Consider the following 94146-nt stretch of genomic DNA (forward strand, 5'->3'; position numbering starts at 1 on the left):
CTCGGTCCGCCCGACCAGCAGCCAGCCGCCGGGGGAGGCGGCGGGGCCGCGGCCCGGCGCGGGCGACGAGCCCGTGCCGCGACCGGCCGGCCCCGGTGCGGACGGGGCGGAGGCCGGTGGCCTGCGCGGCGCCCGCTCCGAACTGCGTCGGCAGATGCGCGAACGGCGCCGGCTACGGATGGGCCTCCTCGCGCTTGTCAGTCTCGTGCTGCTGGGCGCGGTCCCGCTCTACTTCGGGATGCGGACGCTCAGCCGGGACCCGGTCTTCGACACGCTCGACGCGCTCGACGTGCCCTCCTGGGCGGCGACGAAGACGGTCGACAACGTCAGCGGCAGCCGCTGGTGCCTTCAGGACTGCCGGCTGCGGGAACGCGCGGTCGAGTCCGACCAGGGGTGGAAGCAGACCGTCGCCGTCTACGAGCAGGCCCTGGCCCAGGACGGTTGGCGGCGTTGGAAGGTCGACCGCTGCCCGGAGGAGCAGGTCGAGGGCAGCTACACCTGCTGGCGGCGGGACGAGCTCACGCTCGACCTGTGGGTCCGCGACCCCGCCTGCACGCCGCCGCCGGTGGACGGGGAGCCGGCGCCGTCCGCGCCGCCCGCGCCCGCAGCGGCGACGTGCACCGGCTCGTTGGTGTCGGTGAAGGTGCGCAACGCGATCGACGACGAGCGCACCGGCCCGACGCCGACCACCGATCCGTCACTCACCGGTGAGGATCCGTTCCCCACCCTCACCGACGACCCGCTCGGCGAGCCGACCCCCTCACCGTCGTGAGCCGACTTCCCTCACGGACGGTAGGGTCTGGGGCTGGCGCGCCCGCCCGCGTCCGGTGACCACCGGGCCGGCGGGGCGCGACGTGGGCAGGTACGGTCGCGCGTTCCGGGGCGTCGGGTCCCGGGACAATGCTTGAGGAGGACATGCGCGTGAGTGGTGGAGAGATCGCTGCGCTGATCGCGGCCGGTGCGTTCCTGATGCTGGTGCTCGTGCTGGCGGTGCCGATCCTGCGGCTGCGACACACCGTCGACGCGACGACCCGCATGATCGGCGACCTGAACGAGCGCACCGGGCCGCTGCTGGGGGACGTGAACACCACGGTGAAGAACGTCAACGTGGCGCTGGAGCAGGTGCAGACGTCGCTGGACGGGGTGAACCTCCAGCTCGCCAAGGTGGACACCATGACCAGCCACGCGCAGAACGTCACCGCGAACGTGGCGAACCTGGCCACCGTGGTCTCCGCGGCGGCTGCCAACCCGCTGGTGAAGGTGGCCGCGTTCGGTTACGGCGTGCGCAAGGCCGCCTCCGCCCGCCGGCACGCCGAGACCGAGCGCGAGGTGCGCGACACCATCAAGCAGCAGCGTCGGGCCGCCAAGCGCGGCAACCGCTGACCCCCACGGCGTACGCGGGAAGGATGAGAGCATGAGGCGGTTGTTCTGGCTGGGCATCGGGCTGGCCGTGGGCGTCCTGGTGGTGCGTAAGGCCACCCGGACCGCGCAGGCGTACACCCCGGCGGGCATCGCCAACGGGCTGTCCGAGTCCGCCGGTGGTCTGGTCGAGTCGGTGCGCGCCTTCGTGGACGACGTCCGGGTCTCGATGGCCGAGCGCGAGCAGGAGATCCACGAGGCCTTCGCCCGCGGCGAGGCGTACGACGACGAGTTCGCCGAGCTGCGGGAGGACCCGCGGATCGGTGACCGGCAGATTTTCCCGGAGGAGCACCAGCGATGAAGACGGCGGAGATCAAGCGGCGGTTCCTCGCCCACTTCGAGGCGAACGGGCACGCCGTGGTGCCGTCCGCTCCGCTGCCCGCCATCAGCGACCCGAACCTGCTGTTCATCAACGCGGGCATGGTGCAGTTCGTGCCCTACTTCCTCGGGCAGCAGTCCCCGCCGTTCGACCGGGCGGCGAGTGTGCAGAAGTGCATCCGGACGCCGGACATCGACGAGGTCGGCAAGACCAGCCGGCACGGCACGTTTTTCCAGATGAACGGCAACTTCTCGTTCGGTGACTACTTCAAGGACGGGGCGATCCCGCTCGCCTGGGACCTGGCCACCAAGTCGGTCGAGGCGGGCGGCTTCGGGCTGGACCCGGAGCGGATCTGGGCGACGGTCTATCTCGACGACGACGAGGCGTACGACATCTGGCGCGCCACCGGCGTGCCGGCCGAGCGGATCGTGCGCCGCGGCAAGGCCGACAACTTCTGGTCGATGGGCATCCCCGGGCCGTGCGGCCCGTGTTCGGAGCTCTACTACGACCGCGGTCCGGAGTACGGCCGCGAGGGTGGCCCGGAGGTCGACGAGGACCGCTACCTGGAGTTCTGGAACCTCGTCTTCATGCAGTTCGAGCGCGGCCCGGGTGTCGGCAAGGAGGACTTCCCGATCCTCGGCGACCTGCCGGCGAAGAACATCGACACCGGCATGGGCCTGGAGCGGATGGCCTCGCTGCTGCAGGGCGTGGACAACCTCTACGAGATCGACGAGGTCAAGCCGATCCTGGACCGGGCGGCCGAGCTGACCGGCAAGCGGTACGGCGCGCACTCCGGGCACGCGGCCCACCAGTCGCACCCGGACGACGTGCGACTGCGGGTGATCGCCGACCACGTGCGCACCGCGCTGATGCTGATCGGCGACGGCGTCACCCCGTCGAACGAGGGCCGCGGCTACGTGCTGCGCCGGATCATGCGCCGGGCGATCCGCTCGGTGCGGCTGCTGGGCTACCAGGACCGGGCGCTGCCGGAGCTGCTGCCGGTGGCCCGGGACTGCATGGCCCCGTCGTACCCGGAGCTGGCCGAGGAGTTCGGCCGGATCTCCCAGTACGCGTACGCCGAGGAGGACGCGTTCCTCGCCACGCTGCGCGCCGGCACCACCATCCTGGACACCGCGATCGCGGAGACGAAGTCGGCGGGCAAGCCGGCGCTTTCCGGTGACAAGGCGTTCCAGCTGCACGACACGTACGGCTTCCCGATCGACCTGACCCTGGAGATCGCCGCGGAACAGGGCCTCCAGGTGGACGCGGACGGCTTCCGCCGGCTGATGGCCGACCAGCGCAGCCGCGCCAAGGCGGACGCGCAGGCGCGCAAGACCGGGCACACCGACGTGTCGGCGTACCGGTCGGTGCTCGACGGCGGCGGGCCGGTGGAGTTCACCGGCTACACCGAGCTGAACCGGGAGTCCCGGGTGCGCGCGCTGCTGGCCGGCGGCGCCTCGGTGGCCGCCGCGGCCGAGGGGGACACGATCGAGCTGGTGCTCGACACCACCCCGTTCTACGCCGAGGGCGGTGGGCAGCAGCCCGACCAGGGTCTGATCACGGTCGGTGGCGGGCAGGTCGAGGTCTTCGACGTGCAGCAGCCGGTGCCCGGCCTGATCGTGCACCGGGCCCGGGTGGTGCGCGGCGAGGTCCGCGCCGGGGAGACCGGGTACGCGGAGATCGACGCGTCCCGCCGGCGGGCCATCTCCCGGTCTCACACCGCGACGCACCTGGTGCACCAGACCATGCGGAACTTCCTCGGCGAGTCGGCCACCCAGGCGGGTTCGCTGAACGCGCCGGGCCGGCTGCGGTTCGACTTCAACACCCCGACCGGGGTGGCGCCGAGCGTGCTGCACGACGTGGAGCAGCAGGTCAACGAGGTGCTCCTGGCCGACCTGGAGGTGCACGCGTTCGTCACCAGCCAGGAGGAGGCCCGTCGGATCGGCGCGATGGCGTTGTTCGGCGAGAAGTACGGCGAGCGGGTCCGGGTGGTCGAGGTCGGTGACTACGCCCGGGAGCTGTGCGGTGGTACGCACGTGGCCCGCTCGGCCCAGCTCGGCCTGGTCAAGATCCTCTCCGAGGCGTCGGTCGGCTCCGGTGTGCGCCGGATCGAGGCGCTCGTCGGCATGGACGCGTTCGGCTTCCTGGCCCGCGAGCACCTGCTGGTGTCCCGGCTGGCCGAGCTGTTCCGGGTGCCGGGCGAGCAGGTCGCCGACCGGGTGGAGCAGACAGTCACCCAGTTGCGGGACGCGGAGAAGGAGCTGGAGAAGCTCCGCGCCCAGCTCGTGCTCGGTGGGGCGGGCGCGCTCGCGGCGCAGGCGAAGGACGTGCGCGGCGTCGCGTACGTGGGCACCGAGGCGCCCGAGGGCGCGGCGGCCAACGACGTGCGGACCCTCGCGCAGGAGATCCGGGGGCGGATCGACGCGGCCCGCCCGGCGGTGGTCGCGGTGGCGGCCCGGGCGAACGGCAAGGCGTCCCTGGTGGTGGCCGTCAACGCCGCCGCCCGGAGTCGGGGCCTGAGCGCGAAGGACCTGGTCAAGGCCGCGTTCTCCGGTCGGGGCGGCGGCAGCGACGACCTGGCCCAGGGCGGCGGTCTGCCCGCCACGGAGGCGCCGAGCCTGCTGGCCACCGTGGAGAAGGCGATCGCCGACGCGGCATGAGCGAACGCACCGAGCGGAGCGAGGGCCGTGAGCGCATGCCCGGCTGGCACGGCATGAGCGAACGCACCGAGCGGAGCGAGGGCCGTGAGCGCATGCCCGGCCGCGCCGCATGAGCGAACGCACCGATCGATGCCAGGGCGGACCGGATGGTCCGCCCTGGCCCGTACCGGCTGAAGGAGGTGCCCGGTAGATGGTTGAGTTGTCCCGAGGTGTCCGACTGGGGGTGGACGTCGGCCAGGTCCGGGTCGGGGTGTCCCGGTCCGACCCGCACGGCATCCTCGCCACGCCGCTTGTCACCCTGGCCCGGGACCTGACCGCCGAACCGGACACGGTGCCCGCCGACATGGCCGAGCTGGTCCGGCTGGCGGCCGAGCACGAGGCGGTCGGGATCGTCGTCGGCCTCCCGGTCAACCTCGCCGGAAAGCACGGGCCGGCGGCGGTGAACGTATCGGCCTATGCCACCCGTTTGGCGGATGTAATGGGGCCGATTCCGGTGACGCTGACGGACGAGCGGATGTCGACCGTCGTCGCGAGTCGTAGGCTGGCCGAGCGGGGCGTCCGGGGAAAGCGTCAACGAGCGGTGGTCGACCAGGCCGCCGCGGTGGAGATCCTGCAGAGCTGGTTGGACGCACAGCGGAGGCGGACGGATGATCGACGATCTTGATCTGGGCTTCGACGAGCAGGAGAGGGGGGAGAAGGGCCGGCACCGGCGCGGCGCGGTGCGTCGGCGCCAGGGCAGGTCCGGCGGCAGCCGGGGCAAGACCCTCCTCGCGCTCGCGCTCGCGCTGATCCTGCTTGGCGGCATCGGTGGCGGCGCCTACTACGGCTTCGACCGCATCCAGAACTACTTCGTCACCCCCGACTACGACGGCTCCGGCACCGGTGAGGCGATCGTCGAGATCAAGCAGGGCGCGCTGATCGCCGACATGGCCGACGCGCTGGTGGCCGCCGATGTGGTGAAGAGCACCAAGGCGTTCATCGAGGCCGCCGAGGAGAACGCGCGCAGCAAGAACATCCAGCCCGGCACGTACAAGCTGCGCAAGCAGATGAGCGGCGACGCGGCGGTGACGGCCATGCTGGACCTGAAGAACAAGATCGTCAACGGGCTCACCATCCCCGAGGGGCGCACCGCGAAGAACGTCTACAAGCTGCTCTCCGAGAAGACCGACATCCCGGTCAAGGAGTTCGAGACCGCGGCGAAGGACCCGGAGGCGCTGGGCGTACCGGACTGGTGGTTCAAGCGCTCCGACGGCAAGAAGATCAAGCCCTCGATCGAGGGTTTCCTCTTCCCCGACACTTACGAGATCCCGCCGAAGGCCACCGCCACGACCGTGCTCAAGCTGATGGTGGAGAACTTCCTCACGGTCACCGGCGAGATGAAGTTCGCCGACCGGGTGCAGGCGGAACGCGGCGGGGTCAGCCCGTACGAGGCGCTTGTCGTCGCGTCGCTGGCGCAGGCCGAGGCGGGCAACCCGGACGACCTGGGCAAGGTCGCCCGGGTCGCCTACAACCGGGTCTACGGCGAGTTCCCCTGCAACTGCCTGGAGATGGACGTCACGGTCAACTACTACCTGGAGCTGACCGGGCAGAAGACCAAGGCGTCCAAGGACATGACGCCGGCCGAGCTGGACAACCCGAAGAACCCGTACAACCGTAAGCTGCGCGGTCTCGTGCCCACGCCGATCAACAACCCGGGAAAACAGGCCCTGGAAGGGGCGATGGCTCCCCCGCCGGGCAAGTGGCTCTTCTTCGTGGCGATCGACAAGGAGGGCCACTCGGCCTTCGCCGAGACCTACGAGGAGCAGCGGCGCAACGAGCAGAAGGCCAAGGAGGCCGGGATCATCTGATGGCCGCCCCACACCGTGCGGCGGTGGTCGGCAAGCCGATCGCCCACTCGCTGTCCCCGGCGATCCACTCGGCCGGTTACGCTGCGGCCGGCCTGACCGGCTGGTCGTACACGACGATCGAGGCCGACGCGGACGAGCTGCCCGGCCTGGTCGCGGGCCTCGGCCCGGAGTGGGCCGGGCTGTCGGTGACCATGCCCGGCAAGGAGGCGGCGCTCGCGCTGGCCGCCGAGGTCTCGCCGGTCGCCGCCGCGGTCGGTGCCGCCAACACGCTGGTACGCCGACCCGACGGCACCTGGTACGCGGACAACACCGACGTGACCGGCATGGTCGAGGTGATCGGCGGCGCGGGTTGCGTGGCCGGGGCGGTGGTCACGGTGCTCGGCGCCGGCGGCACCGCCCGCGCGGCGATCGCGGCGGCGGCCCGGATCGGTGCGGCCGAGGTGACCGTGGTGGCCCGCCGCCCGGAGGCGGTCGACGAACTGCGCCCGGTGGCGGCGGCGGCCGGGGTGCCGCTGGCCGGCGCGGAGTGGGACGGCGCGCCCGCGCACGCCCGCGCCGACCTGGTGATCTCCACCGTGCCGAAGGGCGTAGCCGACCCGCTCGCCGAGAACTTCGACTGGCGGCCGGAGACGGTGCTCTTCGACGCGCTCTACGATCCGTGGCCGACCCCGCTCGCGGCTGCGGCGCTGGCCGCCGGCTGCCGGGTGATCTCCGGGCTGGACCTGCTGCTGGCCCAGGCGATCGGGCAGTTCGAGCACTTCACCGGCGTCGCCGCGCCGCGCGCCGCGATGCGCGCCGCGCTGGAGGGTTAAGGCGGGGGCCCCGCTTAACGCTTTCGGTAGAGGCGGGGCCCCCGCTTAACACCGCGCGGTTAAGCGGGGCCCCCGCCTAACGAGCGGGTGAGCGAGCGGGCGGGGCGGAACGATCCTGTCCGCAGGGCGGGACGCGGTGGCCGGCATACAGCGGTGAGCGCCTGGCGTGACAGACTGTCCGCTGTGTTGCGCTGGCTGACTGCAGGTGAATCGCACGGACCCGCCCTCGTCGCGCTGATGGAGGGGGTGCCCGCCGGCATCGAGGTGACCATCGGGGAGATCTCCGGTGAGCTGGCCCGCCGCCGGCTCGGCTACGGCCGGGGTGCCCGGATGGCGTTCGAGCAGGATGAGATCGAGGTCATCGGTGGGCTACGGCACGGCGTGACGCTGGGCAGCCCGGTGGCGATCCGGGTGGGCAACTCGGAGTGGCCGAAGTGGCAGACCGTGATGGCCGCCGACCCGGTCGACGCCGACGAACTGGCCCGCCAGGCGCGCAACGCCCCGCTGACCCGTCCCCGTCCGGGCCACGCCGACCTGGCCGGCATGCAGAAGTACGGGCACACCGACGCCCGGCCGATCCTGGAGCGCGCCAGCGCCCGGGAGACCGCCGCCCGGGTCGCCGTGGGCACGGTCGCCAAGGCCCTCGTCCGGCAGGCGCTCGGCGTCGAGATCGTGTCGCACGTGGTGGAGTTGGGGCCGGTGGCGGCTAAGCCGGGCCTGCGGCCCACCCCGTCCGACGCCGCGCGGATCGACGCGGATCCGCTGCGCTGCCTCGACGCCGAGGCGAGCGCCCGGATGGTCGCCGAGGTCGACGCCGCGAAGAAGGACGCCGACACGCTCGGCGGCGTGGTCGAGGTGCTCGCGTACGGCGTGCCGCCGGGTCTGGGCAGTCACGTGCAGTGGGACCGCAAGCTCGACGCCCGGCTGGCCACCGCGCTGATGTCGATCCAGGCGATCAAGGGCGTCGAGATCGGCGACGGGTGGCAGCAGGCGCGTTCCCGTGGCTCGGAGGCGCACGACGAGATCATCCCCACCGCGACGGGTGTGCGTCGGGTCACCGACCGGGCGGGTGGTCTGGAGGGCGGCATCACCACCGGCGAGCCGCTGCGGGTGAAGGCGGCGATGAAGCCGATCTCGTCGCTGAACCGCGCGCTCGCGACGATCGACGTGACCACCGGCGAGCCGGCCACCGCGATCAACCAGCGTTCCGACGTGTGCGCGGTGCCGGCGGCGGCGGTGGTCGCCGAGGCCATGGTGGCGCTCGTGCTGGCCGAGGCCGCGGTGGAGAAGTTCGGCGGCGACTCGGTCGCCGAGATGCGCCGCAACCTGGCGAGCTACCTCGACAGCCTGGTCGTTCGATGAGCGCGAGGAACGCAGCGAAGCGGAGTCCCGCAGTCGCGAACGGAAGGCTGGCGCAGTGAGCACCCGGCCGGTCTGCGTGCTGGTCGGGGCGCCCGGTTCCGGCAAGACCACGGTGGGCACGGCGCTGGCCGCCGCGCTCGGCGTCGACTTCCGGGACACCGACACGGACATCGAGCGCCTGGCCGGCAAGCCGATCCCGGAGATCTTCGTCGACGACGGCGAGGACCATTTCCGTACGCTGGAGCGGGCCGCCGTGGCGGCGGCGCTGGCCTCGCACGCCGGTGTGCTCGCGCTCGGCGGCGGCGCGGTCCTGGCGGAGGAGAACCGGGCCGCGCTGATCGGCCACACGGTGGTGCACCTGTCGGTGGAGCTGCCGGACGCGATCCGGCGGGTCGGGCTGGGCGCCGGCCGGCCGCTGCTGGCGTTGAACCCCCGGGCCACGCTCAAGCACCTGCTGGACCAGCGCCGCCCGCTGTACGCCGAGGTGGCGACCGCGACCGTGGTGACCGACGGCCGCGCGCCGGAGGACCTGGCCGCCGAGATCGCCGCCCTGGTCAAGCCCTGACCGCCGTGGCGGCGGGCCGGGTTGCCGGGCGGCCGGCCGGGCGCTCCGGCCGCCAGGTGGCCAGCAAGGCGAGCGCGAGGGCGATCTCGGCCAGGTCACCGAGGTAGTACATGAGCGTGGCGCCGGCCCGCAGCTCGGCGCCGGTGGCCGGCACGTCGACGAGCACGCCGGCGTAGAGCAGTTGAGCGATCGTGGCGTGCGCGGCGACGCCGGCGCCGAGCACCACGAGGCGTACCGGCACCCGGGGGCGGTGCGGGCCGGGGTCCGGGCCGGCGACCGACCAGGCGAACAGGGCGCCGCTGAGCAGGAAGTGCGCCTGCACCAGCGGGTGCAGCAGCGGGTACTCCAGCGTCGCCCGGTACAGCGGGGTGAGGTAGAGCAGCCACAGGCCGCCGGCGGTGAGCAGCAGGCCGGTCACCGGGTGACCGAGCACCCGCGCGGCCGGGTGCCGCAGCAGGTGGACCAGCCGGCGGGCGACGCGCCGGTCCAGGGTGCGCAGCAGCAGGGTGACCGGCGCACCGAGCACCAGCGCCAGCGGCGCCAGCATGCCGATCAGCAGGTGCTGCCACATGTGCCCGACGAAGTCGTCGCCGGGCGCGAGCAGCCCCGCCGCCACGAGCAGCGTGCCCAGCCCGAAGCTGACGGTCCGCCGGTGCGCCCAGCCGGGGCCGCCCGGGTCGCGCAGCCGCAGCGCCGCGGCCAGGTAGGCCCAGAACAGGACGGCCGGGAGCAGCGCGGTCGCCGGGAAGCCGCCGGCGTGCCCGGCGTGGCTCACCGCGTCCGCGCCGCGCACAGGTCGATCGCGTCGGCCCGCCGCTGGATCGCCCAGCCGACCGCGACCAGGAGGACGCCGAGCGCCAGGAAACCGAGATCCCACCAGGTCTGGTACGGGCCGCCACGAACGTGGTGGATGCCGAGCAGGTGGTGGTCGACGACGCCCTCCACCAGGTTGAACAGGCCCCAGCCGACGAGCACCCAGCCCCAGAGCATTCCGGAGCGCCAGAGCCGGCCCCGGGACCGGGTCACCCGGGCGTAGAGCAGGGCCAGCCCGGTCAGCACCGCCACCCAGGTGACGACGTGGAACAGGCCGTCCCACAGCGTGTTCATCTGCAGGCCGGGCACGGTGTCGACCGGGTAGTCCCGGATCCCGACCCGGTCGGTGGCGGTGCTGCTGAGCATGTGGTGCCACTGGAGGACCTGGTGCAACGCGATGCCGTCGACGAAGCCACCGAGGCCGACACCGAGGATCGTGGCGGGAAGACGGATGCTCATTCCGCCGCCCTACCCGGGGCGGGGCCGGACAAACGCCCCACGGAGTGGACAGTCGCCGCGCCGGGGGCGGGCGCTGGACTAGGCTGCCGGCGATGGACGAGGTGACCCGGATCCCGGTCGGCGGCGAACGGCCGTACGACGTGCTGGTGGGACGCGACCTGCTCGACCCGCCGCCCGAGCTGCTGCCCGGCGCGGAGCGGGTGGCCTACCTGTACGCTCCGCCGCTCAAGGCGCTGGCCGAGCGGCTCGCCGAGCGGGCCCGCGCCGACGGCGTCACGCCGCTGTTGGTGGAGGTGCCGGACGCCGAGGCGGGCAAGCACGTCGACGTGGCCGCCGCCTGCTGGGACCGGCTCGGCGTGGCCGGTTTCACCCGGACCGACGCGGTGGTCGGGGTGGGCGGCGGCGCGGTGACCGACCTGGCCGGCTTCGTCGCGGCCAGTTGGCTGCGCGGGGTGCGCTGGGTGCCGGTGGCGACCTCGCTGCTCGGCATGGTCGACGCGGCGGTCGGCGGCAAGACCGGGATCAACACGGCCGCCGGCAAGAACCTGGTCGGCGCGTTCCATCCGCCGGCCGGCGTGCTCTGCGACCTGGCGACGCTGGACGCGCTGCCCCCGGCCGACCTGGCCGCCGGGATGGCCGAGGTGGTCAAGTGCGGCTTCATCGCCGACCCGGTGATCCTCGACCTGGTCGAGCGGGACCCGACGGCCGCGCTGGACCCGACCGGCCCGGTGGTCCGGGAGCTGGTCGAGCGGGCGGTACGGGTCAAGGCCGACGTGGTCGGCGGTGACCTGCGCGAGTCCGGGGTGCGCGAGGTGCTCAACTACGGGCACACGCTCGCTCACGCGATCGAGAAGGTGGAGGGGTACCGCTGGCGGCACGGTCACGCGGTAGCCGTCGGGCTGGTCTACGCCGCCACCCTCGCGCGGCTCGCCGGCCGGCTCGACGATTCCACCGCGCGCCGGCACCGGGACGTGCTGACCGCGCTCGACCTGCCCACCGGCTACCGGGCGGACGCCTGGCCGGAGCTGCTCGCCGCGATGCGGGTGGACAAGAAGGCCCGGGGGAGCCGGCTGCGGTTCGTGGTGCTGGACGGCCTGGCCCGCCCGGCCATCCTGGAGGCCCCGCCGGACGAGCTGCTGGCCGCGGCCTACCGGGAGATCAGCTCGTGAGGGCGTACGTGCTCAACGGGCCGAACCTGGGCCGCCTCGGCACCCGCCAGGTCGACGTGTACGGCGTGACCAGTTACGCCGACCTGGTCGCCCTGTGCGAGCGGACCGGGCGGGAGCTGGGCCTGGACGTGGTGGTCCGGCAGACCGACGCCGAGCATGAGCTGCTGGGCTGGCTGCACCAGGCGGCGGACGAGGAGGCCGCGGTGGTGTTGAACCCGGCCGCCTGGTCGCACTACTCGATAGCGGTCCGGGACGCCTGCGCCATGCTGCGTGGCCCGCTGGTCGAGGTGCACATCTCCAACATCCACGCCCGGGAGGAGTTCCGGCACCGTTCGGTGGTCTCGGCGGTGGCCACCGGCGTGATCTGCGGCCTGGGCGTGGATGGCTACCGCCTGGCCCTGCACCACCTCGCGCAGCGCGCGAGTCCGATTCGACACAGCTAGTAGACTTGCTGGGTCCGTCCGCCAATTGATGATCAAGGCAGGAAATGGCCTCCACCAACGACCTGAAGAACGGCCTGGTACTCAACCTGGACGGCGAGCTGTGGGCCGTCGTCGAGTTCCAGCACGTCAAGCCCGGTAAGGGTGGTGCGTTCGTGCGTACCACGCTGAAGAACGTGCTGTCCGGCAAGGTGGTCGACAAGACCTTCAACGCGGGCACCAAGGTCGAGACCGCCACCGTCGACAAGCGCACCATGCAGTACCTGTACGCCGACGGCGAGGACTACGTCTTCATGGATCTGGAGACGTTCGACCAGATCACCGTGATGGGCGGCACCGTCGGCGAGGCCGCCAACTACCTCCTCCCGGAGGCCGAGGCGACCGTCGCCACCCACGAGGGCGTCCCGCTCTACATCGAGCTGCCGACCTCGGTCGTGCTCGAGGTCACCTACACCGAGCCGGGCCTGCAGGGCGACCGGTCGACCGGCGGCAACAAGCCGGCCACGGTCGAGACCGGCGCCACCGTCCAGGTGCCGCTGTTCATCACCACCGGTGAGAAGATCAAGGTCGACACCCGCGACGGCCGTTACCTCGGCCGAGCCTGATGGCCGAGGGTCCGAAGCAGCAGATGCCGGCGCGCCGCAAGGCGCGCAAGCGGGCGCTGGACGTGCTCTTCGAGGCCGACCTGCGGGACCGGCCGCCGGTCGAGGTGCTCGCCGGCTACCTGGAGCGGATCGAGCAGCCCCGCCCCGACCACCTCGGCTACGCGGTCGGGCTGGTCGAGGGCGTCGCGGCGCACCTCGACCGGATCGACGAGATCATCGCCAGCTACGCCGAGGGGTGGACGCTGGACCGGATGCCGGTGGTCGACCGCAACCTCGCCCGGATCGCCGTGTACGAGTTGCTCTACGTCGACGAGATCGACGACGCGGTGGCGATCAGCGAGGCCGTCGAGCTGGCCCGGCAGATGTCGACCGACGACTCGCCCCGCTTCCTCAACGGCATTCTCGGCCGGATCGCCGAGTACGCCAGCCGCTGAGGCTCCGCACCTGGTGACGACGAGGGGCCCGTGCCGTCCGGCACGGGCCCCTCGTGGTGCGTGGCTCAGGAGGCGAAGAACGCCCGCGGGTCGGCGACCAGCACACCGTGCTCGGTGAGCCGCTCGATCAGGCCCGACGGTGAGGCGTCGTAGACGATCGCGAGGGCCCGCAGGTCGTCGGCGCGGATGGAGAGCACCCGGCCGTTGTAGTCGCCGCGCTGCTGCTGGATGGCGCGGGCGTACCGGGCGACGTAGGCCAGATCCTCGGAGGCCTCGTCGTAGAGCCGCTCCAGGTCCAGCACGATCTTGCTGGTGGGCTCGTGACGCACCCCGCTGCCGTCGGGCAGCAGCTCCGAGACGGGAACGCGGTAGAAGTCGGCCAGCTCCGCCAGGCGGGACACGGTGACGGCGCGGTCGCCGCGCTCGTACGAGCCGACCACCACGGCCTTCCACCGCCCGTTCGACTTCTCCTCCACCCCCTGCAGGGACAGGCCCTGCTGCTGGCGGATGGAGCGCAGGCGGGCGCCCAGCGACTTGGCGTATTCAGAGGGCATTCGGACACTCCCAGTGCTGCTCGGGGTTCTCCCAGCTATCGCTACGGAGCGTGACGGTACGGGGATTGCGACAACTGGTCAAGTGGTGGTGTCGGGGAGGTTCGACGGGCCGGTGTGGCTTGTCCGCATTTCGCCGGGCTGACCGGCAGGTCAGGACCGGCGGCAGCGGGGCCGGTGACCGCTGGTAACGTGGCGTGGAGCCCCGGTCCGGGCCCCGCGTGGGTCCGCCGGAGTCGATAGACGTCCTTTAACGACCCGTCCCGTGAGGCGGGGAAGGAGGTCCGCCGTGGCCTACCCACCGGCTGCCCATTCGTCGCCGCCGCGACAACCCTCGGTGAAGGTGATCCTCGCCGCCGCCGACGTCTCGCGGGTGGTCGACCGCATCGCCCACCAGATCCTGGAGAAGACCCAGGGCGCCGCCGACACCGTGCTGCTCGGCATCCCCACCCGGGGTGTGCCCCTGGCCCGCCGCCTCGCGGCCCGGATCAGCACGTTCGAGGACGTGACCGTTCCGGTGGGCGTGCTCGACATCACGCTCTACCGCGACGACCTGCGTCGGCACGCCACCCGCGCGGTCGGCCCGACCGACCTGCCGTCGGGCGGGATCGACGGCCGGCGGGTCGTGCTCGTCGACGACGTGCTCTTCTCCGGCCGTACCGTGCGGGCCGCGCTGGACGCGCTCAGCGACGTCGGCCGCCCGGCCTCCGTGCAACTCGCCGTCCTGGTCGACCGCGGCCACCGCCAACTGCCGATCCGCGCCGACTACGTGGGCAAGAACATCCCCACCGCGTTGGCCGAGAACGTCAAGGTCACCCTCGCCGAGACCGACGGCGCCGACGAGGTCAAGTTGTACGGGGGGTCTCCCGCATGATCCGGCACCTGCTCTCCGGCGCCGACCTGGACGCCGACACCGCCACCCTGGTCCTGGACACCGCCGCCGAGATGGCGACAGTGGCCGGCCGGGAGGTCAAGAAGTTGCCCGCGCTGCGCGGGCGCACCGTGGTCAACCTGTTCTACGAGGACTCCACCCGGACCCGGATCTCGTTCGAGGCCGCCGCCAAGCGGCTCAGCGCCGACGTGATCAACTTTTCCGCCAAGGGGTCCAGCGTGGCCAAGGGCGAGAGCCTGAAGGACACCGCGCTCACCCTCCAGGCGATGGGCGCCGACGCGGTGGTGGTCCGGCACCCCGCCTCCGGCGCGCCGCACCGGCTGGCCGACTGGGTGGACGGGTCGGTGGTCAACGCCGGCGACGGCACCCACGAGCACCCCACCCAGGCGCTGCTGGACGCGTACACGATGCGGTCGCGGCTGGGCCGGCTCGCCGGCCTGCACGTGGCGATCGTCGGCGACGTGCTGCACTCCCGGGTGGCCCGCTCCAACGTGCTGCTGCTCACCACGCTCGGCGCCAAGGTCACGCTGGTCGGCCCGCCGACGCTCATCCCGGTCGACATCGCGACCGCGCTCGCTCCCGGCATCGACGTCTCCTACGACCTCGACACCGTTGCACCCGGTGTGGACGTGGTGATGATGCTGCGGGTGCAGCGGGAGCGGATGAGCGACTCCTACTTCCCGTCGGCCCGCGAGTACGCCCGCCGCTACGGGCTGGACGGGCCGCGCATGCGCCGGCTGCCCGAGCACGCGATCGTCATGCACCCCGGCCCGATGAACCGGGGCATGGAGATCACGCCCGAGGTCGCCGACTCGCCCCGCTCCACCATCGTCGAACAGGTCGCCAACGGGGTCTCCGTGCGGATGGCCGTCCTTTACCTGCTGCTCGGAGGGAACAACCGGTGACCGCGTACCTCATCACAGGCGTCAGCGTCGTCGGCGGCGAGCCGACCGACCTGCTCATCCGCGACGGCGTGGTGGCCGGGACGGGCCACGGGCTCGCCGCGGACGACGCCACAGTCATCGACGCGACCGGCCTGGTCGCGCTGCCTGGCCTGGTCGACCTGCACACCCACCTGCGCGAACCCGGCCGGGAGGACGCCGAGACGGTCGAGTCCGGCTCCCGGGCGGCGGCGCTCGGCGGCTACACGGCGGTCTGCGCGATGGCGAACACCTCGCCGGTCGCGGACACCGCCGGCGTGGTCGAGCAGGTCTGGCGGCTGGGCCGGGAGGCCGGCCTGGTCGACGTGCAGCCGATCGGCGCGGTCACCGTCGGGCTGGCCGGCGAGCGCCTGGCCGAGCTGGGCGCGATGGCCGACTCCGCGGCCCGGGTGCGGATCTTCTCCGACGACGGGCACTGCGTCGCCGACCCGCGGCTGATGCGCCGCGCGCTGGAGTACGTCAAGGCGTTCGACGGGGTGATCGCCCAGCACGCCGAGGAGCCCCGGCTCACCGAGGGCGCGCAGATGCACGAGGGCGAGGTCTCCACCCGCCTCGGCCTGACCGGGTGGCCGGCCGTGGCCGAGGAGGCGATCATCGCCCGGGACGTGCTGCTCGCCGAGCACGTGGGCAGCCGGCTGCACGTCTGCCACGTCTCCACCGCCGGCAGCGTCGAGGTGCTGCGGCAGGCCAAGGCGCGCGGCGTGCGGGTGACCGCCGAGGTGACGCCGCACCACCTGCTGCTGACCGACGAGCGCGCGGAGAGTTACGACCCGGTCTTCAAGGTCAACCCGCCGCTGCGCACCGCCGCCGACGTCGCCGCGCTGCGCGCCGCGCTGGCCGAGGGCGTGATCGACATCATCGCCACCGACCACGCGCCGCACGCCGTGGAGGACAAGGAGTGCGAGTGGGCGTACGCCCGGCCGGGCATGCTCGGCCTGGAGACCGCGCTCTCCATCGCGCTCGACGTGCTCGGCCCGCGGTGGGACCTGATCGCCGAGCGCATGTCGCGGGTCCCGGCCCGGATCGCCGGGCTGGCCGGACACGGCCTCGACCCGGCCCCCGGCGTGCCGGCCAACCTGACAGTGGTCGACCCGGCGGCCCGGCGCGTGATCGAGCCGGCCGAGCTGGCCAGTCGCAGTCGCAACACCCCGTACGCCCGCATGACGCTGCCGGGTCGCATCGTGGCGACCTTCCTGCGTGGCGAGCCGACGGTCCTGGACGGAAAGGCTGTCAAGTAGATGGTGAAGCGTAGATCGGCGATCCTCGTCCTGGAGGACGGGCGCACGTTCCACGGCGAGGCGTACGGCAGCGTCGGGGAGACGTTCGGCGAGGCGGTCTTCAACACCGGCATGACCGGCTACCAGGAGACGCTCACCGACCCCTCCTACCACCGTCAGGTGGTGGTGCAGACCGCGCCGCACATCGGCAACACCGGCGTCAACGCCGACGACGACGAGTCCGGCCGGATCTGGGTGGCCGGGTACGTGGTGCGCGACCCGGCCCGGATCAGCTCGAACTGGCGGGCCGGCGGCGGGCTGGAGGACCGGCTCGCCGCCGAGGGCGTGGTCGGCATCAGCGGGATCGACACCCGGGCGCTCACCCGGCACCTGCGCGAACGCGGCGCGATGCGGGTCGGTGTCTCCAGTGTCGACGACGACCCGGCCGCCCTGCTCGACCGGGTCCGCCACGCGCCGTCGATGGTCGGCGCGGACCTGTCCGCCGAGGTGACCACCGCCAAGCCGTACGTGGTGGAGGCCGTCGGCGAGCACCGGTTCACGGTGGCCGCGCTGGATCTGGGCATCAAGCGCAACGTGCCGCGCCGGCTCGCCGCCCGCGGTGTCACCACCCACGTGCTGCCGGCCGGCTCGACGATCTCCGACCTGCTCGCCACCGGCGCGGACGCGGTGTTCCTCTCACCCGGCCCTGGTGACCCGGCGACCGCCGACGGGCCGGTGGCGCTGGCCCGCGAGGTGCTCACCCGCCGGATCCCGCTGTTCGGCATCTGCTTCGGCAGCCAGATCCTCGGCCGGGCACTCGGCTTCGGCACCTACAAGCTGGGGTACGGCCACCGCGGCATCAACCAGCCGGTGCTCGACCGGGCCACCGGCAAGGTCGAGGTGACCAGCCACAACCACGGCTTCGCGGTCCAGGTGCCCGGGGTCTCCTCCGGCGCGGTCGTCCCCGACCAGGTGGTCGACACCGCGTTCGGTGGCGTCCGGGTCTCCCATGTCTGCCTCAATGACAACGTGGTCGAGGGGCTGCGGGCCGAGGACGTGCCCGCCTTCACCGTCCAGTACCACCCGGAGGCGGCGGCCGGCCCGCACGACGCGGACTACCTGTTCGACCGCTTCGCGGAGCTCATCGAAGGCGGAAAGAATGCCTAAGCGGACCGACCTGAAGCACGTCCTGGTGATCGGCTCCGGGCCGATCGTGATCGGACAGGCCTGCGAGTTCGACTACTCCGGCACCCAGGCCTGCCGGGTGCTGCGCAGCGAGGGGATCCGGGTCAGCCTGGTCAACTCCAACCCGGCCACGATCATGACGGACCCGGAGTTCGCCGACGCCACGTACGTCGAGCCGATCACCCCGGAGTTCGTCGAGCTGGTCATCGCCAAGGAGCGCCCGGACGCGCTGCTGCCCACGCTGGGCGGGCAGACCGCGCTGAACACCGCGGTCGCGCTGCACGAGGCGGGCGTGCTGGAGAAGTACGGCGTCGAGCTGATCGGCGCCAACATCGACGCCATCAACCGGGGCGAGGACCGCCAGCTCTTCAAGGACATCGTGGCCAAGGCCGGCGTACGCCTGGGTCTGGACGACCCGTCCACGCTGACCCCGCGCTCGCGGGTCTGCCACTCCATGGACGAGGTCCGGGACACCGTCGCCGACCTGGGCCTGCCGGTGGTCATCCGGCCCTCGTTCACCATGGGCGGTCTCGGCTCCGGGATGGCGCACACCGACGAGGACCTGGCGCGCATCGCCGGGGCGGGCCTGGCGGCCAGCCCGGTGCACGAGGTGCTCATCGAGGAGAGCGTGCTCGGCTGGAAGGAGTACGAGCTCGAACTGATGCGCGACCGCCACGACAACGTGGTGGTGGTCTGCTCGATCGAGAACGTCGACCCGATGGGCGTGCACACCGGCGACAGCGTCACCGTCGCCCCGTCGATGACGCTCACCGACCGGGAGTACCAGCGGCTGCGCGACCTCGGCATCGCGGTGCTGCGCGAGGTCGGGGTGGACACCGGCGGCTGCAACATCCAGTTCGCGGTGAACCCGGCCGACGGCCGGATCGTCGTGATCGAGATGAACCCGCGGGTGTCCCGCTCATCGGCGCTGGCGTCCAAGGCGACCGGCTTCCCGATCGCGAAGATCGCCGCGAAGCTCGCCATCGGCTACACGCTCGACGAGATCCCCAACGACATCACGCTCAAGACGCCGGCCGCGTTCGAGCCGACGCTCGACTACGTGGTGGTGAAGATCCCCCGGTTCGCGTTCGAGAAGTTCCCCGGCGCCGACCCGGAGCTGACCACCACCATGAAGTCCGTGGGCGAGGCGATGAGCCTGGGCCGCAACTTCACCGAGGCGCTGAACAAGGCGATGCGCTCGATGGAAACCAGGGCGGCCGGCTTCTGGACCGTCCCCGACCCGGCGGGCGCCACGAAGGAGAACACCCTCGCGGCGCTGCGGATGCCGCACGACGGCCGGCTCTACACCGTCGAGCGGGCGCTGCGCCTCGGCGCGTCGATCGCCGAGGTGGCCGAGGCGTCCGGCGGCATGGACCCGTGGTTCCTGGACCAGATCGCCGCGCTGGTCGAGCTGCGCGCCGAGATCGTCGACGCCCCGGTGCTCGACGCCGCGCTGCTGCGTCGCGCCAAGCGCGCCGGCCTGTCCGACCGGCAGCTCGCCGCGCTCCGCCCCGAGCTGGCCGCCGAGGACGGCGTCCGGTCGCTGCGCCACCGGCTCGGGATCCGGCCGGTCTACAAGACGGTGGACACCTGCGCGGCCGAGTTCGAGGCGACCACGCCCTACCACTACTCGACGTACGACTCGGAGACCGAGGTGGCACCCTCGGCCCGGCCCAAGGTGCTGATCCTCGGCTCCGGGCCGAACCGGATCGGGCAGGGCATCGAGTTCGACTACTCGTGCGTGCACGCGGTCCAGGCGCTCCGGGGGGTGGACTACGAGACGGTCATGGTCAACTGCAACCCGGAGACCGTGTCCACCGACTACGACACCGCCGACCGGCTCTACTTCGAGCCGCTGACGTTCGAGGACGTGCTGGAGGCGTGGCACGCCGAGGACTCGTCCGGCAAGGCGGCCGGCGGCCCCGGCGTGGTCGGGGTGATCGTGCAGCTCGGCGGCCAGACCCCGCTCGGCCTCGCCCAGCGGCTCAAGGACGCCGGGGTGCCGATCGTGGGCACCTCGCCGGAGTCGATCCACCTGGCCGAGGAGCGGGGCGCGTTCGGCGCGGTGCTGGACCGGGCCGGGCTGCGCGCGCCCGCGCACGGCATGGCCACCTCGTACGACGAGGCGAAGGCGATCGCGGATGAGATCGGGTACCCGGTGCTGGTCCGCCCGTCGTACGTGCTCGGCGGCCGGGGCATGGAGATCGTCTACGACGACGCCACGCTGCGCGACTACATCGGCCGGGCCACCGACATCTCACCGGACCACCCGGTGCTGGTGGACCGTTTCCTTGACGACGCCATCGAGATCGACGTGGACGCGCTCGTCGACGCGGACGGCGACGTCTACCTGGGCGGCGTGATGGAGCACATCGAGGAGGCCGGCATCCACTCCGGCGACTCGTCCTGCGCGCTGCCGCCGATCACGCTGGCCGGCTCGCACCTGACCCAGGTCCGCCGCTACACCGAGGAGATCGCCCGCGGCGTGGGGGTGCGCGGCCTGCTCAACGTCCAGTACGCGCTGCAGGGCGACACGCTCTACGTGCTGGAGGCCAACCCGCGCGCCTCCCGGACCGTGCCGTTCGTGTCGAAGGCGACGGCGGTGCCGCTGGCCAAGGCGGCGGCCCGGATCGCGCTGGGCGCCACGATCGCGCAGTTGCGGGCCGAGGGGATGCTGCCGCCGACCGGGGACGGCGGCACCATGCCGCCGGACGCGCCGATCGCGGTCAAGGAGGCGGTGCTGCCGTTCAAGCGGTTCCGCACGCCGTCCGGCAAGGGCATCGACGTGCTGCTCGGCCCGGAGATGCGCTCCACCGGCGAGGTGATGGGCATCGACACCGGCTTCGGTCAGGCGTTCGCCAAGTCGCAGGCCGCCGCGTACGGGTCGCTGCCCACCGCCGGGAAGATCTTCGTCTCGGTGGCCAACCGGGACAAGCGCGGCATGATCTTCCCGATCAAGCGCCTGGCCGACCTGGGCTTCGAGATCGTCGCCACCACGGGCACGGCCGAGGTGCTGCGCCGGCACGGCATCGCCTGCGAGCAGATCCGCAAGCACTACGAGTCGGGCGAGGGCGCGGACGCGGTCTCACTGATCCTCGGCGGCGACGTCGCGCTGGTGGTGAACACGCCGCAGGGCTCGGGCGCGAGCGCCCGCTCGGACGGCTACGAGATCCGCAGCGCCGCCGTGACGGCGGACATCCCGTGCGTCACCACGGTTCCGGGCGCGGCGGCGGCGGTGATGGGCATCGAGGCGCGCATCAACGGCGACCTCAAGGTCCGCCCGCTCCAGGATCTGCACGCCGCGCTCCGGGCCAACGAGTGACCACCCCGTGGGCCACGAGGGTGGCGGATGTCGCCGCCACCCTCATGATCATCGAGTCGGGGGGCGCGCGGTGATCTTCGAGCGGGTGGTGCGGCCCCGGCTGTTCGCGCTCGGGGGCGGGGACGCGGAGGCGGCGCACGAGTGGACGCTGGCGCGGCTCGCCGGGCTGTCGCGGCGGCCGGCGGCGCTGGCGGCGCTGCGTCGGGCGTACTTCCGGGCCGCGCCGCGCACCGTGTTCGGGGTGCGGTTCCCGAACCCGGTCGGGCTGGCGGCCGGCATGGACAAGAACGGCGTCGCGTTGCCGGCCTGGCCGGCGCTGGGCTTCGGCTTCGTCGAGGTCGGCACCGTGACCGCGCACGCCCAACCGGGCAATCCCCGGCCGCGACTGTTCCGGCTGCGCGACAGCGAGGCCGTGGTCAACCGGATGGGCTTCAACAACGCCGGCGCCGAGGCCCTCGCCGCCCGGCTGGCGGCGTTGCCGCGCCCGCTCGGCGTCCCGCTGGGCATCTCGCTCGGCAAGTCCAAGGTGACCCCGCTGGACGAGGCGGTCGAGGACTACCTCGCCTCCTACCGGGCGCTCAAGGGCCACGGCGACTACTTCGCGGTCAACGTGTCCTCGCCGAACACCCCGGGCCTACGGTCATTGCAGGACCGGTCCCACCTGGACGCGCTGCTCGCCGCGCTGGTCGGCGAGAAACCGGTGCTGGTGAAGATCGCCCCGGACCTGACCGAGCCGGCCGTGGCGGAGCTGCTGGAGGTGTGCCTCGACCGGGGCGCGGCCGGCGTCATCGCCACCAACACCACGCTCGGCCGGGACGGGCTCGCTCCGGCCGACCGGGCGCGCGGCGCCGAGACCGGCGGCCTGTCCGGCCGCCCGCTGACCGCCCGCGCCCGCGAGGTGGTCGCCTTCGTGCACCGGGAGACCGGCGGACGGCTACCGGTGATCGGTGTCGGCGGCATCCTCGACCCGGACGACGCGACCCGCATGTTCGACGCCGGCGCCGCCCTGGTGCAGCTCTACACCGGCTTCATCTACCGCGGCCCCGCCCTCACCCGAGCCATCACCACCCGCCCCACCCCCTGACCCGCACCCACCCCACCCCACCCATCGCCCCCACCCCGCGCCCTGACCCCCGATCTCCCGCGCGATCTTGCAGTTTCCGCCCCAGCAAACCGCACATTCCGGGCGCAATGCGGGCCGAAAGCGCAAGATCGTGCGAGAGAGCGAAGGAGGAGCTGTGACGCCCGAGGAGATCCTCGCCCTGGACCGGCGGCACGTGTGGCACCCGTACGCGGCGTTGCCGCCGACCGGCCCGCCGCTCGTGGTGGAGAGCGCGTCGGGGGTTCGGCTGCGGCTCGCCGACGGCCGGGAGTTGGTCGACGGGATGTCGTCGTGGTGGGCGGCCATCCACGGCTACCGCCACCCGGTGCTGGACGCGGCCGTGACCGACCAGCTCGGCCGGATGAGCCACGTGATGTTCGGCGGGCTCACCCACGAGCCCGCGGCACGCCTGGCGCGCACCCTGGTCGAGCTGGCCCCGGACGGTCTGGAGCACGTCTTCCTGGCCGACTCCGGCTCGGTGAGCGTCGAGGTCGCGGTGAAGATGGCCCTCCAGTACCAGCGTGCGGTGGGGCACCCGGAGCGCCGCCGGCTGGGCACCTGGCGGGGCGGCTACCACGGTGACACGTTCCATCCGATGAGCGTCTGCGACCCGGAGGGCGGCATGCACCACCTCTGGGGCGACGTGCTGCCCCGGCAGGTGTTCGCGCCGCTGCCGCCGGCCGGCTTCGACGCCCCGCCCGACCCGGCGTACGAGGCGGCGCTGGTGGACGCCGTCGAGCGGCACGCCGCCGAGCTGGCGGCGGTGATCGTGGAGCCGGTGGTCCAGGGCGCCGGCGGGATGCGGTTCCACCATCCGCACTACCTGCGGGTGCTGCGCGAGGTGACCCGGCAACACGGCATTCTGCTGATCTTCGACGAGATCGCCACCGGCTTCGGCCGGACCGGGCGGATGTTCGCCGCCGAGCACGCCGGCGTCACGCCGGACGTGCTCTGCGTCGGCAAGGCGCTCACCGGCGGCTACCTGACGCTGGCGGCGGCGCTCTGCACCCCGGCGGTGGCCGGCGCGATCTCGGCCGGCGGCGTGCTGGCGCACGGGCCGACGTTCATGGGCAACCCGCTCGCCTGCGCGGTCGCGAACGCCTCGCTGGGCCTGCTGCGCGCCGGCGACTGGGTCGGGCGGGTGGCGGGGATCGCCGCCGGGCTGCGGGACGGCCTGGCGCCGTTGCGCGGCGCGCCCGGGGTGGCCGACGTGCGGGTGCTCGGCGCGATCGGGGTGGTGCAACTGGACCACGAGGTGGACCTGCCCCGGGCCACCGCCGCGGCGGTCGCCGAGGGGGTGTGGCTGCGCCCGTTCCGCGACCTCGTCTACACCATGCCGCCCTACGTCTGCGACGCCGCGGACGTGGCGCGGATCGCGGCCGGCGTGGCGGCGGCGGTCAAGGCCGGTTGAGCCCCGACCGGGGCTGACCGGGCCGGAGCGGTCAGGGCCGGAGCGGTCAGGCGGGAGCGGTCAGGGCCGGTTGAGCCGTGACTGGGGGAGTCGGCCGGTCGAGAGGCCGGCCGGAGCGAGTTGCCGCGGCGGGAGGGCCGTCGCGGGACACCGAGGCGGCCCGGAGCCGTCGGGAGAGGGAGAGACGGATGGAGACGTTCGGCGCGCGCCTGCACCGGGCCGTGGCGGAGCGGGGACCGCTCTGCGTGGGAATCGATCCGCACCCGGGTCTGCTGGCCGACTGGGGGCTGCCCGACGACGTCGACGGGCTGGAGCGGTTCAGCCGGACCGTGGTGGAGGCGATCGGCGACCGGGTCGCGGTGGTCAAGCCGCAGTCGGCGTTCTTCGAGCGCTTCGGCTCGCGCGGCGTGGCGGTGCTTGAGTCAACTATCCGACAGTTGCGCAATGTGGGTGCGCTCGTTCTCCTTGACGTCAAGCGCGGAGACATCGGCTCGACGGTCCGCGCGTACGCCTCGGCGTACCTCGATCCATCCAGCCCGCTGTATGTCGACGCGATCACCGCGAGCCCCTACCTGGGAGTAGGTTCGCTCGCGCCGATGATCGAGACGGCCGCCGCGCACGGGGGCGGGGTCTTCGTCCTGGCGCTCACCTCCAATCCGGAGGGGGCCGCCGTGCAGCGCGCGGTGGGGCCCGACGGACGCACCGTCGCGCAGACCGTCATCGACGAGATTTCCCAGCTCAACCGGGGTGCGGAGCCGCTCGGCAGCTTCGGTCTGGTGGTCGGCGCGACGATCGGCGAGACCGGTCACGACCTCGGCGGGGTGAACGGTCCGCTGCTCGCGCCGGGGCTGGGCGCGCAGGGCGGCACGCCTGCCGGGCTGCGTGCCGTCTTCGGCGCCGCGCTGCCGTCGGTGCTGCCGTCGTACTCCCGGGAGGTGCTGGGCGCGGGGCCGGACCCGGCCGCCCTGCGGGCCGCCGCGGAGCGGGTGCTGGCCGAGTGCCGCGCCGTCCTGACCACCGCCGGACTGACTGACGGCTCGGTCACTTTACGTTGATCATCGCGCGTCCACGTTGCCGAAAGCTCCGTTGACCGCTAGTTTTCCCCGCGCTGGGAACCACGGACCCCTTTGGTTGCCAGCGACACCACGTTTCACAGCTGCGGTGGGGCTCCGCCCGCCGTACTAGGGACCTGAGGAGAACTGGTGCCGCTCCCGTCACTGACCCCCGAGCAGCGCGCTGCCGCGCTGGAGAAGGCTGCGGAGATCCGCAAGGCCCGCGCTGAGCTGAAGGAGCAGCTCAAGCAGGGCAAGACCACCCTCGCCACCGTCCTCGAGCGGGCCGAGTCCGACGACGTCGTGGGCAAGCTGAAGGTTTCGGCAGTGCTCCAGGCGATGCCGGGTATCGGCAAGATCCGGGCCACCCAGATCATGGAGAAGCTCAAGATCGCCGACAGCCGTCGCCTTCGCGGCCTCGGCGAGCAGCAGCGCAAGGCGCTGCTGGGAGAGTTCGCCGCCAACTGAACGGACCACCGTGTAGAAACAAGCGGTGAGCACGGATGACGAGGCGCGCTCGGCGGCTCGGCTCACTGTCCTGTCCGGTCCCTCCGGGGCCGGTCGGGGCAGTGTCGTCGAGCAGGTCCGGGCGCGCCTTTCGTCAGTGCGGGTGCCGGTGGTCGCCACCACCCGGCCGCCGCGCCCGGGCGAGCGGGACGGCGTGGACCGGCTCTTCCTCGACCCGGTCGGCTTCGACCGGCTGGTCGCCGCCGACGAGCTGCTGGAGTGGTGCCGGATCGGGCCGTACCGCCGGGGGGTGCCCCGGGCGCACGTGCGGTCCCCCCTGGCGCAGGGTCGGCCGGTGCTGCTGCCGCTGGACCTGGCCGGCGCGCTCGCCGTCCGCGCCGTCGTGCCGGAGGCCCGGCTGGTGCTGCTCGCGCCGCCGGCGTACCGGGCCGACCCGCTCGTGGCGGCCGCGTTCGCACATGCCGTGGCGCACGACCGGACCGAGCGTGCCGCGGCCGAGCTGGTAGGATTGCTCGGTTCGTCATTCCTGGCACCGGCCCGACCGCCACCGCGCGGTTGAGCGACGGCCGCCGCCGAGCGAGACGCAGAGGTCAAATTCGTGGGATCCATCGCCACCAACCCCGAGGGCATCACCAACCCGCCGATCGACGAGCTGCTCGAGAAGACCACCTCGAAGTACGCGCTGGTCATCTTCGCCGCCAAGCGCGCGCGTCAGGTCAACGCCTACTACAGCCAGCTCGGTGAGGGCCTCCTGGAGTACGTCGGCCCGCTGGTGGAGACCACTCCGCAGGAGAAGCCGCTCTCCATCGCCATGCGTGAGATCAACTCGGGCCTGCTCACCGCCGAGCCGACCGACCAGCCGTAACTCCGCCCGCGCCGATGCCCGCCGAGATCGTCCTCGGGGTCGGCGGCGGCATCGCCGCCTACAAGGCGTGTGAGCTGCTCCGGCTCTTCACCGAGTCGGGTCACCGGGTCCGGGTCGTACCGACCGCGTCGGCGCTCCGCTTCGTCGGGGCGCCGACCTGGGCGGCGCTCTCCGGTCAGCCGGTCGCCGACGACGTCTGGTCCGACGTGCACGAGGTGCCGCACGTGCGCCTCGGGCAGCGCGCCGACCTGGTCGTGGTCGCGCCCGCCACCGCCGACCTGCTCGCCAAGGCCGCCCACGGCCTCGCCGACGACCTGCTCACCAACACGCTGCTGACCGCGCGCTGCCCGGTGCTGCTGGCGCCGGCCATGCACACCGAGATGTGGGAGCACCCGGCCACCGTGGCCAACGTGGCCACACTGCGGTCCCGGGGTGTGCGGGTGATCGAGCCGGCGGTCGGCCGGCTCACCGGCCGGGACACCGGCAAGGGCCGGCTGCCCGACCCGGCGGAGATCTTCGCGGTCGCCCGCCGGGCGCTGGCCCGTGGCGTCGCCGCCCCGGCCGATCTGGCCGGCCGGCACGTGGTGGTCACCGCCGGCGGCACCCGCGAGCCGCTCGACCCGGTCCGGTTCCTGGGCAACCGGTCCTCCGGCAAGCAGGGGTACGCGTTCGCCCGCGCCGCGGTCGCCCGGGGCGCCCGGGTGACGCTCGTCTCGGCCAACGTGGCGCTCGCCGACCCGGCCGGGGTGGACCTGGTCCGGGTCGGCACCACCGAGGAGCTGCGCGCCGCGACGCTGGCCGCCGCCGCCGACGCGGACGCCGTGGTGATGGCGGCCGCGCCGGCCGACTTCCGCCCGGCCAGCTACGCCACCGGCAAGATCAAGAAGTCCGAGGGTGGCCCCGCGCCGACCATCGAGCTGGTCACCAATCCGGACATCGCCGCCGAGCTGGGCCGGAACCGTCGCCCCGGCCAGGTGCTCGTGGTGTTCGCCGCGGAGACCCACGACGCGGAGGCCAACGGCCGGGCCAAGCTGGCCCGCAAGCGCGCCGACCTGATCGTGGTCAATGAGGTCGGCGTCGACAAGGTGTTCGGCGCGGAGACCAACGCCGCCGTCGTGATCGGTTCCGACGGGGCCGTGCACCGGTTCCCCGAGCAGCTCAAGGAGGCCCTGGCCGACGCCGTCTGGGACCTCGTGGCCGGCCGCCTGGACGGCCCGTCCTGACGGTTGGTCTCCGCACGTTTGCGAATGACGCCGGACACCCGGCGACTAAACTGTCGCGAGCGACCTTCAAACGTTTTTACATGCTTAGGAGTGCCGTGACACGTCTCTTCACGTCCGAATCGGTCACGGAAGGCCACCCGGACAAGATCGCCGACCAGATCAGCGACGGCATCCTCGACGCGTTGCTCGCACAGGACCCGCACAGCCGGGTCGCGGTGGAGACGCTGATCACCACGGGCCAGGTGCACGTCGCCGGCGAAGTGACCACCAAGGCGTACGCCGACATCCCGACCATCGTGCGGGAAACCATCCTCGGCATCGGCTACGACTCGTCGAAGAAGGGCTTCGACGGCGCGTCCTGCGGCGTGAGCGTCTCCATCGGCGCCCAGTCGCCGGACATCGCCCAGGGCGTGGACAACGCGTTCGAGCTCCGTACCGGCGGGTCGGAGAGCGCGCTGGACGCGCAGGGCGCGGGCGACCAGGGCATGATGTTCGGCTTCGCCTGCTCCGAGACGCCCGAGCTGATGCCGCTGCCGATCGCGCTGGCGCATCGGCTGGCCCGCCGGCTGGCGCAGGTCCGCAAGGACGGCACGATCCCCTACCTGCGGCCGGACGGCAAGACCCAGGTGACCATCGAGTACGACGGGCTGCGGCCGGTCCGCCTGAACACGGTGGTGGTGTCCAGCCAGCACGCGGCGGACATCTCGCTGGAGTCGTTGCTCACCCCGGACGTGCGCGAGCACGTGATCACCCCGGAGCTGGAGGGCCTCGAGCTGGACACCGAGGGGTACCGCCTCCTGGTGAACCCGACCGGCCGGTTCGAGATCGGTGGCCCGATGGGCGACGCCGGGCTGACCGGCCGGAAGATCATCGTGGACACCTACGGCGGGTACGCCCGCCACGGTGGCGGCGCGTTCTCCGGCAAGGACCCGTCGAAGGTCGACCGGTCGGCCGCGTACGCGATGCGGTGGGTGGCCAAGAACGTGGTCGCCGCCGGGCTGGCCGAGCGGTGTGAGGCGCAGGTCGCGTACGCGATCGGCAAGGCGCACCCGGTGAGCCTGTTCGTCGAGACCTTCGGCACCGAGACCGTGCCGGTGGCCCGGATCGAGAAGGCCGTCGCCGAGGTGTTCGACCTACGTCCGGCCGCCATCATCCGGGACCTGCACCTGCTGCGCCCGATCTACCGGCAGACCGCCGCGTACGGCCACTTCGGCCGGGATCTGGCGGACCTGACCTGGGAGGGCACCGACCGGGCCGCCGACCTCAAGTCGGCCGCGGGAGCCTGACCGCCGACACGCGCCGCGACCGGCGACCCGCTGCGGGGTCGCCGGTCGCTCGCGTCTGCGTGGACGTGCCGCTGCCGCACCTCGACCGCCCGTTCGACTACCTGGTCCCGGAGGCGCTGGACGCCGACGCCCGGCCCGGGGTGCGGGTGAAGGTCCGCTTCGCCGGCCAGCTCGTCGACGGCTGGCTGCTGGAGCGCGTCGCCGAGTCGGCGCATCCCCGGCTGGCGTACCTGGAGAAGGTCGTCTCCCCGGTGCCGGTGCTCTCCCCGGAGGTGGCCCGGTTGGCGCGGGCGGTCGCCGACCGGTACGCCGGCAGCCTGGCCGACGTGCTCCGGCTCGCCGTGCCGCCCCGGCACGCCCGCGCCGAGAAGGCCGCGACCGCCGCCGAGGCCGCCGAGGCGCCCGCGACCGGCTCCGCGCCTGAGCCCGCCACCGGGTCCGGGAGCGGGCCCCCGGTCGCCGCCGTCGATGAGGGCGTCGGCGAGAGCGCCGACGCGGCCGTCGCCGGCGGCGCCGGCGTGTCGGTCGACCCGCGCGGCTGGCGGGACTACCCGGCCGGACCGGCGCTGCTGCGCGCGCTCGCCGAGGGCCGGCCGGCCCGCGCGGTCTGGTCGGCGCTGCCGGGGGAGGACTGGGCCGACCGGTACGCGGACGCGGTGGCCGCCACCGTGGCCGGCGGCCGGGGCGCCGTGGTGGTGGTCGCGGACGGCCGGGACCTGGACCGGCTCGACGCCGCCCTGACCGCCGTGCTGGGCCCGGGCCGGCACGTCCGCCTCACCGCCGCCGACGGGCCGGCGCGTCGCTACCGCGCGTTCCTGGCCGCCCGCCGGGGTGAGGCGCCGGTGGTGATCGGCACCCGCGCGGCCATGTTCGCCCCGGTGGCACGGCTCGGCCTGGTGGCGGTCTGGGACGACGGCGACGACCTGCACGCCGAGCCCCGGGCGCCCTACCCGCACGCCCGCGAGGTGCTGCTCACCCGGGCGCAGCTCAGCGACGCGGGCGCGCTGGTCGGCGGGTACGCGCGGACCGCCGAGGCGCAGTTGCTGGTGGAGACCGGCTGGGCACGGGAGGTGGTCGCCGACCGGGCCACGGTACGGGCGCGGATGCCGGCGATGGCGCCCACCGGCGACGACCCGCAGTTGGCCCGGGACCCGGGCGCGGCCTCCGCCCGGCTGCCCAGCCTGGCCTGGACCACCGCCCGGGACGCGCTCCGCGCCGACCTGCCGGTGCTGGTGCAGGTGCCCCGACGCGGTTACCTGCCCTCGGTCGCCTGCGCCGAGTGCCGGGCTCCGGCCCGCTGCCCGCACTGCGCCGGCCCGCTCGCCCTGCCGTCGGCGCAGGGCACGCCCGCCTGTCGCTGGTGCGGCCGGGTCGCGGCCGCGTACGCCTGCCCGGAGTGCGGTGGGCGGCGGCTGCGCGCCTCGGTCACCGGCGCCCGGCGGACCGCCGAGGAGCTGGGCCGGGCGTTCCCGGGCGTGCCGGTACGGACCTCGGGGCGGGAGGAGGTGCTGGCCACGGTGCCCGGCGGCGCCGGCCTGGTGATCGCCACGCCGGGTGCCGAGCCGGTCGCCGAGGGCGGCTACGGCGCGGTGCTGCTGCTCGACTCGTGGGCGCTGCTCACCCGGGCCGACCTGCGGGCCGGGGAGGAGGCGCTGCGGCGCTGGCTGGCCGGCGCCGCGCTGGCCCGGGCCGGCGCGGTGGGCGGTCGGGTGGTGGTGGTCGCGGACGGCGCGCTGGCGCCGGTGCAGGCGTTGCTGCGGTGGGACGCGGCCTGGTTCGCCGCCCGCGAGCTGGCCGAGCGCCGGGAGTTGGGCTTCCCGCCGGCGGTGCGGATGGCCAGCGTCACCGGCGTGGCCGAGGCGGTGGCCGACCTGCTGGCCGGCGCCCGGCTGCCGGACGGCGCCGAGGTGCTCGGCCCGGTGCCGGCCGAGGAGGGCCGGGAGCGGATGCTGGTCCGGGTCCCGCGGTCCCGGGCGGGCGCGCTCGCCGGCGCGTTGCACGCCGCGGCCGGGCAACGCAGCGCCCGCAAGGCCGCCGAACCGGTCCGGCTCCAGGTCGACCCGCTGAGCCTGTTCTGAGCGGGCGCCGGGCGTGACGGAACGCACCCGGCCCCTCGCGTACGGTCGTGACCTGGGGTTTGTCGTACACCTGGTCCGGCAATTGGATAGCGGGCGGTGATAGCATCGCCCGTCATGCCCAGGCGCGCGGGATTTCCGCGCGGTACGCGGCGCGGCGGCTGCTCCGAGCACGTCGGGCCACACGGATTCGATGTCGTCAGTCAGCCGGTGAGCAGGGGTGGACCAGTCGTGACCGTTCGTCAGTCGATCGTCTTCAACGGTGATCTCGGCAGCGGCAAGAGCACCGTTTCCGTCGAGATCGCCAAGCGGCTGGGGCTGCGCCGGGTCAGCGTCGGCGACCTCTACCGGCAGATGGCGCAGGAGCGGCAGATGACCGCGCTCCAGCTCAACCTGCACGCCGAGCTGGACCAGGCGGTCGACGGCTACGTCGACCAGCTCCAGCGGGACATCGCCGCCTCCGGCGAGTCGCTGGTCATGGACTCCCGCCTGGCCTGGCACTTCTTCACCGACGCGCTCAAGGTGCACATGATCACCGAGCCGACCGAGGCGGCCCGGCGGGTGCTGGCCCGCCCGTCCGGCCCGGCGGAGAGCTACACCTCGCTGGAGGAGGCGCGGGCCAAGCTGCGGGAACGCAGCGAGAGCGAGCGCAACCGCTTCATCGTCCGGTACGGCGTCGACAAGGCCCGGCTGCGCAACTACGACCTGGTCTGCGACACCACCCGGGCCACGCCGGAGCAGGTGATCGCGCACGTCGTCGACGTGTACGAGGGCCGGCTCGGCGCCGACGTGCTGCGCGCCGGCCAGCCGCTGCTGCTGCTCGACCCGACCCGGGTCTACCCGACCGAGGACGTCGCCACGCTGCGCGGTCTCTGGGACGCGGAGCCGGCCGGCGAGGCGGGCCGGGCCGGCGACGAGCCGGTGGAGCCGCTGAGCATCGGCTACACCGGTGAGTACTTCTTCGTGGTCGACGGGCACCGGCGGCTCAGCGCCGCGGTGCGCGGCGGCCTCCCGATGGTCCCGGCCCGGCTGGTCGCCGAGGTCGACGAGCCGGTGGTCGGCGGGCTGAGCGCCGTCGACTTCTTCGCCGCCCAGGCCCGGCCGGCCCTGATCCACGACTGGGAGGACGCGCACGGCATCGCGCTGCCGCTGCCCGAGCACGCGCTGCTGGGCGGCGGCCCGGTGCTGGCCGGGGAGCCGGGCGCCGGCGCCTGACCGGCGGGGTCGCCCGAACCGGGCGAACCGGGGGATGATGGGGTCCTTCGATGCCTGGGAGGCCGCCCGTGGATCCTGCCGACGCCCTCGCACTGCTGATGTCCCCCGCGGGCCGGGTCGATCCCTACCCGACGTACGAACGGCTGCGGGCGCACGGCCCGGTGGTCCAGGCCGGCCCGGTCTTCTACGTGGTGACCGGGTACGCGGAGGCCGACGCGATCCTGCGGGACGCCCGGTTCGGGGTGATGGACGACGCCCTGCGGGACCAGTTCATGCCCGGCTGGCGGGAGAGCCCGGCGGTGCTGTCGATCTCCCGGTCGATGCTGCGCACCAACCCGCCCGACCACAGCCGGATGCGGCGGCTGGCCGCCGGCGCGTTCACCCCGCGCCGGATCGCCGCCATGCGCGGTGTGGTCGAGGCGCAGGCGGACGCGCTGATCGACGCCATGCTGGCCGCCGGCCGGGGCGGGGCGCCCGTCGACTTCATGGCCGCGTTCGCGTACCCGCTGCCGGTGGGGGTGATCTGCGCGTTGCTCGGCGTGCCGGCGGCGGACCGGCCGCTGTTCCGGCGCTGGGCCACCGACCTGACCGGCGTGCTGGAGCCGGAAATCACCCCGGACGAGCTGGCCGTCGCCGACCGCGGCGCGGCGGAGCTGCGCGCCTACTTCTCCGAGCTGGTCGCGGCCCGCCGCCGGGTCCCCGCCGACGACCTGACCACCGCGCTGGTGCAGGCGCACGACGCCGACGGCGAGCGGCTGTCGGGCGACGAGCTGCTGGCCAACCTGATCGTGCTGCTGGTGGCCGGCTTCGAGACCACCACCAACCTGCTCGGCAACGGCCTGGTGGCGCTGCTGGGCCACCCGGCCGCGGCGGCGGCGCTGCGCGAGCACCCGGAGCTCGCCCCCGGTCACGTCGACGAGCTGCTGCGCTACGACTCGCCGGTGCAGCTCACCTCCCGGATGAGCACCGCGCCCTCCCGGCACGGCGGCGTCGACCTGCCGCCGGAGAGCTGGATCATCGTGATGCTCGGCGCGGCGAACCGGGACCCCGCCCGGTTCCCCGAGCCGGCCCGCTTCGACCCCTGGCGCCCGCAGGTCCATCCGCTGTCCTTCGGCGCCGGCCCGCACTACTGCCTCGGCGCGGCGCTGGCCCGGCTGGAGGCACAGGTGGCGTTCCCGCTGCTGCTGCGCCGGCTGCCCGAGCTGGCCCTGGCCGGCCGGCCCGAACGGCGGGTCCGGCTCACCCTGCGCGGCTTCGCCACGCTGCCGGTCGCGCCGGGGCGGGAGGCGGCCCCGGTCACCGTTGCCGGTCCGCCGCCGGGGGCGGCCGGGCCGACTCCGTAGACTGGGGGCGCACCACCCGTCCCAGACAAGGAGCCCCGCCGCGTGACCGTTCAGCCCATCCGTCTGTTCGGCGATCCGGTGCTGCGCACGCCGGCCGACCCGGTGGTCGACTTCGACGCCGAGCTGCGCAAGCTGGTCGCCGACCTGACCGACACGATGCGTGAGCAGAACGGCGCCGGCCTGGCCGCGCCGCAGCTCGGAGTGAGCCTGCGGGTGTTCACCTTCGACGTCGACGACATGCTCGGCCACCTGGTCAATCCGGTGCTGGAGTTCCCTGACGAGGAGGAGCAGGACGGCCCGGAGGGCTGCCTCTCCATCCCCGGGCTCTACTTCGACACGAAGCGCCGGCAGAACGTGATCGCCAAGGGCTTCAGCGCCCACGGCGACCCGATGCAGATCGTCGGCACCGGCCTGATGGCCCGCTGCGTGCAGCACGAGACCGACCACCTCGACGGGGTGCTCTTCGTCGACCGGCTCGACGCGGCCGGCCGCAAGGAGGCCATGAAGGCGATCCGGCAGGCCGACTGGTACGACCAGGGCGCCCCGCCCACGGTCAAACTCAGCCCGCATCCCGTCAGCAACCCGTTCGGCCTGGGACGGTGACCGGGATGCGCCTGGTCTTCGCCGGCACGCCGGCGGTCGCCGTACCGGCCCTGGACGCGATCGCCGCCTCCGGCCACGAGCTGCTCGCCGTGGTCACCCGCCCCGACGCCCCCGCCGGCCGGGGTCGGGGGCTGCACCGCTCGCCGGTCGGCGCGTGGGCCGACGCGCACGGCGTGGAGGTGCTCACCCCGGCCCGGCCGCGCGAGCCGGAGTTCCTCGACCGGCTGCGCGCGCTCGCGCCGGACTGCGTGCCAGTGGTCGCCTACGGCGCGCTGGTGCCGCCGGTGGCGTTGGAGATCCCCCGGCACGGCTGGATCAACCTGCACTTCTCGCTGCTGCCCGCCTGGCGGGGCGCGGCTCCGGTGCAGCACGCCGTGCTGCACGGCGACGAGCTGACCGGGGCCAGCGTGTTCCAACTGGAGGCGGGGCTGGACACCGGGCCGGTCTTCGGCACGGTCACCGACGAGATCCGGCCCGCCGACACGTCCGGCGACCTGCTGGAGCGGCTGGCCCGGTCCGGCGCGGGGCTGCTGGTAGCGGTCCTGGACGCGATCGGCGCCGGCACCGCCCGGGCCGAGCCGCAGCCGGCCGACGGGGTCTCGCTGGCGCCGAAGCTGACCGTGGACGACGCCCGGGTCCGCTGGACCGATCCGGCGTTCGCGGTGGACCGGCGGGTGCGGGCCTGCACGCCGGCGCCCGGCCCGTGGACCACGTTCCGCGACGACCGGGTCAAGCTCGGCCCGGTCACCCCGCTGGCGAACGGCCCCGAGCTGAAGCCGGGTGAGCTGCTGGTGGAGAAGTCCCAGGTGCTGGTGGGCACCGCGACCGGGCCGGTGCGGCTCGGCGAGGTGCGCGCGGCCGGCAAGAAGGCCATGTCGGCCGGCGACTGGGCGCGCGGCGTCCGGGTCGCCACCGGCGAGGTGTTCTCATGAGTGCCGCGGAGCGGCCCGTCGAGGGTGAGCGCCCGCGGGGGTACGACCGCGGCACCGGCGACCGGCCGCGTGGCCCGGGTCGCGGCGGTGACCGGCCGTACCGGGGCGGCGCCGACCGGCGGGGCGGGCAGCGTCCGGTCCGGCCGACCGTGGACCTGCCCCGGCACGTCGCGTACGAGGCGTTGGCGGCGGTGCACCGCGACGACGCGTACGCCAACCTGGTGCTCCCGGCGATGCTGCGCGAGGCGGGGCTGAGCGGGCGGGACGCCGCGTTCGCCACCGAGCTGACCTACGGCACGCTGCGGCACACCGGCACGTTGGACGCGATCGTCACCGACGCGGCCGGCCGGGACGTGCAGCGGATCGACCCGCCGGTGCGGGACGCGCTGCGGCTCGGGGCGTACCAGTTGCTGCACACCCGGGTGCCGGCGCACGCGGCGGTGTCGTCCACGGTGGACCTGGTCCGCATGGTGGGGCCGGGCGCGACCGGGTTCGCCAACGCGGTGCTGCGGGAGATCGCCGGCCGGGACGCCGACGCCTGGGTGGCGAAGCTCGCCCCGGCCGAGGGCGTCGATCCGATCGGTCACCTCGCGCTGGCGTACAGCCATCCGCAGTGGATCGTGCGGTCGTTCGCCGAGGCGCTCGGCGGTGATCTGGGGGAGACCACCCGGCTGCTGATCGAGGACAATGAGCGCCCGCCGGTCCACCTGTGCGCCCGGCCGGGGCGGGCCGACGCGGTGGCGCTGGCCGACGAGGTCGGCGGCGCGCCCGGCGCGTTCTCGCCGTACGCGGTCTATCTTGCCGGCGGCGCGCCGGGCGACCTGGCGGCGGTCGTCGACGGGCGGGCCCACGTGCAGGACGAGGGCTCCCAACTGGTGGCGGACGCCCTGGCGAACGCGCCGGTGGACGGCCCGGACGGCCGTTGGCTGGACCTGTGCGCCGGTCCGGGCGGCAAGTCCGGTCTGCTCGGCGCGCTGGCCGCGCAGCGCGGGGCGCGGCTGACCGCGGTCGAGGTGGCGGAGCACCGGGCCCGGCTGGTCGAGCAGGCGACCCGGGGCCTGCCGGTCACGGTGCTGCACCTCGACGGGCGGGACGTCGGCGGTGACCCGAAGCTGCCGGAGGGGCACTTCGACCGGGTGCTGGTGGACGCGCCGTGCACCGGCCTGGGGGCGTTGCGTCGTCGGCCGGAGTCGCGCTGGCGCCGGCAGCCGGCGGACCTGCCGCCGTTGACCCGGTTGCAGCGCGAGCTGCTCACCGCGGCGCTGCGGGCGGTCCGTCCGGGCGGTGTGGTGGCGTACGTGACGTGTTCGCCACACGTGGTGGAGACGCACGTGACGGTGACCGAGGCGTCCCGGCGGTGTGGTTTCCCGGTCGACTTCGTGGACGCCCGCCCGCTGCTGCCGGCCGGCATGCCCGGCCTGGGTGACGGCCCGACGGTGCAGCTCTGGCCGCACCGGCACGGCACCGACGCGATGTTCCTGGCGGTGCTCCGCCGCGGCTGACCCGCGCCCACCCCTTGCCCCTCACCCCACCCCGTTTCCCGGTGCTGATTCACGGAAAGTGGTGGCATTTCGCGCGCCATGCCCACTCTTTCCGTGAACCAGCGGGGGGAGACGGGGTGGGGTGACGGCGGGGGAGACCCGCGTCGGGTGCATCTCGGGTGGGGGAGGGGGGTGGTGGGATGTGACGGGCCGTTGACTAAGTGATCGATGCATGTAACTGTTCCGATCACCGGTCCTCGGCCGTCACCCCCGCCCGCACGACCCCCACGAGGAGTCTCCATGAGACGCAGTACGCCGACCACGAGCCTCGCGCTCGCCCTCGTCGCCACCCTGACGACGGCGAGCCTGGCCGGCACCGCCTCCGCCTCCGCCGCGCCCGCTCCGGCCGCCCCCGCCCCGGCCGTCGCCGCGCTCGCCGCACCGGACGTCTCGCTGACCAACGTCCAGGCCCACCTCACCCAGCTCAACTCCATCGCCAGCAGCAACGGCGGCAACCGCCGGGCCGGCTCGGCCGGCTACGCCGCCTCGGTCAGCTACGTCAAGGGCAAGCTCCAGGCCGCCGGCTACACGGTCACCGAGCAGAACTGCACCACCTGCACGTACCCGGGCAGCAACCTGATCGCCGAGTGGCCGCAGGGCCCGGCCGACCAGGTCGTCATGTTCGGCGCGCACCTGGACAGCGTCTCCGCCGGCCCCGGCATCAACGACAACGGCTCCGGCTCGGCCACGCTGCTGGAGAACGCGCTGGTGCTGGCCGCGCAGAACCCGACCATGACCAAGCGGGTCCGGTTCGCCTGGTGGAACGGCGAGGAGCAGGGCCTCCAGGGCTCCAAGCACTACGTCAACCAGCTCAGCACCACCCAGCGGGGCTACATCAAGGGCTACTACAACTTCGACATGGTGGGCTCGCCCAACGGCGGCTACTTCATCAACCGGATCACCTCGGCCACCGCGGCGCCGCTGAAGGCGTACTGGGACTCGTTCGGCATCCAGCCGGAGGAGAACACCGAGGGGCAGGGCCGCTCGGACGACTACTCGTTCGCCAACGTCGGCATCCAGACCTCCGGCTACGCGGCCGGCGCCAGCTACACCAAGACCGCCGCCCAGGCCGCCAAGTGGGGCGGCACCTCCGGCGCGGCGTACGACGGCTGCTACCACCGCTCCTGCGACACCACCAGCAACATCAACACGACGGTGCTCAACCGCAGTGCCGACGGCGTGGCGTACGCGATCTGGGCGCTCGCGGTCGGCGGCGGCACGCCGGCCAACGACTTCTCCGTCGCGGTCAGCCCCACCTCCGGCAGCGTCGCCCGGGGCGGCTCCACCATCGCCACCGTCAGCACCGCCACCACCAGCGGCAGCGCCCAGACGGTGGCGTTGTCGGCCAGCGGCGCCCCGAGCGGCGTCACGGTCGGCTTCAGCCCGTCGTCGGTCACCTCCGGCGGCTCCGCCACCATGACGGTCAGCGCCTCGTCCACGGCGACCACCGGCACGTTCACGCTCACCGTCACCGGCACCGGCTCGGCCACCCGCACCGCCAGCTACACGATCACGGTGACCGGCGGCAGCGGCGGCTGCACCGCCGGACAGCTCATCGGCAACAGCAGCTTCGAGTCCGGCACCACGCCGTGGACGACCAGCTCCGGCGTGATCACCAACGACTCCGGCCAGGCGGCCCGGACCGGGTCCTACAAGGCGTGGCTGAACGGTTACGGCTCCTCGCACACCGACACGCTCTCCCAGTCGGTGACGCTGCCGACCGGCTGCACCAGCTACACGCTGGCGTTCTGGCTGCACATCGACTCGGCCGAGACCACCACCTCGACCGCGTACGACAAGCTGACCGTGCAGGTCGGCTCCACCACGCTGGCGACCTACTCGAACCTGAACAAGGCCACCGGCTACACCCAGCGCAGCTTCAACCTCGCCGGGTACGCCGGCCAGACGGTGACGCTCAAGTGGACCGGCGTCGAGGACGCCTCGCTCCAGACCAGCTTCGTCGTCGACGACGTGACGCTCCAGGTCGGCTGAGCGCGTGGGGGCGGGGTGGGCCGACGCCCGCCCCGCCCGCGGCTCAGGTGACCGGCAGCGCCGAGCCGCCGGCGCCCCGCACCGAGCGGGTCAGCGTCCGGTCGGAGACCCAGAGGAAGCACTGCACACCCCGGTCGCCGTCGCGCCACTGCTGCTCGTACGGGTGGTAGACGATGGTGCCGGCCCGGTACTGCATCTTCCCGTCGTTCGGCACCTTGGCGTACTTCGCGATCAGCCCCCGGCACGCCTTGTGCGCCCGCAGCGAGGTGCGCTGGAACTCGGCGTAGCTGATGTCGGGCGCCTGGTAGATCCCGACGAACTCGGCGTGGTGCTTCGCGGTGCAGGTCACCGGCCGCATGGCCTGCACCTCGTCCTTGCTCAGCTTCGGGTTGAAGCAGCCCAACGCCAGCGGAGAGCCGGGCTTGAGCGCGCCGCGCAGGCTGCCGGTACGGGCGGCCACGTTGCCCTCGTCCAGGTCGGTCACCTCGGCGACGTCGCAGCGGTACCAGCGGGCGCCGCCGGACCAGGCCAACGCGGACGGGAAGACCACGGAGAGCTGCAACCGCCCGGACCGCCAGTCCGCGCCGACGGCCCGGGTGACCTGCCGGGCGCACTCGGCGTGCGCGGAGCGCACGCCGGCCGAACCGGCGCGCGGCGGCGCGGAGCGACCGGCGTCCGGGCCGCCCAGCGTGCCCACGTGCAGCGTCTCGGCGCGGTGCGAGGCGGCGCAGTCGACCGGCTGGTAGCCGCTGAGGTAGCCGACGTCGGCGACGGTCGGGTGGCAGACGTCGGCCGCGGGCACGAAGCCCACCGGGGCGGCGAAGGCCGGCCACTCGTCGATGAGGTCGCGGTCCACCCCGGCCGGCGCGCTGCACCCGCCGACCGCCAGCACCGCCACCGCGCCCGCGGCGACCGCCGCCCACCATCGCCGCATCGCTACCGACCTCCCGCCGTCCGGAGCCGCCCGGCCGACCGGTACGCCTCGGCGACGCAGCATACGGCAACCGGGCTGGCGGCCGGTCGCACGAGGCGGCCGGCTCCCGACGGAACGGCGGTCAGATGATCGGCAGTCCCTCCGGGCCGGCGCCCCGCATCGAGCGGGTCAGTTTGCGGTCGTCGCTCCACAGGAAACAGCGCACCCCCCGGTCGCCCTCCTCCCACTCCCGCTGCGACGGCGGGTAGAAGATGGACCCGGCCCGGTACGGCAGTTCGGCATTGTCCGGCACGTTGGCGAACGCGGCGATCAACGTCATGCAGCGCCGGTGTGCGGCCGGCGCGCGCCGGGCGAACTCGGCCCAGCCCATGTCGCGTTCGGAGTAGACGCCGACGAACTCGGCCCGGTGCGGCTCGGTGCACAGCACCGGGGCCATGTAGTTGAGGTTCGCACCGATCAGCTTCGGGTCGAAGCAGCGGTGCACCAGCGGGTTGTCGCCGACCAGCGCGCCGCGCAGGCTGCCCACCCGGTTGACCGGCCGGGTGTTGTCGATGCTGTCGGTCTCGGCCAGGTCGCAGCGGAACCAGCGCGCGCCGGCCATCCAGGCGGTCGCCGGTGGCAGCGCGATGTTCAGGGTGAGCCGGGCGGCGTGCCAGTCCCCGCCGATCATCTCCCGGGCCCGCTGGTCGCACTCGGCCCGGGCGCCGCGCAGTTCGGGAGAGCCCGGCTCGGGGCGGGTGCCCTCGGCGGCCGAGCCGGTGAACGTGCCGACGTGCACCGCCTCGGCCAGGTGGCTGCCGGCGCAGTCCACCGTCTCGTACGTGGCCGCCTGCACCACGGCGGTGAGCCGCGGCAGGCACGCGTCGGTGGCCGGGACGAACAGCTGGGGCGCCGGCAGCGCCGCCCAGTCGTCGACGAGGTCCCCGTCGGCCCGGTGCGTCGGGGCGCAGCCGGCGAGCACCGCCGTCACGGCGCCGGCCAGCGTGAGGGCGTGGAGCCACCGTCGCATCGTCCGCTCCTTCGCCGGAGAGATGGCAACCGGTCGCCGCGGCCCGTGCGGCGTCCCCCGCGCCCGGGCGTGCAGCATATGTGACCGTCCCTGTAGGAGTTTCGTCATCTTTCAATCGATCGGCCAGTCACCGGCGACTATTCGTGTCGATTTCTGCCCCGGACGGCGGAATTCTGCACCGAAGGTGACGAGAGGGTCACAGTAGGTCCTTCGTGGTGCCGCGCCGCAGCCGGGGGAGGACCGCGTTCGTACACTGGCCCCGTGACCGTACCGCCGCCCGTCGTCGCGCCCAGCATCCTGGCCGCCGATTTCGCCCGCCTCGCCGACGAGGTTCGCGCCGTGGAGTCCGCCGCCGACTGGCTGCACGTGGACGTCATGGACAACCACTTCGTGCCCAACCTGACCATCGGCCTGCCGGTGGTGCAGAGCCTGCGCGCCGTCACCGAGATCCCGTTCGACGTGCACCTCATGATCGAGGATCCGCGCCGCTGGGCCCCCGGGTACGCCGACGCCGGCGCGTACAACGTCACGTTCCACGCCGAGGCGTGCGACGACCCGGTGGCGTTGGCCAAGGACCTGCGCTCGGCCGGGGCCAAGGCGGGGCTGGCGATCGACCGGGACACCCCGATCGAGCCGTACCTGGACCTGCTGCCCAGCTTCGACACGCTGCTGATCATGACGATCAAGGCCGGCTTCGGCGGCCAGCGGTTCCTGCCGGCGCTGCTGGACAAGGTGCGCGCCGCCCGCCGCCACGTCGACAGCGGCCACCTGGAGCTGCGCATCGAGGTCGACGGCGGCATCGCCGCGGACACCATCGAGCAGGCCGCCGCCGCCGGCGCCGACGCGTTCGTCGCCGGCACCGCGGTCTACGGCGCGGACGACCCGGCCGAGGCGGTACGCCGCCTGCGGGGCCTGGCGGAACGTGCGATGACCGGGGCCTGAGATGGACGCGGCCGGCGACCGACCCGACGTCATCCTGGTCGTCGACGACGACGAGGACATCGCCCGCTTCGTCGAGTTCAACCTGCGCCTGCACGGCTTCGAGGTGCTGCACGCCGCCGACGGCCAGGAGGCGTTGGAGGTGATCGAGCGGCAACGGCCGGACCTGGCCGTGGTCGACCTCATGATGCCCCGCGTGGACGGGCTGGAACTGACCCGCCGGCTGCGCGCCGACCCGATGACCTCGGCGCTGCCGGTGATCATGCTGACCGCCAAGGGGATGACCTCCGACAAGGTCAACGGCCTCAGCGCCGGCGCGGACGACTACCTGGTCAAGCCGTTCGACACCGCCGAGCTGGTCGCCCGGGTCAGCTCCACGTTGCGTCGCAACAAGGAGTTCCGGGAGGTCTCCCCGCTGACCGGCCTGCCCGGCAACAGCCGCATCCGGCGGGAGATCAGCGACCGGGTGCGCAGCGGCGTGGACTACGCCGTCGGCTACGTCGACATCGACCGGTTCAAGAGCGTCAACGACCGGTACGGCTTCGTCCGCGGCGACGAGTTCATCTCCGCGCTGGCCCGCAGCCTGCACCGCGCGGTGGTGTCGATCGGGTTGCCGCCGGCCTTCCTCGGCCACGTCGGCGGTGACGACTTCGTCATCGTCTGCGCCCCGCCCCAGGTCCGGCCGCTGACCAGCCGGGCGGTGGTCGACTTCGAGAACGCCGCCGACACGCTCTACGACCCCACCGACGCCGAACGCGGCTTCGTCGAGCTGAAGGACCGGCGGGGCAACATCCGCCGGGCCGCGCTGGTCACGCTCTCCATCGGCGTGTCGCTGTCCGACAGCGGCAAGCGGTTCACCGACCCGCTGGAGGCCATCGCCGTGGCCTCGGAGATGAAGACGGTGGCCAAGAGCCAACCCGGGTCGTACGTCGCGGTCGACCGCCGCCGCGGAGTTACGTGATCGTGCGGTCCTGCTGTGAGGTAGCTCGCGCGGGTGGCGCGCGCCGCCGCGGAACGTGTAAGACTTCCGGAGTACCCACCACGCGCTGGCGGGGCTCGGTGAAATTCCGAACCGGCGGTGATCCACGGTCCGACCGTGGTAAGCCCGCGACCCGGACGGCTTCGGCCGGACGGTGGACCTGGTGAGAATCCGGGGCCGACGGTTGGGGTGCGGCTCGTCCGCTCCCCAGAAAGTCCGGATGGGAGACAGCGCGCGGAACGGGGGAGGCCCTGCCGGCCGCTGAGCACCCTCAGCCGCGCCCGTGGGCTCCCCGGGGTCGGCCGACGCCGTCCCCGGGTTCTCCGCCGCCGCGTGTCCGCGGCCCTCGTGCCGTCGCTCCCCACCCCGCCCGCGCGTGACCGGCGAGCGGAAGGGCAGGGCGGGCCATGGCGAGCGTCTCCGTCGACGAGGCGATGCGTCGCGCCGTCACGCTGGCCGCCCGCGGCCTCGGCGCCACCAGCCCCAACCCGGTCGTCGGCTGCGTGCTGCTCGATCCCGACGGCGAGGTCGTCGGCGAGGGCTTCCACGCGTACGCCGGCGGACCGCACGCCGAGATCGTCGCGCTGGCGCAGGCCGGCACCCGGGCCCGTGGCGGGACCGCGGTGGTCACGCTGGAACCCTGCGACCACACCGGCCGCACCGGCCCCTGCAGCCACGCGCTCATCGCCGCCGGCGTCACCCGCGTGGTGATCGCCGTGCCCGACCCGAACCCGGTGGCCTCCGGCGGCGCGGCCACGCTGCGCGCCGCCGGCGTCCAGGTCGCGTTCGGGGTACGCGCCGAGGAGGCCGAGGCCGGCAACGTCGCCTGGCTCACCTCGATGCGCCGTGGCTGGCCGTACCTGATCTGGAAGTACGCGGCCACGCTCGACGGGCGCTCCGCCGCCGCCGACGGCACCAGCATGTGGATCACCTCGGAGGCGGCCCGCACCGACGTGCACGCGCTGCGCGGCACCGTCGACGCGGTGCTCGCCGGGGTGGGCACCGTGCTCACCGACGACCCCCGGCTCACCGCCCGTAACCTGCGCGACGGCACGCTCGCCATCCGGCAGCCGCTGCGGGTGGTGGTGGACAGCTCGGGGCGTACCCCGGTCGACGCCCGGGTCCGCGACGGCGCGGCCCGGACCTGGGTGGCCACCGCCGCGGAGGTCGGGGCCGGCCCGGACGGCCGGGTCGACCTGGCGGCGCTCCTGGCCGAGCTGCACCACCGCGGCGTGCGGGCCGCGCTGCTGGAGGGCGGTCCCACGCTGGCCGGCGCGTTCCTCGCCGCCGGCCTGATCGACAAGATCGTCGGCTACGTCGCGCCGAAGCTGCTCGGCGCTGGCCCGACCGCGCTGGGCCATGCCGGCGTGACGTCCATCGCCGACGCCGTCGACCTGGAGATCACCGACGTTACGCAGGTCGGTCCCGACCTGCGGATCACCGCGCTGCCCCGGAAGAGGGAGGCCTGACATGTTCACCGGCATCGTCGAGGAGCTGGGCGAGATCGTCCGGAGCACCGAGACCGGCGACGACTCGGCGCTGGTCGCCATCCGCGGCCCGCTCGTCACCTCGGACGCCCGGCACGGCGACTCCATCGCGGTCAACGGGGTCTGCCTGACCGTGGTCGACGTCGACGGCGGCGTCTTCACCGCCGACGTGATGGGTGAGACGCTGCGCCGCACCGCGCTCGGGGCGCTGCGCCCCGGCGACGCGGTCAACCTGGAACGGGCCGCCGCGCTGAACAGCCGGCTCGGCGGGCACCTGGTACAGGGGCACGTCGACGGCGTCGGCGAGGTCGTCGACCGGGAGCCGGCCGCGCAGTGGGAGACGGTCCGGTTCCGGCTGCCCGCCGAGCTGGCCCGCTACGTGGTGGAGAAGGGCTCGATCACCGTCGACGGCGTGTCGCTGACCGTCGCGGAGGTGGGCGACGACTGGTTCTCGGTCGGCCTGATCCCCACCACGCTCAAGCTCACCGTGCTCGGCGGCAGACAGGTCGGCGACCCGGTCAACCTGGAGGTGGACGTGCTGGCCAAGTACGTCGAGCGGCTGCTGGGCGGTGCCCGGTGACCGGCCCGCTCGGCTGGCTGCTCGACGCCCAGGTGCACGTCGTTGGCTCGCCGGTGCTGGTCCGGGAGATCGTCGGCAACGTCTTCGGGCTCGTCTCGGCGCTGCTCGGGCTGCGCCGGGTGGTCTGGGCCTGGCCGGTCGGCATGATCGGCAACGGGCTGCTGTTCACCGTGTTCCTCGGCGGCGTCTTCGCCACCCCGCAGGCGCACGACCTCTACGGCCAGGCCGGCCGGCAGGTCTTCTTCTTCGCGGTGAGCGTCTACGGCTGGTGGCGCTGGTCGCGCAACCGCCGAGTCGGCGACGGCGCGGAGCCGGCCGTGGTGCCGCGCTGGGCGACCGGCCGGGAACGGCTGGCCCTGCTCGCCGCCGCCGCCGTGGGCACCGCCGCCGCCTATCCGGTGCTGGCCGCGCTCGGCTCGTGGGGGCCGTTGCCGGACGCCTGGATCCTGGTCGGCAGCCTGCTCGCCACGTACGGCATGGCCCGCGGCTGGGTGGAGTTCTGGCTGGTCTGGATCGCCGTCGACGCGGTCGGCGTGCCCCTGCTGCTCCGCGGCGGCTTCTACCCGTCGGCCGCCATGTACCTGGTCTACGGCGCGTTCTGCGCGGCCGGCTTCTACGCCTGGTGGCGCACGTCGCGGACCGTCACGCGGACCCGGATCCCGGCGACGTACTCGGAGGTCGTGGCATGAGCAGTTTCGGTTCGATCGAGCAGGCGGTGGCGGACGTGGCCGCCGGCCGGCCGGTGGTCGTGGTCGACGACGAGGGCCGGGAGAACGAGGGTGACCTGATCTTCGCGGCCGAGCTGGCCACCCCGGAGCTGGTCGCGTTCATGGTCCGCCACACCTCGGGCTACATCTGCGTGCCGTTGACCGAGGCCGAGTGCGACCGGCTGGACCTGCCGCCGATGCACCACACCAACCAGGACCGGCGCGGCACCGCGTACACGGTGACGGTGGACGCCCGTGAGGGCGTCAGCACGGGCATCTCGGCCGCCGACCGGTCGCACACCATCCGGCTGCTCGCCGACGCCGGCACCGACCCGACCGACCTGGCCCGCCCCGGCCACGTGGTGCCGCTGCGCGCCCGCGCCGGCGGGGTGCTGCGCCGGCCCGGGCACACCGAGGCGGCGGTGGACCTGACCCGGCTGGCCGGGTTGCGTCCGGCCGGGGTGCTCTGCGAGCTGGTCAACGACGACGGCACCATGATGCGCGTGCCGGATCTGGAGAAGTTCTGCGCCGAGCACGGGCTGACGCTGATCACCATCGCCGACCTGATCGCGTACCGGCGGCGGACCGAGAAGCAGGTGGAGCTGGCCGCCGAGGCGCGGATGCCCACGCCGTACGGCGTCTTCACGGCGCTCGGCTACCGGGCCGAGCACGACCCGGCCGAGCACGTCGCGCTGGTCTTCGGTGACCTCGGCGACGGCCGGGACGTGCTGGTCCGGGTGCACTCCGAGTGCCTCACCGGAGACGTGTTCGGCTCGCTGCGCTGCGACTGCGGCCCGCAGTTGCAGGGCGCGCTGGCCCGGGTCGCCCGGGAGGGCCGTGGGGTGGTGCTCTACGTGCGCGGGCACGAGGGGCGCGGCATCGGCCTGCTGCACAAGCTCCAGGCGTACCAGTTGCAGGACCAGGGGCGCGACACCGTGGACGCGAACCTCGACCTGGGGCTGCCGGCCGACGCGCGGGACTACGGCACCGGCGCGCAGATCCTCTACGACCTCGGCGTGCGCTCGATGCGGCTGCTGACGAACAACCCGGCCAAGCGGGCCGGCCTGGAGGGGTACGGCCTGACCGTGACCGGCCGGGAGGGGCTGCCCGTGTCGTCGAACCCGGAGAACGTGCGCTACCTGCGCACCAAGCGGGACCGGATGGGCCACCTGCTGGACGGGCTGGACGAGGTGACCGAGGCGCCGATGGGCCGCCCGGTCGCCGGTGACGAGATCGGAGCGTAGGGACGATGGCGGGTTTCGGGGAGCCGGGCGTCACCGCGGTGGACGCCGCCGGGCTGACCGTCGGCGTGGTGGCCGCGCGCTGGCACGGCGAGCTGACCGATCACATGGTGGAGCGCGCGGTGGCCGCCGCGCAGGCGTGCGGCGCGCGGGCCGTGGTGGCCCGGGTGGCCGGCTCGGTGGAGCTGCCGGTGGTGGCGCAGGCGATGGCCCGCCGCCACGACGTGGTGGTCGCGCTCGGCGTGGTGGTACGCGGCGCGACCGCCCACTTCGACTACGTCTGCCGGTCGGTCACCGACGGGCTGACCCGGGTGGCGCTGGACGAGGGCCGGCCGGTGGCGCACGGGGTGCTCACCGTGGACACCATCGAGCAGGCCCGGGACCGGGCCGGGCTGCCCGGCTCGGCCGAGGACAAGGGCTGGGCCGCCACGGTGGCCGCGCTGGACGCCGCACTGGCCATCCGCGCCCTGGACGCCACCGCCGCCCCCCGCCTCGGCTTCGCCTGACCGGGCCGACAGCAGGGTGTGGCCGGCCTGCCCGGTGGACGCGGGCGGACCCGGTGCGCGGGCTCACCGGGGGCGGCTGGAAGAATCGCGTGTCGTGAAGACGTTCGAGGAGTTGTTCGCCGAGCTGCAGGCCAAGGCCGCCGCCGGCACCCCGGGCTCGGGCACGGTCGACGCGCTCGCCAAGGGCGTGCACTTCATCGGCAAGAAGGTCGTCGAGGAGGCGGCCGAGTCGTGGATGGCGGCCGAGCACGAGGGCCCGGAACGGGCCGCCGAGGAGATCTCCCAGCTGCTCTACCAGGCGCAGGTGCTGATGCTGGCCACCGGCCTGGAGCTGAAGGACGTCTACCGACATCTGTGAGTGCCCGTCCGCTGATCATCCGATCGAACGAAGGAGCACTCCCATGCTGCGTGTCGCCGTACCCAACAAGGGCGCCCTGGCCGAGTCGGCCGCCGGGATGCTGCGCGAGGCGGGCTACCGCCAGCGCACCGACCCGAAGGACCTGGTCTGCCGGGACGAGCCCAACGACATCGAGTTCTTCTACCTGCGCCCCAAGGACATCGCCACCTACGTCGGCTCCGGCGACCTGGACGTCGGCATCACCGGGCGGGACCTGCTGATCGACTCCGGCGCGCCGGCCGAGGAGGTGGTGGACCTCAACTTCGGGCGGGCCACCTTCCGGTTCGCCGCCCGCCCCGACGACGTCGCCTCCGTGCAGCAGCTCGGCGGGCACCGGATCGCCACCGCGTACCCGGGTCTGGTCGAGCGGCACCTGGCCGAGCTGGACGTCAAGGCGGAGGTGATCCGGCTCGACGGGGCGGTGGAGAACGCCATCCGCCTCGGCGTGGCCGACGTGGTCGCCGACGTGGTGGAGACCGGCGCCACGCTGCGCCAGGCCGGCCTGGTGGTCTTCGGCGAGCCGCTGCTGCGTTCCTCGGCGGTGCTGGTGCGGCGGGCCGGCACGCCCGGCAGCGCCCAGCAGGAGCAGCTCGAGCGCCGCCTGCACGGCGTGCTGGTCGCCCGCCGCTACGTGATGCTCGCCTACGACGTGCCGGCCGGGCTGCTCGACCGGGCCAGCTCGCTCACCCCGGGCATCGAGTCGCCGACCGTCTCGCCGCTGCACCGGGAGGGCTGGGTCGCGGTGCAGGCGATGGTGCTCCGCGACGACGTCCACCGGATCATGGACGAGCTGTACGAGCTGGGCGCCCGGGCGATCCTGGTCACCAACATCCACGCCTGCCGGCTGTGAGGCCGCTGCCGCTCCCGGCCGCGCTGGCCGTTGTCGTCCTGGGCGGCGTGGCCTCGGCCGCCCAGGGCGTGGTCAACGCCGAGCTGGGGGAGCGGACCGGCGACCCGGTGCTCGGCGCGGTGGTCAACAACCTGGGTGGCTGCCTGGTCGTGCTGGTCGGGCTGGCGGTGGTGCCGTCGATGCGGGCCGGGCTGGCCGCGCTGCGCCGGGCCGGGCTGCCGTGGTGGTCGTTCCTGGGCGGGGTGGGCGGGGCGGTGATCGTGCTGACCGCCCCGGTGGTGGTGCCGGTGCTCGGGGTGGCGGTGTTCACCATCGCCCAGGTGGCCGGCGGCAGCCTCGGCGGCCTGGCCGTGGACCGGGCCGGGCTGGCCGCCACCGGACGGCTGCCGCTCGCCGCGCCCCGGGTGGCCGGCGCGCTGCTCGGCATCGGCGCGGTGGCCCTGGCGCAGCTCGGCCGGCCGGTGGGTGACCTGGCCGTCGGCCTGGTGCTGCTCTCCGTGGTGGGCGGGCTGGCGGTGGCCCTCCAGTCCGCGCTCAACGGTCGGATCGCGGCCGGGATCGGGCCGGCCGCCGGGCTCGCGATCAACTTCGTGGTCAGCACCACGGTGATCGGCGCGGTGGCGGTGCTGGTCGGCGCGTTCGCCGACCAGCCGCGCTGGCCGACCCAGTGGTGGCTCTACGTGGGCGGTCTGTTCGGCGTCGGCATCGTGCTCGCGCTGCTGGTCGGGGTGCGGGCCGCCGGGGTGCTGCGGACCGGCCTGGCGCTGGTGGCCGGGCAGCTCGGCGGCGCGCTGCTGCTGGATCTGGCGCTGCCCGACGGCCCCGGCGTCCGGCTGCCGGTGCTGGCCGGCGCCGTGCTCACGCTGCTGGCGATGCTGGTGGCGGGCGTCCGGCGGCGCGGTCCGGCCCGTGTGGCGGCCGAACGCGAGCGCGAGCCGGATGGCAGACTGGTCGGGTGAGCGATTCCGTGGTGACCGTGCGGCCCCGCCGCGTCCGGGTGGTCTGCTGGGCGGCGGCCGTCACGCTGCTGGTGGTGTTCAGCCTCGTCGCGACGTCCCTGACCGGCGCGACCGGCGACGGTTACGGCTCGTTCCAGCGCGGCGACCAGTTCGCCATGATCGGCCTGGGCGTCTTCGGCGCGCTCGGCTTCCTGCTGTTCACCCGTCCCCGCGTGGTCGCCGACGCCCGGGGGGTCCGGGTGCGCAACGTGGTCGGCTCCTACGAGCTGCCGTGGGAGGTGATCCGCGGGGTCCGGTTCGACCGGGGCGCTCCGTGGGCCAGCCTGGAGTTGCACGACGACGACCTGCTGCCGATGGTGGCGCTCCAGGCCGCCGACAAGGAGAGCGCGGTCGAGGCGGTCCGCGCGCTGCGCCGCCTGCATCAGGCGCACCTGGCCACGCTGGCCGCTGGGCAGTCCGCGCCCCGCTGACCTGCGGGCCCGGTTTGGGTGGGCCTGGGTCGAGGGTGTAGTGTTGCGGGGTCGACCAGACTGCCCCCGTCCCTGACGTGCGGGTGGTCGCTGAAGCGGAGCGCCCGCTCCCACCCGAGTCGCCGTCCAGGTGTCCGGGTCCGGTCCCCGGTTTCGGGCACGTCCCGATCCCGGATGCGCGATCCTGTGATCGTGCCGACCGGTCGAGTGGGCCCTGGCATACGCCGGGGCCTTCTGCTTTCCGGGTCGGCTCCCACCCGGGAGCCCGCGGAGTCGGCACCGTAGGACACTCGACTCGAGGAGGCCCCATCAGCGTCGAACCACGCGTGAACGAGCAGATCCGGGCACGTGAGGTCCGACTGGTCGGCCCTGAGGGTGAGCAGGTGGGCATCGTCCCGCTGGAGCGCGCCCTGCAGCTGGCCGCGGACGTCGACCTGGACCTGGTCGAGGTTGCGCCGATGGCGCGCCCGCCGGTGTGCAAGCTCATGGACTTCGGCAAGTTCAAGTACGAGAGCGCACTCAAGGCGCGCGAAGCGCGGCGTAACCAGCAGCAGACCGTCATCAAGGAAATGAAGCTCCGGCCGAAGATCGACCCGCACGACTACGAGACCAAGAAGGGTCACGTGGTGCGGTTCCTCAAGGCGGGCGACAAGGTCAAGGTGACGATCATGTTCCGCGGTCGCGAGCAGAGCCGCCCGGAGCTGGGTTACCGGCTCCTGCGCCGGCTCGAGTCCGAGATCACGGACCTGGGATACGTCGAGGCCGCCCCGAAGCAGGACGGCCGAAACATGATCATGGTTCTCGCTCCGCACCGGGCCGTCAAGGCCTCCGCGGTCGCCGCCACGGCGTCCCGCGGTGGGCCCCGGGACCGGGCCGCGGAGGAGTCGGCAGCCCCGGCAGGTGGCGAGACCCCGGCGGCCGGCGAGACCGCAGCAGCCGGTGAGACCGGCCCGACCGCTGACACCAGCGGCCAGTAACAGGGAGAGACGTTCCACATGCCGAAGATGAAGAGCCACACGGGTACGGGCAAGCGGGTCAAGGTGACCGGTTCGGGCAAGATCGTTGCCCAGCAGGCCGGCCTCCGCCACAAGCTGGAGAAGAAGCCCTCCACCCAGACCCGCCGGCTGACCGGCACCGTCGAGCTGGCCAAGGCCGACGTGAAGCGCATCAAGAAGCTGCTCGGCCGCTGACGCGCGCCACCTGAACCGAAGAAGGAGTTGAGATGGCACGCGTCAAGCGGGCTGTGAACGCCCAGAAGAAGCGTCGTACCCTGCTGGAGACCGCGAGCGGTTACCGCGGTCAGCGCTCCCGGCTCTACCGCAAGGCCAAGGAGCAGGTGCTGCACTCGATGCAGTACGCCTACCGGGACCGTCGCGACCGCAAGGGCGACTTCCGGCAGCTCTGGATCCAGCGGATCAACGCCGGCGCCCGGGCCAACGGGATGACCTACAACCGGCTGATCCAGGGCCTGCGCCTGGCCGGCATCGAGGTCGACCGCAAGATCCTGGCCGACCTGGCCGTCAACGACGCCGCCGCGTTCGCGGCGATCGTCGAGCTGGCCCGCGCCGCCGTGGCGGCCGAGGGCACCGGTGGCGCCGCGGCCCAGGCCGCCTGACCCACCTGTACGCGGCCCAGGCCGACTGACCCACCCGTACGGCAGATCGAGGCGTCTCCCATGCAGTCACCGTCGCAGGGGAGACGCCTCGACGCCGTCTCCGGCCCGTTCACCCCGCGTACCCCGAGGGTCGTGGCGGCCCGCCGGCTGCACCGCCGGCGCGACCGCGAGCAGGCCGGCCGCTTCCTCGCCGAGGGGCCGCAGGCCGTCCGTGAGGCGCTCGCCCGCGCCGGCACGGTGGTCGAGCTGTTCGGCACCCCGACCGCGCTGGACCGGCACGCCGACCTGGCCGCCGTCGCCGCCCGCGCCGACGTGCCGGTCTCCGAGGTCACCGACGAGGCCCTCGCCGCGCTCACCGAGACGGTGGCCCCGCAGGGCCTGGTGGCGGTCTGCCGGCACCTCGACGTGCCGCTGGCCGAGGCCGTCGCGGGCGGGCCGCGCCTGGTCGCGGTGCTCGCCGGGATCCGTGACCCGGGCAACGCCGGGACGGTGCTACGGACCGCGGACGCGGCCGGCGCGGGCGCGGTGGTCTTCGCCGGCGAGGCGGTCGACCCGTACAACGGCAAGTGCGTGCGGGCGTCCGCCGGCAGCCTGTTCCACGTCGACGTGGTGCGCGCCGCCGACCCGCTCGCGGCCGTCGCGGCGCTGCGGGCCGCCGGGCTGGCGATCCTCGCCACCACCGGGTACGGCGACAGCGACCTCGACGACCTCGCCGACGCCGGCCGGCTCGCCGCGCCCACCGCGTGGTTGTTCGGCTCGGAGGCGCACGGCCTGCCCGAGGAGTTGACCGCGGTCGCCGACGCCCGGGTCCGGGTGCCGCTGCACGGGCGCGCCGAGAGTCTCAATCTGGCTGCGGCGGCGGCCGTCTGCCTGTATTCTTCGGCCAGAGCACTGCGTGCCCCCAGGGCCACGCGGCACACCGCAGGGGAGTCCACCTCGTGAGGAACGCGCCACGGCGTTCGTTTAGCCAGCCCGCCGGTGTCGGCGGGCGGCAGGTCTGACCCTTCCCCCTGCACGACTCCCACCGGCGGGCTGCGGCGAAGCCGCGCGTCCGTAGACTCGCCTGGCCGCCTGTAGTCGGGCCGGCGCCGCCCTTGAGGGAGTGCCCGTTCACCATGAGTTACCGCAACGATCCGTACGACCCGAAGCAGGTCGCCCTGCTCGACCCGGACGCCCTGGCCGGGGCCGTGGCCGACGCCGAGAAGGCGTTCGCCGCCGCCACCGACCCGGACGCGCTGACCGCGCTGCGCCCCACGCACCTGGGGGACCGGTCCCCGGTGTCGCTCGCCCGCCGGGAGATCGGCGCGCTGCCGCCGGCCGCGAAGTCCGACGCCGGCAAGCGGGTCAACGAGGCCCGCCGGGCCATCGAGTCCGCGTACGCCGCCCGTCAGGAGATCCTGGACCGCGAGCAGGCCGAGCGGGTGCTGGTCGAGGAGCGGGTCGACGTGACCCTGCCCCACGACCGCCGGCCGCGCGGCGCCCGCCACCCGCTGACCGTGCTGATGGAGCAGATCAGCGACCTGTTCATCGGCATGGGCTACGAGGTGGCCGAGGGGCCCGAGGTCGAGTTGGAGTGGACCAACTTCGACGCGCTCAACATCCCGGCCGACCATCCGGCGCGCGGGCTGATGGACACGTTCCACATCGCCCCCCAGGGGTCGGGCCTGGTGCTGCGCACCCACACCTCGCCGGTGCAGGCGCGCACCATGCTCAGCCGCAAGCCGCCGATCTACGTGGTGGTGCCCGGCCGGGTCTACCGCACCGACGAGTTGGACGCCACCCACGCGCCGGTCTTCCACCAGGTCGAGGGCCTGGTGGTGGACAAGGGCATCACCATGGCGCACCTGCGCGGCACGCTCGACCACTTCGCGCGCGCCATGTTCGGCGAGGGCGCCAAGACGCGCTGGCGTCCGCACTACTTCCCGTTCACCGAGCCGTCGGCCGAGTTCGACGTCTGGTTCCCGGAGCACCGGGACGGGCCGCAGTGGGTCGAGTGGGGCGGCTGCGGCATGGTCAACCCGCGGGTGCTGCGCGCCTGCGGGATCGACCCGGAGGTCTACTCCGGATTCGCGTTCGGCATGGGCATCGACCGGACCGTGATGGTCCGGCACGGCGTCAGCGACATGCGGGACATGGCCGAGGGCGACGTGCGGTTCACCCGCGCGTTCGGCGCCTGAGCTACGGGAACGGTGGTAGAGGAATCATGCGAGTTTCAGTCAGTTGGCTGCGGGAGTACGTGGATCTCCCCGCCGACCTGCCCGCCGGCGACCTGGAGCAGGCGCTGGTCGACCTCGGCATCGAGGTCGAGTCGATCGTGGACCTGCGGGCGACCGTCACCGGCCCGCTGGTCGTGGGCGAGGTCCTCCAGATCGAGGAGCTGACCGGTTTCAAGAAGCCGATCCGCTTCTGCCGGGTGGACGTCGGCGACGCGAACGGCACCGGCGAGCCGCAGGAGATCGTCTGCGGGGCGCGCAACTTCGCCCCCGGCGACAAGGTCGTGGTGATCCTGCCGGGCGGTGTGCTGCCGGGCAACTTCGCCATCGGCGCGCGCAAGACGTACGGGCGCAACTCCCACGGGATGATCTGCTCGGCGCGGGAGCTGGGCCTGGGCGACGACCACTCCGGCATCATCGTGCTGCCCGCGGACGTCAAGGCCCAGCCCGGCGACGACGCGCGCCCGGTCGTCGGCCTGGACGACGTGGTGGTCGAAATGGAGATCACCCCGGACCGCGGGTACGCGCTCAGCGTCCGCGGCATCGCCCGGGAGCTGTCGCACGCGCTCGGCGTGCCGTTCCGCGACCCGGCCGACGCGCCGGCGACGGGCGGGACCGCCGAGCCGGCGTACCCGGTGGAGGTCCGTGACCCGGTCGGCTGCGACCGGTTCGCGGCCCGGATGGTGCGTGGCGTCGACCCGACCGTGGCCACGCCCGGCTGGATGTCGCGGCGGCTCACCGCCGCCGGCGTGCGCAGCATCTCGCTGCCGGTCGACATCACCAACTACCTGATGCTCGAACTCGGCCAGCCGATGCACGCCTTCGACGCGGACCGGATCGCCGGGCCGCTGGTGGTGCGCCGCGCCGAGCCGGGGGAGAAGCTGACCACGCTCGACGGGGTGAGCCGCAGCCTGGTCGCCGAGGACATGGTGATCTGCGACGACAGCGGGCCGATCTCGCTGGCCGCGGTGATGGGCGGCGAGACCAGCGAGGTGCTCGCCTCCACCACGAACGTGCTGTTCGAGGCCGCGCACTGGGACCCGGCGATGGTGGGCCGCACGGCCCGGCGGCACAAGCTGTTCAGCGAGGCCGCGAAACGCTGGGAGCGGGGCGTCGACCCGACGCTGCCGCTCGTCGCGCTGGAGAAGGCGGTCCGGTTGCTCACCGACCTGGCCGGCGGCACGCCCGGCGCGGAGGTGCTCGATCTCGACCACGTCCGCCCGCCGTCGCCGGTGACGCTGCCGGTGGACCTGCCGACCCGCCGGGTGGGCGTGTCGTACCGGGCGGACCGGGTGGTGGAGCTGCTGACGCAGGTCGGCTGCGCGGTCACCCGGGGCGCCGACCGGCTCGGCGAGGACCCGGGCACGGTCGGGGTGGCCACCGGCGGCGCGGAGGTGCTGACCGTGACGCCGCCGAGCTGGCGGCCCGACCTGACCGACCCGGCCGACCTGGTCGAGGAGGTGGTCCGCCTCGACGGGTACGACCGGGTGCCGTCGGTGCTGCCCACCGCGCGGCCCGGCCGGGGTCTCACCCCGGCGCAGCAGCGCCGCCGCGCGGTGGCCCGCTCGCTCGCCGAGCGCGGCTGGGTCGAGGTGCTGGCCCAGCCGTTCGTCGCCCCGGAGCTGGCCGACCAGCTCGGCCTGCCGGCCGACGACCCGCGCCGCCCCGCGGTGCGGGTGGCCAACCCGCTGTCCGAGGAGGAGCCGCTGCTGCGCACCACGCTGCTCGGCCCGCTGCTCGGCATCGTCCGGCGCAACGTCGGCCGGGGCCAGCGGGACGTGGCGATCTACGAGATCGGCGCGGTCTTCCTGCCCCGTCCGGGCGTCGGCGCCCCGCCCGCCATGGGCGTGGACCGGCGGCCCACCGACGAGGAGTTCGCCGCCGCCGACGCGGTGGTGCCGGAGCAGCCGCGACACGTCGCGGTCGCGCTCTGCGGCGAGATCGAGCCGGCCGGCTGGTGGGGCGCGGGTCGCGCGGCAGGCTGGGCGGACGCCGTCGAGGCCGGCCGGGCGGTGCTCGCCGCCGCGGGCATCCCGGCCGACCGGGTGACCGTGCGGGCCGGTGAGTACGCCCCCTGGCACCCGGGCCGCTGCGCCGAGCTGCTCGTCGACGACACCGTGGTCGGGCACGCCGGCGAGCTGCACCCGGCCGTGGTGACGGCGCTGGAACTGCCCCGGCGCACCAGCGCCATGGAGCTGGACCTGGACGCGCTGCCCGCCGCGCCGCTGGTGGCCGGGCCGGCCATCTCCACGTTCCCGCCGGCCCTGATCGACGTGGCGTTGGTGGTGGACGAGGCGGTGCCGGCGGCCGAGGTGCGGGCGGCGCTCGTCGAGGGTGCCGGCGCGCTGCTGGAGGACGTCCGGCTCTTCGACGTCTACGCCTCGGCGCAGCTCGGTGCCGGGCGGAAGTCGTTGGCGTACAAGCTGACGTTCCGCGCCCCGGACCGCACCCTCGCCGGTGAGGAGGCGGTGGCCGCCCGGGACGCCGCCGTGGCGCTCGCCGCGCAGCGCTTCGGCGCCACCCTCCGCGGCGCCTGAGGTGTAAGGAGGGGCCCCCGCTTAACGCATTCGGTAGAGGCGGGGGCCCTTCTTAACACCCGGACATCGGCGGGACCTCCCGCCGGGCGATCACTCCTCGTCGGCGGGCAGCTCGCCGAGTTCACGCAGGCGGCGCAGGTCCCGCACGGTGATCCGCCGGTAGTCGGTGTCCACCAGCCGCTCGGCGCGCAGGTCGCGCAGCGCCTTCTGGATCGAGGTCTCGGCAGCCCCGCAGATCGTCGCCAGCTCGGGCTGGGTGAGCCGGACGTCGATGACGACTCCGTCCGGGCTCCGGCGGCCGTGCGTGCGGCACAGCTCGGCGATCACCCTGGCCACCCGGATCCTCACCGCGTACGAGCTGAAGTCGATGCGGCGGCGGTTGGACCAGCGCAGCCGGTCCGCGACCATCGCCGCGAGTTCGAGCGCGGCCTCGGGGTGCTCCCTGAGGAAGCGGGTGAAACGGTCCCTCGGGACGACGCTGTAGCGCGTCGGGCCGCAGGTGGTGATCGTGGCCGAGCGTGGCTGGTCGTTGAGGGCGGACATCTCGCCGACCAGGTCGCCGCCGACCCGCAGCGAGAGCAGCGCCGACCGGCCGTCGGGGAGGCTCGCCGTCACCTTGGTCAGCCCCTCCTCCAGCAGCACCAGGTGCGACTCCCGAGCGCCCTCGTGGATGAGAATCTGCCCGGCCGGCACCTGACGCCGGACGCCGAGGTCGAGCACGATCGCGCGGGTGTCGGGCCGCAGCCGTTGCAGGAAGGTGCCGTACGGCCACTGGACGTCCGGGGGCGCACCTCGACGCATCGACAACCTCACTCTCGTCTTTCCGCGAAGGCGGTCGAAGCGTAGCCGAAACTGAGCGGAGCGCGACGCCCGGCGCAGCAGGGCGACGGCCCCGGCGTACACCGCCACCAGGGCCAGCACCTGCGCCGGCTGCCAGCCTGCGGCGAGGAGCAGTTCGCTGAGGACCTCGACCATGTCCCCAGTGCAACGCGGATCCGGCCGCCGGATCCCGGACGGAGAGGGGAAGACCGGTTTCGGACGGTCCGGCGGATGCCGTACTTCTACGGGGTGCGGCCCGGATGAGCCCGGTTCGATGTTCCTTGTGGTCCCGCCGGTGTCGGCGGGCGGGTGACGAAGGGGCGACACGTCGATGCACCATCCCGAGCGACGACTGTTGATCAGTGTGGACATGGAGCGGTACAGCCGCCGCAGCAACCTCCAGCAGTACGAGGCGCAGCAGGAGTTCCGGCGTCTGCTGCACGAGGCGGCTGCCGCGGTCGGCCTGGACCGGACGTCCTGGCGAACCCAGCAGGCCGGAGACGGCGAGCTGGCGATCCTGCCCCGGGACGCCCCGGAGGCGCGCGTGATCGGCCGGTTCGTGCCGGAACTCAGCCGACGGTTGCGGGTGTACAACAGCAGCCGCGTCCCGGCGGCGCGGATCCGCCTGCGGATGGCCGTACACCAGGGGATCGTGCACCTCGACGGCGCGAACGGCTTCCCCGGCACCGCCGTGGTGCGTGTCTGCCGACTCTGTGACGCCGATCCGGTGCGGCGTGCTCTGGCGGACTTCCCGGGCGCGGGTGTGGCTCTCGTCGTCTCCAGCGACATCTACCAGGACGTCGTCTGCGAGTACCCGGAGGAGTTGCGGCCCGAACGGTTCCGCCAGGTTCGGGTCAGCCATCCCGGTAAGGACTTCGAGGAGGATGCCTGGCTCCACGTGGTCGACGAAGACATGTCGTCGGCGTCGCCGGAGGGCGGGGGACCGACGGCGCCGGCCGGTGACACCGAGCGGGCCCCGAGCGCCGCTCCGGCTCCCGCCCCGCGCGTCGCCGCACCCGGCAGCTCCGGAATCCACATCGGCAGCCTCCGGGTCGACGGACAGAACGCCGTCGGCACGAACGCGACCGCGATCGGATCCGTCGGCCGCGACGCCACCATCGGTCGGGACGGTGGTGACCGGTGACCGGGTTCGCGCCGCGGCCGGAGGTGGACGCCATGCCGGCGCCGGTCGCACCGGCCGGTCAGGAGCCTGCCGAGGAGCATGCGCTGCTCGTCACGGCGGATGGAGGGCCCGGGGAGGAGCCGACGGAGGACGACCAGGGCGGTGTGGAGGACGTCGAGGACGATTCCCCGCTCGATCCCGGCGAGGTGCTCGACCGATTGTCTGCGCTGCTCGGCACCGCGGCCGGCGTCGAGGTCGGGGAGATGCGCGTCCGGGGGCAGAACGCGACCGGGGCCGGAGCCACCGCCATCGGCACGATGAACGTCACGATGGCCGGCGCCGTCGGCGGCCGGACCTGGTCCGAGACGCTGAGCGGGACGGTCGTCCGCCGGTCCGCCGACGGCTACGCGCCCGCGCCCAGCGACCAGCAGCTCGATCGACGGCTGAAGCAGGTGGCCCTGGTCTGCCTCTCCGGGCCGGAGGGCGCCGGCCGGCACACGGCGGCGCGTCTGGCCGCCGCTCGGCGGCACGGCTACGACCGCGTGGGACTGGTCGACGTGGAGGGTCCCCAGGACCTGATCCAGGCGGCCGGAGCCCTGCGTGCCGGTCACGGCTACGTGCTGCCCCTGAGCGATCGGGCGGTTCGGGAGCTGGACGGTATGACGTTGGTCGGTGCGGCGAACCGGGTCGAGACGGCGGGCTGCACGATGGTGCTCGTCGGCGACTTCCGGTCGCGGATCCGCGAGTTCACTGACCAGCTCGTCGAACACCGCCCCCCGGCGGCGGTGGATGTCTTCCGCGCCCAACTACGCCGGCAGTTGCGCGGCCGGTGCGTCGGCTGGTGCGGCGACGGTTGCGCCGGTGGGTGCGTCGACAGCTATGTCGAGGAGGAGTGCGCCGGACATCCCCTGCTGATCGGCTATCTGGGTGGTGACCCGGGCCCGGGTGAGGTGGTCCGGGTGGTGGAGTCGATCGCCCGGAACCCGGTGAGCGGCACGGACCTCACCCAGCAGTTGGAGCGCCTGCTGCCCCGGCAGGTGCGCGAACGGGCGGCGCGGATCCTCGACTGTGTCGACGCGGGGCGGGACCCGTCGGGGAGCTGGACCGCCGACGAGCGGCGCGCCTTCCGGCTGTCCTGCGCGGTGCTGGCCGGTCAGCCGGTGTCGGAGGTCCACCAGGCGGCCCGGCTGCTGACTCCGCCCGGGTTCGACGAGCCGGGACGGGTGTCCTCGGCGCGGACCTCGGCTGCGCTCGACGAGCTGCTGGGGCCGGAGCTGCGCCAGGCCGCGCGGGTGCTCGACGACGACCGGATCGCGGGTGGGCGGCGGGTGGAGTTCACCCCCGGCAACGACGCGCTGCGGGCCAGCCTGCTGGAGGTCGCCTGGCAGGACTGGTTCCTGCCGGGGCAGCTCCTGGGGTGGTGGGTCGAGCTCGCCCGCGGTGACCTGCCGGGGGTACGGCAGGCTGCGGCGGGTGCGATCGGCTGGTCGGCGGGGCACGCCGTGCGTTCCGCGCTGGAGGCCGTGGACCAGTTGGCCCGGGAACGTCGCGCGGGCGTACGCCAGGCGGCTGCCATCGCCCTGGTCGCCATGGCGATGCAACCGTCGCTGCGGCAGCGGATCCGCACCGAGTTGGACCGCTGGGCCGAGAGCGGTGCCGCGCACCGGCGCGACACCGTGGCCCGGGCGTACGCCCTCGGCCTGGCTCGCCTCTGGCCCGACACGGCGCTGCTCCAGCTACGGCAGGTCGCCGAGGCCCGGATGCAGCGGTGGCAGAACTCCGTGGTTCGCGGACTGGTGGAGGTCTACGACGCGGGCCACGCGCCGGCCGTGCTGGCCGCGCTCGCGGAGTGGGCCGCCTCGGCCGACCCCGAGGTACGCCTGCACGCGGGGCGGGCGTTGCGGACCCTCGCCGACCGCTGGTCGCCCGTCCCCCGGGAGCACTGGCCGGAACTGCTGGACCTGGTGCGGAGCGGCACGCTCCGACTGCCGGACCTGGCCACGTGTTGGGCCGCCGCGCTCTCCCTTCCCGGGACCGCGTTCCGTGCCTGGCGGACGCTCGGGTTCTGGCTCAACCGCGCGGACGGACATCCGGAGGTGGCGGCGTACTGCCTGGAGCTGCTCCGGGCGGTCGTGGCCGGCCACGAACCGCTCCGGCGTCGCCTCGACCATCAGCTGCGGCACGTCTGGCGGCCCGTGATGCGCGGCAACCCCCTGCTCGACGACATTCGACGACTCACCGACGAGGAACAGCGATGAGCACTCACCCCACCGCCCGTCCGGCCACCCGGCCGTCCGTTCCCGACCAGCCGGAGCGCCGCCGCTGGTGGCACGCGATCTTCCCACCCACCACCTCGCCCCTGATCACCGCGCCGCCGGTGCCGGTGGCCCCGGTCACCGTGTCGTACCGGCAGGAGGTGCCGCAGCCCGTCCTGGTGCCGGCGAGGGGCGACGCCTTCGACTTCCGGCTGAACCCGGTGTTCGTCTGGACTGCCCAGCACATGACGTCCGAGCATCTGCGGTTACGGGCGGACAGCTACCTGACCTGGGCCGGCGGCATTCTCCGGGAGGAGGCGGTCGGCCTCTCCCGGCAACACGAGCCCCATCGATCCCACGAACTGGAGCAGGCGTTGAACACGCGCCTGACGGGTCGACGCTGGCCCCGCGAGGGGACGGCGCCCTCCTTCACCGTCCAGGTACGGGTCAGTCCCGACGAACGGGTGCGGGAACGGCTGCGGCCGTACTGGGAGGACCGGATCCGGTTGGAGTGCGACCACGAACTGCAGAAGATCCGGGCTCGGCAGGCCGACGAGCTGACCCGGCGGTGGTGTGCGGTGCTCCAGAACCTGGAGGACGACCCGGTGACGGCGCACGCCGCCCGGCTCACCGGGGAACAGTTCGCCGAGGTGTTCCGCCGCTACGTGGCGGAGCGCCGGGAGACCGTGCCGGAGCTGGTGGACCTGCTCCGTGAGGCGGTCCGGGGGCACAACGACCTGGACCTGGGGCCGTCGGAGTACACCCAGGCGTGGGACACGGCCCTGCGCACGTTCCAGCAGCAGCACGGGCTCGCCGAGCACCGTCGCTGACCCTGAGCCGGCGCGGCCCTTCCCGACAGGTCCCCGGGAAGGGCCGTCGTCGTCTCAGGCGGTGTACGGGAGGGTGAGCTGCGACCCGTCGCCGACGGCGAGGGTGGACGGGGCGGCGCCGATGGCGTTCCACACCTCCACCCGTACGCTGCCGCCCCGCAGGTCGCCGAGGGTGCCGGTGGCCGTCGCCAGTCCCCGGTCCTGGGTGTAGTCCTCCCAGCCGGTGAGCGGATCCGTGGCGTAGTAGTGGTACGTCTCCACCCGGTCCCAGGTGCCGTCCCCGGTCAGGTCGTAGGAGACCCGGAGCTGGGTGCCGTTGCCGACCGCGGTGCCGGCGTCGACGAGGAGACGGAACGAGGTGGTGCCGCCGGTCCACCGCGCGGTCAGGTTGTCCGCCCGGTAGACCCGTGGCGTGTGCGGGGTGCCGACCCAGGCGCCGTCCGCCGCCGTGATCGTGGCCCGGGCGGTGTCCGCCGGACGCTGCCGGAGCAGGTCAGGTTCGCCGAGGTAGAGCTGCGGTCCGAACGGGCTCGTCGTCGGGTCCGGCGACGGGCTGTCGGACGCCGACGGGGTGGGGTCCGGCGTGGTCGGCGTCGGGCTCGGGCCGCCGCCGGGGCCGAACGGGCTCAGGTCGATGCGCGCGGCGCGCGGGTCGCCGTCGTGCACCAGCGACTCCTGGTTGAGCACGTCGTCGAAGGCGAAGCCGTACGCCTTCCCGTCGACCATGTTGGCGTGCACGATGCGGGAGTAGTGGTTGGTGAGCGTGCCCCGGTAGAAGTCGGCCGGGCCGCCGGAGGGCTGCACGTCGCGGACGCCCAGCGTGGAGCGGTGCAGCGCGGCGCAGAGCGTCCGGGCGATCGGGCCGACGACGAGGTCGTTCGGGGCGGCGAGCGCGCCGTCGCAGTCCCACACGTCGGAGCTGGTGGGCCTGGTGAAGCTGGCGACCCGCTGGCCCGCGCCGTCGGTGAACGTCATGACGTCGCCGCTGGTGCGCCCGGTGTACCTGATCCCGGGCTGGTCGAGGAAGGGCGTCACGGTCAGCGCCCGGGTGGCGTACGCCGACCAGGCCGAGGCGATGTACGGGTCGAGGTAGCCGGCGTCGAGCTGGCCGGCGTCGGCGGCCTTGCCGGGGGAGAGCACCCGTAGCACGGTGCCGTCGGCCCGGGTCTGCACCGTGCCGTCCCAGCCGGTCTCGGCGCGGATCGCGTCGATGACCTGGTTCCGGCCGTCGTCGACGAGTCGGCCGGTCTCCCGGGACGCGCCGTCGGCGCCGGTCACACCGACCACGTGCGGGATGGCGAACATGTCGACCTGTGAGCTGTTGAGCCAGAGCCCGGCGTCGTTGTAGGTGAACTCGGACCAGTCGAACAGGACGTCCCGGTTGGGGTCACCGGCTGCCCAGGGCGCGGGCTGGACGAGGCCGTCCGGGGTGAGGCGGAACGTCAGTTTCGCGCCGAACGCGAAGTAGACCCGACCGGAGATGTGGCGGGGGACCTTGAGCGTGGTGGCGCCGCCGTTGGCCGGGCCGGGGATGGCCACGTCGGGGGCGGGGGTCGGTGGCAGGCCGCCGGCCGGCCAGGGGGTGAACGTGCCGGCGGCGTCGACGTGACCGAGCCGGCCGGAGGTGAGGTCGGTGCCGAGCACGTAGAGCCAGGTGGCGTCGGCCCGACCGGTGTGGTTGGTGACGGTGAGGGGCAGCAGGTTCGGGCCGGTGGCCCGGGCCAGCGAGGCGGCCGCGACGACCGAGCCGGCGGTGGTGACCAGGAGCGCGAGCAGGGCGCGCAGGATTTTCGTACGGGTGGGCAAGGACGACTCCGAGGGTGGTGGGGGCACGGTGCGGCGATCGCGCGGCACGGTGGAACGGATCCGTGAGAGCGCTCTCTCAGCATCGGCGCAGAATGGGCGACTGTCAATGCGAAGGACGCCGATGCAGCTTCATGCGTCACACTGCATGACCTTGCAGGTGCCGGAATCGACTGCTAACCTTTCTGCATAGTCATGCGGAGGTTTGTATGGGCATTCGAGTAGCGGTGGCGGGCGCGAGTGGATACGCGGGCGGCGAACTGCTGCGCCTGCTCGCCGGCCACCCCGAGTTCGAGCTGGTCGCCGCCACCGCGCACCGCCAGGCCGGCCAGCCCGTCGCCGCCGTACACCCGCAGCTCACCGGCCTGGACCTGGTGTTCGGGGCGACCGAGGCGGAAACCCTGGCCGACGCGGACCTGGTCTTCCTGGCGTTGCCGCACGGCCAGTCGGCGGCGCTCGCCGCGGCGCTGCCCGACACGGCCATGGTGGTCGACCTCGGCGCCGACCACCGGCTGCGCGACGCCGACGCCTGGACCCGCTACTACGGCGGCGCGCACGCCGGCGCCTGGACCTACGGGCTGCCGGAACTGCCCGGCCAACGGCACGAGATCGCGGCGGCGCGGCGGGTGGCCAGCACCGGCTGCTACGCGGTGGCCACCACGCTGGCGCTGGCCCCGCTGATCGCCGCCGGCGCGGTACGCCCCGACGACGTGGTGGTGGTCGCCGCCTCCGGCACCTCCGGCGCCGGCCGGGCCGCCAAGGCCCACCTGCTCGGCAGCGAGGTGATGGGCGACCTCTCCCCCTACAAGGTGGGCGTCCACCAGCACGTGCCGGAGATCAAGCAGGCCACCGGCGCTACCTCGCTGTCGTTCACGCCGGTGCTGGCCCCGATGCCCCGGGGCATCCTGGCCACCGTCACCGCGGTGCCGACCGGCGACGCCGACCCCCGCGCGGTGCTGGCCGACGCCTACGTCGACGCGCCCTTCGTGCGCCTGCTGCCCGAGGGGGCGTGGCCGCACACCGCCGCCACCGCCGGCGGGAACTCCTGTCACCTCCAGGCGACGGTGGACACCGACTCGGGACGGGTCGTCGTGGTCAGCGCCATCGACAACCTGGGCAAGGGCGCGGCCGGTCAGGCCGTGCAGAACGCCAACCTGATGGCCGGGCTCCCCGAGACCACCGGCCTGTCCGCCTACGGAGTCGCCCCATGAGTGCGAGGAGTGCAGCGAAGCGGAGCCCCGCAGTCGCGAACGAAGGGAAAGCCCCGTGACCGTCACCACCCCCCGCGGCTTCCGCGCCGCCGGTGTCGCCGCCGGCCTCAAGACCTCCGGCCCCGACGTCGCCCTCGTCGTCAACGACGGACCGGACGCCGGCGTCGCCGGGGTCTTCACCGCCAACCGGGTGAAGGCCGCCCCGGTGCTCTGGACCCAGCGGGTCGTGCACGGCGGCGTGGTCCGGGCGGTGGTGCTCAACTCCGGCGGCGCGAACGCCTGCACCGGCCCGGCCGGCTTCCAGGACACCCACGCCACCGCCGAGCACACCGCCGCCGTGCTCACCGGCAGCAGCGCCCGGCTGATCGTCGGCGCCGGCGAGGTCGCGGTCTGCTCCACCGGCCTGATCGGCGAGCGGCTGCCGATGCCGAAGCTGCTGCCCGGCGTTCGGAACGCGGTGCGCGCCCTGTCCCGCGACGGCGGCCAACCGGCCGCCGAGGCGATCATGACCACCGACACCCGGCCGAAGACCACGGTGGCCCCCGGCAGCGGCTGGACCGTCGGCGGGATGGCCAAGGGCGCTGGCATGCTGGCCCCGGCCATGGCCACTATGCTGTGCGTGCTCACCACCGACGCGGTGGCCGGGCCGGACGTGCTGGACGCCGCGCTGCGGGCCGCCACCCGGGTCACCTTCGACCGGGTCGACTCCGACGGCTGCATGTCCACAAACGACACCGTGCTGCTGCTGGCCAGCGGCGCCTCCGGCATCGAGCCCAGTCTCGCCGAGCTGACCGACGCGGTGACCGCCGCCTGTCACGACCTGGCCCGGCAGTTGATCGCCGACGCCGAGGGCGCCACCAAGCAGGTCGCGATCGAGGTGGTCGGCGCGGCGAGCGAGGACGACGCGGTCGAGGTGGGGCGCGCGGTGGCCCGCAACAACCTGGTCAAGACCGCGCTGTTCGGCAACGACCCGAACTGGGGCCGGATCCTCGCCGCGGTCGGCACCACCGCCGCCGCGTTCGAACCGGACGAGGTCGACGTGGCGGTCAACGGCATCTGGGTGTGCCGGAGCGGGGCCGCCGCCGAGGACCGGGCCAAGGTGGACCTCGCCGGCCGCGACGTCGCGATCCGCATCGACCTGCACACCGGCGCCGCCGCCGCGACCATCTGGACCAACGACCTGTCGCACGGGTACGTGCACGAGAACTCGGCGTACTCCACATGATGAGTGACAACCTCAGCCGCGCCCAGGCCAAGGCCGCCACGCTGATCGAGGCGCTGCCCTGGCTGGCCCGGTTCGCCGGCGCCACCGTGGTGGTCAAGTACGGCGGCAACGCGATGACCGACCCCGAGCTGCGGCGGGCGTTCGCCGCGGACATGGTCTTCCTCCGGTACGCCGGCCTCAAACCGGTCGTGGTGCACGGCGGCGGCCCCCAGATCTCCGCCATGCTCGACCGGCTCGGCATCGCCAGCGAGTTCCGGGGCGGCCTGCGGGTCACCACCCCGGACGCCATGGACGTGGTGCGGATGGTGCTCGTCGGGCAGGTCGGCCGGGAACTGGTCGGGCTGGTCAACGCGCACGGCCCGTTCGCGGTCGGGCTCTCCGGCGAGGACGGCGGGCTGTTCACCGCGGTGCGCCGACCGGCGTACGTGGACGGGCAGCCGGTCGACGTCGGGCAGGTCGGCGACGTGGCGTCGGTGGACGTCTCCGCGGTCACCGACCTGATCGCGGCCGGCCGGATCCCGGTCATCTCCACTGTCGCGCCGGACGTCGACGGGGTGCTGCACAACCTCAACGCGGACACCGCCGCCGCCGCGCTCGCGGTCGCGCTGCGGGCGCGCAAGCTGGTCGTCCTCACCGATGTCGCCGGCCTCTACGCGGACTGGCCGGACACCACGAGCCTGGTCAGCGAGATCACCGCGGACGACCTGGCGACGCTGCTGCCGTCCCTGGAGTCGGGCATGGTGCCGAAGATGGAGGCCTGCCTGCGGGCGGTGCGCGGGGGAGTGCCCGCCGCGCACGTCGTCGACGGCCGGGTCGCCCACTCCACGCTGCTGGAGGTCTTCACCTCGGAAGGGTTCGGAACGATGGTCGTGAGCGCGAGGAGCGAGCTTGCGAGCCCCGCAGTCGCGAACAGGGAAGGCACGGTCGGTTCATGAGCACGCTGGTGCGGCGCTGGGGCGCCACCATGATGGACAACTACGGCACGCCGCCGCTGGCGCTCGTCTCGGGCGCCGGCGCCGTCGTGGTCGACGAGACCGGCCGGGAGTACGTCGACCTGCTCGGCGGCATCGCGGTCAACGCGCTCGGCCACGCCCATCCGGCCGTGGTGGCCGCCGTGTCGAAGCAGGTCGCCACGCTCGGCCACGTGTCGAACCTGTTCGTCGCCGAGCCGCCGGTGGCGCTCGCCGAGCTGCTGCTGGCGCTGGCCGGCCGACCCGGCCGGGTCTTCCTCGCCAACTCCGGCGCGGAGGCGAACGAGGCCGCGTTCAAGCTCTCCCGGCTCACCGGGCGACGGCACGTGGTGGCCACCCACGGCGGTTTCCACGGCCGGACCATGGGCGCGCTGGCGCTCACCGGCCAGCCGGCGAAGGCCGACCCGTTCCGTCCGCTGCCCGGCGACGTCACCCACGTGCCGTACGGCGACGCCGACGCGCTCGCCGAGGCCGTCACCGACGCCACCGCCATGGTGATCGTCGAGCCGATCCAGGGCGAGAACGGCGTGGTCGTGCCGCCGCCCGGCTACCTCACCGCGGCCCGGCGGATCACCGCCGCGCACGGCGCGTTGCTGGTGCTCGACGAGGTGCAGACCGGCGTCGGCCGCACCGGGCACTGGTTCGCCCACCAGGCCGAGGGCGTCGAGCCGGACGTGGTCACGCTGGCCAAGGGGCTCGGCGGCGGCCTGCCGCTCGGTGCCTGCCTGGCCTTCGGCCCGGCCGCCGACCTGCTCACCCCCGGCTCGCACGGCACCACGTTCGGCGGCAACCCGGTCAGTTGCGCCGCCGCGCTCGCGGTGATCGCCACGATCGCCAACGAGGGCCTGCTCGACCACGTCAAGCGGGTCGGTGAGCGGCTGCGGCGCGGCGTCGAGGCGCTCGGCCACCCGCTGGTACGCGAGGTGCGCGGCGCCGGCCTGCTGCTCGGCGTCGTGCTCGACCGGCCGGTGGCCGGCGCGGTGTCGACCGCGCTGCGGGAGGCCGGTTTCCTGGTCAACCCGGTGCAGCCGGGCGTGGTCCGGCTCGCCCCGCCGCTGATCCTCACCGCCGCGCAGGCCGACGCGTTCGTCGCCGCGCTCCCCGCCGCGCTCGACGCCGCCCCCGCCGAGGCAGCGTTGCCCGGTGCGGCGGCACGCCCCGCCGCGGCGACCGCGACCGTCCCCGGTGCGGCGACGCGCTCCGCCGCGGCGACCGCGACCGTCCCCGGTGCGGCGGCGCGCTCCGCCGAGGCGACCGCGACCGTCCCCGCCGAGGCGGCAACCGTCTCCACGCCCACCCCCGCCAGCCGCACGGAGGCCCCCGCATGATCCGCCACTTCCTGCGCGACGACGACCTCACGCCGGCCGAGCAGGCCGCCGTGCTGGACCTCGCCGCCCGGATGAAGACCGACCGTTACACCCACCGGCCGCTGGCCGGCCCCCGATCGGTGGCGGTGCTGTTCGACAAGCAGAGCCTGCGCACCCGGATCTCGTTCGACGTCGGCATCGCCGAGCTGGGCGGTCACCCCCTCGTGGTGGACACCCAGGTCACCCACTTCGGCCGGGGTGAGACGCTCGGCGACGCCGGCCGGGTGCTGTCCCGCTACGTCGCCGCGATCGTGCTGCGTACCCACGGCGACGACCGGATCGCCGAGGTCGCGGCGCACGCCGCCGTGCCGGTGGTCAACGCGCTCACCGACACGTTCCACCCCTGCCAGCTGCTGGCCGACCTGCTCACCGTGCGGGAGCGGTTCGGCGCCACCGCCGGCCGGATCCTGGCGTACGTCGGTGACGCGGCGAACAACATGGCCCACTCGTACCTGCTGGCCGGCGCGACCGCCGGAATGCACGTACGGGTCGCCGGCCCGGCCGGGTTCCAGCCGGACCCGGAGATCGTGGTCCGCGCCGAGAAGATCGCCGCCGGCACCGGCGGTTCGGTCCAGGCGCTCACCGACCCGGTCGAGGCGGTACGCGGGGCGCACGTGGTCGCCACCGACACCTGGACGTCGATGGGTCAGGAGGCCGACGGGCAGGACCGGGTCACCCCGTTCCGGCCGTACCAGGTGAGCGACGCCCTGCTGGAGCACGCCGCGGCGGACGTGATCGTGCTGCACTGTCTGCCCGCCCACCGGGGCGAGGAGATCACCGACGAGGTGCTCGACGGGCCGCGCAGCGCGGTGTTCGACCAGGCGGAGAATCGCCTGCACGCCCAGAAGGCGCTGCTGACCTTTCTCCTGGAGGCATCCACATGACCGCCCCGCTGACCCGCGCCGCCCGCCACGCCCGCATCGTCGAGCTGATCCGCGACGGCGCCGTCCACTCGCAGACCGAGCTGGCCGACCTGCTCGCCGGCGACGGCATCCAGGTCACCCAGGCCACGCTCTCCCGTGACCTGAAGGAACTGGGCGCGGTGACCGCGCGCGGCGGCGACGGGCGGGGGGTCTACCTGATCCCCGAGGACGGCCACCGGCCGCTGCGCGACGCCGAGGGGGCACCCGCCCGGCTGGTGCGGCTGCTGCGCGAGCTGCTCAACGGCGTCGACGCCAGCGGCAACATCGCCGTGCTGCGCACTCCGCCCGGCGCCGCGCACTACCTGGCCAGCGCGTTGGACCGGGCCGGCCTGTCCGAGATCGTCGGCACCATCGCCGGCGACGACACCATCCTCGTGGTGGCCCGCGAGGCCGACGGCGGCGCCGCGCTGGGCGACCGGCTCGCCGCGTGGGCCCGTCGGGACGAGACCGTGGAAGGAAACACCGCACCATGACCGAGCGGGTCGTCCTGGCGTACTCCGGGGGTCTCGACACCTCCGTCGCCATCCCGTACCTGGCCGAGCAGACCGGTGCCGAGGTGATCGCGGTCGCGGTCGACGTCGGCCAGGGCGGCGAGGACATGGACGTCATCCGGCAGCGCGCGCTGGACTGCGGCGCCGCCGAGTCCGAGGTGATCGACGCGCGCGACGAGTTCGCCGCCGATTACTGCCTGCCGGCCGTGCGGGCCAACGCGCTCTACATGGACCGCTACCCGCTGGTCTCCGCGTTGTCCCGGCCGCTGATCGTCAGGCACCTGGTGGCGGCCGCGCACCGGCACGGCGGCACGATCGTCTCGCACGGCTGCACCGGCAAGGGCAACGACCAGGTCCGGTTCGAGGTCGGCCTGCGCGCGCTCGCGCCCGACCTGAGGGTCGTCGCGCCGGCCCGGGACCACGCCTGGACCCGGGACAAGGCGATCGCGTTCGCCGCGGAGAAGGGGCTGCCGATCGACGTCACGGCCCGGTCCCCGTACTCGATCGACCAGAACCTGTGGGGCCGGGCCGTGGAGACCGGCTTCCTGGAGGACATCTGGCACGCGCCGGTCGAGGACCTGTACGCGTACACCGCCGACCCGGCCGAGGAACGCGACGCCGACGAGGTGGTGATCACGTTCGACGCCGGCGTCCCGGTCGCCCTCGACGGCGAGACGGTCACCCCGTACCAGGCGATCCTGGAGCTGAACCGCCGCGCCGGCCAGCAGGGGGTCGGCCGGATCGACATGGTCGAGGACCGGCTGGTCGGCATCAAGAGCCGCGAGGTGTACGAGGCGCCCGGCGCGATCGCCCTGATCACCGCGCACCAGGAGTTGGAGGCGGTCACCGTCGAACGGGACCTGGCCCGGTTCAAGCGCGGCGTCGACAGGCGCTGGGGCGAGCTGGTCTACGACGGACTCTGGTTCTCCCCGCTCAAGCGGGCGCTGGACGCGTTCGTCGAGGAGACCCAGCGGCACGTCAGCGGTGAGGTGCGGCTGACCCTGCACGGCGGCCGGGCGGTGGTGACCGGCCGGCGCTCCGAGGTCGGCCTCTACGACGTCGGCCTGGCCACCTACGACACCGGCGACACGTTCGACCAGTCGCTCGCGACGGGCTTCGTGCGGCTCTGGGGGCTGCCCAGCGCGATGGCCGCCGGACGGGACGCCCGGTGGGACGGGGCGCGGTCATGACCACCAGAATGGAAGACGTGGACGACAAGAGCCTGACCGAGAACAGTGCCGCCGCCAACCGGACGAGCCTCTGGGGAGGCCGGTTCGCCGGCGGTCCCGCCGAGGCGCTCGCGCGGCTGTCGGTGAGCGTCCAGTTCGACTGGCGCCTCGCCCCGTACGACATCGCCGGTTCCCGGGCGCACGCCCGGGTCCTCGCGGGCGCCGGGCTGCTCGACCCGGACGAGTTGGGGCGGATGCTGGCCGCGCTGGACGACCTGGAGGCGGCCTGCGCCTCCGGGGCGTTCCGCCCCACTGTGGACGACGAGGACGTGCACACGGCCCTGGAGCGCGGCCTGCTGGAGCGGCTGGGCAGCCTCGGCGGCAAGCTGCGCGCCGGCCGGTCCCGCAACGACCAGGTCGCCACCGACCTGCGGCTCTATCTGCGTGACCACGCCCGCGGGGTGGCCGCCCGGCTGGTCGAGCTGGCCGAGGCGCTGGTCGAGCAGGCGGAGCGGCACGTGGACACCGCCGCTCCCGGCATGACGCACCTCCAGCACGCCCAGCCGGTGACGTTCGGGCACTGGCTGCTCGCCCACGTGCAGCCGCTGCTGCGGGACCTGGACCGGCTGCGCGACTGGGACGAGCGGGCCGCGGTGAGCCCGCTCGGCGCCGGCGCGCTGGCCGGCTCCGGGCTGCCGCTGGACCCGATGGCGGTCGCCAAGGAGCTGGGTTTCCGCACCTCGTTCGCCAATTCGATGGACGCGGTCGGGGACCGGGACTTCGTGGCCGAGTTCCTCTTCGTCACCGCGATGGTCGGCGTGCACCTGTCCCGCCTCGGCGAGGAGGTGGTGCTCTGGACGTCGCAGGAGTTCGGCTGGGTCGAGCTGGACGACTCGTTCGCCACCGGTTCGTCGATCATGCCGCAGAAGAAGAACGCGGACATCGCCGAGCTGGCCCGGGGCAAGTCCGGCCGGCTGGTCGGCGGCCTGATGAGCGTGCTCACCATGCTCAAGGGCCTGCCGATGACCTACGACCGGGACATGCAGGAGGACAAGGAGCCGGCGTTCGACGCGGTCGACACACTGGAGCTGCTGCTGCCCGCGCTGGCCGGGATGATCTCCACGATGACGGTCCGGGTGGACCGGCTCGTGGCCACCGCGCCGTCGGGCTTCTCGCTGGCCACCGAGGTCGCCGACTGGCTGGTCCGCCGGCATGTGCCGTTCCGCGACGCGCACGAGATCACCGGGAGGCTGGTGGCGCTCTGCGCGGCCCGGGACTGCGCGCTGGACGAGGTCTCCGACGCCGACCTGACCGCGGTGAGCGAGCACCTGGACCCCTCGGTGCGCGACGTGCTCTCGGTGCGTTCGGCGCTCGCCGCCCGCACCACCCCCGGCTCCACCGGCCCCGGGCCGGTCGCCGACCAGCTCGCCACCGCCGCCGACAAGCTGGCCGGCTGGCGTGACTGGGCGGCCGAGCAGGTCGTGCCCCGCTGACCTGGACGCCCCGCGTGGTGGCCCGGCCGCCGCGCGGGGCTCAGGCCGTCGGCCGCTCCCGCTTCGGCAGCTTGGCCACCACCGCGTCGTACGACCCGTCGGCGGCCTCGATCAGCTCGTCGTCGGGGATGCCGCCGTCCAGCCGTAACGTGTTCCACCCGGACCGGCCGATGTAGGGCGAGGGCCGGGCGTCGGCCGGGAACCGGTGCAGCCACTCGTCGGCCACCTCCCGGGACGGCCCGCACTTCACCCCGAGCCGGGCCTCGCCGTCGGGCGAGCCGAGGAACGCGAAGATCCGGCTGCCCACCTTCACCACCTCGTCGGCCTCCCACGGCCGGTCGAGCCAGGCTCCCGGCTTGGCCAGGCAGTAGGCCAGCATCTCGTCGCGCGTCATCGCGTCCTCCCGTGCCGTCGTCGTCCGGCACAGTCTCGCCCGAAGCTGTGACAGCGCGCGGAATCAGTCGCCGGTGCCGGTGCGGACGGTGAGCCGCTCGTAGCGCTGCCGGGCCGCCTGGGCGCTGCCCAGCCCCAGCCCGAACGCGATCGCCTGCCAGGTCATGCCCCGGCCCCGGGCCACCTGCAACAGCCCGGCCTCCAACACGTCCACCTCGGCCCGCACGTGCGGGATCAGCGTCAGCGCGGCCATCAGGTCGGCCTGGTCGACCGGTTCCTCGCCGGCGTCCAGCTCCGCGCCGCCGGCCAGCGCCATCACCAGCGTGGCCGCCTCGTAGGCGTCCGGCACGTCGGGGTGCGCGTAGCGCCGGCGGCGGGCGTTCGTGCCGGCGTGCCGTTCGGCGATCCGCAGCAGCGCCGCGTAGTTGCGGTGGGCCCGGGCCTGAGCAGCATCCGGGGCGGTGAACGGGTCGTTGTCCACGGTGACCATGCCGTCCATCCCACACCCAGGAATGGCCTGTTGTCAACACCCCGTTGAAAGCCATTCATACAAAACGCCATGCCCTCCCGGATTCAGACGCGCCCGGAGCGCCACAGGTTGCGAGAACCACCCACCGGTCCCACCCGAGCCCCGGTCGATCAAGGAGTTCGCGTCGCCGTGCGGCGTCCCCCGGACGCGAACTCCTTGATCAACGGGTGGGTGAGTGGGGTGCTGTTACGGGGTCGCCGGGTGGCGGCGGCGTGGGGTGTGCCGGCGGTAGACGCTCACGCTCGGCTCGTCGGCCAGCCAGAACCGCCACGGCAGGTCGTGTGCGGCGGCCACGCCGACCCGAGGGCCGGCGACGATCCGCGCCGGGTCGACCGGGCTCTCCGGCGGGGCCAGCAGCAGCGGCCCGGTGCCGTCGACCGCGCTGGTGCCGTTGGCGTCCCGACCGAGGCCCAGCGCGGTCACCAGCCGGGCCGGGCCCCGGGCCAGGTCACGGTCCGAGGCGCGGGGCCGCCGCTCGCGGGCCGTGTCGACGCCGTCGACCACCGCGCCGGCGCGCAGCAGCACGGCCGCCGCCTCGCCGTCGCGACCGCAGACGATGTTCGCGCACCAGTGCATGCCGAACACGAAGTACACGTACACGTGCCCGGCCGGGCCGAACATGACCCGGTTGCGCGGGGTCGGCCCCCGGTGGGCGTGCGACGCGGGATCCTCACCGGTGCCGGCGTACGCCTCGACCTCGGTCAGCCGCACGCGGACGCCGTTCGCCGACACGGTCCAGCCGAGCAGGGTCCGCGCGGTGTCCGCGATGTCCGCGGCCGGCGCGTCGAGCCAGGGGTACGTCATGGCCGGCAAGCGTATCGGCCCTCACCTGCCGCTGGTCAGCCGAGAAGGGCGAGGAACTCCGAGGGCGTCAGCCCGGCCTGGCGAAGGATGGAGGCGAGGGTGCCACGCTTGACCGTGGCATGCTGCGGAACGACGACCACCAGGCCGGCTGAGTTGCGATAAACCGCGTGGCTGCCCTTGGTGCGGACGTGCTCGAAGCCGGCCCTGCTCAGACCGTTGAGCACCTTGCGCAGGGGCAGGTCCGCCAGGGCTGGGCTCACGCCGCCCGTCCGGCCTGGAAGGACGTCACCAGCGGCGTGGTCTCGATCGCCGGGTTCTCGACCTCGTCCAGGTAGGCCTCGACGGCCTCGCGAAGGTTGGTCAGCGCCTCGTCGACGGTCTCACCCTGGCTGGCGACCTCGATCTCCAGGCACCGGGCGACGTACCAGTCGTCCTCCTGGTGCACGGCGGCGGTGAACGTGCGGGCCATCGATCTCCTCCAGGGCGTCCCGGCAGCAGATCGATCCTACGCGGGGTGGCCGGTCGGCACGTGACCCCGGCCACGCCGGCGCGGCCGCGCGCCGGAATAGTTGACTCGTCAAATAGGTTGTGCGGGACGATGCCGGGCCGGCCGGTCCGGATCTCACCCCGAGGAGCTGGTCATGCAGTTCGGAATCTTCACCGTCGGTGACGTCACCGTCGACCCGACCACCGGACGGCTGCCGTCCGAGCGTGACCGGATCAAGGCCATGACCACCATCGCGCTCAAGGCCGAAGAGGTCGGTCTCGACGTCTTCGCCACCGGTGAGCACCACAACCCGCCGTTCGTGCCGTCGTCGCCGACCACCATGCTCGGCTGGATCGCGGCCCGCACCGAGCGGCTGATCCTGTCCACCTCGACCACGCTGATCACCACCAACGACCCGGTCAAGATCGCCGAGGACTACGCGATGCTCCAGCACCTGGCCGACGGCCGGGTGGACCTGATGATGGGTCGCGGCAACACCGGGCCGGTCTACCCGTGGTTCGGGCAGGACATCCGCAACGGCATCCCCCTCGCGATCGAGAACTACGACCTGCTGCACCGGCTGTGGCGCGAGGACGTGGTCGACTGGAAGGGCCGGTTCCGCACCCCGCTCCAGTCGTTCACCTCGACCCCGCGTCCGCTCGACGGCGTACCGCCGTTCGTCTGGCACGGCTCGATCCGCAGCCCGGAGATCGCCGAGCAGGCCGCGTACTACGGCGACGGCTTCTTCGCCAACCACATCTTCTGGCCCAGGGAGCACACCGAGCGGATGGTCGGCCTCTACCGCGAGCGGTTCGCGCACTACGGCCACGGCTCGCCGGACCAGGCGATCGTCGGCCTCGGCGGGCAGGTCTTCATGCGCCGCAACTCGCAGGACGCGGTGCGCGAGTTCCGGCCGTACTTCGACAACGCCCCGGTCTACGGGCACGGTCCGTCGCTGGAGGAGTTCACCCGGGAGACGCCGCTGACCGTCGGCAGCCCGCAGCAGGTCATCGACCGCACGCTGGGCTTCCGCGAGTACGTCGGCGACTACCAGCGGCAGCTCTTCCTGATGGACCACGCCGGCCTGCCGCTGAAGACGGTGCTGGAGCAGCTCGACCTGCTGGGCGAGGAGGTGGTCCCGGTGCTGCGCAAGGAGTTCGACTCGATGCGTCCGGTGCACGTGCCGGAGGCGCCCACCCACGCCGCCCTGCTGGCCGCCCGGGACGCCGCGACGAGCCCGGAGGAGGCGCGATGACCCGGCGTACCCTCGCGGTCGTCTCGGCCGGTCTCGGCCAGCCCTCGTCCACCCGCCTGCTCGCCGACCAGCTCGCCGCGGCCGCCCGCGACGAGCTGGTCGGCCGGGGGGCCGACGTGGAGCTGCGCCCGGTGGACCTGCGCGAGCACGCCCACGACGTGGTGAACCACCTGCTGACCGGCTTCGCGCCGACCGCCCTGCGCCGCACGCTGGACGCCGTCGCGGCGGCGGACGGTCTGATCGCCGTCACGCCGATCTTCAACGCGTCCTACAACGGGTTGTTCAAGTCCTTCTTCGACGTGGTGGACCGCGACGCGCTGGCCGGCACGCCGGTGCTGGTCGGGGCGACCGGCGGCACCGCGCGGCACTCGCTCGCGCTGGAGCACGCGGTCCGGCCGATGTTCGCCTACCTGCGGGCGGTGGTGCTGCCGACGGCGGTCTTCGCCGCGCCCGAGGACTGGGCCGGCGACGACGGCGACAGCGCGTTGCGGGCCCGGATCCGGCGCGCCGGGGCCGAGCTGGCCGAGCAGGTGGACCGCCGCCCGGCCACGTCCGGGCCGGCCGACCCGTTCGCCCTCACCACCGACTTCGCCGCGCTGCTGGCCGGCCACGACCCGACCTGATCGGGCTCGCCCGGCGTCCGCCGGCCGGCGTCAGTCGTCGGCCGGCTCCGGCCGGTGGGCGATCAGCACCGGGCAGTGGGCGTGCTGCACCAGGGCCTGGCTGACCGAGCCGAGCAGCAGCCCGGTGAAGCCGCCCCGGCCCCGGGAACCGACCACCACCAGCGACGCGTCGGCGCTCGCGTCCCGCAGCGCGGTCTCCGGGGAGGCGGCGACGACGGGGCGTTCGGTCACCCGCAGTGCCGGGTGCGCCTCCCGGATCCGAGCGGCAGCCGCGCCGAGCAGCTCGGCCGTCTCGGCCCGCTCCGCGGTGGTCGCCTCGGCCGCGACCTCCGGGGCCGGCGCGCCGCGCTCCGGCGCGCGTACGTGCGTCAGCACCAGCTCCGCGTCCCGGCGGTCGGCCTCCTCCGCGGCGAGTGCGACGGCGTACGCCGCGGACTCGGAGCCGTCCACCCCGACCAGCACCGGACCGCCGACCGGGATCGGCTGCTCCGCCGGCCGCACGACGAGCACCGGACAGTGCCCGTGCTGGGCCAGCTGGGCTCCGACCGAGCCGAGCAGCAGCCCGGCGAAGCCGCCCACCCCCCGGCTGCCCACCACCACCAGCTCCGCCCGGCGGGACTCCTCGACCAGCGTCGCGCCGGGCCCGCCGGCGACCTGACGCGCCTCCACCCGCAGCCCGGGATGCCGGTCGGCCAGCTCGGCGGCGACCCGTTCGAGCATCCGTTCCGCCTCCTCGGTGGGCGCGGGCACCCCGAGGTCGTACGGGTTGAGCGGTACGCCGTAGCCGAGCGGGTGCAGGTAGCCGTGCACCAGCAGCAGCGGCCGGGCGCGTGCGACGGCGGCCACGGCGGCCTGGTCGGCGGCGGTCAGGCTGGACGGCGACCCGTCCACCCCCGCCACGACGGGTCGGTTCATCGGATGATCCCTCCGGTCGACTCAGGCCATTGTGGCCGTCAGCCGTTCCGCGAGCGGGCGCCGCCACGCCCGGCCCGGTCCGGCGGGGCCCGCCCGTCGCGTTCGCGGCGGGCGGGCCCGGCTGTCCCGCCGTCGGGGCGGCCAGGTCAGCCCCGGGGGTGCCGGACGACGGCCAGCGGACTGCGGCAGTGGTGCAGCACCGCGTGGCTGACCGAGCCGAGCAGCAGTCCGCCCAGGCTGCCCCGGCCGTGCGCGCCGACCACGGTGAGCTGCGCCGTGCCGGATTCCTCGACCAGCACCCCGGCCGGCGACGCGGCGGCCACCAGCCTCGGCCGCACGGTGACCTCCGGGTAGCGCTCGGACCAGCCGGCCACCGCCTCCGCGAGCACCCGCTCCTCGTCGGCGCGGAGCTGCCGCGGGTCGTACCGCAGGAGCATGACGTCGCCGTACGCCTCGCGGAGACCGACCGGCGGCGGGAACAGCCAGGTGTGCACGACGACCAGTTCGGCGCCGCGCCGCGCCGCCTCGGCGAAGGCGAAGCCCACCGCCTCGTCCGACACCGGCGAGCCGTCCACGCCGACCACCACCGGGCCGGCGGCACGGGCCTCGCCCCGGCTGATCAGCACCGGACAGTCGGCGCGGGCGGAGAGCTGCACCGCCGCGGAGCCGACCAACAGCTCGGCGAAGCCGCCCAGACCGCGGTGGCCCAGCACGAGCAGCGCCGCGTCGCGGCTCTCCCGCAGCAGCACCGCGACCGGCCCGCCGTCGGTCACCGTGCCGGTCACCGCGAGGTCCGCATCGATCTTGCGGGCCTCCTCGACCGCCTCGGCGACCAGCTTCCCGGCCTCCCGCCGCACCTCCTCGTCGGGGAGCACGACGGCGACCGCGCCGAGCGGGGTACCGACCGGCTGCCACTGGAACGCGTGCACCACCCGCAACGGCCGGTGCCGCGACGCCGCCTCCCGCGCGGCCAGCCGGACCGCGTCCAGCGCCGACGGGGAACCATCCACGCCCACCACGACGGGGGCGCCGGATCTGTCGGTCATCACGTCCTCCTTCGTCCACCTCCAGCCTGGACCGGGCCGTCGCGGCGGGGCAGAGGCGACCGCCCGCGCGGCGCGGGACCATCGGCCCTGCCGGATCGCGGCGCGGCGGGGTTCACTGGAGTTCCGGCTCCCACCTGTCGATCGTGGAGGCGCGATGACCCCGCTGGAGATGCTCCGCGTGCACCCGTTCCTGGCCGGGCTGCCGGACGAGTGGCTGCCGCCGCTCACCGGCTACGCCCGCCCGGTGGCCTGGCACCCGGGGCACCGGCTGTTCCGGGCCGGGCAGCCGGCCGAGCGGTTCTGGCTGGTCCGGGACGGCCAGGTGGCGCTTGACTTCCCGGTGCCCGGTCGCGGCGACGTGGGGATCGAGACGATCGGCGCGGGCGGGGTGCTCGGCTGGTCCTGGCTGTTCCCGCCCTACCGCTGGCAGTTCGGCGCGGTGGCCACCCGGCGCAGCACCGCGGTGGAGTTCTCCGCCGAGGGGGTGCGCCGGCTGATGGGGTCCGACGACACGCTGGGCCGGCAGCTCACCGCCCGGTTCATGAGCGTCGTGGTGGACCGGCTCCAGGCGTCCCGGGTGCGGCTGCTCGACCTGTACGGCTATCCGACGGCCGCGGCGGGCTGACTCACCCGGCGGCGGAGTCGCGCCGGATCACCAGCTCGTCCACCTCGAGCCGACCGATGCGCAGCTCGCGGACCACCGCGCGGCGCACCACCAGCCGGCCGATCACGAGCGCGCCCACCGACACGGCGCCGAGCGCCAGCGCGCCCACCGCCAGCGCGCCCACGGCCGTACCGCCGAGGGCCCGCGCCCCGGTCGCCTGGGCGCCGATGGCCTGCGCGCCGGTGGTCCCTATGCCGGTCGCCTGCGCGCCGGTGGTCCGCGCGCCGGTCGCGACCAGGCTCCGGAGACGCGAGGTGCGGTGTGCGGTCGACATGCCGCCATCGTAGTGCGGACCGGGACCGTCGGGCCGCCCCGCGCCACCGGAGGTCAGGTGACGGTGAGGCCGCGTTCGACGAACTGGCCGCGCACCCGGGCCAGCAGCTCCGGGTCCGGCGGCGCGGTGTCGGCGAGCGGGAAGGCGAGACCCAGCTCGGCGTACTTGTGCGCGCCGAGCCGGTGGAACGGCAGCACCTCGACGCGTGCCACACCGGTCAGCCCGGCGGCCACGTCCGCCACCCGGGCCACCTCGTCGACTGCGTCGGTCAGCCCGGGCACCAGCACGTACCGGATCCACATCGGCGTGCCCCGGTCGGCCAGCCGCCGGGCGAAGCGCAGCGTCGGCGCGAGCCGGCCGGTGCCGGTGACCCGGCGGTACGTCTCCGGGCGCCCGGCCTTGACGTCCAGCAGCACCAGGTCGGTGGCGTCCAGCAGCGCGTCGTCGGCCCGGTCGCCGAGGAAGCCGGACGTGTCCAGCGCGGTGTGCAGGCCGAGCGCGTGGCAGCGGCGCAGCAGCTCCCCGGTGAAGCGGGGCTGCAACAGCGGCTCGCCGCCGCTGACCGTGACGCCGCCGCCGGCCACCTGGACGAACCGGCGGTACCGGGCGATCGTGGCGACCATCTCGTCCACCGTGCGCCGCCGGCCGCTGCGCCCGTACCAGGTGTCCGGGCTGTGGCAGTACCGGCAGCGCAGCGGGCAGCCGGCCAGGAAGACCACGAAGCGGGTCCCCGGCCCGTCCACCCCGATCGAGGTGTCCCAGGAGTGCACCGCCCCGTCGAGGACCGGTGGCGCCGCGCCCGGCGCCACCGGCGACCGCCCGGTCACAGCGACCCGTGGAACGTCCGGGACACCACGTCCCGCTGCTGCTCCGGCGTGAGCCGGACGAAGTTCACCGCGTACCCGGAGACCCGGACGGTGAGCTGCGGGTACCGCTCCGGGTGGGCCATCGCGTCGAGCAGCGTGGCGCGGTCCAGCACGTTCACGTTGAGGTGGAACCCGCCGGCGTCGGCGTACCCGTCGAGCACCCCGGCCAGGTTGGTGATCCGCTCCTCGCGGGTGTGCCCGAGGCCGTCCGGGGTGACCGTGCCGGTCAGCGAGATGCCGTCGCGGGCCGCGTCGTACGGCAGCTTCGCCACCGACAGCGCGGCGGCGACCAGGCCGTGGGTGTCCCGGCCGTTCATCGGGTTCGCGCCCGGCGCGAACGGCTCGCCGGCCCGCCGCCCGTCCGGCGTGTTGCCGGTGTGCCTGCCGTAGACCACGTTGGACGTGATGGTGAGCACCGACATGGTCAGCTCGGCGTCGCGGTAGGCGCGCTGCCGGCGCAGCTTCGCCGCGAACGTCTCGACCAGCCACACCGCGATCTCGTCGGCCCGGTCGTCGTCGTTGCCGTAGGTCGGGAACTCGCCCTCGACCGCGTAGTCGACGGCCAGCCCGGTCTCGTCGCGCAGCACCTTGACCCGGCCGTACCGGATGGCCGAGAGGCTGTCCACGGCGACCGAGAGCCCGGCGACGCCGGTGGCCATGAACCGGCGCACCGGGTGGTCGTGCAGCGCCATCTCCAGCCGCTCGTACGCGTACCTGTCGTGCTGGTGGTGGATCACGTTCAGCGCGTCCACGTACGTCTGCGCCAGCCAGTCCAACGTCCGGTCGTACGCGGCCAGCACCTCGTCGTGGTCGAGCGTCTCGCCGCCGACCGGCGGGGTGGGCGGGGCGACCTGCTCCCCGGTCAGCTCGTCCCGGCCGCCGTTGATCGCGTACAGCAGCGCCTTGGCCAGGTTCACCCGAGCGCCGAAGAACTGCATGTCCCGGCCGACCCGCATGGCCGACACGCAGCAGGCGATCGCGGTGTCGTCGTCGTACGCCGGACGGATCAGTTCGTCGTTCTCGTACTGGATGGCGCTGGTGTCCAGCGACACCTGCGCGCAGAACCGCTTGAAGCCGTCGGGCAGCCGGGGCGACCAGAGCACGGTCAGGTTCGGCTCGGGCGCCGGACCGAGGTTGTAGAGGGTCTGGAGGTAGCGGAACGTGGTGCGGGTGACCAGCGGCCGGCCGTCCGCGCCCATCCCGCCGAGCGACTCGGTGACCCAGGTCGGGTCGCCGGAGAAGAGCTGGTCGTACTCGGGGGTGCGGAGGAAACGGATGATCCGCAGCTTGATCACGAAGTCGTCGACCAGTTCCTGCGCGCCGGTCTCGTCCAGCCGCCCCTCGACGATGTCCCGCCGCAGGTAGACGTCGACGAAGCCGGCGGTGCGGCCGAGCGACATGGCGGCGCCGTTCTGCTCCTTCGTGGCGGCCAGGTAGCCGAAGTAGAGCCACTGGATGGCCTGCTGGCCGGTGGCGGCGGGACGGGAGATGTCGAAGCCGTACCCGGCGGCCATCTCCTTCAGCTCGCCGAGTGCCCGGATCTGCTCGGCCAGCTCCTCCCGGTCCCGGATCACGTCGTCGGTGCTGCGCCGGCCGTCCAGCGCCGCCTTGTGGGCGCGGCGTTCCTCGATCAGCCGGTCCACCCCGTACAGCGCCACCCGGCGGTAGTCGCCGATGATCCGGCCCCGCCCGTATGCGTCGGGCAGCCCGGTGACGATGTGCGAGCGCCGGGCGGCGAGCACGTCCTCCGGGTACGCGTCGAAGACCGCGTCGTTGTGGGTGCGGCGGTACCGGGTGAAGATCTCGTGCACCCGCCGGTCGGGTTCCCGCCCGTACGCCCGCAGCGCGGTCTCCACCATCCGTAGCCCGCCGGCCGGCATGATCGCCCGGCGCAGCGGCGCGTCGGTCTGGAGCCCGACGATCAGCTCCCGCTCCCGGTCCACGTAGCCGGGCGCGTGCGCGGTGATGGTGGACGGGGTGGCCGCGTCGATGTCGTACACGCCGCGCCGTCGCTCCTCGGGGAACAGGGCGCGCAGCCGGTCCCAGACCGCGAGCGTCCGCTCGGTCGGTCCGGTCAGGAACGACGCGTCCCCGAGGTAGGGCTCGTGGTTGCGGTGGACGAAGTCGGCGACGTCGATGGTCTCGCGCCACGGCCCGTCCCGGAAGTCCCGCCACGGGTCCACGGTGCGCTGGTTGCCGTTCATGGTCACTCCCTCGGTTCCGCCCGACCTTCCAGCTCCACCCTTCCGCCGCGCGCCCCGGCCCGGCAGAGCCCTCGGTCCCCACCCTCGGGACCTACGCCCCTCTCGCACGATCATGACGTTGGCGGCCGGATCGGAGATCCACATCGCCGTCAACGTCATGATCGACGCGCCCCGGGGGGCTAGGGTCAGCGGGGGAGGGGGCGGGCCCGCAGCAGGCGGGCCCACCAGGGGCGGGTGTCGGGGCGGGGGCGGGGGAGGGACGCGCCGCGCAGGCTGAGCCAGCCGCCGGGGCCCATGGTGACCGTGCGCACCGCCGGTGGGCGGCGCCGGGACCAGACGGCCACGGCGGCGGTGAGCGCGGCCACCGCGAACGCGCCGGTGGCGGCCGCGACGAGCTGGTCCGGGTCGGTCACGCGCCGGTAGCGGACCCGGCCGTCGGTCAGCACGAACGCGCCGACCGGACGGCCGGCGTGGGTCACCGGCACCAGCGCCGTGCCCGGCGTGCCGGGCAGTTCCAGCACCGGCCCCACCGACCCGGAGCCCACCGCCTTCGGGTTCGGTGCCGGGACCGGGGACGGGGACGGGGCGGGCGTCGGGACCGGGGGCGGGCCGAGGGTCGGGTCGGGGGCCGGCGCCGGCGGCGCGGGCCGGGGGAGCGGCGGAACCGTGTTCAGGCCGGTCGGGTTGAAGATGGCGGTCATGGCGCTGCCCTCCTAGCGGGAGTCGGACGAGTCGGTGCCGGCCGCGACGGCGACCCGGCCGGCGGCCAGCCGGGCCACCGGCACCCGGTACGGCGAGCAGGAGACGTAGTCGAGCCCGGCGGCGGCGAAGAACGCGATCGAGTCCGGGTCGCCGCCGTGCTCGCCGCAGACGCCGACGGTCAACCCGGGGCGGGCCGCCCGGCCCTCGGCGACGGCCAGCCGGACCAGCCGCCCCACGCCGCCGACGTCGAGGCGCTCGAACGGCGAGACTCCGAAGATCCCCCGGGCCAGGTACGCGGGGAAGAACGACCCCTCCACGTCGTCCCGGGAGAACGCCCAGGTGGTCTGCGTCAGGTCGTTGGTGCCCAGCGAGAAGAAGTGCGCCTCGGCGGCGATCTCCCCGGCGGTCAGCGCGGCGCGGGGCGTCTCGACCATGGTGCCGATCGGGATCTCCGGCGCGCCGTCCACCTCGGCCAGCACGCGTCGTGCCTCGTCGGCCACCGCGGCGAGTTCGCGGACGTCCCCGACCAGCGGCACCATGATCTCCGGGCGCGGGTCGCCGCCGGCCCGCAGCCGCTGCGCGGCGGCCTCGGCCAGCGCCCGCACCTGCATGGCGAACAGCCCCGGCACCACCAGCCCGAGGCGGACGCCGCGCAGCCCCAGCATCGGGTTCGCCTCGTGCATCCGGCGCACCGCGGCCAGCAGCGTCGCGTCCCGGCCCGGGTCCTCGCCACGCGCCTGCGCGCGGGCCACCCGGGCGGTCAGCTCCGCCAGCGGGGGCAGGAACTCGTGCAGCGGCGGATCGAGCAGCCGGACCGTGACCGGCAGCCCGTCCATCGCGGCGAGCAGCCCCACGAAGTCGGCCCGCTGCAACGGCAGCAGCGCGTCCAGCGCCGCGTCCCGTTCCACCGGCTCGTCGGCGAGGATCAGCCGCTCGACGAGGGCCCGGCGCTCGCCGAGGAACATGTGCTCGGTCCGGCACAGCCCGATGCCGGCGGCGCCGAGCCGGCGGGCCCGACCGGCGTCCTCCGGGGTGTCCGCGTTGGCCCGGACACCCAGCGTGCGTACCGCGTCGGCGTGCCCGAGCAGGCGGTGCACGGCGGCCACCAGCGGGTCGCTCTCCGGGCGCAGCTCGCCGGCCAGGTACCGGGCCACCGGCGACGGCTGCACCGGCACCTCGCCGAGCCAGATCCGCCCGGAGGTGCCGTCGATCGAGATCAGCTCGCCGGCCCGCACCACCCGGTCGCCGACCGTGAACTCGCCGCGGTCGACGTCGATGCGCAGCGCGTCCGCCCCGCACACGCAGGTCCGGCCCATCCCGCGGGCCACCACGGCGGCGTGCGACGTCTTCCCGCCGCGCGAGGTGAGCACGCCGGCCGCGGCGATCATGCCGGGCAGGTCGTCCGGGTTGGTCTCCGGACGGACCAGGATCACCGGCCCGTCGGCCGCCGCCGCGGCGGCGGAGTCGAAGACCACCCGGCCGACCGCCGCGCCCGGCGAGGCGCCCACCCCGACCGCCAGCGGCGGGACCGCCCCGTCGGAGTCGAACGCGGGGAACATGAGCTGGGCGAGCTGCGCCCCGGTCACCCGGGTCAGCGCCTCGTCCGCGGTGATCAGCCCCTCGTCGGCGAGCTGCGCGGCGATCACGAACGCGGCGGCGGCGGTGCGCTTGCCGACCCGGGTCTGCAGCATCCACAGCCGTCCGCGTTCGATGGTGAACTCCACGTCGCACAGGTCGCGGTAGTGCCGTTCCAGCGTCGACATGATCTGCCGCAGCCGGTGGAAGCTCGCCGGGTCCAGCCGTTCCAGCTCGGTCAGCGGCACCGTGTTGCGGATGCCGGCCACCACGTCCTCGCCCTGCGCGTCGGTCAGGTAGTCGCCGTACACGCCGGGCGCGCCGGTGGCCGGGTCGCGGGTGAACGCCACCCCGGTGCCGGAGTCCGGGCCCAGGTTGCCGAAGACCATGGCCATCACGTTGACGGCGGTGCCCAGGTCGTCCGGGATCCGCTCCTGCCGCCGGTAGACCCGGGCCCGCTCCGAGCGCCAGGAGGAGAACACCGCGCCGACGGCGAGGAAGAGCTGCTCGTGCGGCGCCTGCGGGAAGTCGTGCCCGACATGCCGGGTGAAGATCTTCTTGTACGTGTCGACCAGGTCGCGGAGCTGCTCGGCGTTCGGCCCGCCCGGCCCGGCGGTGGCCCGCACCGCGGCCAGCTCGTGCGCGAACTCCTCGGCCGGGATGCCGTGCACGGTGTGCCCGAACATCTGGATCAACCGCCGGTACGAGTCCCAGGCGAACCGCTCGTCGCCGGCGTGGGCGGCCAGCCCGGCCACCGTGACGTCGTTGAGCCCGATGTCGAGGATCGTCTCCATCATGCCCGGCATCGAGTACCGGCCGCCGGAGCGGACCGCCAGCAGCAGCGGGTCCTCCGGGTCGCCGAGCCGCCGGTCCAACCGTGCCTCGACCTGGCGCAGGTGCGCGTTGATCTCCTCGTACAGCCCGTCCGGCGGCGTGCCGGTGGCCAGGTAGGCGCGGCACGCGTCGGTGGTGACGGTGAACCCGGGCGGCACCGGCAACCCGAGCCGGGTCATCTCGGCCAGGTTGGCGCCCTTGCCGCCGAGCAGGTCGGCCTGGCTCCGGTCACCCTCGATGAAGTCGTAGACGTACTTGCGCATGGTCCGGCCTCCTCGGCTGCGTGGTTCCTCCTCCTTGGTAGCGGTCCGGCCGGCCGCCCCGGCAGGGCCGGACGCCGCCCGGGACGGGCCGGAGGTCCCGAAGGGTGTCGGTGGGCCCGCGTAACCTTCCCGGCCGTGATCCCTGATGAGGTGGAAATCCGTCCGGTCCGCGACGACGACCTGCCCGCGTTCTTCGCCCACGAGCAGGACCCGCAGGCCAACTGGATGGCCGCGTTCGGTCCGAAGGACCCGGCGGACCGGGCCGCGTTCGACGCGCACTGGGCGCGGATCCGCGCCGACGAGCGCATCGTCAACCGCACGATCGTCGCCGGCGGCGAGGTGGTCGGCCACGTGGCGGCGTTCCCGGTCGACGACCGGACCGAGGTCAGCTACTGGATCAACCCGGAGCGCTGGGGGCGCGGCCACGCCACCGCCGGGCTCACCGCGCTGCTGCGGGAGCTGCCGCAGCGGCCGGTGCGGGCCCGCGCCGCGAAGGACAACGCCGCCTCGCTCGCGGTGCTGCGCAAGTGCGGCTTCGTCGTCGTCGGCGAGGACGCGGGGTACGCTCCCGGCCGCGGCGTCGAGGTCGAGGAGTGGGTGCTGGAGCTGCCCGCCGAGGCGCCTGACCAGCGCGACCACTAGTGTCCCCGGGGTGAACTGGCTGGAACTCGTCGGCTGGGCCGGCTCCGCGCTGCTGGTCTGGTCCCTGCTGCAGACGCGCATCCTGCGGCTGCGCGCGCTCAACCTGGTCGGCTGCCTGATCCTGATCGGCTACAACGCCGCCCTGCACGTGTGGCCGATGGTCGGGCTGAACGTGGTGCTCACCGTGATCAACGTGTGGTACCTGCGCAAGCTGCTGGCCACCCGGCACGACGAGCAGACCTACCAGGTGGTGGAGGTGGGCACCGGCGACGCGTTCCTGGCCCACACGCTGCGGGTGCACGCCACCGACATCGCCCGGTTCAACCCGGCGTTCCGCTGGGACCCGGCCGACGCTGACCGCTCGGCGTTCCTGGTGGTCCGCGCCGACGAGGTGGTCGGCGTGATGGTGTCGCACGCCGAGGCCGGCGGGGTGGCCCAGATCGACCTGGACTACGTGACCCCGCCGTTCCGCGACTTCACCCCCGGCGAGTTCGTCTACCGGCGCAGCCGGCTCTTCACCGACCGGGGTTTCCGCCGGGTGGTCAGCCCGCCCGGCATGGTCGCCCCCTACTACCACCGGCTCGGCTTCCGCCCGGAGGGCGGCGCGTACGTGCTGGACCTGCCCGCCCCGGCCTGAGCCGGGTCAGGCCGGCGTGCTCGCGTGGTCGCGGGGCCGGCCGAACCAGCGGGTCAGCGCGGCGCGCAGCCCGTCCCGGTCCGGTGCCGCCGCGTCGGACGCCCAGGCCAGGTAGCAGTCCGGGCGCAGCAGCAGCGCGGTCGCTGCGGTGCCCGTCAGTCGGCCGTCGACCACGTCGACCCGGTCCCGCCACGGCCCGGCGGTCCCGCCCAGCGTGCCGGTGCCGTCGAGCAGCAGCGGGCGCGCGTCCCGGGTCAGCTCGGCCAGCCGCACCGGCCCGGTGTCGCGGTGCACCACCAGGTCCGGCGCCCAGCTGCCGACCGGTGGCCCGTCCGGTCCCGGGTCGTAGCGGATGTCCGCGCCGGCCATCAGCGCGGCCACGTGCCCGGCGTTCCCCGGCCGGGCGAGCAGCTCGCCGACGAGTTCGCGCAGCGCGGTGACCTCGGCGCCCGGCGCGATCAGCGCGGACTGGGCCTGGGTCGACATGGTGACCCGCCGGGCCGCCGGCCGGCGTTCGGCCTCGTACGTGTCGAGCAACCCGTCCGGGGCCCAGCCGTGCAGCCGCGCGGCCAGCTTCCAGCCGAGGTTCACCGCATCCTGGAGGCCGAGGTTCAGCCCCGGCCCGCCGATCGCGGAGTGGACGTGGGCGGCGTCGCCGAGCAGCAGCACCCGCCCGGCCCGGTAGCGCTCGGCGAGCCGGGTGTTGCCGCCGGCCAGCCGGCGCAGCAGGTGCGGCCCGGGCCCGGCCGGCGGGCCGAGCGGCACCTCGACCCCGAGCACCCGGGCCGCACTGGCCCGCATCCCGTCGAGCGTCAGCGGCGCGTCCGCCTCCGGTGCCGCCGGCCACTCGACGGTGCTGACCAGGGGCGCCCGGTCGGGAAACGGCGCCCAGACGATGAGCCCGTGCTCGGTGCGGGTGTGCCGGAACGGCGGCACGACCCCGTACCCGGGCACGACGAGACCGCCGGTGGCCGGGTCGACCAGCTCCGGCGGCACGCCGACCTGGGCGGTACGTGAGACGGACCGGTCCGTGGTGACGCCGGGGAAGCCGATGCCGGCCAGCTTCCGCACCGTGCTGCGTCCGCCGTCCGCGCCCACCAGGTAGCGGCAGTTGAGCGTGGTGCCGTCGGCAAGCTCGACCTCCACCGCGTCGGTGCGCTGCCGCAGCCCGGTCACCTCGCACCCGCGGCGGACCGGCACGCCCAGTTCGGCGACCCGTTCGGCGAGCACCCGCTCGACCTCCCGCTGGGGCACCGCCAGCCCGTACATCGGGTTGTCCGCGACGGCGGTCAGGTCCAGCGGCAACGCACCGAAGACGAACCCGGGCGTCGGTCGTGGCGGCGCGGCGGAGCCGGCGAGGCGCTCGTGCAGGCCGCGCCGGTCGAGCATCCGGACGACCTGGCCGACCAGCCCGTTGGCCCGGTTCTCGGTGGTCGGCGCGGTCAGCCGGTCACACACCACCGGCTGGACCCCCGCCAAAGCCAACTCGACGGCGAGCATGAGCCCGTTGGGCCCCGCCCCCACCACCACCACATCAATCACCACAGTTCCTCCCAGGGATGAAAGGCCGGGCCCCCTGTTAACGCCTCCGGTCGAGAAGGGGCCCCTTCTCACGGGGGGCGGGGTGGATCAGCGCGGCGGGGGCAGCCCGGCGGCGAGCTGGGCCAGCGCGTCGGAGAGGAGCCGTTCCATCGGCTCGGGGCGCTCGGCGCGGAGGAAGTGCCGCATGGCCGCGCCGACGCCCGCGTTGACCGCGGCGGCCACCAGGTGCGGATAGAGATCGCGGCCGGCGTCGGTGCCGGTGCGCTCCGCGACGGCCTCGGCCAGTTCGGCGGCGGCGACCGCGCCGGCCCGCAGCATCTCGCCCTGCAACGCCGGCTCGGCGAGCATCACCCGCAGCCCGGCGACCCACTCCTCGTGCGCGCCCGGTGGCGACTGCTCGACCTCCGGACCGGGTGCCCATGAGGTGAGGAACGCCGCCTCGATGGCGCGCCAGAGCGGCTCGCCGGCCGGCCGGGCGCGGAGCGCGTCCACCACCCGGCGGCTGCGGTCCAGGTGTCGGGCGGAGATCGCCTCGGCCTTGCTGGCGAAATAGTTGTTGAACGTCCGTGGGGACACGCCGGCGGCCTGCGCGATGTCCTCCACCAGCACGGCGTGGTAGCCGCGCGCCACGGTCAGGCGGATGGCCGCCCAGCTCAGCGCCGCTCTGGTCGCGGCCTTCTTGCGTTCCCGCAGTCCGCTCACGCACCGACCGTAGCAAAAGATGCGTGGCTCGCAAATATGCTGATCCCGCAAAATCTTGGCCGGTCAGCAGAAGCACAGGATTCAGGCACGAGCCGGCGGGGCACAGAGGGGCCACGCCGACCGGGTCTGCCGGCCGGCGAGTCGGCCATCGGCCGACCCGGATCGGGTCGAGGGAGACAACCGGTCGTGCAGAGCTACTGGAGCCAGTTGGCCCTGGTCGGGGTGCTGGTCATCGTCAACGCGGCCTTCGCCGGCAGCGAGATGGCCCTGGTGTCGCTACGGGACAGCCAACTGCAACGGCTGGAGCGCAGCAGCCGCGCCGGCCGCACCCTCGCCCGGCTGGCCAAGGACCCGAACCGGTTCCTCGCCACCATCCAGATCGGAATCACCCTCGCCGGCTTCCTCGCCTCCGCCGCCGCGGCCGTCTCCCTGGCCCGCCCGCTGGTGCCGCTGCTCGGCGTCTTCGGCGACGCCGCCGAGACGGTCGCCATCGTCGCGGTCACCCTGGTGCTCACGTTCGTCACGCTGGTCTTCGGCGAGCTGGCGCCCAAGCGCATCGCCATGCAGTCCGCCGAGCGCTGGGCGCTGGTGGTGGCCCGACCGTTGGACGTGCTGGCCAGCCTCACCCGGCCGGCGGTCTGGCTGCTCGGCGCCACCAGCGACATGGTGGTCCGCCTGTTCGGCCTCGACCCGAAGCACGAGCCGGAGGAGATCGGCCCGGACGAGCTGCGCGACATCGTGGCCGGCAACCACGGCTTCACCAAGGAGCAGCGCACCATCATCGCCGGCGCGGTGGAGATCGCCGACCGGCAGTTGCGGGCCGTCCTCGTACCCCGGTTGCAGGTCTTCACGCTCGACAGCGGGACCACCGCGGAGGCTGCGCGGCTGGTCCTGGCGGCGACCGGGCACTCCCGGGCGCCGGTGGTCCGGCACGGCGGCCTGGACGACGCGGTCGGCGTCATCCACCTGCGGGACCTGGTCGGTGTCCCCGACGACCGGCCGGTCGACGAGATCGCCCGCCCGCCGATGCTGCTGCCCGACTCGCTGCCAGTCGTCGACGCGCTGCGCCAGTTCAAGGCCGAACGCCAACACATCGCGCTGGTGGTGGACGAACGCGGGGCGGTCGACGGGATCGTGACGCTGGAGGACATCCTCGAAGAGATCGTCGGCGAGATCTACGACGAGACCGACCGCGACCTCCAGGCGGTCCACACCGAGGCGGACGGCACGCTGGTGCTGCCCGGCACCTTCCCGGTGCACGACCTCACCGACCTCGGGGTCGACCTGCCCAACCGGCCGACCGGCGACTACACCACCATCGCCGGGCTGGTGCTGATCTGCCTCGGGCACATCCCGACCGTGGCGGGGGAGCAGGTCGCCGTGGACGGCTGGGAGCTGACCGTGGCCGGCGTGGACCAGCGCGCCATCGTCGAGGTACGCCTCCGCCGCCGTCCCCGTCGCGAGCGGAACAGCGACGACGACACCGACGGCGCCGAGCCGGCCGACGGCGCCGACCCGGCGGACACCCCGGAACTCGACGAGGCACGCCGCTGACGGTCCCGCCGCGCCGCGCCGGTCACCCGGCCGGGGACCAGCCCTGCCGCGTCCGGCGCAGCGTCGGCTCAGCGCCGGTCGGCGGGTCGGCCGAACGGAAAGCCGGGCACCGGCGGATGCAGCCGCACCGCGTCGGCCGGCACCTGGTGGGTGCTGCGCCCCACCAGCCGGGCGATCGCCCGCAGCAGCCACGGCCCGGCCGGGTGCAGCTCCGGGCCGATCAGCCGGCTGGTCACCCGGGTCCACCAGTGCCCGGCGACGATCACGTCGGCGATCCGCAGCCGCTCCGGCGGCCAACCCCCGCGCACCACCACGTCCACCACCCGGCCCAACCGCCGCCCGTGCAGGTCGTACGCGGTGCGCCCGAGCAGCTCACCCGCTCGCACGGTACGCCCCCGGGATCCGCTCGATCAGGTGGCGGCGCAGCCACGACTCCACCGGTGAGGACGGCAGGTCCGCCGCCCGGCAGCGCAGCCGAACCGCGCTGTCCACCCGGGCCACCACCGCCAGCGGCACCCGCAACGGCGGCACCGGCGGATCGTCGGTGAACCGGTCGGCGACCGCCACCAGCAGCCGTCCGACCCGGCCGCCGATCCGCTCCCCGAGCGCGCCCTGGCCGGTGAGCAGGCTGTCCACGTACGGATAGCCCGCCCCGTCCACCGCGAACGCGATGTCGTCCACGCGTCCCACCAGCCGGCCCTCGGCGTCGACGATCTGCCGGTCGAGCAGTTGCCTGGCGAGCTGGACCCTCATCGCCCCATCCCCGTCATGATCGCCAATGGGATCGCCGCCACCGAGGCGGCGACGATGAGCAGCAGGAACACGGCGCCGAGCAGGTTCGACCACCACCCGTTGACCCGGTCCCCGAGGTAGGTGCGGTCGTTGGCCACCACCAGGATCGGCAGGTAGGTCAGCGGCAGCACCACCGCGCTCAGCACCAGCATGTACTCGGTCAGCCGGACCGGGTCCACGGTCGTCATCAGCATCACCACACCGAGCAGCAGTCCGAGCAGCAGCACGCTGTGGAACCGGGCCGCCTCCCGCGGGCTGACCCGCTTGCCCCACTGCCAGCCGAAGTACTGCGCCGCCGCGTACGCCGCCGACAGGCCGGTCTCCAGCGCCGCGCCGAACGTCACCGCGAAGAACGCCAGCACCGCGGCGACCAGACCGGCGCCGCCGAGCGCGGTCGCCACCGGCCGCGCCACCTGGTCGAGCGAGGTCAGGGACGCATCGGACGGGTGGTAGGCCACCGTTGCCACGGCGATCAGTGACAACGCCAGAAAGCCGCCCACCGGGAAGCCGATCAGCACGTTCGACCGGGCGCGCGCCAGGTCGGCCGGGCTCCACCGCTCCTCCACCCCGCCGGAGGAGAAGAAGAAGACCTCGTACGGGCTGACCGTGGACGCGAACAGCGCCACCGCCACGAACCAGTACAGCGGCCAACCGTGTCCGGCCGAGCTGACCCGCCACGCCCCCTGCCCGAGTTCCGCCCAGTCGGTCGGCAACGCCACCAGCGCGACCGCGAAGACCAGCAGCGCCAGCCCGGCCAGGCCGAAGATCCGCTCCATCAGCTCGAAGCGCATCCGCCACAGGACCAGCCAGACCGCCAGCGCGGCCAGCGGCACCCAGAGCAGGTGGCTGAGCCCGGTGGCCAGCGTGAGCGCCAGCGCCACCCCACCCAGCTCCGCGGCCAGCGTCACGACCGTGACCAGCCACGACGCCACCAGGTTGAGCAACGCGACCCGGGGCCCGAGCCGCTCCCGGACCAGGTCGAACACCGCCCGGCCGCTCACCGCCGCGATCCGGCCGGCCATGTCCGCGTACGCGCAGATACCCACCACCCCGACCAGCAGCACCCAGGCGTGGGCCATGCCGAACAGCGCACCGGCCTGGCTGGCCGCCACCAGGTCGCCGATGTCGACGAAGCCGCCGATGGCCGAGAGCACGCCCAGCGTGGCGGCGAGCAGCTTCCTCACGTCGGGTCGGGGGCGGCTGGTCTCATCGACGCGACGATATCGGCGTCAGTGCCCCATTATCGGGGGAATCGGGTAGTCCGGCGTCAGTCGGCGGTCAGGTTCTGCAACCGCACCTGCCCTCGGGCGACCAGCCGGGCGTCGCCGTCGGTGATCTCCACCAGCCACAGTTGCTGACTGCGACCCCGGTGCACCGGCGTGCCGACCGCGGTCAACTCGCCGTCGCGGACCGCGCGCAGGAAGTCGGTCTGGTTCGACACTCCGACCACCCGGCCCCGGTCGCCCAGCCAGAGCGAGCCGCCCACGCTGGCCGCGGTCTCCACCACCGAGCAGTAGACGCCACCGTGCTGGATCCCGTGCGGCTGGTGCAGCTCCGGGCGCACCCGCCAGCGGATCACCACCCGGTCGGCGCTGACCTCGTCCAACTCCAACCCCAGCAGGGCCACGAAGCCCCCGGTCAGGTCTGGTGTCTCCACCCTGGTTCCTCCTCGCGCTCGACGGCGCCGCCAGCCTAGTCGCCGCCGCCGTCGGCAAACCCGGTACGGCCCCGGGCCGGGGATGGGGGAGAATCGGTGACCGTGACCGACAGCAACCTCCCGCCGGGGCGGGACTCCCTGACCGAAGACCTGCTGTGGCGGGGCCTGATCCAGGACTCGACCGGCCCCGACGAGCTGCGTGCGCTGCTCGACGGCCCGAGCGCCACGTTCTATGTGGGCTTCGACCCGACCGCCCCCAGCCTGCACGTCGGCAACCTCATGCAGGTCGTCACCGCCCGCCGGCTCCAGCTCGCCGGGCACCGGCCGCTGCTGCTGGTCGGCGGTGCCACCGGTCAGATCGGTGACCCCAAGGAGAGCGCCGAACGGACGCTCAACCCGCCGGAGGTCATCGCCGGCTGGGTCCAGCGCATCCGGGACCAGCTCTCGCCGTTCGTCACGTACACCGGCGACAACGCGGCTCGCATGGTCAACAACCTGGAGTGGACCGGCGAGATGTCGGTGGTGGAGTTCCTCCGGGACGTCGGCAAGCACTTCCCGGTGAACAAGATGCTTGCCCGCGAGGTGGTCAAGGCCCGGCTGGAGAGCGGCATCAGCTACACCGAGTTCAGCTACCAGCTCCTCCAGGCCAACGACTTCTTCGAGCTGCACCGCCGGCACGGCTGCCAGCTCCAGTACGGGGGCTCGGACCAGTGGGGCAACATCACCGCCGGGGTGGACTACGTCCGCCGGCGCGGCGCCGGCCCGGTGCAGGCGTTCACCACCCCGTTGGTCACCAAGTCGGACGGCACCAAGTTCGGCAAGAGCGAGACCGGCGCGGTCTGGCTCGACCCGGAGATGACCAGCCCGTACGCCTTCTACCAGTTCTGGCTCAACGCCGACGACCGCGACGTGACCCGTTACCTGCGGTACTTCAGCTTCCGGTCCCGGTCGGAGCTGGAGGAGTTGGAGAAGGCCACCGCCGAACGCCCGCAGGCGCGGGCGGCCCAGCGGGCCCTGGCCGAGGAGCTGACCACGCTCGTGCACGGCGAGCGGGAGACGGCCCAGGCGATCGCGGCGAGTCAGGCGCTGTTCGGGCGGGGGGCGCTGGAGGAACTCTCGCCGGAGACGCTGCGGGCCGCGCTCGCCGAGGCGGGGCTCGTGCCCGTCGACGAGCTCCCGGACGTCGCCGGCCTGCTCAAGGAGTCGGGTCTGGTCCCGAGCATGAAGGAGGCCCGGCGGGTGATCGCCGAGGGCGGCGCCTACGTCAACAACGTCCGGGTCGCCGAGGTCGACGCGACCGTCTCCGACGCCGACCTGCTGCACGGCCGCTACCTGGTACTGCGCCGGGGGAAGCGCTCGTTCGCGGGCGTTGAGCTGCGGGGATAGTCGACCGTCGACGATGTGACGGGGGACGCGCCCGACGGATTTGACGATCAATCCGTCGGGCGCGTAACTTTCTCTCTGCCAGCGCGGAACGGACGAACAGGGCGAAAGACCTGGAAGGCCGGAGCGCAGGACCTGGAAACCGGGTGGTGCCCCGGATCCGCCGGGAGGCGGATTTGGTGAGGCGGAACCGACCGGGTAAGGTTATCGGCCGGCAGGGAAACGGACGGGCCAGCGGGAGACCGCGAACGGCCGTCCTGCCGAATTCCTCGGAGCGACCGACGTGAGTCGGCCGAATCGTGGTGCCCGGCAAATGGGTGATGCACGACAAACTGGCAAACACCGGTTTGACACGGCGGAAACCACCGGGTAACGTAGTAAAAGTGCCCGGCGCGAGAGCGGCGGGGACGCGAACGAAATGCCCCGGGTCGGGGGCCTCCTGGTGGAGGTTTCCGGGTTGGTGTGTGGTTGTTCTTTGAGAACTCAACAGGGTGCTTGATAAGCCAGTGCCAATTGTTTTATACCCCGGACTGGTCAGGCTTTGGTCTGTCTGGTCGGGATTCCTTTGGCAACACTTTTG

The 94146-nt window shown here is 73.8% G+C and carries 93 protein-coding genes and 1 riboswitch; of the genes, 68 read left to right on the forward strand and 25 right to left on the reverse strand.

What is annotated here, in order from left to right:
• The first annotated feature begins 73 nt into the window (after nucleotides 1–73).
• From C8054_RS22935 to C8054_RS22975, 9 genes are all read left to right on the forward strand, one after another.
• Nucleotides 74–772 carry a hypothetical protein gene (locus tag C8054_RS22935; RefSeq protein WP_233220093.1) on the forward strand — a complete coding sequence of 233 codons (699 nt, stop codon included), beginning with the start codon at nucleotides 74–76 and terminating at the stop codon, nucleotides 770–772.
• Between the two features lie 149 nt (nucleotides 773–921).
• The gene (locus C8054_RS22940; RefSeq protein WP_107160180.1) at nucleotides 922–1383 is read left to right on the forward strand and encodes a DUF948 domain-containing protein; all 462 of its coding nucleotides are present in this window, start codon (nucleotides 922–924) and stop codon (nucleotides 1381–1383) included.
• 31 nt (nucleotides 1384–1414) lie between these two features.
• On the forward strand, nucleotides 1415–1720 hold the full coding sequence (locus C8054_RS22945; RefSeq protein WP_107160014.1) for a hypothetical protein: 306 nt from the start codon (nucleotides 1415–1417) through the stop codon (nucleotides 1718–1720).
• The gene (gene alaS, locus C8054_RS22950) at nucleotides 1717–4398 is read left to right on the forward strand and encodes an alanine--tRNA ligase (RefSeq protein WP_107160016.1); all 2682 of its coding nucleotides are present in this window, start codon (nucleotides 1717–1719) and stop codon (nucleotides 4396–4398) included. Before C8054_RS22945 ends, alaS begins: the two co-directional genes overlap by 4 nt.
• Before the next feature lie 190 nt (nucleotides 4399–4588).
• Nucleotides 4589–5062: a Holliday junction resolvase RuvX gene (gene ruvX, locus C8054_RS22955; RefSeq protein ID WP_107160018.1), complete on the forward strand. Its 474-nt coding sequence runs from the start codon at nucleotides 4589–4591 to the stop codon at nucleotides 5060–5062.
• A complete protein-coding gene (gene mltG / locus C8054_RS22960; protein WP_107160020.1) occupies nucleotides 5046–6245 on the forward strand; it encodes an endolytic transglycosylase MltG in 1200 nt (399 codons plus the stop codon). The genes ruvX and mltG overlap by 17 nt, the downstream gene beginning before the upstream one ends.
• Nucleotides 6245–7057 (forward strand): shikimate dehydrogenase, encoded by an 813-nt coding sequence (locus tag C8054_RS22965; protein ID WP_107160022.1) that lies wholly within the window; start codon nucleotides 6245–6247, stop codon nucleotides 7055–7057. Before mltG ends, C8054_RS22965 begins: the two co-directional genes overlap by 1 nt.
• A 183-nt stretch (nucleotides 7058–7240) precedes the next feature.
• Complete coding sequence (gene aroC, locus C8054_RS22970) at nucleotides 7241–8419, forward strand: chorismate synthase (RefSeq protein ID WP_107160024.1); 1179 nt, start codon at nucleotides 7241–7243, stop codon at nucleotides 8417–8419.
• Nucleotides 8420–8474: 55 nt separating this feature from the next.
• Nucleotides 8475–8984 carry a shikimate kinase gene (locus C8054_RS22975; RefSeq protein WP_107160027.1) on the forward strand — a complete coding sequence of 170 codons (510 nt, stop codon included), beginning with the start codon at nucleotides 8475–8477 and terminating at the stop codon, nucleotides 8982–8984.
• Here the strand turns inward: C8054_RS22975 and C8054_RS22980 are convergent.
• Nucleotides 8974–9777 (reverse strand): cytochrome c oxidase assembly protein, encoded by an 804-nt coding sequence (locus tag C8054_RS22980; protein ID WP_233220062.1) that lies wholly within the window; start codon nucleotides 9775–9777, stop codon nucleotides 8974–8976. The two genes, C8054_RS22975 and C8054_RS22980, sit on opposite strands and share 11 nt — an antisense overlap.
• Entirely contained in the window at nucleotides 9756–10256 is a 501-nt protein-coding gene (locus C8054_RS22985) for a DUF2243 domain-containing protein (RefSeq protein ID WP_107160029.1), read from the reverse strand. The genes C8054_RS22980 and C8054_RS22985 overlap by 22 nt, the downstream gene beginning before the upstream one ends.
• A 92-nt stretch (nucleotides 10257–10348) precedes the next feature.
• Between C8054_RS22985 and aroB the strand changes: the two genes are divergently transcribed.
• The 4 genes from aroB to nusB are packed head-to-tail and all read left to right on the forward strand — an operon-like array spanning nucleotide 10349 to nucleotide 12904.
• Nucleotides 10349–11425 (forward strand): 3-dehydroquinate synthase, encoded by a 1077-nt coding sequence (gene aroB, locus C8054_RS22990; protein ID WP_107160031.1) that lies wholly within the window; start codon nucleotides 10349–10351, stop codon nucleotides 11423–11425.
• Complete coding sequence (gene aroQ / locus C8054_RS22995) at nucleotides 11422–11868, forward strand: type II 3-dehydroquinate dehydratase (RefSeq protein WP_107160033.1); 447 nt, start codon at nucleotides 11422–11424, stop codon at nucleotides 11866–11868. The genes aroB and aroQ overlap by 4 nt, the downstream gene beginning before the upstream one ends.
• A gap of 44 nt (nucleotides 11869–11912) precedes the next feature.
• Nucleotides 11913–12470 (forward strand): elongation factor P, encoded by a 558-nt coding sequence (gene efp, locus C8054_RS23000; RefSeq protein WP_107160036.1) that lies wholly within the window; start codon nucleotides 11913–11915, stop codon nucleotides 12468–12470.
• 23 nt (nucleotides 12471–12493) lie between these two features.
• Nucleotides 12494–12904 (forward strand): transcription antitermination factor NusB, encoded by a 411-nt coding sequence (gene nusB, locus C8054_RS23005; protein WP_199199890.1) that lies wholly within the window; start codon nucleotides 12494–12496, stop codon nucleotides 12902–12904.
• A 65-nt stretch (nucleotides 12905–12969) separates the two neighbouring features.
• Here nusB and C8054_RS23010 read toward each other — a convergent pair whose 3' ends face one another.
• Entirely contained in the window at nucleotides 12970–13458 is a 489-nt protein-coding gene (locus C8054_RS23010) for a transcriptional regulator (protein ID WP_013285505.1), read from the reverse strand.
• A 286-nt stretch (nucleotides 13459–13744) separates the two neighbouring features.
• Here C8054_RS23010 and pyrR point away from each other — a divergent pair, with 286 nt between their 5' ends.
• From pyrR to C8054_RS23110, 20 genes are all read left to right on the forward strand, one after another.
• Nucleotides 13745–14329 (forward strand): bifunctional pyr operon transcriptional regulator/uracil phosphoribosyltransferase PyrR, encoded by a 585-nt coding sequence (gene pyrR, locus C8054_RS23015; protein ID WP_107160040.1) that lies wholly within the window; start codon nucleotides 13745–13747, stop codon nucleotides 14327–14329.
• A complete protein-coding gene (locus tag C8054_RS23020; RefSeq protein WP_107160042.1) occupies nucleotides 14326–15252 on the forward strand; it encodes an aspartate carbamoyltransferase catalytic subunit in 927 nt (308 codons plus the stop codon). The genes pyrR and C8054_RS23020 overlap by 4 nt, the downstream gene beginning before the upstream one ends.
• A complete protein-coding gene (locus C8054_RS23025; protein WP_107160044.1) occupies nucleotides 15249–16526 on the forward strand; it encodes a dihydroorotase in 1278 nt (425 codons plus the stop codon). The genes C8054_RS23020 and C8054_RS23025 overlap by 4 nt, the downstream gene beginning before the upstream one ends.
• 3 nt (nucleotides 16527–16529) lie before the next feature.
• Nucleotides 16530–17672: a glutamine-hydrolyzing carbamoyl-phosphate synthase small subunit gene (gene carA / locus C8054_RS23030; RefSeq protein WP_199199891.1), complete on the forward strand. Its 1143-nt coding sequence runs from the start codon at nucleotides 16530–16532 to the stop codon at nucleotides 17670–17672.
• Nucleotides 17665–21012 carry a carbamoyl-phosphate synthase large subunit gene (carB, locus tag C8054_RS23035; RefSeq protein ID WP_107160048.1) on the forward strand — a complete coding sequence of 1116 codons (3348 nt, stop codon included), beginning with the start codon at nucleotides 17665–17667 and terminating at the stop codon, nucleotides 21010–21012. The genes carA and carB overlap by 8 nt, the downstream gene beginning before the upstream one ends.
• Nucleotides 21013–21082: 70 nt before the next feature.
• Complete coding sequence (locus C8054_RS23040) at nucleotides 21083–22096, forward strand: quinone-dependent dihydroorotate dehydrogenase (protein WP_107160050.1); 1014 nt, start codon at nucleotides 21083–21085, stop codon at nucleotides 22094–22096.
• A gap of 154 nt (nucleotides 22097–22250) precedes the next feature.
• A complete protein-coding gene (locus C8054_RS23045; RefSeq protein ID WP_107160053.1) occupies nucleotides 22251–23525 on the forward strand; it encodes an adenosylmethionine--8-amino-7-oxononanoate transaminase in 1275 nt (424 codons plus the stop codon).
• 188 nt (nucleotides 23526–23713) lie between these two features.
• The gene (pyrF, locus tag C8054_RS23050; protein ID WP_107160055.1) at nucleotides 23714–24580 is read left to right on the forward strand and encodes an orotidine-5'-phosphate decarboxylase; all 867 of its coding nucleotides are present in this window, start codon (nucleotides 23714–23716) and stop codon (nucleotides 24578–24580) included.
• Between the two features lie 147 nt (nucleotides 24581–24727).
• Nucleotides 24728–25045 carry an integration host factor, actinobacterial type gene (gene mihF, locus C8054_RS23055; protein ID WP_013285515.1) on the forward strand — a complete coding sequence of 106 codons (318 nt, stop codon included), beginning with the start codon at nucleotides 24728–24730 and terminating at the stop codon, nucleotides 25043–25045.
• A 25-nt stretch (nucleotides 25046–25070) separates the two neighbouring features.
• Entirely contained in the window at nucleotides 25071–25604 is a 534-nt protein-coding gene (locus tag C8054_RS23060) for a guanylate kinase (protein ID WP_107160057.1), read from the forward strand.
• Between the two features lie 39 nt (nucleotides 25605–25643).
• Nucleotides 25644–25910 (forward strand): DNA-directed RNA polymerase subunit omega, encoded by a 267-nt coding sequence (gene rpoZ, locus C8054_RS23065; RefSeq protein WP_025617742.1) that lies wholly within the window; start codon nucleotides 25644–25646, stop codon nucleotides 25908–25910.
• A 14-nt stretch (nucleotides 25911–25924) separates the two neighbouring features.
• Nucleotides 25925–27133, forward strand: a complete 1209-nt coding sequence (coaBC, locus tag C8054_RS23070) for a bifunctional phosphopantothenoylcysteine decarboxylase/phosphopantothenate--cysteine ligase CoaBC (protein ID WP_107160059.1) — start codon at nucleotides 25925–25927, stop codon at nucleotides 27131–27133.
• 80 nt (nucleotides 27134–27213) lie between these two features.
• Nucleotides 27214–28419 (forward strand): methionine adenosyltransferase, encoded by a 1206-nt coding sequence (gene metK / locus C8054_RS23075; RefSeq protein WP_107160061.1) that lies wholly within the window; start codon nucleotides 27214–27216, stop codon nucleotides 28417–28419.
• A 59-nt stretch (nucleotides 28420–28478) separates the two neighbouring features.
• A complete protein-coding gene (locus tag C8054_RS23080) occupies nucleotides 28479–30497 on the forward strand; it encodes a primosomal protein N' (protein WP_107160064.1) in 2019 nt (672 codons plus the stop codon).
• A 228-nt stretch (nucleotides 30498–30725) separates the two neighbouring features.
• The gene (locus C8054_RS23085) at nucleotides 30726–31709 is read left to right on the forward strand and encodes an AAA family ATPase (RefSeq protein ID WP_107160067.1); all 984 of its coding nucleotides are present in this window, start codon (nucleotides 30726–30728) and stop codon (nucleotides 31707–31709) included.
• A gap of 68 nt (nucleotides 31710–31777) precedes the next feature.
• On the forward strand, nucleotides 31778–33052 hold the full coding sequence (locus C8054_RS23090) for a cytochrome P450 (RefSeq protein WP_199199888.1): 1275 nt from the start codon (nucleotides 31778–31780) through the stop codon (nucleotides 33050–33052).
• A 42-nt stretch (nucleotides 33053–33094) separates the two neighbouring features.
• Nucleotides 33095–33655 carry a peptide deformylase gene (gene def, locus C8054_RS23095; protein WP_107160071.1) on the forward strand — a complete coding sequence of 187 codons (561 nt, stop codon included), beginning with the start codon at nucleotides 33095–33097 and terminating at the stop codon, nucleotides 33653–33655.
• A gap of 5 nt (nucleotides 33656–33660) precedes the next feature.
• Nucleotides 33661–34587 (forward strand): methionyl-tRNA formyltransferase, encoded by a 927-nt coding sequence (gene fmt / locus C8054_RS23100; RefSeq protein WP_107160073.1) that lies wholly within the window; start codon nucleotides 33661–33663, stop codon nucleotides 34585–34587.
• Complete coding sequence (locus C8054_RS23105; RefSeq protein WP_107160075.1) at nucleotides 34584–36089, forward strand: RsmB/NOP family class I SAM-dependent RNA methyltransferase; 1506 nt, start codon at nucleotides 34584–34586, stop codon at nucleotides 36087–36089. The genes fmt and C8054_RS23105 overlap by 4 nt, the downstream gene beginning before the upstream one ends.
• A 279-nt stretch (nucleotides 36090–36368) precedes the next feature.
• Nucleotides 36369–38120, forward strand: a complete 1752-nt coding sequence (locus C8054_RS23110) for a M28 family metallopeptidase (protein WP_107160077.1) — start codon at nucleotides 36369–36371, stop codon at nucleotides 38118–38120.
• A gap of 43 nt (nucleotides 38121–38163) precedes the next feature.
• On the opposite strand, the gene C8054_RS23115 is transcribed toward C8054_RS23110, so the two are convergent.
• Together C8054_RS23115 and C8054_RS23120 are read right to left on the reverse strand one after the other, a co-directional pair.
• Nucleotides 38164–39054, reverse strand: a complete 891-nt coding sequence (locus C8054_RS23115) for a septum formation family protein (protein ID WP_107160079.1) — start codon at nucleotides 39052–39054, stop codon at nucleotides 38164–38166.
• 121 nt (nucleotides 39055–39175) lie between these two features.
• Nucleotides 39176–40063 carry a septum formation family protein gene (locus tag C8054_RS23120; protein ID WP_107160081.1) on the reverse strand — a complete coding sequence of 296 codons (888 nt, stop codon included), beginning with the start codon at nucleotides 40061–40063 and terminating at the stop codon, nucleotides 39176–39178.
• A 261-nt stretch (nucleotides 40064–40324) separates the two neighbouring features.
• Between C8054_RS23120 and rpe the strand changes: the two genes are divergently transcribed.
• The 17 genes from rpe (at nucleotide 40325) to pheT (ending at nucleotide 55543) form a co-directional block, all read left to right on the forward strand.
• The gene (gene rpe / locus C8054_RS23125; RefSeq protein WP_107160083.1) at nucleotides 40325–41005 is read left to right on the forward strand and encodes a ribulose-phosphate 3-epimerase; all 681 of its coding nucleotides are present in this window, start codon (nucleotides 40325–40327) and stop codon (nucleotides 41003–41005) included.
• A gap of 1 nt (nucleotide 41006) precedes the next feature.
• Complete coding sequence (locus tag C8054_RS23130; protein ID WP_107160085.1) at nucleotides 41007–41963, forward strand: response regulator; 957 nt, start codon at nucleotides 41007–41009, stop codon at nucleotides 41961–41963.
• A gap of 80 nt (nucleotides 41964–42043) precedes the next feature.
• A riboswitch (FMN riboswitch) is annotated at nucleotides 42044–42217 on the forward strand.
• 171 nt (nucleotides 42218–42388) lie between these two features.
• Nucleotides 42389–43450 carry a bifunctional diaminohydroxyphosphoribosylaminopyrimidine deaminase/5-amino-6-(5-phosphoribosylamino)uracil reductase RibD gene (gene ribD, locus C8054_RS23135; RefSeq protein WP_107160087.1) on the forward strand — a complete coding sequence of 354 codons (1062 nt, stop codon included), beginning with the start codon at nucleotides 42389–42391 and terminating at the stop codon, nucleotides 43448–43450.
• Nucleotide 43451: 1 nt separating this feature from the next.
• Entirely contained in the window at nucleotides 43452–44048 is a 597-nt protein-coding gene (locus C8054_RS23140) for a riboflavin synthase (protein WP_107160089.1), read from the forward strand.
• Entirely contained in the window at nucleotides 44045–44737 is a 693-nt protein-coding gene (pnuC, locus tag C8054_RS23145) for a nicotinamide riboside transporter PnuC (protein ID WP_107160091.1), read from the forward strand. The genes C8054_RS23140 and pnuC overlap by 4 nt, the downstream gene beginning before the upstream one ends.
• A complete protein-coding gene (locus tag C8054_RS23150; protein WP_107160093.1) occupies nucleotides 44734–45999 on the forward strand; it encodes a bifunctional 3,4-dihydroxy-2-butanone-4-phosphate synthase/GTP cyclohydrolase II in 1266 nt (421 codons plus the stop codon). The genes pnuC and C8054_RS23150 overlap by 4 nt, the downstream gene beginning before the upstream one ends.
• Nucleotides 46000–46004: 5 nt before the next feature.
• Nucleotides 46005–46502, forward strand: a complete 498-nt coding sequence (gene ribH / locus C8054_RS23155) for a 6,7-dimethyl-8-ribityllumazine synthase (protein WP_107160095.1) — start codon at nucleotides 46005–46007, stop codon at nucleotides 46500–46502.
• A 94-nt stretch (nucleotides 46503–46596) separates the two neighbouring features.
• Entirely contained in the window at nucleotides 46597–46860 is a 264-nt protein-coding gene (locus C8054_RS23160; RefSeq protein ID WP_043324932.1) for a phosphoribosyl-ATP diphosphatase, read from the forward strand.
• Between the two features lie 43 nt (nucleotides 46861–46903).
• Entirely contained in the window at nucleotides 46904–47749 is an 846-nt protein-coding gene (hisG, locus tag C8054_RS23165) for an ATP phosphoribosyltransferase (protein ID WP_107160097.1), read from the forward strand.
• The gene (locus C8054_RS23170; RefSeq protein ID WP_107160099.1) at nucleotides 47746–48708 is read left to right on the forward strand and encodes a DMT family transporter; all 963 of its coding nucleotides are present in this window, start codon (nucleotides 47746–47748) and stop codon (nucleotides 48706–48708) included. Before hisG ends, C8054_RS23170 begins: the two co-directional genes overlap by 4 nt.
• Complete coding sequence (locus C8054_RS23175) at nucleotides 48705–49178, forward strand: PH domain-containing protein (RefSeq protein ID WP_199199889.1); 474 nt, start codon at nucleotides 48705–48707, stop codon at nucleotides 49176–49178. Before C8054_RS23170 ends, C8054_RS23175 begins: the two co-directional genes overlap by 4 nt.
• 326 nt (nucleotides 49179–49504) lie before the next feature.
• Nucleotides 49505–50155, forward strand: a complete 651-nt coding sequence (gene infC / locus C8054_RS23180) for a translation initiation factor IF-3 (protein ID WP_091263828.1) — start codon at nucleotides 49505–49507, stop codon at nucleotides 50153–50155.
• A gap of 18 nt (nucleotides 50156–50173) precedes the next feature.
• A complete protein-coding gene (rpmI, locus tag C8054_RS23185; protein WP_107160101.1) occupies nucleotides 50174–50368 on the forward strand; it encodes a 50S ribosomal protein L35 in 195 nt (64 codons plus the stop codon).
• A 32-nt stretch (nucleotides 50369–50400) separates the two neighbouring features.
• Nucleotides 50401–50793, forward strand: coding sequence for a 50S ribosomal protein L20 (gene rplT, locus C8054_RS23190; protein ID WP_030335718.1), 393 nt, complete (start codon nucleotides 50401–50403; stop codon nucleotides 50791–50793).
• 60 nt (nucleotides 50794–50853) lie between these two features.
• Nucleotides 50854–51735 (forward strand): RNA methyltransferase, encoded by an 882-nt coding sequence (locus C8054_RS23195; protein ID WP_107160103.1) that lies wholly within the window; start codon nucleotides 50854–50856, stop codon nucleotides 51733–51735.
• Between the two features lie 173 nt (nucleotides 51736–51908).
• Nucleotides 51909–52970, forward strand: a complete 1062-nt coding sequence (gene pheS / locus C8054_RS23200; RefSeq protein WP_107160105.1) for a phenylalanine--tRNA ligase subunit alpha — start codon at nucleotides 51909–51911, stop codon at nucleotides 52968–52970.
• Nucleotides 52971–52996: 26 nt separating this feature from the next.
• The gene (gene pheT, locus C8054_RS23205) at nucleotides 52997–55543 is read left to right on the forward strand and encodes a phenylalanine--tRNA ligase subunit beta (RefSeq protein WP_107160107.1); all 2547 of its coding nucleotides are present in this window, start codon (nucleotides 52997–52999) and stop codon (nucleotides 55541–55543) included.
• A gap of 90 nt (nucleotides 55544–55633) precedes the next feature.
• Here pheT and C8054_RS23210 read toward each other — a convergent pair whose 3' ends face one another.
• Nucleotides 55634–56518, reverse strand: a complete 885-nt coding sequence (locus tag C8054_RS23210; RefSeq protein WP_233220064.1) for a Crp/Fnr family transcriptional regulator — start codon at nucleotides 56516–56518, stop codon at nucleotides 55634–55636.
• Nucleotides 56519–56693: 175 nt separating this feature from the next.
• Between C8054_RS23210 and C8054_RS23215 the strand changes: the two genes are divergently transcribed.
• Genes C8054_RS23215 through C8054_RS23225 form a run of 3 tightly spaced genes read left to right on the forward strand, consistent with a single transcriptional unit; the run spans nucleotide 56694 to nucleotide 60570 of the window.
• Nucleotides 56694–57506 (forward strand): hypothetical protein, encoded by an 813-nt coding sequence (locus C8054_RS23215; protein ID WP_107160109.1) that lies wholly within the window; start codon nucleotides 56694–56696, stop codon nucleotides 57504–57506.
• The gene (locus tag C8054_RS23220; protein WP_107160111.1) at nucleotides 57503–59743 is read left to right on the forward strand and encodes a hypothetical protein; all 2241 of its coding nucleotides are present in this window, start codon (nucleotides 57503–57505) and stop codon (nucleotides 59741–59743) included. Before C8054_RS23215 ends, C8054_RS23220 begins: the two co-directional genes overlap by 4 nt.
• Nucleotides 59740–60570, forward strand: coding sequence for a hypothetical protein (locus C8054_RS23225; protein WP_233220066.1), 831 nt, complete (start codon nucleotides 59740–59742; stop codon nucleotides 60568–60570). Before C8054_RS23220 ends, C8054_RS23225 begins: the two co-directional genes overlap by 4 nt.
• Before the next feature lie 54 nt (nucleotides 60571–60624).
• Here C8054_RS23225 and C8054_RS23230 read toward each other — a convergent pair whose 3' ends face one another.
• Nucleotides 60625–62376 (reverse strand): beta-1,3-glucanase family protein, encoded by a 1752-nt coding sequence (locus C8054_RS23230; protein ID WP_107160113.1) that lies wholly within the window; start codon nucleotides 62374–62376, stop codon nucleotides 60625–60627.
• 206 nt (nucleotides 62377–62582) lie between these two features.
• On the opposite strand from C8054_RS23230, the gene argC reads away from it, so the two are divergent.
• The 8 genes from argC to argH are packed head-to-tail and all read left to right on the forward strand — an operon-like array spanning nucleotide 62583 to nucleotide 71223.
• Nucleotides 62583–63584, forward strand: coding sequence for an N-acetyl-gamma-glutamyl-phosphate reductase (argC, locus tag C8054_RS23235; protein ID WP_107160115.1), 1002 nt, complete (start codon nucleotides 62583–62585; stop codon nucleotides 63582–63584).
• A 55-nt stretch (nucleotides 63585–63639) separates the two neighbouring features.
• On the forward strand, nucleotides 63640–64809 hold the full coding sequence (argJ, locus tag C8054_RS23240; RefSeq protein ID WP_107160117.1) for a bifunctional glutamate N-acetyltransferase/amino-acid acetyltransferase ArgJ: 1170 nt from the start codon (nucleotides 63640–63642) through the stop codon (nucleotides 64807–64809).
• Entirely contained in the window at nucleotides 64806–65744 is a 939-nt protein-coding gene (gene argB / locus C8054_RS23245; protein ID WP_233220082.1) for an acetylglutamate kinase, read from the forward strand. Before argJ ends, argB begins: the two co-directional genes overlap by 4 nt.
• Nucleotides 65741–67108, forward strand: a complete 1368-nt coding sequence (locus C8054_RS23250) for an acetylornithine transaminase (protein WP_107160121.1) — start codon at nucleotides 65741–65743, stop codon at nucleotides 67106–67108. The genes argB and C8054_RS23250 overlap by 4 nt, the downstream gene beginning before the upstream one ends.
• Nucleotides 67105–68031 carry an ornithine carbamoyltransferase gene (gene argF, locus C8054_RS23255; RefSeq protein ID WP_107160124.1) on the forward strand — a complete coding sequence of 309 codons (927 nt, stop codon included), beginning with the start codon at nucleotides 67105–67107 and terminating at the stop codon, nucleotides 68029–68031. Before C8054_RS23250 ends, argF begins: the two co-directional genes overlap by 4 nt.
• Complete coding sequence (locus tag C8054_RS23260; RefSeq protein WP_107160126.1) at nucleotides 68028–68543, forward strand: arginine repressor; 516 nt, start codon at nucleotides 68028–68030, stop codon at nucleotides 68541–68543. Before argF ends, C8054_RS23260 begins: the two co-directional genes overlap by 4 nt.
• Nucleotides 68540–69751 carry an argininosuccinate synthase gene (locus C8054_RS23265; RefSeq protein WP_107160128.1) on the forward strand — a complete coding sequence of 404 codons (1212 nt, stop codon included), beginning with the start codon at nucleotides 68540–68542 and terminating at the stop codon, nucleotides 69749–69751. The genes C8054_RS23260 and C8054_RS23265 overlap by 4 nt, the downstream gene beginning before the upstream one ends.
• A gap of 8 nt (nucleotides 69752–69759) precedes the next feature.
• The gene (gene argH / locus C8054_RS23270; protein WP_107160130.1) at nucleotides 69760–71223 is read left to right on the forward strand and encodes an argininosuccinate lyase; all 1464 of its coding nucleotides are present in this window, start codon (nucleotides 69760–69762) and stop codon (nucleotides 71221–71223) included.
• 40 nt (nucleotides 71224–71263) lie between these two features.
• On the opposite strand, the gene C8054_RS23275 is transcribed toward argH, so the two are convergent.
• From C8054_RS23275 to C8054_RS23295, 5 genes are all read right to left on the reverse strand, one after another.
• Nucleotides 71264–71617, reverse strand: a complete 354-nt coding sequence (locus C8054_RS23275; RefSeq protein WP_107160132.1) for an MmcQ/YjbR family DNA-binding protein — start codon at nucleotides 71615–71617, stop codon at nucleotides 71264–71266.
• A 63-nt stretch (nucleotides 71618–71680) separates the two neighbouring features.
• Nucleotides 71681–72115: a DNA-binding protein gene (locus C8054_RS23280; protein WP_233220091.1), complete on the reverse strand. Its 435-nt coding sequence runs from the start codon at nucleotides 72113–72115 to the stop codon at nucleotides 71681–71683.
• Nucleotides 72116–72331: 216 nt separating this feature from the next.
• Nucleotides 72332–72949 (reverse strand): DNA-3-methyladenine glycosylase, encoded by a 618-nt coding sequence (locus C8054_RS23285; RefSeq protein ID WP_107160134.1) that lies wholly within the window; start codon nucleotides 72947–72949, stop codon nucleotides 72332–72334.
• A 35-nt stretch (nucleotides 72950–72984) separates the two neighbouring features.
• Complete coding sequence (locus C8054_RS23290) at nucleotides 72985–73209, reverse strand: type II toxin-antitoxin system HicA family toxin (protein WP_107160136.1); 225 nt, start codon at nucleotides 73207–73209, stop codon at nucleotides 72985–72987.
• Nucleotides 73206–73418 carry a type II toxin-antitoxin system HicB family antitoxin gene (locus C8054_RS23295; RefSeq protein WP_107160139.1) on the reverse strand — a complete coding sequence of 71 codons (213 nt, stop codon included), beginning with the start codon at nucleotides 73416–73418 and terminating at the stop codon, nucleotides 73206–73208. The genes C8054_RS23290 and C8054_RS23295 overlap by 4 nt, the downstream gene beginning before the upstream one ends.
• Nucleotides 73419–73590: 172 nt before the next feature.
• On the opposite strand from C8054_RS23295, the gene C8054_RS23300 reads away from it, so the two are divergent.
• Both C8054_RS23300 and C8054_RS23305 read left to right on the forward strand, forming a co-directional pair.
• Nucleotides 73591–74691, forward strand: coding sequence for an LLM class flavin-dependent oxidoreductase (locus tag C8054_RS23300; protein WP_107160141.1), 1101 nt, complete (start codon nucleotides 73591–73593; stop codon nucleotides 74689–74691).
• Nucleotides 74688–75314 carry a CE1759 family FMN reductase gene (locus tag C8054_RS23305; protein WP_107160143.1) on the forward strand — a complete coding sequence of 209 codons (627 nt, stop codon included), beginning with the start codon at nucleotides 74688–74690 and terminating at the stop codon, nucleotides 75312–75314. Before C8054_RS23300 ends, C8054_RS23305 begins: the two co-directional genes overlap by 4 nt.
• Nucleotides 75315–75344: 30 nt before the next feature.
• Here the strand turns inward: C8054_RS23305 and C8054_RS23310 are convergent, their stop codons facing one another.
• On the reverse strand, nucleotides 75345–76229 hold the full coding sequence (locus C8054_RS23310) for a universal stress protein (RefSeq protein ID WP_107160145.1): 885 nt from the start codon (nucleotides 76227–76229) through the stop codon (nucleotides 75345–75347).
• Between the two features lie 146 nt (nucleotides 76230–76375).
• The gene (locus tag C8054_RS23315; protein WP_107160147.1) at nucleotides 76376–77275 is read right to left on the reverse strand and encodes a universal stress protein; all 900 of its coding nucleotides are present in this window, start codon (nucleotides 77273–77275) and stop codon (nucleotides 76376–76378) included.
• 154 nt (nucleotides 77276–77429) lie between these two features.
• On the opposite strand from C8054_RS23315, the gene C8054_RS23320 reads away from it, so the two are divergent.
• Nucleotides 77430–77900: a cyclic nucleotide-binding domain-containing protein gene (locus C8054_RS23320; protein ID WP_107160149.1), complete on the forward strand. Its 471-nt coding sequence runs from the start codon at nucleotides 77430–77432 to the stop codon at nucleotides 77898–77900.
• 1 nt (nucleotide 77901) lies between these two features.
• Here C8054_RS23320 and C8054_RS23325 read toward each other — a convergent pair whose 3' ends face one another.
• The 5 genes from C8054_RS23325 to ppdK all read right to left on the reverse strand — a co-directional run bounded on the left by C8054_RS23325 (nucleotide 77902) and on the right by ppdK (nucleotide 84657).
• Nucleotides 77902–78213, reverse strand: coding sequence for a hypothetical protein (locus C8054_RS23325; RefSeq protein ID WP_107160151.1), 312 nt, complete (start codon nucleotides 78211–78213; stop codon nucleotides 77902–77904).
• 53 nt (nucleotides 78214–78266) lie between these two features.
• The gene (gene pflA / locus C8054_RS23330; RefSeq protein WP_107160153.1) at nucleotides 78267–79040 is read right to left on the reverse strand and encodes a pyruvate formate-lyase-activating protein; all 774 of its coding nucleotides are present in this window, start codon (nucleotides 79038–79040) and stop codon (nucleotides 78267–78269) included.
• On the reverse strand, nucleotides 79037–81283 hold the full coding sequence (pflB, locus tag C8054_RS23335; protein ID WP_107160156.1) for a formate C-acetyltransferase: 2247 nt from the start codon (nucleotides 81281–81283) through the stop codon (nucleotides 79037–79039). The genes pflA and pflB overlap by 4 nt, the downstream gene beginning before the upstream one ends.
• A 185-nt stretch (nucleotides 81284–81468) precedes the next feature.
• The gene (locus C8054_RS23340; RefSeq protein ID WP_107160158.1) at nucleotides 81469–81984 is read right to left on the reverse strand and encodes a hypothetical protein; all 516 of its coding nucleotides are present in this window, start codon (nucleotides 81982–81984) and stop codon (nucleotides 81469–81471) included.
• Nucleotides 81985–81996: 12 nt separating this feature from the next.
• On the reverse strand, nucleotides 81997–84657 hold the full coding sequence (gene ppdK, locus C8054_RS23345; RefSeq protein ID WP_107160160.1) for a pyruvate, phosphate dikinase: 2661 nt from the start codon (nucleotides 84655–84657) through the stop codon (nucleotides 81997–81999).
• Between the two features lie 138 nt (nucleotides 84658–84795).
• Here ppdK and C8054_RS23350 point away from each other — a divergent pair, with 138 nt between their 5' ends.
• Complete coding sequence (locus C8054_RS23350) at nucleotides 84796–85299, forward strand: GNAT family N-acetyltransferase (RefSeq protein ID WP_107160193.1); 504 nt, start codon at nucleotides 84796–84798, stop codon at nucleotides 85297–85299.
• A 10-nt stretch (nucleotides 85300–85309) separates the two neighbouring features.
• Complete coding sequence (locus tag C8054_RS23355) at nucleotides 85310–85936, forward strand: hypothetical protein (protein WP_107160163.1); 627 nt, start codon at nucleotides 85310–85312, stop codon at nucleotides 85934–85936.
• 6 nt (nucleotides 85937–85942) lie between these two features.
• Here the strand turns inward: C8054_RS23355 and C8054_RS23360 are convergent, their stop codons facing one another.
• Nucleotides 85943–87478, reverse strand: coding sequence for an FAD-dependent monooxygenase (locus C8054_RS23360; protein ID WP_107160195.1), 1536 nt, complete (start codon nucleotides 87476–87478; stop codon nucleotides 85943–85945).
• A gap of 87 nt (nucleotides 87479–87565) precedes the next feature.
• The gene (locus C8054_RS23365) at nucleotides 87566–88180 is read right to left on the reverse strand and encodes a TetR family transcriptional regulator (protein WP_107160165.1); all 615 of its coding nucleotides are present in this window, start codon (nucleotides 88178–88180) and stop codon (nucleotides 87566–87568) included.
• 186 nt (nucleotides 88181–88366) lie between these two features.
• Here C8054_RS23365 and C8054_RS23370 point away from each other — a divergent pair, with 186 nt between their 5' ends.
• Complete coding sequence (locus tag C8054_RS23370; protein ID WP_107160167.1) at nucleotides 88367–89734, forward strand: hemolysin family protein; 1368 nt, start codon at nucleotides 88367–88369, stop codon at nucleotides 89732–89734.
• A gap of 68 nt (nucleotides 89735–89802) precedes the next feature.
• On the opposite strand, the gene C8054_RS23375 is transcribed toward C8054_RS23370, so the two are convergent.
• The 4 genes from C8054_RS23375 to C8054_RS23390 form a co-directional block, all read right to left on the reverse strand.
• Nucleotides 89803–90120, reverse strand: coding sequence for a hypothetical protein (locus tag C8054_RS23375; RefSeq protein ID WP_107160169.1), 318 nt, complete (start codon nucleotides 90118–90120; stop codon nucleotides 89803–89805).
• Entirely contained in the window at nucleotides 90107–90487 is a 381-nt protein-coding gene (locus C8054_RS23380; protein WP_107160171.1) for a hypothetical protein, read from the reverse strand. Before C8054_RS23380 ends, C8054_RS23375 begins: the two co-directional genes overlap by 14 nt.
• Nucleotides 90484–91710, reverse strand: a complete 1227-nt coding sequence (locus C8054_RS23385) for an NRAMP family divalent metal transporter (protein ID WP_107160173.1) — start codon at nucleotides 91708–91710, stop codon at nucleotides 90484–90486. The genes C8054_RS23380 and C8054_RS23385 overlap by 4 nt, the downstream gene beginning before the upstream one ends.
• Nucleotides 91711–91793: 83 nt before the next feature.
• Nucleotides 91794–92183, reverse strand: coding sequence for a PaaI family thioesterase (locus tag C8054_RS23390; protein ID WP_107160175.1), 390 nt, complete (start codon nucleotides 92181–92183; stop codon nucleotides 91794–91796).
• Nucleotides 92184–92285: 102 nt separating this feature from the next.
• On the opposite strand from C8054_RS23390, the gene tyrS reads away from it, so the two are divergent.
• Entirely contained in the window at nucleotides 92286–93569 is a 1284-nt protein-coding gene (tyrS, locus tag C8054_RS23395; protein ID WP_107160197.1) for a tyrosine--tRNA ligase, read from the forward strand.
• Nucleotides 93570–94146 lie beyond the last annotated feature (577 nt).

The sequence above is a fragment of the Micromonospora sp. RP3T genome (assembly GCF_003027925.1).
In the GTDB taxonomy this organism is placed as follows: Bacteria; Actinomycetota; Actinomycetes; order Mycobacteriales; family Micromonosporaceae; genus Micromonospora.

Excerpts from the sequence above, each read along its gene's own strand:
- C8054_RS22945 (WP_107160014.1), top strand. The coding sequence starts at position 1,415 with ATGAGGCGGTTGTTCTGGCTGGGCATCGGGCTGGCCGTGGGCGTCCTG.
- alaS (WP_107160016.1), top strand. The coding sequence starts at position 1,717 with ATGAAGACGGCGGAGATCAAGCGGCGGTTCCTCGCCCACTTCGAGGCG.
- ruvX (WP_107160018.1), top strand. The coding sequence starts at position 4,589 with ATGGTTGAGTTGTCCCGAGGTGTCCGACTGGGGGTGGACGTCGGCCAG.
- mltG (WP_107160020.1), top strand. The coding sequence starts at position 5,046 with ATGATCGACGATCTTGATCTGGGCTTCGACGAGCAGGAGAGGGGGGAG.
- C8054_RS22965 (WP_107160022.1), top strand. The coding sequence starts at position 6,245 with ATGGCCGCCCCACACCGTGCGGCGGTGGTCGGCAAGCCGATCGCCCAC.
- C8054_RS22985 (WP_107160029.1), bottom strand. The coding sequence starts at position 10,256 with ATGAGCATCCGTCTTCCCGCCACGATCCTCGGTGTCGGCCTCGGTGGC.
- aroB (WP_107160031.1), top strand. The coding sequence starts at position 10,349 with ATGGACGAGGTGACCCGGATCCCGGTCGGCGGCGAACGGCCGTACGAC.
- efp (WP_107160036.1), top strand. The coding sequence starts at position 11,913 with ATGGCCTCCACCAACGACCTGAAGAACGGCCTGGTACTCAACCTGGAC.
- nusB (WP_199199890.1), top strand. The coding sequence starts at position 12,494 with ATGCCGGCGCGCCGCAAGGCGCGCAAGCGGGCGCTGGACGTGCTCTTC.
- C8054_RS23010 (WP_013285505.1), bottom strand. The coding sequence starts at position 13,458 with ATGCCCTCTGAATACGCCAAGTCGCTGGGCGCCCGCCTGCGCTCCATC.
- C8054_RS23020 (WP_107160042.1), top strand. The coding sequence starts at position 14,326 with ATGATCCGGCACCTGCTCTCCGGCGCCGACCTGGACGCCGACACCGCC.
- carB (WP_107160048.1), top strand. The coding sequence starts at position 17,665 with ATGCCTAAGCGGACCGACCTGAAGCACGTCCTGGTGATCGGCTCCGGG.
- pyrF (WP_107160055.1), top strand. The coding sequence starts at position 23,714 with ATGGAGACGTTCGGCGCGCGCCTGCACCGGGCCGTGGCGGAGCGGGGA.
- coaBC (WP_107160059.1), top strand. The coding sequence starts at position 25,925 with ATGCCCGCCGAGATCGTCCTCGGGGTCGGCGGCGGCATCGCCGCCTAC.
- metK (WP_107160061.1), top strand. The coding sequence starts at position 27,214 with ATGCTTAGGAGTGCCGTGACACGTCTCTTCACGTCCGAATCGGTCACG.
- fmt (WP_107160073.1), top strand. The coding sequence starts at position 33,661 with ATGCGCCTGGTCTTCGCCGGCACGCCGGCGGTCGCCGTACCGGCCCTG.
- C8054_RS23105 (WP_107160075.1), top strand. The coding sequence starts at position 34,584 with ATGAGTGCCGCGGAGCGGCCCGTCGAGGGTGAGCGCCCGCGGGGGTAC.
- C8054_RS23110 (WP_107160077.1), top strand. The coding sequence starts at position 36,369 with ATGAGACGCAGTACGCCGACCACGAGCCTCGCGCTCGCCCTCGTCGCC.
- C8054_RS23115 (WP_107160079.1), bottom strand. The coding sequence starts at position 39,054 with ATGCGGCGATGGTGGGCGGCGGTCGCCGCGGGCGCGGTGGCGGTGCTG.
- C8054_RS23120 (WP_107160081.1), bottom strand. The coding sequence starts at position 40,063 with ATGCGACGGTGGCTCCACGCCCTCACGCTGGCCGGCGCCGTGACGGCG.
- C8054_RS23130 (WP_107160085.1), top strand. The coding sequence starts at position 41,007 with ATGGACGCGGCCGGCGACCGACCCGACGTCATCCTGGTCGTCGACGAC.
- ribD (WP_107160087.1), top strand. The coding sequence starts at position 42,389 with ATGGCGAGCGTCTCCGTCGACGAGGCGATGCGTCGCGCCGTCACGCTG.
- C8054_RS23140 (WP_107160089.1), top strand. The coding sequence starts at position 43,452 with ATGTTCACCGGCATCGTCGAGGAGCTGGGCGAGATCGTCCGGAGCACC.
- C8054_RS23150 (WP_107160093.1), top strand. The coding sequence starts at position 44,734 with ATGAGCAGTTTCGGTTCGATCGAGCAGGCGGTGGCGGACGTGGCCGCC.
- ribH (WP_107160095.1), top strand. The coding sequence starts at position 46,005 with ATGGCGGGTTTCGGGGAGCCGGGCGTCACCGCGGTGGACGCCGCCGGG.
- hisG (WP_107160097.1), top strand. The coding sequence starts at position 46,904 with ATGCTGCGTGTCGCCGTACCCAACAAGGGCGCCCTGGCCGAGTCGGCC.
- rpmI (WP_107160101.1), top strand. The coding sequence starts at position 50,174 with ATGCCGAAGATGAAGAGCCACACGGGTACGGGCAAGCGGGTCAAGGTG.
- rplT (WP_030335718.1), top strand. The coding sequence starts at position 50,401 with ATGGCACGCGTCAAGCGGGCTGTGAACGCCCAGAAGAAGCGTCGTACC.
- C8054_RS23195 (WP_107160103.1), top strand. The coding sequence starts at position 50,854 with ATGCAGTCACCGTCGCAGGGGAGACGCCTCGACGCCGTCTCCGGCCCG.
- pheS (WP_107160105.1), top strand. The coding sequence starts at position 51,909 with ATGAGTTACCGCAACGATCCGTACGACCCGAAGCAGGTCGCCCTGCTC.
- pheT (WP_107160107.1), top strand. The coding sequence starts at position 52,997 with ATGCGAGTTTCAGTCAGTTGGCTGCGGGAGTACGTGGATCTCCCCGCC.
- C8054_RS23210 (WP_233220064.1), bottom strand. The coding sequence starts at position 56,518 with ATGGTCGAGGTCCTCAGCGAACTGCTCCTCGCCGCAGGCTGGCAGCCG.
- C8054_RS23215 (WP_107160109.1), top strand. The coding sequence starts at position 56,694 with ATGCACCATCCCGAGCGACGACTGTTGATCAGTGTGGACATGGAGCGG.
- C8054_RS23225 (WP_233220066.1), top strand. The coding sequence starts at position 59,740 with ATGAGCACTCACCCCACCGCCCGTCCGGCCACCCGGCCGTCCGTTCCC.
- argC (WP_107160115.1), top strand. The coding sequence starts at position 62,583 with ATGGGCATTCGAGTAGCGGTGGCGGGCGCGAGTGGATACGCGGGCGGC.
- argB (WP_233220082.1), top strand. The coding sequence starts at position 64,806 with ATGATGAGTGACAACCTCAGCCGCGCCCAGGCCAAGGCCGCCACGCTG.
- C8054_RS23250 (WP_107160121.1), top strand. The coding sequence starts at position 65,741 with ATGAGCACGCTGGTGCGGCGCTGGGGCGCCACCATGATGGACAACTAC.
- argF (WP_107160124.1), top strand. The coding sequence starts at position 67,105 with ATGATCCGCCACTTCCTGCGCGACGACGACCTCACGCCGGCCGAGCAG.
- C8054_RS23260 (WP_107160126.1), top strand. The coding sequence starts at position 68,028 with ATGACCGCCCCGCTGACCCGCGCCGCCCGCCACGCCCGCATCGTCGAG.
- C8054_RS23265 (WP_107160128.1), top strand. The coding sequence starts at position 68,540 with ATGACCGAGCGGGTCGTCCTGGCGTACTCCGGGGGTCTCGACACCTCC.
- argH (WP_107160130.1), top strand. The coding sequence starts at position 69,760 with ATGGAAGACGTGGACGACAAGAGCCTGACCGAGAACAGTGCCGCCGCC.
- C8054_RS23275 (WP_107160132.1), bottom strand. The coding sequence starts at position 71,617 with ATGACGCGCGACGAGATGCTGGCCTACTGCCTGGCCAAGCCGGGAGCC.
- C8054_RS23280 (WP_233220091.1), bottom strand. The coding sequence starts at position 72,115 with ATGGACGGCATGGTCACCGTGGACAACGACCCGTTCACCGCCCCGGAT.
- C8054_RS23285 (WP_107160134.1), bottom strand. The coding sequence starts at position 72,949 with ATGACGTACCCCTGGCTCGACGCGCCGGCCGCGGACATCGCGGACACC.
- C8054_RS23295 (WP_107160139.1), bottom strand. The coding sequence starts at position 73,418 with ATGGCCCGCACGTTCACCGCCGCCGTGCACCAGGAGGACGACTGGTAC.
- C8054_RS23300 (WP_107160141.1), top strand. The coding sequence starts at position 73,591 with ATGCAGTTCGGAATCTTCACCGTCGGTGACGTCACCGTCGACCCGACC.
- C8054_RS23305 (WP_107160143.1), top strand. The coding sequence starts at position 74,688 with ATGACCCGGCGTACCCTCGCGGTCGTCTCGGCCGGTCTCGGCCAGCCC.
- C8054_RS23310 (WP_107160145.1), bottom strand. The coding sequence starts at position 76,229 with ATGAACCGACCCGTCGTGGCGGGGGTGGACGGGTCGCCGTCCAGCCTG.
- C8054_RS23315 (WP_107160147.1), bottom strand. The coding sequence starts at position 77,275 with ATGACCGACAGATCCGGCGCCCCCGTCGTGGTGGGCGTGGATGGTTCC.
- C8054_RS23320 (WP_107160149.1), top strand. The coding sequence starts at position 77,430 with ATGACCCCGCTGGAGATGCTCCGCGTGCACCCGTTCCTGGCCGGGCTG.
- C8054_RS23325 (WP_107160151.1), bottom strand. The coding sequence starts at position 78,213 with ATGTCGACCGCACACCGCACCTCGCGTCTCCGGAGCCTGGTCGCGACC.
- pflB (WP_107160156.1), bottom strand. The coding sequence starts at position 81,283 with ATGAACGGCAACCAGCGCACCGTGGACCCGTGGCGGGACTTCCGGGAC.
- C8054_RS23340 (WP_107160158.1), bottom strand. The coding sequence starts at position 81,984 with ATGACCGCCATCTTCAACCCGACCGGCCTGAACACGGTTCCGCCGCTC.
- ppdK (WP_107160160.1), bottom strand. The coding sequence starts at position 84,657 with ATGCGCAAGTACGTCTACGACTTCATCGAGGGTGACCGGAGCCAGGCC.
- C8054_RS23380 (WP_107160171.1), bottom strand. The coding sequence starts at position 90,487 with ATGAGGGTCCAGCTCGCCAGGCAACTGCTCGACCGGCAGATCGTCGAC.